This window comes from Nocardioides ganghwensis (assembly GCF_014779655.1).
Lineage (GTDB): Bacteria > Actinomycetota > Actinomycetes > Propionibacteriales > Nocardioidaceae > Nocardioides > Nocardioides ganghwensis.
In genome coordinates, this window is record NZ_JACXYX010000004.1 from 227,824 (window position 1) to 318,079 (window position 90,256).

At 72.5% G+C, this 90,256-nt stretch carries 74 protein-coding genes, 1 tRNA gene and 2 pseudogenes (1 of these 77 cut by a window edge); 43 read left to right on the top strand and 34 right to left on the bottom strand.

All coding sequences use genetic code 11. The annotated features are described in order from the left end of the window. The 3 genes from gltB to pyk form a co-directional block, all read left to right on the top strand. Positions 1-168: the 3' portion of a glutamate synthase large subunit gene (gltB, locus tag IEZ24_RS06650; protein WP_129453809.1), read on the top strand. 4,383 nt of this gene lie to the left of the window's left edge; 168 of the gene's 4,551 nt are visible here — the last part of the coding sequence; its start codon lies beyond the left edge, outside the window; it ends in the stop codon at positions 166-168. A 59-nt stretch (positions 169-227) separates the two neighbouring features. After that, complete coding sequence (locus tag IEZ24_RS06655; RefSeq protein ID WP_129453810.1) at positions 228-1,697, top strand: glutamate synthase subunit beta; 1,470 nt, start codon at positions 228-230, stop codon at positions 1,695-1,697. A gap of 147 nt (positions 1,698-1,844) precedes the next feature. Continuing rightward, positions 1,845-3,293, top strand: a complete 1,449-nt coding sequence (pyk, locus tag IEZ24_RS06660; protein ID WP_129453811.1) for a pyruvate kinase — start codon at positions 1,845-1,847, stop codon at positions 3,291-3,293. Between the two features lie 116 nt (positions 3,294-3,409). Here pyk and IEZ24_RS06665 read toward each other — a convergent pair whose 3' ends face one another. The 3 genes from IEZ24_RS06665 to IEZ24_RS06675 form a co-directional block, all read right to left on the bottom strand. Next, on the bottom strand, positions 3,410-3,610 hold the full coding sequence (locus IEZ24_RS06665; RefSeq protein WP_129453812.1) for a hypothetical protein: 201 nt from the start codon (positions 3,608-3,610) through the stop codon (positions 3,410-3,412). 309 nt (positions 3,611-3,919) lie between these two features. Beyond that, entirely contained in the window at positions 3,920-4,306 is a 387-nt protein-coding gene (locus IEZ24_RS21600; protein ID WP_224744929.1) for a hypothetical protein, read from the bottom strand. A 395-nt stretch (positions 4,307-4,701) separates the two neighbouring features. Next, a tRNA-Leu gene (locus tag IEZ24_RS06675) sits at positions 4,702-4,774 on the bottom strand. 40 nt (positions 4,775-4,814) lie between these two features. Here IEZ24_RS06675 and IEZ24_RS06680 point away from each other — a divergent pair. The 6 genes from IEZ24_RS06680 (at position 4,815) to IEZ24_RS06705 (ending at position 10,488) form a co-directional block, all read left to right on the top strand. After that, entirely contained in the window at positions 4,815-5,465 is a 651-nt protein-coding gene (locus tag IEZ24_RS06680) for an ANTAR domain-containing response regulator (protein ID WP_129453814.1), read from the top strand. 153 nt (positions 5,466-5,618) lie between these two features. Further along, positions 5,619-6,779, top strand: coding sequence for a branched-chain amino acid ABC transporter substrate-binding protein (locus tag IEZ24_RS06685; RefSeq protein ID WP_129453815.1), 1,161 nt, complete (start codon positions 5,619-5,621; stop codon positions 6,777-6,779). Positions 6,780-6,884: 105 nt separating this feature from the next. Next, entirely contained in the window at positions 6,885-7,874 is a 990-nt protein-coding gene (locus IEZ24_RS06690) for a branched-chain amino acid ABC transporter permease (protein WP_129453816.1), read from the top strand. Continuing rightward, complete coding sequence (locus tag IEZ24_RS06695; protein ID WP_224744930.1) at positions 7,871-9,004, top strand: branched-chain amino acid ABC transporter permease; 1,134 nt, start codon at positions 7,871-7,873, stop codon at positions 9,002-9,004. Before IEZ24_RS06690 ends, IEZ24_RS06695 begins: the two co-directional genes overlap by 4 nt. Then, positions 8,997-9,779: an ABC transporter ATP-binding protein gene (locus tag IEZ24_RS06700; protein WP_129453817.1), complete on the top strand. Its 783-nt coding sequence runs from the start codon at positions 8,997-8,999 to the stop codon at positions 9,777-9,779. Before IEZ24_RS06695 ends, IEZ24_RS06700 begins: the two co-directional genes overlap by 8 nt. Before the next feature lies 1 nt (position 9,780). Then, on the top strand, positions 9,781-10,488 hold the full coding sequence (locus IEZ24_RS06705) for an ABC transporter ATP-binding protein (protein WP_455429460.1): 708 nt from the start codon (positions 9,781-9,783) through the stop codon (positions 10,486-10,488). Between the two features lie 70 nt (positions 10,489-10,558). Here the strand turns inward: IEZ24_RS06705 and IEZ24_RS06710 are convergent, their stop codons facing one another. The 3 genes from IEZ24_RS06710 to IEZ24_RS06720 are packed head-to-tail and all read right to left on the bottom strand — an operon-like array spanning position 10,559 to position 12,985. After that, complete coding sequence (locus IEZ24_RS06710) at positions 10,559-11,308, bottom strand: amino acid ABC transporter ATP-binding protein (RefSeq protein WP_129453888.1); 750 nt, start codon at positions 11,306-11,308, stop codon at positions 10,559-10,561. Positions 11,309-11,310: 2 nt separating this feature from the next. Beyond that, a complete protein-coding gene (locus tag IEZ24_RS06715; protein ID WP_129453819.1) occupies positions 11,311-12,135 on the bottom strand; it encodes an amino acid ABC transporter permease in 825 nt (274 codons plus the stop codon). Between the two features lie 7 nt (positions 12,136-12,142). Next, positions 12,143-12,985 carry a basic amino acid ABC transporter substrate-binding protein gene (locus tag IEZ24_RS06720; protein WP_129453820.1) on the bottom strand — a complete coding sequence of 281 codons (843 nt, stop codon included), beginning with the start codon at positions 12,983-12,985 and terminating at the stop codon, positions 12,143-12,145. 212 nt (positions 12,986-13,197) lie between these two features. Between IEZ24_RS06720 and IEZ24_RS06725 the strand changes: the two genes are divergently transcribed. Beyond that, positions 13,198-13,767, top strand: coding sequence for a GNAT family N-acetyltransferase (locus tag IEZ24_RS06725; protein ID WP_129453821.1), 570 nt, complete (start codon positions 13,198-13,200; stop codon positions 13,765-13,767). A 13-nt stretch (positions 13,768-13,780) separates the two neighbouring features. Here the strand turns inward: IEZ24_RS06725 and IEZ24_RS06730 are convergent, their stop codons facing one another. Further along, positions 13,781-14,248 carry a hotdog fold thioesterase gene (locus IEZ24_RS06730; protein WP_318151916.1) on the bottom strand — a complete coding sequence of 156 codons (468 nt, stop codon included), beginning with the start codon at positions 14,246-14,248 and terminating at the stop codon, positions 13,781-13,783. An 85-nt stretch (positions 14,249-14,333) separates the two neighbouring features. On the opposite strand from IEZ24_RS06730, the gene polA reads away from it, so the two are divergent. Then, complete coding sequence (gene polA / locus IEZ24_RS06735) at positions 14,334-17,051, top strand: DNA polymerase I (RefSeq protein WP_129453822.1); 2,718 nt, start codon at positions 14,334-14,336, stop codon at positions 17,049-17,051. Positions 17,052-17,153: 102 nt separating this feature from the next. Here the strand turns inward: polA and IEZ24_RS06740 are convergent, their stop codons facing one another. Next, a complete protein-coding gene (locus IEZ24_RS06740; protein WP_242498396.1) occupies positions 17,154-18,407 on the bottom strand; it encodes a lipopolysaccharide biosynthesis protein in 1,254 nt (417 codons plus the stop codon). Between the two features lie 101 nt (positions 18,408-18,508). Between IEZ24_RS06740 and IEZ24_RS06745 the strand changes: the two genes are divergently transcribed. Both IEZ24_RS06745 and IEZ24_RS06750 read left to right on the top strand, forming a co-directional pair. Next, positions 18,509-20,287, top strand: a complete 1,779-nt coding sequence (locus IEZ24_RS06745; RefSeq protein WP_129453824.1) for a hypothetical protein — start codon at positions 18,509-18,511, stop codon at positions 20,285-20,287. A gap of 54 nt (positions 20,288-20,341) precedes the next feature. Beyond that, positions 20,342-20,485: a hypothetical protein gene (locus IEZ24_RS06750; protein WP_224744984.1), complete on the top strand. Its 144-nt coding sequence runs from the start codon at positions 20,342-20,344 to the stop codon at positions 20,483-20,485. 78 nt (positions 20,486-20,563) lie between these two features. Here IEZ24_RS06750 and IEZ24_RS06755 read toward each other — a convergent pair whose 3' ends face one another. Continuing rightward, the gene (locus tag IEZ24_RS06755) at positions 20,564-21,727 is read right to left on the bottom strand and encodes a glycosyltransferase family 4 protein (protein ID WP_129453826.1); all 1,164 of its coding nucleotides are present in this window, start codon (positions 21,725-21,727) and stop codon (positions 20,564-20,566) included. A 79-nt stretch (positions 21,728-21,806) separates the two neighbouring features. Between IEZ24_RS06755 and IEZ24_RS06760 the strand changes: the two genes are divergently transcribed. Beyond that, positions 21,807-22,619, top strand: a complete 813-nt coding sequence (locus IEZ24_RS06760; RefSeq protein WP_165355986.1) for a class I SAM-dependent methyltransferase — start codon at positions 21,807-21,809, stop codon at positions 22,617-22,619. Here the strand turns inward: IEZ24_RS06760 and IEZ24_RS06765 are convergent. Continuing rightward, positions 22,613-23,332, bottom strand: a complete 720-nt coding sequence (locus IEZ24_RS06765; RefSeq protein WP_129453828.1) for a class I SAM-dependent methyltransferase — start codon at positions 23,330-23,332, stop codon at positions 22,613-22,615. The two genes, IEZ24_RS06760 and IEZ24_RS06765, sit on opposite strands and share 7 nt — an antisense overlap. 101 nt (positions 23,333-23,433) lie before the next feature. On the opposite strand from IEZ24_RS06765, the gene IEZ24_RS06770 reads away from it, so the two are divergent. Together IEZ24_RS06770 and IEZ24_RS22595 are read left to right on the top strand one after the other, a co-directional pair. After that, on the top strand, positions 23,434-27,525 hold the full coding sequence (locus tag IEZ24_RS06770) for an alpha-(1->3)-arabinofuranosyltransferase domain-containing protein (RefSeq protein ID WP_129453829.1): 4,092 nt from the start codon (positions 23,434-23,436) through the stop codon (positions 27,523-27,525). A gap of 110 nt (positions 27,526-27,635) precedes the next feature. After that, positions 27,636-30,641, top strand: a pseudogene (locus tag IEZ24_RS22595) (alpha-(1->3)-arabinofuranosyltransferase domain-containing protein); the annotation flags it as partial. A gap of 506 nt (positions 30,642-31,147) precedes the next feature. On the opposite strand, the gene IEZ24_RS21605 reads toward IEZ24_RS22595, so the two are convergent. After that, positions 31,148-32,434 (bottom strand): acyltransferase family protein, encoded by a 1,287-nt coding sequence (locus IEZ24_RS21605; RefSeq protein ID WP_129453831.1) that lies wholly within the window; start codon positions 32,432-32,434, stop codon positions 31,148-31,150. Between the two features lie 84 nt (positions 32,435-32,518). On the opposite strand from IEZ24_RS21605, the gene IEZ24_RS06780 reads away from it, so the two are divergent. Next, complete coding sequence (locus tag IEZ24_RS06780) at positions 32,519-33,271, top strand: class I SAM-dependent methyltransferase (protein ID WP_129453832.1); 753 nt, start codon at positions 32,519-32,521, stop codon at positions 33,269-33,271. Then, on the top strand, positions 33,268-37,425 hold the full coding sequence (locus IEZ24_RS06785; RefSeq protein ID WP_129453833.1) for an alpha-(1->3)-arabinofuranosyltransferase domain-containing protein: 4,158 nt from the start codon (positions 33,268-33,270) through the stop codon (positions 37,423-37,425). The genes IEZ24_RS06780 and IEZ24_RS06785 overlap by 4 nt, the downstream gene beginning before the upstream one ends. Here the strand turns inward: IEZ24_RS06785 and IEZ24_RS06790 are convergent. Then, the gene (locus tag IEZ24_RS06790) at positions 37,314-38,540 is read right to left on the bottom strand and encodes an acyltransferase family protein (protein WP_129453834.1); all 1,227 of its coding nucleotides are present in this window, start codon (positions 38,538-38,540) and stop codon (positions 37,314-37,316) included. The two genes, IEZ24_RS06785 and IEZ24_RS06790, sit on opposite strands and share 112 nt — an antisense overlap. A gap of 35 nt (positions 38,541-38,575) precedes the next feature. Between IEZ24_RS06790 and IEZ24_RS06795 the strand changes: the two genes are divergently transcribed. Both IEZ24_RS06795 and IEZ24_RS06800 read left to right on the top strand, forming a co-directional pair. Next, positions 38,576-39,319: a methyltransferase domain-containing protein gene (locus IEZ24_RS06795; protein WP_129453835.1), complete on the top strand. Its 744-nt coding sequence runs from the start codon at positions 38,576-38,578 to the stop codon at positions 39,317-39,319. An 86-nt stretch (positions 39,320-39,405) separates the two neighbouring features. Further along, complete coding sequence (locus tag IEZ24_RS06800; protein ID WP_165355988.1) at positions 39,406-40,395, top strand: DUF3068 domain-containing protein; 990 nt, start codon at positions 39,406-39,408, stop codon at positions 40,393-40,395. Between the two features lie 30 nt (positions 40,396-40,425). Here the strand turns inward: IEZ24_RS06800 and IEZ24_RS06805 are convergent, their stop codons facing one another. The 3 genes from IEZ24_RS06805 to IEZ24_RS21610 form a co-directional block, all read right to left on the bottom strand. Next, positions 40,426-41,697 (bottom strand): SGNH/GDSL hydrolase family protein, encoded by a 1,272-nt coding sequence (locus tag IEZ24_RS06805; RefSeq protein WP_129453837.1) that lies wholly within the window; start codon positions 41,695-41,697, stop codon positions 40,426-40,428. 27 nt (positions 41,698-41,724) lie between these two features. Next, positions 41,725-42,543 (bottom strand): class I SAM-dependent methyltransferase, encoded by an 819-nt coding sequence (locus tag IEZ24_RS06810; protein ID WP_129453838.1) that lies wholly within the window; start codon positions 42,541-42,543, stop codon positions 41,725-41,727. A gap of 369 nt (positions 42,544-42,912) precedes the next feature. After that, positions 42,913-43,056: a hypothetical protein gene (locus IEZ24_RS21610; protein ID WP_165355989.1), complete on the bottom strand. Its 144-nt coding sequence runs from the start codon at positions 43,054-43,056 to the stop codon at positions 42,913-42,915. 9 nt (positions 43,057-43,065) lie between these two features. Between IEZ24_RS21610 and IEZ24_RS06815 the strand changes: the two genes are divergently transcribed. From IEZ24_RS06815 to IEZ24_RS06825, 3 genes are all read left to right on the top strand, one after another. Then, positions 43,066-43,968: a phosphotransferase family protein gene (locus tag IEZ24_RS06815; protein WP_224744931.1), complete on the top strand. Its 903-nt coding sequence runs from the start codon at positions 43,066-43,068 to the stop codon at positions 43,966-43,968. Between the two features lie 231 nt (positions 43,969-44,199). Further along, positions 44,200-45,681: a 30S ribosomal protein S1 gene (rpsA, locus tag IEZ24_RS06820; RefSeq protein ID WP_129453839.1), complete on the top strand. Its 1,482-nt coding sequence runs from the start codon at positions 44,200-44,202 to the stop codon at positions 45,679-45,681. Positions 45,682-45,782: 101 nt separating this feature from the next. Continuing rightward, positions 45,783-46,625, top strand: a complete 843-nt coding sequence (locus IEZ24_RS06825) for a patatin-like phospholipase family protein (RefSeq protein WP_129453840.1) — start codon at positions 45,783-45,785, stop codon at positions 46,623-46,625. Positions 46,626-46,673: 48 nt separating this feature from the next. Here IEZ24_RS06825 and IEZ24_RS06830 read toward each other — a convergent pair whose 3' ends face one another. From IEZ24_RS06830 to IEZ24_RS06840, 3 genes are all read right to left on the bottom strand, one after another. Next, on the bottom strand, positions 46,674-48,635 hold the full coding sequence (locus tag IEZ24_RS06830; protein WP_129453841.1) for a GTP-binding protein: 1,962 nt from the start codon (positions 48,633-48,635) through the stop codon (positions 46,674-46,676). A 254-nt stretch (positions 48,636-48,889) separates the two neighbouring features. Next, on the bottom strand, positions 48,890-50,188 hold the full coding sequence (locus IEZ24_RS06835; protein ID WP_129453842.1) for a class I adenylate-forming enzyme family protein: 1,299 nt from the start codon (positions 50,186-50,188) through the stop codon (positions 48,890-48,892). A gap of 97 nt (positions 50,189-50,285) precedes the next feature. Next, complete coding sequence (locus tag IEZ24_RS06840) at positions 50,286-50,444, bottom strand: hypothetical protein (protein WP_165355990.1); 159 nt, start codon at positions 50,442-50,444, stop codon at positions 50,286-50,288. 93 nt (positions 50,445-50,537) lie between these two features. Between IEZ24_RS06840 and IEZ24_RS06845 the strand changes: the two genes are divergently transcribed. The 4 genes from IEZ24_RS06845 (at position 50,538) to IEZ24_RS06860 (ending at position 54,923) form a co-directional block, all read left to right on the top strand. Next, complete coding sequence (locus IEZ24_RS06845) at positions 50,538-51,500, top strand: GlxA family transcriptional regulator (protein ID WP_224744932.1); 963 nt, start codon at positions 50,538-50,540, stop codon at positions 51,498-51,500. A 124-nt stretch (positions 51,501-51,624) separates the two neighbouring features. Further along, on the top strand, positions 51,625-52,905 hold the full coding sequence (locus IEZ24_RS06850; protein ID WP_275938073.1) for an aminotransferase class I/II-fold pyridoxal phosphate-dependent enzyme: 1,281 nt from the start codon (positions 51,625-51,627) through the stop codon (positions 52,903-52,905). Between the two features lie 58 nt (positions 52,906-52,963). Then, complete coding sequence (coaE, locus tag IEZ24_RS06855; RefSeq protein ID WP_129453844.1) at positions 52,964-53,560, top strand: dephospho-CoA kinase; 597 nt, start codon at positions 52,964-52,966, stop codon at positions 53,558-53,560. 40 nt (positions 53,561-53,600) lie between these two features. After that, the gene (locus IEZ24_RS06860; RefSeq protein ID WP_129453845.1) at positions 53,601-54,923 is read left to right on the top strand and encodes a glycoside hydrolase family 3 protein; all 1,323 of its coding nucleotides are present in this window, start codon (positions 53,601-53,603) and stop codon (positions 54,921-54,923) included. Positions 54,924-54,936: 13 nt separating this feature from the next. Here the strand turns inward: IEZ24_RS06860 and IEZ24_RS06865 are convergent, their stop codons facing one another. Both IEZ24_RS06865 and IEZ24_RS06870 read right to left on the bottom strand, forming a co-directional pair. Next, positions 54,937-55,902: a sigma-70 family RNA polymerase sigma factor gene (locus IEZ24_RS06865; RefSeq protein ID WP_129453846.1), complete on the bottom strand. Its 966-nt coding sequence runs from the start codon at positions 55,900-55,902 to the stop codon at positions 54,937-54,939. Between the two features lie 637 nt (positions 55,903-56,539). Then, a complete protein-coding gene (locus IEZ24_RS06870; RefSeq protein ID WP_129453847.1) occupies positions 56,540-57,841 on the bottom strand; it encodes a DNA polymerase IV in 1,302 nt (433 codons plus the stop codon). A gap of 189 nt (positions 57,842-58,030) precedes the next feature. On the opposite strand from IEZ24_RS06870, the gene IEZ24_RS06875 reads away from it, so the two are divergent. After that, complete coding sequence (locus IEZ24_RS06875) at positions 58,031-59,008, top strand: DUF4192 domain-containing protein (protein ID WP_129453848.1); 978 nt, start codon at positions 58,031-58,033, stop codon at positions 59,006-59,008. An 83-nt stretch (positions 59,009-59,091) separates the two neighbouring features. After that, the gene (locus tag IEZ24_RS06880) at positions 59,092-60,555 is read left to right on the top strand and encodes a glutamate--cysteine ligase family protein (protein WP_129453849.1); all 1,464 of its coding nucleotides are present in this window, start codon (positions 59,092-59,094) and stop codon (positions 60,553-60,555) included. A gap of 50 nt (positions 60,556-60,605) precedes the next feature. Here IEZ24_RS06880 and IEZ24_RS06885 read toward each other — a convergent pair whose 3' ends face one another. Beyond that, positions 60,606-61,070, bottom strand: coding sequence for a hypothetical protein (locus IEZ24_RS06885; protein WP_129453850.1), 465 nt, complete (start codon positions 61,068-61,070; stop codon positions 60,606-60,608). A gap of 125 nt (positions 61,071-61,195) precedes the next feature. Between IEZ24_RS06885 and IEZ24_RS06890 the strand changes: the two genes are divergently transcribed. The 4 genes and pseudogenes from IEZ24_RS06890 (at position 61,196) to IEZ24_RS06905 (ending at position 64,929) form a co-directional block, all read left to right on the top strand. Beyond that, the gene (locus tag IEZ24_RS06890; RefSeq protein ID WP_129453851.1) at positions 61,196-61,597 is read left to right on the top strand and encodes a universal stress protein; all 402 of its coding nucleotides are present in this window, start codon (positions 61,196-61,198) and stop codon (positions 61,595-61,597) included. 59 nt (positions 61,598-61,656) lie between these two features. Further along, the gene (locus IEZ24_RS06895) at positions 61,657-62,241 is read left to right on the top strand and encodes an HhH-GPD-type base excision DNA repair protein (protein WP_129453852.1); all 585 of its coding nucleotides are present in this window, start codon (positions 61,657-61,659) and stop codon (positions 62,239-62,241) included. Positions 62,242-62,878: 637 nt separating this feature from the next. Further along, positions 62,879-63,877, top strand: a pseudogene (locus IEZ24_RS06900) (RNA polymerase sigma factor); the annotation flags it as partial. Positions 63,878-63,906: 29 nt separating this feature from the next. Next, entirely contained in the window at positions 63,907-64,929 is a 1,023-nt protein-coding gene (locus tag IEZ24_RS06905; RefSeq protein WP_129453854.1) for a M28 family metallopeptidase, read from the top strand. 7 nt (positions 64,930-64,936) lie between these two features. Here the strand turns inward: IEZ24_RS06905 and IEZ24_RS06910 are convergent, their stop codons facing one another. Beyond that, complete coding sequence (locus IEZ24_RS06910; protein WP_129453855.1) at positions 64,937-66,082, bottom strand: CapA family protein; 1,146 nt, start codon at positions 66,080-66,082, stop codon at positions 64,937-64,939. Positions 66,083-66,163: 81 nt separating this feature from the next. Between IEZ24_RS06910 and IEZ24_RS06915 the strand changes: the two genes are divergently transcribed. Further along, entirely contained in the window at positions 66,164-66,706 is a 543-nt protein-coding gene (locus IEZ24_RS06915; RefSeq protein ID WP_129453856.1) for a hypothetical protein, read from the top strand. Positions 66,707-66,710: 4 nt separating this feature from the next. Here the strand turns inward: IEZ24_RS06915 and IEZ24_RS06920 are convergent, their stop codons facing one another. From IEZ24_RS06920 to IEZ24_RS06930, 3 genes are all read right to left on the bottom strand, one after another. After that, on the bottom strand, positions 66,711-67,538 hold the full coding sequence (locus tag IEZ24_RS06920; protein ID WP_129453857.1) for a DMT family transporter: 828 nt from the start codon (positions 67,536-67,538) through the stop codon (positions 66,711-66,713). Next, complete coding sequence (locus IEZ24_RS06925; protein ID WP_129453858.1) at positions 67,538-68,014, bottom strand: DUF456 domain-containing protein; 477 nt, start codon at positions 68,012-68,014, stop codon at positions 67,538-67,540. Before IEZ24_RS06925 ends, IEZ24_RS06920 begins: the two co-directional genes overlap by 1 nt. A gap of 115 nt (positions 68,015-68,129) precedes the next feature. Then, positions 68,130-68,375: a DUF7455 domain-containing protein gene (locus IEZ24_RS06930; protein WP_207206713.1), complete on the bottom strand. Its 246-nt coding sequence runs from the start codon at positions 68,373-68,375 to the stop codon at positions 68,130-68,132. 235 nt (positions 68,376-68,610) lie between these two features. Between IEZ24_RS06930 and IEZ24_RS06935 the strand changes: the two genes are divergently transcribed. After that, the gene (locus IEZ24_RS06935; protein ID WP_242498397.1) at positions 68,611-70,683 is read left to right on the top strand and encodes a DNA gyrase/topoisomerase IV subunit B; all 2,073 of its coding nucleotides are present in this window, start codon (positions 68,611-68,613) and stop codon (positions 70,681-70,683) included. 137 nt (positions 70,684-70,820) lie between these two features. On the opposite strand, the gene IEZ24_RS06940 is transcribed toward IEZ24_RS06935, so the two are convergent. Genes IEZ24_RS06940 through IEZ24_RS06955 form a run of 4 tightly spaced genes read right to left on the bottom strand, consistent with a single transcriptional unit; the run spans position 70,821 to position 76,316 of the window. After that, positions 70,821-71,315, bottom strand: coding sequence for a beta-class carbonic anhydrase (locus IEZ24_RS06940; RefSeq protein WP_129453861.1), 495 nt, complete (start codon positions 71,313-71,315; stop codon positions 70,821-70,823). A gap of 21 nt (positions 71,316-71,336) precedes the next feature. Then, positions 71,337-73,115, bottom strand: a complete 1,779-nt coding sequence (locus IEZ24_RS06945; protein ID WP_275938074.1) for an MFS transporter — start codon at positions 73,113-73,115, stop codon at positions 71,337-71,339. Further along, positions 73,112-73,822, bottom strand: coding sequence for an LppX_LprAFG lipoprotein (locus tag IEZ24_RS06950; RefSeq protein ID WP_165355991.1), 711 nt, complete (start codon positions 73,820-73,822; stop codon positions 73,112-73,114). Before IEZ24_RS06950 ends, IEZ24_RS06945 begins: the two co-directional genes overlap by 4 nt. Before the next feature lie 4 nt (positions 73,823-73,826). Then, a complete protein-coding gene (locus IEZ24_RS06955) occupies positions 73,827-76,316 on the bottom strand; it encodes a DNA gyrase/topoisomerase IV subunit A (protein ID WP_129453863.1) in 2,490 nt (829 codons plus the stop codon). Positions 76,317-76,418: 102 nt separating this feature from the next. Here IEZ24_RS06955 and IEZ24_RS06960 point away from each other — a divergent pair, with 102 nt between their 5' ends. The 3 genes from IEZ24_RS06960 to IEZ24_RS06970 are packed head-to-tail and all read left to right on the top strand — an operon-like array spanning position 76,419 to position 80,900. Then, entirely contained in the window at positions 76,419-79,142 is a 2,724-nt protein-coding gene (locus IEZ24_RS06960) for a bifunctional acetate--CoA ligase family protein/GNAT family N-acetyltransferase (RefSeq protein ID WP_129453864.1), read from the top strand. 23 nt (positions 79,143-79,165) lie between these two features. Next, complete coding sequence (locus IEZ24_RS06965; protein WP_129453865.1) at positions 79,166-79,747, top strand: DUF5998 family protein; 582 nt, start codon at positions 79,166-79,168, stop codon at positions 79,745-79,747. A 10-nt stretch (positions 79,748-79,757) separates the two neighbouring features. Next, complete coding sequence (locus IEZ24_RS06970) at positions 79,758-80,900, top strand: alkaline phosphatase family protein (protein ID WP_242498398.1); 1,143 nt, start codon at positions 79,758-79,760, stop codon at positions 80,898-80,900. Positions 80,901-80,914: 14 nt separating this feature from the next. Here IEZ24_RS06970 and IEZ24_RS06975 read toward each other — a convergent pair whose 3' ends face one another. Continuing rightward, positions 80,915-81,577, bottom strand: coding sequence for a thymidine kinase (locus IEZ24_RS06975; protein ID WP_129453866.1), 663 nt, complete (start codon positions 81,575-81,577; stop codon positions 80,915-80,917). A 55-nt stretch (positions 81,578-81,632) separates the two neighbouring features. Between IEZ24_RS06975 and IEZ24_RS06980 the strand changes: the two genes are divergently transcribed. Continuing rightward, positions 81,633-82,460, top strand: coding sequence for a sulfurtransferase (locus IEZ24_RS06980; RefSeq protein ID WP_242498399.1), 828 nt, complete (start codon positions 81,633-81,635; stop codon positions 82,458-82,460). Here the strand turns inward: IEZ24_RS06980 and IEZ24_RS06985 are convergent, their stop codons facing one another. Both IEZ24_RS06985 and sepH read right to left on the bottom strand, forming a co-directional pair. Beyond that, positions 82,461-83,297, bottom strand: a complete 837-nt coding sequence (locus IEZ24_RS06985; protein WP_165355992.1) for an MOSC domain-containing protein — start codon at positions 83,295-83,297, stop codon at positions 82,461-82,463. 4 nt (positions 83,298-83,301) lie between these two features. Then, on the bottom strand, positions 83,302-84,264 hold the full coding sequence (gene sepH / locus IEZ24_RS22035) for a septation protein SepH (RefSeq protein ID WP_129453869.1): 963 nt from the start codon (positions 84,262-84,264) through the stop codon (positions 83,302-83,304). Positions 84,265-84,370: 106 nt separating this feature from the next. Here sepH and IEZ24_RS06995 point away from each other — a divergent pair, with 106 nt between their 5' ends. After that, on the top strand, positions 84,371-85,006 hold the full coding sequence (locus IEZ24_RS06995) for a trimeric intracellular cation channel family protein (RefSeq protein ID WP_129453870.1): 636 nt from the start codon (positions 84,371-84,373) through the stop codon (positions 85,004-85,006). Positions 85,007-85,027: 21 nt separating this feature from the next. On the opposite strand, the gene IEZ24_RS07000 is transcribed toward IEZ24_RS06995, so the two are convergent. After that, positions 85,028-86,350 (bottom strand): D-arabinono-1,4-lactone oxidase, encoded by a 1,323-nt coding sequence (locus IEZ24_RS07000; RefSeq protein ID WP_129453871.1) that lies wholly within the window; start codon positions 86,348-86,350, stop codon positions 85,028-85,030. A gap of 9 nt (positions 86,351-86,359) precedes the next feature. After that, complete coding sequence (locus tag IEZ24_RS07005; protein ID WP_165355993.1) at positions 86,360-87,541, bottom strand: MFS transporter; 1,182 nt, start codon at positions 87,539-87,541, stop codon at positions 86,360-86,362. 33 nt (positions 87,542-87,574) lie between these two features. Here IEZ24_RS07005 and IEZ24_RS07010 point away from each other — a divergent pair, with 33 nt between their 5' ends. The 3 genes from IEZ24_RS07010 to IEZ24_RS07020 all read left to right on the top strand — a co-directional run bounded on the left by IEZ24_RS07010 (position 87,575) and on the right by IEZ24_RS07020 (position 89,986). After that, positions 87,575-88,687: a ferrochelatase gene (locus IEZ24_RS07010; RefSeq protein ID WP_129453873.1), complete on the top strand. Its 1,113-nt coding sequence runs from the start codon at positions 87,575-87,577 to the stop codon at positions 88,685-88,687. Continuing rightward, the gene (locus IEZ24_RS07015; RefSeq protein ID WP_242498400.1) at positions 88,684-89,493 is read left to right on the top strand and encodes an inositol monophosphatase family protein; all 810 of its coding nucleotides are present in this window, start codon (positions 88,684-88,686) and stop codon (positions 89,491-89,493) included. Before IEZ24_RS07010 ends, IEZ24_RS07015 begins: the two co-directional genes overlap by 4 nt. Before the next feature lie 202 nt (positions 89,494-89,695). Next, positions 89,696-89,986, top strand: coding sequence for a DUF4193 domain-containing protein (locus tag IEZ24_RS07020; protein WP_056600397.1), 291 nt, complete (start codon positions 89,696-89,698; stop codon positions 89,984-89,986). Positions 89,987-90,256: the final 270 nt, after the last annotated feature.

Genomic DNA, 90,256 nt, shown 5'->3' on the forward strand with positions numbered 1-90,256 from the left:
GCCGTCGCCGCCGCGCTCCTCGCTGACTGGGACTCCTCGCTGGCGCGCTTCACCGAGGTCATGCCCAGCGACTTCAAGCGCGTGCTCGAGGCCCGCGAGGAGGCCCTCGAGGACGGCCTCGACGAGGAAGAGGCCGCCGCCCGGATCATGGAGGTCCTCCATGGCTGAGCGCGCAGCGATCACGACCACGACCGACCACCGCGTACTGGCGAAGAAGGTGAACCAGCATGGCTGACCCCAAGGGATTCCTGAAGCACGGCCGCGAGGTCGCCTCGCGCCGCGACGTCGCCGAGCGGGTCAAGGACTGGAACGAGGTCTACCCCGACGGCATCGGGCGCGCCCTGCTCCCGATCATCAACACCCAGGCCGGGCGCTGCATGGACTGCGGCATCCCGTTCTGCCACCAGGGCTGCCCGCTGGGCAACATCATCCCGGAGTGGAACGACCTGGTGTGGCGCGACGACTGGGACGGCGCGATGGACCGCCTCCACGCGACCAACAACTTCCCCGAGTTCACCGGTCGCCTCTGCCCGGCGCCGTGCGAGACCGCGTGCGTCCTGGGGATCAACCAGGACCCGGTGACCATCAAGAACGTCGAGGTCTCGATCATCGACCGCGCGTGGGGCTCGGGCTACGTCCGGCCGGAGCCGCCGGAGTGGCTCTCGGGCAAGACGGTCGCGGTCATCGGGTCGGGCCCGGCCGGGCTCGCGGCCGCCCAGCAGCTCACCCGGGCCGGGCACACCGTCGCGGTCTACGAGCGCGCCGACAAGATCGGCGGGCTGCTGCGCTACGGCATCCCCGAGTTCAAGATGGAGAAGAAGCACCTCGACCGGCGCCTCGACCAGATGCGCCGCGAGGGCACCGTCTTCCGGGCCGGCGTCGACGTCGGCGGCGACCTGACCGGGGACAAGCTGCTCGACCGCTATGACGCGGTGGTGCTGGCGATGGGCGCGACCGACGCGCGGGACCTGCCGGTGCCCGGCCGCGACCTGGCCGGCATCCACCAGGCGATGGAGTTCCTGCCGCAGGCCAACCGCGCGTCGCTGGGCGAGCCCCCGACGACCGACGGCTCGGAGCAGATCGTCGCCACCGGCAAGGACGTCGTCATCATCGGCGGCGGTGACACCGGCGCCGACTGCCTCGGCACCTCGATCCGCCAGGGCGCGAGGTCCATCACGCAGCTCGAGATCATGCCGCAGCCCGGCGCTGACCGCCCGGAAGGGCAGCCGTGGCCGACGTACCCGATGACCTTCAAGGTCTCCTCTGCCCACGAGGAGGGCGGCGAACGCGTGTACGCCGTGTCGACGCAGGAGTTCCTCGGTGACGACGACGGCAACGTCTCCGCGCTGCGGCTGGTCGAGGTCGACGCGAAGTTCCAGCCGATAGAGGGCACCGAGCGGGAGATCCCGGCCCAGCTGGTGCTGCTGGCCATGGGCTTCGTCGGCCCGGAGAAGCCGGGTCTCGTCGAGCAGCTCGGCGTGGAGCTCGACGACCGGGGCAACGTCAGGCGCGACGAGTCGTACGCCGCGTCCGTGCCGGGCGTCTACGTCGCCGGCGACGTCGGCCGCGGCCAGTCGCTGATCGTGTGGGCGATCGCCGAGGGTCGCAGTGCGGCCGCATCGGTGGACGCCTACCTCACCGGATCGACCACGCTCCCCGCGCCGATCAAGCCGCACGAGCGCCCGCTGGTCGTCTGACCCGCCCGTCCGGCCCAGCAGCCGCTGTGACGCCGGGTCGGTGCTCGTCCCACCCATGCTCGACGGGGGTGGCCACAGGCACCGACCTGGCGGCACAGCTGGCGGACGGTTGCTTGGATCGTTCCAATGTCCGCTAGGGTTGGGCCCGTGCGTAGAGCAAAGATCGTCTGCACCCTCGGCCCCGCGGTGAACACCCCGGAGGGGATCCGGTCACTCGTCGAAGCAGGCATGGACGTCGCCCGGCTCAACATGAGCCACGGCGCGTACGCCGACCACGAGGCCGTCTACCGGCTGGTCCGCCAGGCCTCTGACGACACCGGCCACGCGATCGGCATCTTCGCCGACCTGCAGGGGCCCAAGATCCGTCTGGAGACCTTCGCCGACGGACCGGTGAAGCTCAAGCGAGGCGCGGAGTTCACCATCACCACGCGCGACGTCGAGGGCACCGCCGAGGTCTGCGGCACGACCTACAAGGGCCTGCCCGGTGACGTGAAGGCCGGCGACCCGCTCCTCATCGACGACGGCAAGGTGCGCCTCAAGGTGCTCTCCGTCGACGACACCGACGTGGTCACCGAGGTCGTAGTGGCCGGCAAGGTGTCCAACAACAAGGGCATCAACCTGCCCGGCGTCGCCGTGTCGGTGCCGGCGCTCTCCGAGAAGGACACCGAGGACCTGCGGTGGGCGCTCAACCTGGGCGTCGACTTCATCGCCCTCAGCTTCGTGCGCAACGCCCGCGACGCCGAGGACGTGCGCGACGTGATGCGCGAGGAGGGGATCTTCGTCCCCGTCATCGCCAAGATCGAGAAGCCGCAGGCCATCGAGAACATCGACGAGATCGTCGACGCCTTCGACGGCATCATGGTGGCGCGCGGCGACCTCGGCGTGGAGTGCCCGCTCGAGGACGTGCCGATCCACCAGAAGCTCATCATCGACAAGGCCCGTCGCTACGCCAAGCCCGTCATCGTGGCCACGCAGATGCTCGAGTCGATGATCAGCTCGCCCGCGCCGACGCGCGCCGAGGCGAGCGACGTGGCCAACGCGGTGCTCGACGGCGCCGACGCCGTGATGCTGTCGGGCGAGACGAGCGTGGGGGAGTACCCCGTCGTCGCCGTGCAGACCATGGCCCGCATCGTGGAGTCGACCGAGGACCACGGCCTGAGCCACATGGCGGCCGTCGCGTGGAACCCGCAGACCCGCGGCGGCATCATCGCCAAGGCCGCGGCCGAGGTCGCGGAGCGGGTGGGCGCGAAGTACGTCGTCGCGTTCACCGTCAGCGGCGACTCGGCGAAGCGCCTCTCGCGCTACCGCGGACCGATCCCGATCCTCGCGTTCACCCCCGAGCCCCGGACCCGTTCGCAGCTCGCGCTGACGTGGGGCATCGAGACGTTCCTCGGCGCCGACGTCGAGCACACCGACGAGATGGTCCGACAGGTCGACGAGGCGCTGCTGGACATCGGTCGCGTCGAGAAGGGCGACCTGGTCGTGATCATCGCCGGCAGCCCGCCCGGCATCCCCGGCTCGACCAATGCGCTCCGCATCCACCGCATGGGTGACGCGATCGACGGGGCCGCGCCGGCGTACCGACGTCCGCGCTGATCGAGCGGTCGCAGAACGGCATCGCCCCCGACCGCGCCGTGCGGTCGGGGGCGAACTGCGATCACTGCAGTCGCCGGTGTCGCCGGCGGGTGATCACCCGGCTGCCGGGGCCGCGATCAGCGCCGGTACTGGCTGCATGCGTACGACATGCTTCCGACCTTGCAGTTGCCGCGGATCCACTCGTGGGTTCGTCCGGCCTTGCGGGCGTAGTGCGACTCGTTTCCCTCGAGCTTGTACTGGAGGTTGAAGTAGCGGGTGTCATAGATGTAGATCACTCCCCACACGCAGTCGTAGATCTCCTTCTGGTAATCGCTCATGTTGTAGGCGTCGCTCCTCCAGTCATGGCATCGCCAGACCTGCCCAGAACCGACTTGCGCGTTCGCGGGCGCTGCAACAGTGAGAGGCGTCAGAAGCGCGCCGAGGAGAGAGACGATCAGCAAGACCGTGCGCTGGAACCGAGACATTTGGTGCTCCTTGTCCGAGATTGGAGGCTAGACCTTCTCCGACTCTCGGGGTCATCAACAGCGCCGTTGGAACCGGTCGTGACCGCTACCTAAGTCCGGCTAGCCCGATGAGGGACGAGGGTGCTACGGGCGTGGTCACCTTGTCCCACGGGTCCAGTCTGATCACTCCTTCACGCCGATGAGCTCGTCGAGGCGCGCGACGGCGTCCTTCCGGGACACCGAGACGACTCGCGCTCCCGAGCGGCGCCACGGCACCTCCACGAGGTCCAGCGCCCAGGTGCACAGGCCGAGGATGTCCTCGGAGGCGTTGACGAACTGCCACCTCGGGTAGTCGTAGCGCTTCTTCTCGCCGCTGACCACACGTGTCGCCCAGTTGTTCACCCGGCACCCGTCGGAGTGGAAGAGGCCGCGGAGGAAGTCCGCGGGGAAGGCCCTCACGACCTCGCGCTGCCACTCCTCCAGGACGATCGCCCGCTCGTGCTTGCGACCCGGTCCGTGCTGGGGGAACAGGCAGGGCCAGTGCTTCCAGTTGCTCTGGACGACGATCACGCCCGGTGCCCGTATGTGGGAGACCACGGAAGCCGGGCGGACGAGGCGAAGCGCACGCGACACGTCCGTGATGGTTCCGGGCAGCCGGGCGTCGCACGACACACGGATCGTGGTGTGCCGCCTGTAGGTGGAGATGCCTCCATCGCCCAGGTAGAAGCCGAGGAGTGCTGCGTAGGGGGAGCCCGTTGAGGGACTCGCTCCGAGGCACCGACAGCAGTCGGTGGGTCCGGCTCCGATGGACGCCGCCCAGGACCGGATCGTCGACCGGGCCACGCCCGTTGCCCGACTGGTCGCGCTCAGGCTGGCTGAGTCGCCCAGCAGCCGGAGGGCTTCGATGCGAACTGGTGCCTCGTGCACGTCGCCACGATGTCAACGACCACCGACACCGGCTCAGGTGCCCCGGGTGAGATTCGAACTCACACTGGATGGTGTTTGAGACCACTCTCTCTGCCGTTGGAGTACCGGGGCTGAATCGGCTCCGAAACCCTATCCGACTAGCCTTGCCGACGTGACGCAGCCCGCCGACCAGCCCGAGCCCACGCCCGCCGCGCGACCCGACGACGGCATACGCCGTGTCGTGATCGCCGAGGACGAGGCCCTCATCCGCATGGACCTCGCCGAGATGCTCGGCGAGGAGGGCTACGAGGTCGTCGGGCAGGCCGGGGACGGCCAGAAGGCCGTCGAGCTGGCGCGCGAGCTGCGGCCAGACCTGGTCATCCTCGACGTCAAGATGCCCGTCCTCGACGGCATCGCCGCGGCGGAGGCGATCGCGGGCGAGCGGATCGCGCCGGTCGTGATCCTGACGGCGTTCTCGCAGCGTGACCTCGTCGCCAGGGCGCGCGACGCCGGCGCGATGGCGTACCTCGTCAAGCCGTTCCAGCGCGGTGACCTGGTGCCCGCGATCGAGATGGCCGTGAGCAGGTACGCCGAGATCGCGGTGCTGGAGCGCGAGGTCTCCGACCTCCAGGAGTCGCTCGCCACCCGCAAGTCGGTCGACCGCGCCAAGAGCGTGCTCCAGGAGAAGCTCGGGCTGAGCGAGCCCGACGCGTTCCGCTGGATCCAGAAGACCGCGATGGACCTGCGCCTGTCGATGAAGCAGGTGGCCGACGGGGTCGTGGAGCACGGCGTCGCCGGACTGGGTGCCGACGGGCCTTCCTGACGCGCCGCGTTTCCGGTGCAGACCACTTGGTCACGAAACGGCAACGGCACGAACCTGCGTGCGCTCAATCGTGTCCCGTGCCACATTCCGAGTGTTAGGTTCCGGGCACGAGGCTGCCGAGGTGGACAGCCCACTTAGAACTACGGAGGGTCCATGATCCGCTCATCCAAGTCCTGGCAGGCCGTCGCGGTCGCGGCGGTGGCCGGTTTGGTGCTGACCGCCTGTGGCACGACCGAGGACGGCGGCGACGAGGGAGGCAGCGGCGGTGGCGGCGGCGAGGCCGCCTGCGACCTGAAGCTCGCCTTCTTCGGCCCCGAGACGGGCCCCGCGGCCGGTCTCGGCAAGCCGATCATCCAGGGTGCCGAGCTGGCCGTCTCGCAGTACAACGAGGACGCCGACTGCGAGGTCGAGCTGGTCAACTACGACTCGCAGGGCTCGCCCGACGAGGCCCCCGCCCTGGCGACCGAGATCGCCGGCGACGAGTCGATCATCGGCGTCGTCGGTCCCGCCTTCTCCGGTGAGTCCGCGGCCGCCGGCCCGATCTTCGCCGAGGCCGGTGTCCCGACGGTGAGCCCGTCGGCCACCAACCCCGCGCTGTCCGAGAACGGCTGGGACACCTTCCACCGCGCGCTCGGCAACGACGCGACCCAGGGCCCGGCTGCCGCGGCCTACATCAAGGACACGCTGCAGGCCAAGAGCACCTACGTCATCGACGACGCCTCCGAGTACGGCGCCGGCCTGGCCGGCATCGTCGAGGAGGACCTCGGCGCCGACGCCGTGGCCGGCTCCGACACCATCCAGGTCGGTGACACCGACTTCGCCGCGACCGTCTCCAAGGTCGTCGACTCCGAGGCCGACGCGGTCTTCTTCGGTGGCTACTACGCCGAGGCGACGATCCTCATCGGTCAGCTCCGCCAGGGTGGCTTCGAGGGCACGTTCGTCGTGGCCGACGGCGTGAAGGACCCGGCCTACCTCGACGCCGGGGACGCAGCCGAGGGCACCATCATCACCTGCCCGTGCATCCCCGACACCGACCCGGCCGTGGCCGACTTCGCCAGCGCCTACGAGGAGGAGTTCGGCGAGGCCCCCGGCACCTACGCCGCCGAGGCCTACGACGCCGCGACGATCTTCCTCGACGGCATCGGCGACGGCATCGGCGACCGCGAGGCCATGCTCGAGCACGTCAACGGCTACGACGAGGCCGGCATCACCAAGCAGCTCTCGTTCGACGAGACCGGCGAGCCTGCCGACGTGAAGGTCTACGCCTACAAGGTCGAGGGCGGCGAGATCGTCTCCGAGGGCGAGATCGGCTGACAGACAGCCGACCGTCACAACAGGCAACAGGCGCGGCCGGGGACGACCTCCCCGGCCGCGCCACTGTCCAGATCCGATGGCTGACCCCCGGCCAGGAGGCCTTGCGTGAACTTCGAGTTCTTCTTCAACAACCTGCCCGGACTGACACTGTCCGGGCTGGCGTTCGGCGCGATCTACGCGCTGATCGCGCTGGGCTACACGATGGTCTACGGCGTGCTGCAGCTCATCAACTTCGCGCACTCCGAAGTGTTCATGTACGGCACCTTCGCCATGCTGTGGACGGTGATGGCGCTCGGTGGTGCCGACGCCAACGGCGTGGAGCTGATCGCGATCCTCCTCGCCTCGCTGCTGGCGGCCATGGCGATGTCCGCAGTGATCGCGCTCGTCCTCGAACGGGTCGCCTACCGTCCCCTGATCAAGCGCAACGCCCCTCGCCTGATCGCGCTCATCTCCGCCATCGGCGCGAGCTTCGTGCTCGCCGAGCTGATGGGCCTGCGTGACCGGGTCGCAGGGTGGGTCGGTCTCGACGACGACCTCTCCGACTACGTCGGCAAGGCCCGCATCAACAACAGCATCGCCGGCGTCGTCGACGCGCCCCGCTGGGAGGTGGCGGGCATCATCGTGTCGAGCATCGACCTGCTCGTCATCTTCTCCGCCGTCGCGATGATGGTCGTCGTCGACCAGTTCGTGCGCCGCTCCAAGCTGGGAAAGGGCATCCGTGCCACGGCCCAGGACCCCGAGACCGCCTCCATGATGGGCGTCAACCCGACGCGCACCATCCAGATGACCTTCCTCATCGGCGGCCTGATGGCCGGCGTCGCGGCCTTCCTCTACATGCTCAAGATCGAGACGACCAAGTTCGACGTGGGCTTCCTGCTCGGCGTCAAGGCCTTCACCGCCGCCGTCCTCGGCGGCATCGGCAACCTGCGCGGAGCACTGCTCGGCGGACTCGTGCTCGGTGTCGCCGAGATCTGGGGGTCGGCCCTGCTCGGTACGGAGTGGCGCCACGTGGTCGCCTTCGTCCTGCTGGTCGTCATCCTTCTCTTCCGACCCACCGGACTGCTCGGTGAGTCGCTCGGAAAGGCACGCGCATGAGCAAGCTCAAGCTGTCACTGTCGAAGCTCCCCAAGCCGGTCAAGATCGCGATGTGGGTGCTCCTCGCGATCCTCGCCTACGCGCTGCCGCTGCTGGAGCCACCCTTCATCACCACCCCGGGCGTCGACTTCGGTGGCGTCCTGTTCGTGGTGACCATGTACATGCTGGTGGCGCTCGGCCTCAACATCGTGGTCGGCTACGCCGGGCTCCTCGACCTCGGCTACGTCGGCTTCTACGCCGTCGGCGCCTACACCGCAGCGATCCTCACGTCGTTCCACGCCAACTGGCCGCTCCTCTTCGCTCTCCCGATCGCGGTGCTCGCGAGCACGATCTCGGGCGTTCTGCTCGGTGCACCGACCCTGCGGGTCCGCGGCGACTACCTCGCCATCGTGACGCTCGGCTTCGGCGAGATCATCCGTCTGGTCGCGGTCAACACCGAGTGGCTGGGTGAGCGCAAGGGCATCAGCAACGTCGCCCGCCCGCCGAGCGTGGGCGGCACCGAGGGCCTGTTCGAGATCCCGCACCTCTACTGGGGCGACGGCACGGTGCTGATCGACACGCAGGACACCACCAAGTTCCTCGTGTTCGGCGTGCTCGACCAGATCCCCTACTACTGGCTGGGTCTCACGGTCGTCATCATCATGCTGTTCGCCGACTACCTCATCAAGAACAGCCGGGTCGGCCGTGCCTGGGAGGCGACGCGTGAGGACGAGGACGCCGCGGAGCTGATGGGCGTGCCCACCTTCCGCTTCAAGCTCCTGGCCTTCGCCACCGGTGCCTTCATCGGGGGTCTCGCCGGTGCGCTCTACGCCAGCCGGCAGAACTTCATCAACCCCGACTCGTTCCTGCTGCTCTTCTCGATCCTGTTCCTGGCCGCGGTCGTGGTCGGTGGGCAGGGCAACCGCTGGGGCGTCCTCGTCGGTGCGACCCTCGTGGCGTACCTGCCACAGCGCTTCCGCGAGTTCGACGACTTCCGCGTGCTGGTGTTCGGACTCGCCCTGGTGGCGCTGGCGATCCTGCGCCCGGAGGGTCTCTTCCCGCCGAGGCGGACCGTGCGCGCCAAGCAGCTGGAGCAGGAGCTCGAGGAGCTCGAAGTAGGCACTGACGGAGAGGAGAAGGCGCATGCCTGACACACCCATCCTCGAGGTGGACCAGTTGACGCTGAGGTTCGGCGGCCTGACGGCGCTCGACAACGTCAGCTTCGACATCAAGGAGGGCGAGATCCTCGGCCTCATCGGCCCCAACGGCGCCGGGAAGACGACCTGCTTCAACGCCATCACGGGGGTCTACAAGCCGACCTCCGGGACCATCCGGTTCAACGGTGAGTCCCTGGCCGGCAAGAAGCGCTTCGAGATCACGCAGGCCGGGATCGCCCGTACGTTCCAGAACATCCGCCTGTTCCCCACGATGACCGCGCTCGAGAACGTGCTGGTCGGCGCGGACGCGCAGCACACCACCGGCATGTTCAGCGCGCTGTTCCGGCTGCCGAAGCACCGCCGCGAGGAGGCTGCCGGCCACGACCGGGCCATGGAGCTGCTGCGCTTCATGGGCCTGGCCAAGCAGGCCGACGAGCTGGCGGCGAACCTCTCCTACGGCGATCAGCGACGTCTGGAGATCGCGCGCGCCATGGCGACGCAGCCCAAGCTGATCTGCCTCGACGAGCCGGCGGCCGGCTTCAACCCGCAGGAGAAGCGGATCCTGATGGACCTGATCCGCAAGGTCCGCGACCGGGGGTTCACCGTGCTGCTCATCGAGCACGACATGCGCCTGGTGATGGGCGTGACCGATCGCATCGTGGTGCTCGAGTTCGGCAAGAAGATCGCCGAGGGTGCACCGGCGGAGATCCGCGACAACCCTGCGGTCATCGCCGCCTACCTCGGAGTGGAGGAAGAAGATGCTTCTTGAGGTGGAGGGGCTGTGTGTCAACTACGGGCACATCGAGGCCATCCGTGACATCAGCTTCAGCGTGCCCGAGGGGAGTGTCACGACCCTGATCGGCGCCAACGGCGCAGGGAAGACCACGACGCTGAAGACCCTCTCGGGCATCCGCAAGGTGCGGGCCGGCTCGGTGAAGTTCGACGGCAAGGACATCACCCACGCGGCGCCGTACGAGCGGGTCAAGCTCGGCATCAGCCAGTCGCCCGAGGGACGTCGCTGCTTCGTCGGCATGAGCGTGCGCGAGAACCTCGACATGGGTGCCTTCGTGCGCAACGACCGCAAGAGCAAGGCGTACCAGGAGGACATGGACCGGGTGCTGACGCTCTTCCCGCGCCTGTCCGAGAGGATCAACCAGTCCGCCGGCACCATGTCGGGTGGCGAGCAGCAGATGCTGGCGATCGGGCGTGCCCTCATGGCCCGGCCCCGGCTGCTGCTGCTCGACGAGCCGTCGATGGGCCTGGCGCCCAAGCTCATCGCGCAGATCTTCTCCATCATCAAGGAGATCAATGCGCAGGGCACCACGGTGCTGCTGGTCGAGCAGAACGCCGCGCAGGCGCTCAAGGCCGCCGACGACGCCCACATCCTCGAGACGGGCGAGATCGTCCGCTCGGGCAAGGGCAGCGAGCTCGCCGGGGACGACTCGGTGAAGGCCGCCTACCTCGGCGGGGACATCTGAGTCGACGCCGACGCGCTCACGCAACAGGGCCCAGCCGATCCGGCTGGGCCCTGTGCATGCACCGACTCGGTCACAGCACCTTGGACAGGAACGCCTGGGTCCGCTCCTGCTGCGGGTTGGCCAGCACCTCGCGCGGGTCGCCCTCCTCGACGATGACGCCGCCGTCCATGAAGACCAGCTTGTCGCCCACCTCGCGGGCGAAGCCCATCTCGTGGGTCACGACCATCATGGTCATGCCCTCGCCGGCGAGGGTCTTCATCACCTCGAGCACGTCGCCGACGAGCTCGGGGTCGAGCGCAGAGGTCGGCTCGTCGAAGAGCATCATGTCGGGGTCCATGGACAGGGCACGAGCGATCGCCACGCGCTGCTGCTGGCCACCCGACAGGTGCGCGGGGTAGACGTTCTCGCGACCGCTCAGCCCGACCTTCTCGAGGTTGGCCCGGGCGACCTCGACGGCCTCCTTCTTGGAGCGCCCCTTCACCTTCTGCTGCGCCACCGTGAGGTTGCGCAGCACGTTCATGTGGGGGAAGAGGTTGAACTGCTGGAAGACCATGCCGATGCGCGAGCGAACGGCGTCGAGGTCGGTCTCGGGGTCGATGATGTCGACCCCCTCGACCAGGATCTGGCCGCTGTCGGGCTCCTCGAGGCGGTTGACGCAGCGCAGCAGCGTCGACTTGCCCGAGCCCGACGGGCCGATCACGCACACGACCTCGCCGTTGTCGACGTGGAAGTCGATGCCCTTGAGGACCTTGTTGGACCCGAAGGACTTGTGCAGGTCGCGGATCTGGATGGCGGGAGCCGCCTGGGCGCTCGTGGTCATGGTCACCGGGCCTTCTGCTGCTTGTGCTCGAGCCACGACACCAGTCGGGTGAGCGGCAGCGTGATCAGGAGGTAGAGGATCGAGGCCTGGATCAGGCTGGTCGCGGTCCCGGCGGTGGCGCTCGAGGCCATGAAGTCACGCGCGATCGTGGTGAGCTCACGCTGGCTGGCGGCGAAACCGATCACGAACAGCAGCGCCGTGTCCTTGATGAGCAGGACGAACTCGTTGGTCAGCGGCGGGATCACGATCCGGAACGCCTGGGGCAGCACCACGGTGACCGTGGTGCGGCCGGCGCTCATGCCGAGCGAGCGCGCGGCCTCGGTCTGGCCCTTCGGCACGGCCTGGATGCCGGCCCGGATGGTCTCGGCCATGTAGGCGGCGGCGACCAGGATCAGGCCGACGACGCCGGCGCCGACGGTGCCGCCTGGCGGGGTCCATCCGTTGAACGCGATCGGGATTCCGAACGCCATCACCAGGACGACCAGCAGCACGGGCAGGCCGCGGAAGAACTCGATGTAGGCGGTGGCGATCCAGCGGTAGGCCGCCACGGGGGAGAGTCGCATCAGGGCGAGCACGACCCCGAGCACCAGCCCCGCCCCGAAGGCGACGGCGGTGTAGATCAGGGAGTTCTTGACGCCGACCGTGATCAGGTCGGGCCAGGTGCCCCAGTCACCGGTGAACGGGTTGCCGATGCCGGCAGGGGCGAAGAAGTTGGCGCGGATGGTGGCCCAGTCGGCACTCAGGCCGACCAGGAGCAACACCCCCAGCAGGACGGCGTAGAGGACCGCCCTGCTGAGGGTGCGACGCGTCGAGCGCTTCAGAGCCACGCGCAGGTCACTCGGTCGCGAAGTAGGTGTTGTAGATCTCGTCGTAGGTGCCGTCGTCGCGCATCTCGGAGAGCTGCTCGTTGACCGCGTCGACCAGCTCCGTGTTGCCCTTCTTCATCGCCAGGCCGTAGGACTCGTCGGTCGAGTAGGTCTCGACGACCGAGAAGCCGCCCTGCTCCTGGTGGTTGATGTTGACGGGGAGGTCCTGCAGCAGCGCCTCGACCTGGCCGGCCTTGATCGCCTGGAACATCTCGGCGTCGCTGGGGAAGGACACGATGTCCGCGCCGCTGGCGTTCTCCTCGGCGTAGGCCTTGCCGGTGGTGCCCTGCTGGACGCCGACCTTCACGCCGTCGAGGTCGTCGATAGAGGCGATGTCGGAGCCCTCGGCCACCAGCAGCGACTGCTGGGAGTCGTAGTAGCCGTCGGAGAAGTCGAGGGCTGCCTTGCGCTCCTCGGTGATCGTCATCGCGCTGGCGGCGATGTCGCACTGGGCGGCGTTGAGGGCCTGGCCGCTCTGGAGCGCGTCGAAGGAGGAGTCCTTGACCTCGAGCTCGAGCTCGAGGCCGTCGGCGATCGCCTGGACGATGTCGATGTCGAAGCCCTTGAAGCCCGACTCCGAGGTCTCGTCGAAGTCCTCGAACGGCGGGTACGGGACGTCGGAGCACACCGTCAGCGTGCCGCTGGAGATGGTGGTGAGGCCGGACTCGTCGCCGGAGCCGCTGTCGCCGGCCGAGTCGCCGCCGTCGTCGGAGCCGCACGCCGTGAGGACCGTGGCGAGCGCCAGGGTGGACGCGAGGGCGATGGAGCTCCGGATGATGCCGCGCGGACGCGGAAGGGTGCTGGATGACATGCCGGGGAGCGTAGTGCACTGCTCGGGGCGGGGAGGGAGACGCGCGAGGCATCGTCACCCGGCCGTTACATTCGCCCGGGTCGCCCCGGACATCACAAGTAGTGCCACCTCGCCATGGCGTGCGGGACGGCTTGGGCGTACCCTCGCCCGGGTGTGGTGCCGCATCAGGAGCGGCGGGGGACCACTGTGGGTGCTCGAGCAGAGGTGGGTCGATGAGTCGGACGCCGGTGACCGTACGCGCAGCAGGGCCGACGGACGTCGCCTCGCTGCGGGAGCTGTGGAGCGACATCCTGCGCAAGGGCGGTCTCGACGAGCAGCTCGCCGACGTGGCGCGCGTCGTCGCCGAGGCGGACACCTCCGACACCCGCCTGCTCGCGGTGGCCGAGGTCGACGGCGAGGTGGCCGGTGCGGTCTACCTCGAGGCGACCACGTTCACCCCGCTCAACCTCGAGCCCGCGGTCCTCGCGGTCTCGCCCCACGTGTTCGCGCGGTTCCGCCGCAAGGGCGTCGGCAGCGCGCTCATGGAGGCCGCCTGCCGCTTCGCCGACCAGCACGGCATCACCCACGTCCAGACCGCCGCGGCCGCGGAGGCGCGCGACGCCAACCGGTTCATGGCGCGGTTGTCGTTCGCACCGCAGGCGACGCTGCGCGCGGCCACCACGAGCGCCGTACGCGCCCGGCTGCCCCAGGCGCGCCAGGTGACGCAGGCCGCGACGAGCCGGCAGCGCATCGACCGGGTGCTGGCCGCGCGTCGGATCCGCCGCGAGCGCGTCCCGGGCTGAGCCGGGGCGGCGCTCAGCGCTGCGGAGCGTCCAGCAGAGCGCAGGTGATCCGCGAGGTGCACACCCGTCGGCCCTGGTCGTCACTGATCACGATGTCGTACGACGTCGACGAGCGGCCGAGGTGGATCGCGGTCGCCACGCCGGTGACCGTCCCCGACGTGGCGGCGCGGTGGTGGGTGGCGTTGATGTCGACACCCACGGCGATCTTGGCGGGGTAGGCGTGGATGGCCGACCCGATCGAGCCCAGGGTCTCGGCGAGCACCACCGAGGCGCCGCCGTGAAGGAGGCCGTACGGCTGGGTGTTGCCCTCGACCGGCATGGTCGCCACGACCCGCTCGGCGGAGACCTCCACGAGCTCGACCCCCATCTTGTCGTTGAGGCGCCCGTTGCCCTCCGGCATGAAGGCGATCAGCTCCTCGACGCTCAGCTGGGCCAGAGACTCGGGACGGGACTCGGGACGGGACTCGGGTGGCGTGCTCATGGCCCCATTCTTGCGGAGGGTCGGCCCGCGCCACGGGCGGGTTCCCGGGCACGGCGGTGTCGGTGGCGGCGGATAGAGTCGGCGGGTGCCTGAGACGAGCGAGCCCACCCCCGACGAGCACCGCCGCCCCCGCCTCCTGCTGCTGGACGGCCACTCCCTGGCCTACCGGGCCTTCTTCGCCCTGCCGGTGGAGAACTTCGCGACCGCGTCCGGCCAGCACACCAACGCCGTCTACGGCTTCACCTCGATGCTGGTCAACGTCCTGCGCGACGAGGCCCCCACGCACGTCGCGGTCGCGTTCGACAAGTCTCGCCAGACCTTCCGGCTCGAGGAGTACAGCGACTACAAGGCCAAGCGCAACAAGACGCCCGACGAGTTCGGCAGCCAGCTGCCGCTGATCCGGCGCGTCCTCGACGCGCTGCACATCCAGCACCTGTCGATGGACGGCTACGAGGCCGACGACATCATCGCCACGCTGGCGACCCAGGCGCTCGCCGAGGGTATGCAGGTGCTGATCATGACCGGCGACCGCGACTCCATCCAGCTCGTGACGGAGGACTCCACCGTCCTCTACACGATGCGCGGCGTGAGCGAGCTGGCCCGCCTGACGCCCGCGGCGGTGCATGAGAAGTACGGCGTGCCCCCGCACCGCTACCCCGAGCTCGCTGCCATCGTCGGCGAGACCTCCGACAACCTCCCGGGCGTGCCGGGCGTCGGGCAGGGCTACGCCGCGAAGTGGATCAACCAGTTCGACGGCCTCGACAACGTGATCGCACGTGCCGACGAGATCACCGGCAAGAAGGGGGAGGCCCTTCGCGCCCACCTCGGCGACGTCATCCGCAACCGCCGGCTCAACGCGCTCGTCCGCGACCTCACCCTCCCCGTACGCCCCGAGGGACTGGCGCGCCAGCCCTGGGACCGTACGGCCGGCCTCGAGCTGCTCGACGAGCTCGAGTTCCGCGGCGAGCTGCGCACCCGCCTCCTCGACACGATCGACCCCGACCCGGACGAGGCCGTCGAGGCCGAGGCCGGCTTCGAGCTGGACGGCCGGCGCCTGGCCACCGGCGAGGCGGCGGCCTGGCTCGACGAGCACGCGCCCGCCGGCACGCGCGTCGGGGTCGCGGTCCAGGGCACGTGGCGAGCGGGCACGGGCGACGTGCACTCGATCGCCGTCGCCACGCGGGAGGGACAGGCGGCCTGGATCGACGCGGCCGACCTCGGCCCCGACGACGACGCCGCCGTGGCGACCTGGCTCGCCGACCCCGGGCGACCCAAGGCCCTCCACGACGCCAACGGACCGAGCCTGGCGCTGGCCGCGCGCGGGTGGGAGCTGGCCGGCCTCGAGGTCGACACCGCGCTCGCCGCCTACCTCGTCCAGCCCGACCAGCGCTCGTACGCCCTCGCCGACCTCACCCTGCGCTACCTCAAGCGCGAGCTGCGCCAGGACTCCGCCGACGCCGACCAGCTCAGCTTCGACGCGATGGACGACACCACCGCCAGCGACACCGCGATGCTCACCGCCCGGGCGGTGCTCGACCTCGCCGACGCCCTCGACGGTGCCGTCGAGGAGCACGGCGGCACCCAGCTGCTGCGCGAGGTGGAGCTGCCGCTCATCGGCACCCTGGTCCGCATGGAGCAGGTCGGGATCGCGGTCGACACCGACTACCTCGAGGGTCTCGAGTCGGAGTTCAGCGAGCAGGTGCGCGCGGCCGCCACCGACGCCTACGACGTCATCGGCAAGGAGATCAACCTCGGGTCGCCCAAGCAGCTGCAGGTCGTGCTGTTCGACGAGCTCGACATGCCGAAGACCAAGCGCACCAAGACCGGATACACCACGGACGCCGATGCGCTCCAGCAGCTCTTCGAGAAGACCGAGCACCCCTTCCTCCAGCACCTGCTGCGCCACCGCGACGTCATCCGGCTGCGCCAGACGGTCGAGGGTCTGCTCAAGACGGTGGCCCCGGACGGGCGCATCCACACCACCTACAACCAGATCATCGCGGCCACCGGACGGCTCTCGAGCACCGACCCCAACCTCCAGAACATCCCGATCCGCACCGAGGCCGGCCGCCGGATCCGGGAGGGCTTCGTGGTGGGCGAGGGCGGCGAGTCGCTGATGACGGCCGACTACAGCCAGGTCGAGATGCGCATCATGGCCCACCTCTCGGAGGACGCCCTGCTCATCGAGGCGTTCCGCTCCGGGCAGGACTTCCACTCGATCACCGCCGCCCGGGTGTTCGGTGTCGACGCCGCCGACGTCAGCGTCGAGCAGCGCGCCAAGATCAAGGCGATGAACTACGGCCTCGCCTACGGCCTGTCCGCCTTCGGCCTCTCGCAGCAGCTGCGCATCGACACCTCCGAGGCGCGCGGCCTGATGGACGAGTACTTCGAGACCTTCGGCGGCGTGCGTGACTACCTCGGCGGGATCGTCGACGAAGCCCGCCGCTCGGGGTTCACCGAGACCATCCTCGGCCGGCGCCGCTACCTGCCCGACCTCACCAGCGACAACCGCCAGCGCCGCGAGATGGCCGAGCGGATGGCCCTCAACGCCCCGATCCAGGGCTCGGCGGCCGACCTGGTCAAGGTCGCGATGCTCGGGGTCGAGCGCGCACTCGCCGAGCAGGGCCTGCGCTCGCGGATGCTGCTCCAGGTCCACGACGAGCTGGTCTTCGAGGTCGCGCCGGGGGAGGGCGAGGCCCTCGCCTCGCTCGTCCGCGCCGAGATGGGCGGAGCCGCCGACCTCGCCGTGCCGCTCGACGTCTCGATCGGCACCGGGCGCAGCTGGCACGACGCCGCGCACTGAGCCGGCGCACCGTTCGTCCGGCAGCCGGTCGCGCGTCGTACGCCAGCGGGAACGGCGGCCCCATCCCGCCGCACGTGCGGAGCACGCTCCGGCCGAGCACCGTCAGGTCGGCAGCTGTGACGTCACCGGCGGCGGGGGAGTGGTCCTCGCGATGCGGAGGCTCGCGAGCGTGAGCACCACGAGCAGGACGGCATCCACGGCGACCACCACGCCCACCAGGCCGATGACCGAGTCGGTGCGGAGGCCGAGCGCGACGACGGTGGCCAGGGCTGCCCAGACCAGCAGCACGGTACGGCGCCCCTGCCGGGCGAGCACGGCGTACACCTGGAGCTGCAGCATCGCCAGCACCGTGCCGAGGACCGCGAACACCCAGAGCAGGTCCTCGACCTCGCCGAACTCGTCGCCACCCACGAACACCATCGCGAGGCCGGACAGCACCCGGGCCGCGAGCACGAACGCCAGTCCCAGCCCGGCGACCGCGAGCAGGCTGTGGCGCAACGCGCGCTTCCGGTTCTCGGGAGTGGCCATGTCGGGGAACGCGATCACCACGATGAACTGCGGCAGGAACAGCATCACCTTGGTCATGATCAGGCCGGCCGCGTAGAGCCCGGCGTCGTGCTCGGTGAGCACGTGCCGGGCCATGACGATGTCCGCGCTGGAGAGGGCGAAGAACGCGAGGAGGACCTGGGCGTTGAGCACGCTCTCGAGGAGCATCGCGCGCGCGGAGTGCTCAGCGGGCACCAGCTCCGGCGTACGCCGGTGCCGCAGGAACCAGGCGCCGACGGCCACCGGGAAGAGGAAGCCGATGCCGACGCCGAGCAGCGCTGTCGTCGCGTCGGGCCGCCAGAGGATGAGCGAGGTGCCGACGACGAGCCTCGGGATGCCGCCCGCCAGGTAGAACACGGCGAGGGCACGCCACCGGCGCTCGCCCTGGAGCACGCCGGCCTGGCCGCCGGCCAGGGTCAACGGGACGACGGTGAGCGCCACGATGGTGGCGGTGAGGAGGTCGTCGAGGTTGAGCAGCCGGTTGATCACAGGCACCAGTGCCAGCATGACCAGCCCGACGACGAGCGACACCTTGGCCGTCAGCCTCAGGATCGCCTTCTCGATCGCGGCGACGTGGCCCCTGTCGAGCGCGATGCGCCGGGCTGCCGTCGCCTGCAGGCCGAGTGCCCCGACCTGCACCACGAGCAGGAAGCTGAGGCAGGCGGCGAACGCTCCGTACTCGCTGGGTCCGATGACCCGCGCTGCGATGATGGTGAAGCCGTAGGTCGCCACGTTCATCACGCTGGTGGCCACGGCGACGGCGCTGCCGTCGAAGGAGCGCCGGGAGCGCACGCTTCTCGGGGCCGTCACCCGCCGCATCCTAGGCGCAACGACGCAGCGCGCCCGGAACCGGCGGCCTGCCCGGCGGCGTCGCGGGGCGGGCCGGTGCGGAGCACCTAGGCTGTGCTCTCGTGCAGAGACGGATCGGTGCTGTGGGCCTGCGCGCCGCTCCGCCACTGTGGTCGGCGGTCCTCGCCGTGCTCATGCTGGGTGGCGCGCTCGGCCCGGGCTACGTCCTGACCTACGACATGGTCTGGGTCCCGGAGCTGACGATGCGCGGGGACTTCTGGGGCACCGGGTCGAGCCTGCCGCGCGCGGTGCCCTCGGACCTCGTGGTCGCGCTGCTGGACGAGGTCGTGCCGGGCATGCTCCTGCAGAAGGCGGTCCTGCTGGGGTCCCTGGTCCTCGCCGGGACGGGCGCCGCTCGGCTGGTCCGCGGTCCTGGTCTCGTCGGCCCGTTGGCCGTGGCCACCCTCTACGTCTGGAACCCCTTCGTCGTCGAGCGGCTGGGGATCGGCCACTGGCCGCTCCTGATGACCTACGCCAGCCTGCCGTGGATCCACCTGTGCGCCCGGAGGCTGGCCTCGGGCGAGCGAGTCCTGCCGCAGCTCGTCCTCTGGCTCGCCTTCGCGAGCCTGAGCCCGGTCGGCGGCCTCGTCGCCGGCGTGCTGGCGGTGGCCGGCGTCGCCGCTTCCGGCCGGGAGGCGGTTCGGCCCCTGACGTGGGTGACCGGAGCGGTCGCCGCGGTGAACGCACCATGGATCGTGGCGGGCGCGATCCACGGGTCGGGAACGGTGAGCGATCCCGCCGCCGTCGCGCTGTTCGCCGCGCAGGGGGAGGGCGTGCTGCCCCCGTGGGCGGCGGTGCTCGGTCTCGGCGGCATCTGGAACGCGGAGGTGGTCCCGGCCTCGCGCACGGCGTGGGTGGGCCTCGCCGCCCTCGTCCTGGTGGCAGCCGTCTGCGTGGCCGGCGTACGTCCGTGGCGTCGCGACGCTGCACGGGCGGACCAGGTGGCCCTCGTGGTCCCGGCCGTCCTCGGCCTGGTCCTGGCGGTGGCGGGCGTCGTGACGCCCGGTGGGGTGGGGTGGCTGGTGGCACACGTGCCCGGTGCGGGCCTGCTGCGCGACGGGACGCGCTTCCTGGCACTGGCGGCACCGCTCCAGGCGCTGCTCTTCGGCCTCGGCGTCGCACGTCTGGCGGCGGTGCCCGCGCGCACGCCCGGCGTGGCGCTGGGCACCGCCCTCGTCCTCGCCCCGGTCGCGCTGATGCCCGACGGCGCGCTGGGGATCACCGGTCGGCTGGACGCGGTCGACTTCCCCGAGGAGTACGCGACCGCCCGGCAGGCACTGGAGACCAGCCGGGAGGCCGGCCACGAGGGCGACGTCCTGCTGCTGCCGTTCACGTCCTACCGGAGGCCCGCCTGGAACGACGGCAGGCGGACCCTGGACCCGCTCGGGCGCTACCTCCCCGCCGACTACCTCGCCAGCGACACGCTCGTCGTGTCGGGGCGCGAGATCGCGGGGGAGGACCTCCGGGCCGGGCGCGTGACGGCGCACCTCGCGACGCTGGACGCCGGTGAGCTGGAGCAGGCGCTGGCGGACGAGGGCATCGGGTGGGTCGTCGCTGACAGGGCCGCGTCGGACGCTCTCGCTGCGGACGGGGTCGACGACGACAGGTACGGCACCGAGGTCGCCCTGCCCGGCGCGGAGGTGCTGCACCGGGGGAGCCTGCTCACGGTGTGGGCGCTGCCCCCGTCCGAGGGCGGTGCGGCCCCCAGCCCTGCCGACCGGCGGCCGCTCCTCGTCCTGCTGGTGCTCGCGTGGTCGATGGCAGCGGGCACAGTGGTGGCAGCTGGCCTGGGGTTGGCGAGGAGCCTCACGAGGTCGCGCCAAATGCCTCGGGACGGCTGACGAGGTGCTACCGTGCTCTCGGTCTAGTGAACTGGAGAATTTGACGTGCAGCGAATGATCGGTGGAATCGTGGCAGTCGTCGTGGGCTTCGTGCTCGCCGGGCTCACCACCGTAGGCGTGGTGAACACGGTCAGCAGCGCCCCGTCGCAGCCCGACCAGAACGTCATGGACTACGGCACCAACCAGGTCGCCGAGTAACCAGACCCCAGCCGACACCGCCGCGCACCGAGAGGTGACCGCGGCGGTGCTTCGTGTTGCCCGGGCGCGGGCGACCGCTCAGGGACCGTCCGGGTCCTCGACGGCGACCAGGCGTCCGGCGAGGACGTCCGCCAGGACGTGGGCGAACGACTCCTGCGAGTGGGCCCACGAGAAGGTGTGCGACATCTCCCGGGCGCCCTTGCCGAGCCGCTTGCGCTCCGCGTGGTCGGCCACGAGGCGGCGTACGGTCTCGGTCAGCTCCTCGGGCGTGTCCACGAGCAGGCCTGAGGTGCCGTCCGCGATCGACTCGCGGGTGCCCCCTGCGGAGGCGTAGGCGACGGTGGGCACGCCGTGGCTGCCGGCCTCGCCGATCACGATGCCCCAGCCCTCCTTGAGCGAGGGCAGCACCATCAACCAGGACCGCGCCAGGATGTCGTGCTTCTCCTGCTCGCTGACGTGACCGGTGAAGGTGACCGCGTCGCCGGCGCCGCGCTCCGCGACGTAGGTGCGCAGGGACTCCTCCCACCAGCCGTTGCCGACGACCACCAGTGAGGCCTCGGGGTGGTCGGCGCGCAGGGCCACGATGGCGTCGATCGCGTGCTCGACCTGCTTGTGCGGCACGAGCCGGCCCAGCACGCACAGGGTGGGGGTCGCGCTGCGGGCGACGTGCGTCACCGGGGGTGGAGCGGTGCCGTTGTGCACCACCGCGATGCGTTCGCGGCCGATGCCGAGGGCGATGAGCTCGGCGCGCGTGGCGCGGGACACCGCGACGTACTGCGACCTGCGGTAGACGCGGGGCGCCACGACGCGCTCGATCCACCAGCCGACGCGCCCCAGGAGGCCGGGGAAGACCACCGGCCACTGCTCGCGGTGCACGTGGTGGACCAGGACGACCACGGGAGCCCGGGTCGCGAACCGGGTGAAGAAGGGCAGGCCGTTCTGCACGTCGACCACCAGGTCGACCTTGCCGAAGCGGCGCAGCAGCAGCCGCAGCGCCCCGATCAGGTAGATCGCGAGGTGGTCGCCACGGCGTACGAAGCGCACGCCGTCGACCACCTCGTCGGCGGGCGCGCTGTCGTGCGCGGCGCAGAAGATCGTGGCCCGGGCACCGCGCTCGACGAGGCCGCGCGCCATCGCCTCGACGTAGCGCTCCGACCCCCCTCCCTCGGGGTTCTGGGTGTCGCGCCAGTTGAACAGCACGACGTGGCGTCCCTCGAGGGACGCGGGGTTCGCTCCCTGCATGAGGCCTAGGTTACCCGCCGGTTCGGTTCGCGTCCCGTGCTCGGCCGACTTGGCGGAGCCCCTGCCATACTCCTCGACCATGGCCCCACTCGAGGCGCTGCGCGTCTTCCACCAGCGACGCATCGCCGTGCCGGTCGATGACGACGCACTCGTCCTGGACGTCGGCAGCGGCGACAAGCCCTCGTGGCGGGCGGACGTGCTCCTCGACCGCTACACCGGGGCCGAGCACTCCGCGCAGCGCTCGGGACGCGCGGCGGCCCGGGTGAGCCGGCCGCTGTTCGACGCCGACGCGGCGGACATGCCGTTCCGGGACGGGGCGTTCGACTACGCGATCTGCTCCAACCTGCTGGAACACGTCGCGGACCCGGTCGCCGTCGCCGCCGAGCTGACCCGCGTGGCGCGTGCGGGCTACATCGAGGTCCCGGAGGCGGCGAGCGCCAAGATCGTCGACTTCCCGAGCCACGTGTGGTGGTGCCGGCTCGAGGACGGGGCAACCGGACCGACCCTGGTGCTCACCGCCAAGCAGGCGCCGTGGTTCGACGCCGAGATCCACGGCTACATCGAGCGGGCCGGGGTGCGCGACGAGCTCGACGCGGTGCTGAACCGTCGCTTCGAGCACCGCGTGATCCAGTACCACTGGACGGGGGCGGTCGACCTGCGGACCGAGGGGGAGCTCGATCCCGAGTTCTACGACCGTGCCATGCGGGCCCCGGGCCACCAGCGCGGCTGGGAGGCCGTCGCGGCGCAGGCGCTCACGGCCGCCTGGACGTGGCCCACGCGCCACCGTCGCCGCGATCGCCGCATCCCGTTCGACGCGGTGGTGAAGCCCGAGCACGCCCGACCGGGGGAGATGCTGGAGCGCAGGATCTACCGGCTGGACGAGCCTCAGTAGGGGTCGTACGGGCCCTCGTGCCCGAACACGCGGGCCGCGACGGCCCGCAACCGGAGGCGCAGGAGCACCTTGACGGCGACGTTGCGCAGCCACCACGGGACCTCGCGCAGGATCCGGAGCCGGTCCCGGAGGCTGGGGCGGCCGACCCGGAAGAGGGCCAGCGAGCCGGCGCGGCGCTCGTAGCGGATGGTCCGTGACGGGAGGACCTTGGCCAGCACCCCGAGGGTGACCCCGATGGAGGAGTAGCAGTCGTGGACGAGGATCGGTGCCCCCTGCGGCAGGTGGCGCGCCCACTTGAGGTCGTCGCTCAGCGTCCAGTAGTCGTGCTTGCCGTCGATGTAGAGGTAGTCGATGTCGCGGGCCCACGTCGTACGGGCGCGGGTGCTGTAGTCCGGGAGCAGCTCGACGACGTCGCCCAGCTCGGCCGCCGCCACGTTGCCCTCGAACTTCGTCCGCGTGGACGCGCCGCCGAAGAGCCGGCCGTCGACGAAGGGGTCGACCGCCACCACCCGGCCCCCGATCGCGCGGGCAGCGGACGCCAGGACCACCGTGGACTTGCCCTGGTGGCTGCCGATCTCGACGATCAGCGGGCGCTCGGACAGCTCCTGCGCGGTGTCGAAGAGCAGCCGTGCCTGGGCCTCCGTCAGCCACCCGGGGATCGTCGAGGCGACGGTCCACGTCGCGTCGAACTCGGCGGGTCGGCAATCGGTCATGTGAAGTCCCTCGGGCGTCGAACGGCGCGGCTGGGCCGTGGTACGGACGCAGAATATAGACTCTGCGCCGCCCGGACGGATCAACACGGAAGGCAGTCCCAGTGACCGACGGCTCCACTGCCCCGGTCCGCCGACGGCCTCCGCTGCGCCTCCCGTGGCTGTGGGGCGTGCACCTGGTCGTCGTCGCGTCGGTGCTCGTGCTGAACCTCTGGCAGCAGCCCGGGCGCATCACCTTCGACACCAAGCTGGACCTCCAGCTGGACCCGGCGGACCTGCTCGTGCGCAGCGCGGACCTGTGGAACGCCGACTGGGCGCTGGGGGGCTTGCAGAACCAGGCGTCCGGCTACCTCTTCCCGATGGGGCCCGCGTTCCTCCTCGGCGACCTGCTCGGGGCACCGATGTGGGTGTGGCAGCGCCTGTGGTCGGCGCTGGTGATGCTGCTGGCGTACGAGGGTGCCCGGCGGCTGGCGGCGAGCTGGCCCGGCATCGGGCAGGTCGGCGCCGTGCTCGCCGGCCTCGCCTACATGCTCTCGCCGCGGGTGCTGACGACCGTGGGCGGACTCAGCGGCGAGACCCTGCCTGCCGCGGTGCTGCCGTGGACGGTGCTGCCGCTGGTGCTGTTCCTGCGCGGTCGGATCCGCGGATGGGTGGCCTTCGTCCTCTCGGCGGCCACGGTGCCGGTGATGGGCGGCCAGAACGCGACTCTCGTGGTGGCCTGCCTGGTGCTGCCGGCGTTGCTGCTGCTCCTCGCCTCGGGCAGGTCGTTGCGCCAACGGGCCGTCCACCTCGCGGGGTGGGGCTCGCTGGTCGTGCTCGCCTCTCTGTGGTGGGTCGTCCCCCTCCTGCTGCTCGGCTCCTACGCGCCTCCCTTCCTGGACTTCATCGAGTCCGCCAACAACACCGCGGGGTCGACGGGCTGGCTCTCGTCCTTGCGTGGCACCAGCCACTGGGTGGCCTTCTTCCCCGGTGGCGGGCAGATCGGCTGGGAGGGCGGCTACGAGCTGGCCTCCTCCCGATGGCTGCTGTTGCCGACCGTGCTGGTGGCCGGCATCGGACTGGCGGGCCTGCTGCAGCGGGACCTGTGGCAGCGTCGGGTGCTCGCCGTGTCGGTCCTCGTCGGCCTCGGAGTGCTCACGGCCGGGACCGGCGGCTGGGCCGGGTCGGTCCTCGCCGACAGCTGGCTCCACGCCCTCGACACGTGGCTCGCCCCGCTGCGCAACATCCACAAGTTCGACCCGGTGGTCCGCCTGCCGTTGAGCCTGGGCCTGGCGGCCTTCGTCACCTCCGCCGTGCCGCGCACGTGGCGCCCGACCGCTGGGTCCGCTCCGATCCCGGTGCGATGGATCTCGCTCGGGGCGGTCGCCCTCCTCGTCCTGGCTGCCGCGGGCCCTGCCGCTGCAGGTTCGCTGCGCTCCAAGGGAGGATTCGACGACATCGCAGCTCCTTGGCGCGATGCGGTCGCCTTCCTGGACGACCAGCCCGGTCCGACCCGCACGATCGTGCTCCCCGGCGCCGGCTTCGCCGTCCAGACCTGGGGACGGACGATCGACGAACCGATCCAGGTGCTCGACCCCGCGCCGTGGATGGCGCGGGCGCAGGTCACGGTGGCCCCGGCGGGCACCCTGCGCCTCCTCGACTCCGTCGAGCACTCGGTGTCCGATCCGCGTCCGCAGAAGCACCTCGCGGCCGCGCTCGAGGCCCTAGGCGTCACGCACGTGGTCGTGCGCAACGACCTCGACCCCGACGAGGTCGACGCGCCCCAGCCGGAGCTGGTGCGCGCTGCGATCGGCAACGTCCCCGGCGCCCGCCTGGCCGCGTCCTTCGGCAGCACGGAAGGCGGACCTGCCTCCGTCGAGGTGTTCGAGCTCCGCCACGACGGCGAGCCGCGGGTCGACCTCCAGGAGTGGGACGACCGGGTGGTGGTCGACGGTGCACCGGAGATCGTGCCCGACCTCCGCGCGGCCGGTCTCGTGGGGGAGCACCAGGCGGCCGTGCTGGCCGTGGGGGAGGAGGCTCCGGACGTCGTCACCGACAGCCTCCGACGGGTGGAGCGCAGCTTCGGCCGCGTCCACGACCCGCGGTCGGGCGTGATGACGTCCGCCGAGGACTACCGCGTCGACCGGCTGGCCCACGACCACAGCGACAGTGCCATGCCGACGACGCGGACGACCGCGGCGTACGACGGGGTCTCCGCCATCGCGGCCTCGAGCTCGGCGGGCTACGCCGACATCCTCGGCCCGGTGCGACCCGAGCAGCACCCCTACGCGGCGTTCGACCGCTCCATCTACACCGCGTGGGGCAGCGCCCCGCTGTCGCGACCGCAGGGGCAGTGGATCGAGGTCGCGTTCGACCGACCCACCCCGGTGGGCGACGTGTCCCTGTCGTTCGACACCTTCTCCGGTGCACCGGTGAAGTCGGTGCGGATCTCCACGGAGGACCGGTCGACGGTGGCCGAGGTGGAGCCGAACGGCGCCGTCCCGGACGTCGGCGTCGACGACGACGCCGCCAGCACCCTGCGGATCACGGTGCTGGGCGCCGCTGTCGACCGCGGCCAGGTGCGACTGTCAGACGTACGCATCGAAGGGCGAGACGTCAGCCGGTCGCTGGTCGTGCCGGGCCCGGTGTCGTCGGACACGTCGGTCTTCCTGACCAGCGAGGTGCCTCGCCGCGCGTGTGCCGTGGCCGAGGACGACCGTGTCGTCGGGTGCGAGCTGGGCTGGCAGCGGGAGACGTCCGAGACGCCGGGGTTCGACCGCACGATCACCGTGGAGGAGAGCGGTGAGTGGACCCTCAAGGGGCACGCCCTCGCGACCCACGGTCCCTCCCTCGCCGGCCTGTTCGCGCCGCTGTCGGACGACCTCGTGGACGTCGTCGCCACCTCCACGTACGGCGGCGACCCCGCGGTGAGCGCGGCCGGCGCACTGGACGGGAGGCCGGAGACCGGGTGGACCTCGGCTCCCGGCGACCCCGCCGCCGCCCTCCAGCTGACCTGGGGGCCGCGGCGGACCGTGTCACGCATCGAGGTGAGCAGCTCGCCCGACCAACCGGGGGACCTGCCCGATTACGTCGTCGTCGAGGGCGGACCCGGAACGGGCGATCCCCAGCTCGTGGCGACGCAGGGCCCACAGGCGGGAGTCATGCAACCGGTGCGGACCAACCGGCTGCGGGTGACGGCCTACGGCCAGGCCGGCCTCGACGGCGTCGGGATCGCCGAGCTCGAGGTGGCCGGGATCGGGGACCTGCAGCACCGACCCGACCCGGCGACGCCCACCGGCACTGCGTGCGGCTTCGGACCGACCGTCGAGGTGGGTGGGCGCATCGTGCAGACACGCATCAGCGGCACCCTCAGCGACATCCGGTCGGGGCGGAACCTCGCCGTCATCCCGTGCGGGAAGCGGTCGGTCACGCTGACGCCCGGCGAGCACCGCATCCGGGTGGTGAACCCCGAGGGGTTCGTCACCTCGAGCCTCGTGCTGGCGCCGTCCCCGCCGGAAGCGGGCGCGTGGGTGGTGCAGCCGAGCGTCCGGTCGTGGTCCTCCACGCATCGCGAGGTCGAGGTCTGGTCGTCCCCGGAGGCTGTGCTCGGGGTCTCCGAGAGCTTCAACCGCGGGTGGACGGCGAGCATCGACGGGACCGAGCTGTCGCCGGTCGTGCTGGACGGCTGGCGGCAGGGCTTCGTCGTCCCGGCTGGGACGACCGGAGTCGTCGCGCTGGACTACGCCCCGCAGGTGCCGTTCCGGTTGGCGCTCGTCGGCGGCCTCGGCCTGGTCGCGGTGCTCCTCCTGCTCGCCGTGTGCCTGCTCGCCGTGGGCCTGCCCGCGCGTCGCGGCGGGCGCGCCCGGGCGGGGGAGCACGCGACTGCCGACGGACCGGGCGCCGGCGACGCATCCACCGGCGACGCACCCAGCGCTCGGCGCGGCACCCGCCTGTGGTCGTACGTGCCCGCGCTCGCCGTCCTGGCAGTCGTCTCGTTCCCGCTCGCGGTCGGGGCGCTCGCCGGGTGGCTCACCCGGGACCGCCCGGACCTCCGGCTCGGTGACGCCCGGCTCGGGGCGGCCTGTGTGGGCGCCCTCGTCTTCGCCGGCGTGGCCGCGCTGTCGACGTCCGCGGTGGTCGTTCCACCGGTAGGCTCCGACGTCGTCGTGGCGCTGGCGGTGGGAGCGGTGTGCGGCCGGGTGCTCGCCCGGCCGTGACACGTCCGGATCCGGGACAGCCGAGCAGAAGAGGGGAAGGACCAGCGTTGACCGTCGCCGGTGTGCGGACCCTGGTGGTGTCAGCGCTCGCTGCAGCCGTCGCGGTCCGGGTGACTGCGACGCAGCCCCTGGCCGGCGCGTACGCCCGGATCGCAGCCGATCCGACAGGCGCGCTCCGCGGCGCTGCGGATGGCTGGACCGTGTCGGGCACGCTGGGCGACGCCACCGCGCAGGGGCTGCGCGAGGTTCCCGTCGCGGCCTTCTTCTGGCTGGCCGACGTCCTGGGGCTGCCCCCGGTGGGTGGCCGAGCTGCGTGGAGCGTCCTCGTCCTCGTCCTGGCGGTCGTGGGCGCGGTCCGGCTGGCGCGGGCACAGGCCCCGGGCTCGGCGGTCCGCGACGACCACGACCACGGCGCCGACGAGCCGTGGACGCCTTGGTTCGGCGCCGCGCTGTTCGCCTGCGCCCCCGTGCTCGTGACGACGGTGCAGCACTCGCCGGGCGACGCCCTCGTCGTGGCCGTGCTGCCCTGGGTGCTGGTGCCCCTCGTCCGCCGGGAGGACGGCTGGCGCGCTGCTGCGCGCTCGTCGGTCTGGCTCGGCCTGGCCGGCGCCGGCACGCCGCCGTGGGCCCTGGCGGCACTTGCCGCAGGCGCTGTCGCAGCAGTCGCCACCTCCCGGCGACCGCGCGGGACCCGACAGCTCGTCAGGTGGTCGGTGCTGGCCGTCGTCTCCTCGTCGTGGTGGATCGTGGCCTACGTCTGGGAGGCCGCGTACGCCACCGACCTCTCGGGCCTCGCCCGCACGGGGCTGTCGACCTCGGCCCTGGCCGACTCCCTCGGCCTGCCCGGACGCGGATGGTGGGCGGTGCTGGTCCTCCTCGCGCCCGTGGCAGTGGCCGGGTGCGCCATCGCCTTCCGCGTCGCCGGCGACCTCGCAGTGGCGGGGGCGCTGCTCGCACTGGCAGGCGCAGCGGTCGTCCTCGGCGCCGCGTCCGGAGAGTGGCCCGCATGGTTGCCGCTGCCCGCATCGGCCGCGACGGTGACCGACGCCCTCGCCACGCCGTGGGTCGTCCTGGCCGGCTGGGTGGGTCTGGCGGCCCTGCTGGCCTGGACCCCGCTCGTCGACCACCTCCTCGCGCGGGTGCCCCGTGCCGGGGCGTCGCAGCCCGCACGGGAGACCGGCGTGGTCGTGGCATCGGTGGCGGTGCTCGCAGTCGGAGTGGTAGGACCCGTGCTCGTCGCGCAGGAGGACGCCGCCGAGCCTGTCGCCACGGACCCCTCGGTCTGGGCGCAGGTGGCGGAGTGGTCGGCCACCGCGCCCCCCGGTCGCGTCCTCGTGCTGCCAGCGGCGGCGGACGGCAGGGTGGAGCCAGCCGTGACGGACGCGCTGCGCGACCGTCCCTGGATCTCGCGCGACACCCTTCCGCTGTCCGGACCCGGCGCGACCGCGGCCCTCGACAGCGCGATCGGGCGACTCAGCCGCGGGCACGACGGCGCCGGGACCGCAGCAGCCCTCCGTCACCTGGGCGTGTCCTACGTCCTCCTGCGCAACGACGTGGCACCGGCGGCCGACCGTGATCGTCCGCTCGCGCTCGTACGACACGCGCTGGTGCGGGAGGGTGCCTCGCGGGTGGCCGTGGTGCTGCCCGGAGGTGCGGAGCAGGGCGTGCCCGGCATCGTGGACCTCGGCGTCCGGGACCCGTCCGGATCCCTGGAGATCTGGGCCGTCGACCAGGCCTCGGACGGCACCGTCCTCGACGACGGCCTGCTGGCGGTGTCGGGAGACCCCGCCGTGGTCGGCGACCTGGCCGACGCCGGACTCGCCCCCGGCGCCGCGCTGGCGCTCGGCCCGGCTCCCGAAGGAGCGGCCGGCATCGTGTCCGACAGCGCCCGCAGGCAGGACGTCGACCAGCTCGTGCCGTCCGACCCCTACGGCCCCGTGCTGGCGGAGGGCGAGCCGAGGACCGTGCGTCCGGCCGGTGCTGCCGCGGAGCCGACGGCGTCCAGCGTCCTCAGCGGAGCGCAGGAGGTGCGGGCCTCGTCCTCCGCGGCCGACCTCGACGGATCCCGACGACGCACCGGCGCGGTCCCGTCCGCTGCCGTGGACGGCAACGCGTTCACCGCCTGGCAGTCGCGTCGGGGCGCAGTCGTGAGTGAGTGGTGGGAGATCGCCTTCGACGGAGCGACCGACCTGACCGGCGGCACGCTCCAGGTCGTGCAGAACGCCTTCTCCACCTCCCTCGTCACCCGTGTCCGGCTGGAGTCCGACGCGGGCACGACGGAGGTCGACGTCCCGGTCGACGGGCTCGTCGGCATCGGCGCGGCGGGCCGTACGGAGCGACTGCGGGTCGTCGCCACGGCTGTCAGTGGCACGACGGACGCCACACGCAGCTTCGCGATCTCCGAGCTCACGCTGCCCGGTCTCGCGGTTCGGGAGGAACTGGTGGTCGACGGGCCGGACGCGGACACCTGGGTCCTGGCTGCCCGCCCGCCGAGCTTCGCGACCTGCGTGCCGTCCTATCCCATCGGTGGCTCCGGCGACCCCGCAGCGAGCGAGACCGTGTGCAACAGGAGCGTGGCGGTCGACGGCCCGGACGCCGGACCGCTCCTGCGGGTCCTGCGCACCGAGCAGGGCGGCGAGGTCGCCGGACGGGTCTGGATGCGCGCCGCAGACAGCAGCCAGTCCAGCGACCTGGCCGCGCAGCTGGCGCGACCGACCATCGTGGCGACCGGCTCGAGCACCGCCTCGCCAGACCTGGTGTCCGGGCCGCAGGCGGCCGTGGACGCCGACCCCGCGACCGCCTGGCGTCCGGCCGCGGACGACGAGGCGCCCACCCTGGAGCTGAGCTGGGATCGCGCCACGCGGGTCAGCGGCCTGCGGGTGACGACGGCCGAGCGCCAGCTGTCGACCCGGCCGACCCACGTCGTCGTCTCCTACGGGGACGGCACGGAGTCCGCGACCGGCGAGATCGGCGACGACGGGGTCGTCGAGCTGCCGCCCGTACGGACCCGGTCGCTGTCGGTGAGGTTCGAGGCGGAGACGCAGCAGACCTCGGTCGACTCGCTCACCGCCGGGGCCCGCCCGGTGCCGATGACGGTGTCGGAGGTGGAGGTGCTCGGGGGCCCCGACGTCGCCTACGAGGCGGACGAGGTCGACGAGCTGCCGTGCGGGTCGGGACCTGACGTCTCCGTCGGTGGCGAGTCCTACCAGACCGCCGTGAGCGCCTCCGCGCGCCAGGTCGTCGAGGCTGCCGTCGTGACGGCCACGCTGTGCGAGCGACCCGTGCTCCGCGCGGGTGAGGTCGCCGTTCGCATCGACGCGACCTTCTCGTGGATCCCCCTGGGGGTGGTGCTGTCGCCCCCCGGCGGCCCCCTCGGGACCGTGGACGACCTCTCGGCTGAGAGCTTCGGCCCGGCCGGCGTGCCTGTGGGCACCATCGGCGCGACAGGCGGCGCCGGCGGCGCGGAGATCGACGTCGACGGTCCCGCCACCGTCGTGCTCGCCGTCCCCGCCGGGAAGGGGTGGACCGCCGTCGCCGACGGGCGCGAGCTGCCCTCCCTGACGGTCGACGGATGGGCCCAGGCCTGGCAGGCGCCCGACGGGTCGAGCCGGGTGAGGCTGCGCTACTCCTCGGTCGAGGAGCTGCGGGTGGCTGCCGGCGTGGCAGCCCTCGGCTGGGTCGCGGTGCTGCTGCTGGCGGTGTCGTCCCGCTCGAGGACGCGTCGCCCCGGCATGCCGCGACGGTAGGGCCGCCGCGCCCACGCCATGGTGGGTCGCTCCACCCACGCGTAGGTCGCGGCGCCGAGCGGGATCGAGATCCCCAGCACCCACACGAGGCGCCACAGCAGGCCGATGGTCCCGTCGGGGAACGTGATGTCGCGCTCGAGCACGACGATCACCGGCACGTGCCACAGGTAGATCCCGTACGACCAGCGTCCGACTGCCACGAACCAGGAGGTGCTCAGGAGGCGGTTGGTCGGAGCCGGGCTGGGACCGAGGACGACGACGCACAACAGCACCAGGGCGATGAGGGCTGCCGACCAGGTGCGGACCTGCTCCTCGGAGAACGACACGGGGACGAACCCGGTCGGTCCACCGAGCGACGAGGTCGCCAGGACGACCAGGCCCAGGGCGACCACCAGGGGTGCCCAGCGGTCGGAGCAGAACGACCGGATCCCGGAGATGGAGACGATCGAGGCGCGGTGGGCCTCCACGAGGACGGCGACCAGCGCGCCACCGGCGAAGCAGAAGAGGAACGACGGCAGCCAGTACGGGTAGGTGAGCTGCCCCGCCAGGTCGGCCTCTGTCGTCCACCGCCGCCACCCGAGCGACACCGGCACGGACAGACCCAGCAACGACACCAGGATCCAGAACGACGTGATGCCCGACCAGCGCCGCGCGAGGCGCCCCCCGAGCCAGCCCATGATCGGGAGGGCGACGTACCAGGAGACCTCGGTGGCGAGGCTCCAGGTGTGGAGCATGGCCTCGCGCATCGGCTCTGCGCGGTAGATCCAGGTCAGCGAGAGGGCGCGCCACCATCCGGTCGCGTCCGGGGGACGGGACACGGGGATGACGACCGCCACGACCACCAGCACGACCCAGTAGGCCGGGAAGATCCGCGTCACCCGCCGCACCACGAACGTCCCCAGTGCGGGCCGCCCTGCCAGGCCGAGGCTCCAGCGTGCCCACGGTCGGTACAGGAGGAAGCCGGAGATCACGAAGAGGCTCACGGGTCCGTACGTCGGGAGACCGAGCCAGTCGAACTCCGTGCGTCCCGAGGTGTGGATCAGGACGACCATCAGGGCTGCGAAGCCACGCAGCCCCGTGAGGCTGGCGATCTCGGCCGCCCGCCGGGCTCGCGCCTCGTCGGCGGGTGTGTCCTCCCACTCCACCGCGGTGCTCGCTGCCACGCGGGCGATTAGATCACGCGGGCGCGGCCGCGCGTCAGCATCCGTTCGCTCTCACGACCAGCACCCATCGACTACAGTCGCCGCGTGCCGCAGCCGTCCGCCCCACAGCCCTCGGCCTGGGCACCCACGCTGCGCCGCTCGGTCCGGCTCTTCCGCGCGTTCCGGGTGGAGCAGACGCAGCCCGACGTCTTCTACGGCGAGCTCGCGGATGACGCGGTCGGCCACGTGTCGCAGTACGCCGACCTCGCCGGTGCGCGCATGCTCGACGTCGGCGGGGGACCGGGCTACTTCCGCACCGCCTTCGAGGGCGCCGGAGCGACGTACTTCGCGCTCGACGCCGACGTCGGCGAGCTGTCCGGACTCGGCGGCATCGCGCCCCGCACCGTCCTGGGGAGCGGCATGGAGCTGCCGTTCGCCGACGGCACCTTCGACATCTGCTACTCCTCCAACGTGCTCGAGCACGTCAGCGACCCGTGGCGGATGGCGGACGAGATGGTGCGCGTGACGCGGCCCGGAGGACTCACCTTCATCTCCTACACGGTCTGGTTCGGTCCGTGGGGAGGGCACGAGACGTCGCCGTGGCACTACCTCGGAGGGCGGCGCGCCCGGCGGCGCTACCGCCGCCGGCACGGCCACGAGCCGAAGAACAAGTTCGGCGAGTCCCTCTACGCGGTGACCGTGCGGGCGGGCCGGGAGTGGGCCCGCGCCCAGACTGCTGCGGAGGTGCTGGACGTCATCCCGCGCTACAACCCCGCCGCGACGCGCTGGCTCTCCTCGGTGCCGGTGCTGCGCGAGATCGTGACCTGGAACCTGGTCATCGTCCTGCGCAGGCGATGACGGCCACCCCGACGCAGCAGCAGCCCTCGCCGGTCACCTGGCGCTTCCGGCTGTCCGTGTGCTGCCTGGCCCTCGTGGCGCTGGCGTTCGCCCAGCGCCCGGGGCAGATCGTCAGCGACACCAAGTTCGACCTCGTCGCGGACCCCGCCGCGATGCTCGCCCGCGCGCTGCACATGTGGGACCCGACCGGCGGGTTCGGGCAGGTGCAGAACCAGGCGTACGGCTACCTCTTCCCGATGGGCCCCTTCTTCTGGCTGGGCGACCTCGCCTCGGTCCCGGCCTGGGCCGTGCAGAGGGCGTGGTGGTCACTGCTGCTGGTGGCCGCCTTCCTGGGCGTGGTCAAGCTGTGCGCGGTCCTCGGTCTCGGCACCCCGACCACACGGCTGGTGGCGGGCTTCGCCTACGCGCTGTCGCCGCGCATCCTCACCACCCTCGGCCCGATCTCCATCGAGGCCTGGCCGATGGCCCTGGCGCCGTGGGTGCTCGTCCCGCTCGTGGTGGGCTGCACGAAGGGGTCTCCGCGACGGGCCGCAGCGCTGTCGGCGCTCGGCGTCGCGGCCGTGGGCGGGGTGAACGCCGCCGCCACCGCCGCCGTCCTCCCGCTCGGGGTCGTCTGGTTGCTCACCCGGGCACCCGGAGCGCGCAGGCGGACCCTGCTCCTGTGGTGGCCGGCCCTCGTGGTGATCGGGACCCTGTGGTGGCTGGTCCCGCTCCTGCTGCTGGGGAGCTACAGCCCGCCGTTCCTCGACTTCATCGAGACGGTCGCGGTCACGACGTTCCCGACCACGCCGTTCGACGTGCTGCGCGGCACGTCCCACTGGGTGCCGTACGTCGACGCGACGTGGCAGGCCGGCAACGACCTCATCACGACCGGCTACGTCGCGGTCAACGGCGCGGTGCTCCTCGTCCTCGGTTTCGTCGGCCTCTCGCTGCGCAGCAACCCGCACCGCCGATTCCTCGTCCTCGGCCTGCTGGGCGGGCTCGTCCTCGTGTCGCTCGGCCACTCCGGGTCCGTGCACGGCTGGCTGGCGGCCACCGAGCGCTCCCTGCTCGACGGCGCGCTCGCACCGCTGCGCAACGTGCACAAGTTCGAGCCCGTCGTGCGGCTGCCGCTGGTCCTCGGCCTCGCGCACGTCCTCGGAGCGGCCGCCGCCGGGCTCGCCGGGTCCGCGCCCGGCAGGCCGTGGCGCGAGCGTCTCCAGGACGGCCAGCGGGTGGCGTACGTCGGCCTGCTCGTGCTGGCGACGGTCGCCGTGGCGGGCGTGGCGAGCCCCGCCCTCGCGGGGCGGCTCGCGCCGTCTCAGGACTTCGGGTCCGTCCCCGGCTACTGGGAGCGCGCGGTGTCGTGGCTCGAGCGCGAGGGCGCGCAGGACCCGGACCGCGGGACCGCGCTGCTGGTGCCGGGCTCCAGCTTCGCCACCTACCTGTGGGGAACCCCTGAGGACGAGCCCGTCCAGGCGTACGGCGTGTCGGGCTGGGCGGTGCGCAACGCCGTGCCGCTCGCCCCGCCCGGCAACATCAGGATGCTCGACGCCGTGGAGGAGCGGCTCGCCACCGGCCGGCCGTCGCCCGGGCTGGCGCCCTTCCTGGCCCGTGCGGGGGTCGGCCTGCTGGTCGTGCGCAACGACCTGCGTCCCAGCGACGACGTGCCCGTCCCGGTCCTCGTCCACCAGGCGCTGGAGGGGTCGCCCGGCATCGACAAGGTCGCCGACTTCGGCCCTGAGCTCGGTGGCCGGGTCCGCCTGGAGACGGACGACGAGTCCCCGGTCATCCTCGAGGACGGCTGGCGCACCGCCTACCCGGCCGTCGAGGTCTACGAGGTGTCCGGCGCCCGGAGCGCCGTGAGCGGTGCGGACCCGCCCGTGGTGGTCGGTGGACCGGAGAGCCTGCTGGACCTCCTCGACGCCGACCTCCTCGGGGACGAGCCGGCCCTGCTGGCCGCCGACGCGCCGGAGGACCCCCAGGGTCGGCTGCTGCTCACCGACGGCCTGCGCCGGCGCGAGGCGACGTTCGCCCGGGTGCACGACGGACGGTCCGCGACCCTGGAGCCCTCCGACGACGGTCGGCGAGGGGCACCGGCCCGCGACTACGTCCGGGAGGACGAGGCCCGGTGGGAGACCGCGGCCCGCATCCTCGGGGCCCGGTCCGTCGACGCGTCCGGCTCCCGCGCCTTCGCCGACACCACCGGGCCGGTGCTCCCCGAGACCCTGCCGTACGCCGCCTTCGACGGCCGGCCGGAGACCCAGTGGGAGTCCGGACGGCCCCGCACCGGCGACGACCCGTGGGTGGAGGTCGTGCTCGAGGAGCCGCTGGACCTCGTTGCGCTCACCGTCGTCGCGGGCGACACCGGGGCGACCCGCGCGCCCTCGGTCGTCGTGGAGACCGACGCCGGCAGCTCGGCTGCGGTACGCGCGCCGGCCGGCGAGGCCGTGGTCGTGCCGCTGCCCGACGGTGAGACGACGCGGCTGCGGATCCGGAGCGCCGACGCGTCCGGCCCGCCCGACGAGCTCGCGATCGCCGAGGTGCGCGCGGAAGGGCTCGACGTCGACCGGACGCTGGTGCTCCCCGAGGTCCCCGCGGAGTGGGGGGCACCCGACCACGTGCTCCTCACCTCGGGTACGACGCGCGACGGCTGCGTGCGGGTGGACGACGACGTGCGCTGCGCCGCCGGACGGGCGCGCGGTGACGAGGGCGGCGGCGTCATCGACCGGACGGTGCGGCTGGGGAGCGGCGCCGACTACGGCGTGGCGCTCGACGTACGGCCCGTCGCGGGCGACGCGCTGACCGGGCTGCTCCTGAGGGACCAGCTGGTCAACGTACGCGCCTCCTCGACGGCGGTGGACGACGCCCGTGCCTCCGCGGTGGCCGCGATCGACGGTTCGACCGGCACCACCTGGGTCGCCGAGCCGGACGACCCCGATCCCACGCTGAGCGTCAACTGGATCGGCGAGCGGCCGGTGCGCGGCATCCGGCTCGCGCTGGACGGACAGGCGCCGGCAGCGCGGGCCACGAGGGTCGAGCTGGTCCACCCCGGCGGCCGTCAGGTCGTGCGGCTCGACCGGTCCGGGTACGCACGGGTGACGCCGTTCCGCACCAGCCGCCTCGACGTCCGGGTGCTCGCGTCCGTCGAGACCGACAGCCGGTCGGCAGGGGGCGCGGTGACGCCGCTGGGGGTGGGGGTGAGCGAGCTGCGCCTGCCGGGAGTCGGACTGCTCCCGCTCGAGCTCTCGGACGTGCCGGTCGACATCGGCTGCGGCTTCGGCCCCACCCTGCGGGTCGGCGACGACCTCCTCGCGAGCAGCGTGACGGCGTCTCCCCGCCAGCTCTTCGACGGTCAGCAGGTACCGGCACGCGCGTGTGGCCCGGCGACGGTGGCGCTGACCGGGGACGAGACCCGTGTGGTGGCCACACCCGCTCCCGCCTTCCGACCCGCGACGGTGACGCTGTCCCTGCCGGGTGCGGGCGAGGTCGGCAGTGCCTCGGCGGCGACGCTCCGCTCGGAGACCCCGGTCTCCGCGACCGTCGACCTCGACCCGGTCGGCGGCGTCGTCGCGCTGCGGCAGAACGTCAACCCCGGGTGGGAGGCGGAGCTGCCCGACGGCTCGACCGCCGTGCCGCTCGTGGTGGACGGGTGGCAGCAGGCGTGGCAGGTGCCGGAGGGGGTGGAGTCCCTCGACCTGCGCTACGCGCCCGACCTGACCTACCGCCTGGCGCTGGGGGCGGGCGCCGTGCTGCTGGTCCTGCTCGCGCTCGGCACGCTCCTCGTACGCCGGCGCGGGCCGCACCCGGCGCCACCCGCGGGCACCCGGGTGGCGGTGTGGGTGGTGCCCGTTGCGGGCCTCCTCGCCCTCGGGCTCGTCGGCGGCTGGTGGGGCGTCGCCTGCGGGCTCGTCGGTGCAGCCGCGGTGCTGGCTGCCCGCACCCGGGTGTCCGCACCCGTTGTCGCCTGGGCCGCGACGACGCCGCTGGTCGCCGCCGGGGTCGTCTACTGGTGGCGACCGCTCGGCTCGGCGGAGGGCTGGGCCGGAGCGCTGACAGCTCCTCAGCTCCTGGTGGCGCTGGCTCTCGGCGCGCTGGTGGTCGCGGACGTGGACGTGGACCCCTTCGTCCAGACGTTGCGCAGCCGGAGGGCCGGTCGCTCCACCAGGCGGTGAAGCACCTCCGACACCACCAGGGACGCGGCCAGGGTCAGCACGAAGAGCTCGAGCCCGCGGCCCTCGAAGAGCGGCATGTCGCGCCAGTCCGCGATGAGCTCCAGCAGGATGAGGTGCACGCAGAAGATGCCGTACGACAGGTGGCCGACGTGGCGGAACGCCGGCAGTGACAGCACGCGCACGAATCGTCCCTCGGGCGGTGCGAAGACGCCCGGCAGGATCACGAGGCCGGCGATGGCGGCGTAGAGCAGGTTCTTCGTGAGAGCCGCGCCCAGGGTGGTCGGGGTGAGGTCCGCCGGCCCGGCGAGCGGGGTGGAGGCGATGACGAGCAGGGCGCCGGCGGCGAGCCAGCACAGGCCGGGCGAGCGACCCATCTCGCGCAGCACCGCGGTGACCCGGTCCGTGAGGCGGTCCGTGCTGCCGTCGTCGGCGCGGGAGCGTACGTCGCACGACGCCAGGACGATGCCCACCGCGAACCAGACGAGGTAGGACGGCAGCCAGAGCCGGATCATCGTCCCGCCGCCGTCCCACCGCACGGAGAGGTCCATGAGCCAGACCACGCTCACCAGCGCCATGCCGGCGGTCACGGCCCAGAGGCGGTCACGCCCGCGGTGCCGTACGCGGGCGAGCGCCAGCCACATCAGGCCGGGCAGCACCACGTAGAACGCGACCTCGGTGGACAGGCTCCACATCTGGGTCAACCCGTCCGGCAGCTGGTCGTCGACGTAGATGTCGGCGAGCAGCAGCGTGGTCAGCCACTGGCCGGCGCCGGCGCCGCGGTTGTCCGGCAGGAGCGTCAGGGCGGCGACGACCGTCACGACATAGACGGGCGCCAGCCGCAGCGCCCGCTTCCAGACGTAGTGCAGCGTCGACGGTGGCGGTAGCCCGGCGCGGTGGCGCGCGATCCAGGGGCGTGAGAGCAGGAATCCGGACAGCACGAAGAACACCGCCACGCCGACGTCGAGGCGTGAGAGGGGGGTGCCCCACACCGGACGTGCGTAGGCGCCGGCCCAGAAGGCCGCGTGCGTGGCGAGGACGGCGATCGCCGCCACCGCTCGCAGGGAGTCGAGTGCGGGGAAGGCGACCGCGGCTGTCGTCCGGTCCGGGCCCACCATGGGGGGAGTGTCGCACGCGCCACTACTGTTCGCGCATGTTGCTGCTGAGACGAGCCGGCTCCGTGGTGTCGAGGGTGGTGTCCAGGGTGGCGTCCTTCTCCCGTGAGCGTGGGTTCACCGCGGTGGTGCGCTCGTGTGCGCGGTGGGGCCTGGACTGGTGGCGCGGGCGCCCGAGCCGGGGACGCGACCACGGCTCCTTCGAGTGGGAGGGGCGGCGGATCCCCTACTTCGTCCACGACTACCACTACACGTGGCTCAACGAGCGCGCGGTCGAGGTCGCCCTGGCCCTCGAGGTGCTCGAGCGCCACCGGGGCGCGTCGGTGCTCGAGATCGGCAACGTGCTCGGCCACTACGCCCCCGTGGACCACACGGTGGTCGACAAGTACGAGGCCGCGCCGGGCGTGCTCAACCGGGATGTCGCCGACCTCGACCTCGGGCGGCACTTCGACCTGGTGCTGGCGATCTCGACGCTGGAGCACGTCGGCCTCGACGAGGACGTGCTCGACGAGGACAAGCCGGTGCGCGCCGTGGAGCGCCTGCGTGCGCACGTGGCCCCGGGCGGCCTGCTCTGGGTGACCCATCCTGTCGGCTACAACCCGGCGCTCGACGCGCGGTTCCGCGACGGCACGCTCGGGGCCACGCGCATGCGGGCGCTGCGGCGGGAGCCGTCTCGCAACGTGTGGCGCGAGGTGCCGCTGGACGAGGTCTGGGGAACGCCCTACGACCGCCTCCTCTACACCGCGCACGCGGTCGTCGTGGCCGAGTTCGACGCGCCGTGAGCGAGTCCTCGCAAGACTGGTGCCGACGAGGTGACTGACTGGTAACGTTCGCGCGTCGCGTGACCACCAACACAGAGGAGCGCAGGGTGGGAAAGAAGCTGGGCGTCATTTTGACGGGGCTGGGAGTGTTCGTCCTCGGGGTCGCACTCCTGGCCCGGTTCTACGCCTACGACCGGTTGGCCGTCGTGCCGCTCGACCAGGACACTGTCTCGGTCTCCGAGGGGCCCGATGCGACCATCTTCGACATCGCCACCCAGCAGGAGATCACCGTCGACCTCGTCTCCACGCGCAACGTGGTGGGCGACGTCGAGGCCTCCGAGGAGGCCAGCGACGAGCTCGGCCGTGACATCGCCGTGTGGGAGACCCTGGTCTACACCGACGAGCCCGGTGCCGAGATCGACGCCGACAACCCGCCGCGGTCCGGCACGCACGACCGCGTCGCGTTCGACCGGCACACCGGTGAGACCGTCGTGTGCTGCGAGACGTTCACCAGCACGACGGCCGACGACCGCGGCGTCGAGCAGCCCGAGGCGACCGCCTTCGAGGGCCTCTACTTCAAGTTCCCGTTCCAGACCGAGAAGAAGACCTACCAGTTCTGGGACGGCTCGCTCGGGGAGGCGCCGGACATCGAGTTCCAGGAGGTCGAGACGATCGAGGGCCTCGAGGTCTACCGCTTCGAGCAGGTGATCCCCGCGACGACGGTCGCCACGATCAACGCGCCCGCGTCGATCTTCGGCATCGACGAGGAGGGTGACGTCAGCCTCGACCGCGTCTACTCCAACACCCGGACCCTGTGGATCGAGCCCGAGACCGGCGTGATCATCCGTGGCCAGGAGGACCAGCTGACCGTCGCCGAGTACGAGGGCGAGCAGGTGGCCACCCTCACGGACGTGGTCATCGGCTACAACCCCGAGACGATCTCCGACAACGTCGACACCTACTCGTCCCTGTCGTCCCAGCTCAAGGCGATCCGCATCTGGGTGCCGATCGTCGGCGGCGTGCTCGGCCTCCTGCTGCTCGTCGCGGGGCTCCTGCTCATGCGCCGCCGGCGCGAGGGGTCCGCGCACGCGGGCTGACACCTGGCAACGCGCACGACGGCCGGCGGGTCATCCCGCCGGCCGTCTGCACGTCGTGGGGTCGCCACCGGGCGTCCCGGCCTCCCGACCGTCCGTACGGCCGTCGCCGTCGGTGTCGGGCTCGCCGGGGTCCGAGCGCACCGACCTGCCGTCGCGGAGTCGGTAGCCCGACGCCTCGCGCTGGTCGCCGATGCCGTCACCGTCGGTGTCCCGGACGTAGGGCAGGCTCCGCGAGCGGAGCCGCGCCACGACCCGGCCGCCGCAGCGCACGACCCGCTGGCGGATGACGTGGCCGCGGACCTCGCGCCCGTCGGTCAGGCCGTCGCCGTCGGTGTCGGCGTCGCGCGGGTCCGTGCCCGTTCCGAGGCCGTCGCGGGTGGGCGGCAGCGCGCCCAGCACCGTGGCGGCCAGCAGCGTGTGCCCGGCGTCGGTGAGGTGCACCGCGTCGGTGCCGATGAGGTCGGAGGGATCGGCGCCGAGGGCGTCGCGCTCCTCGAACGCGGCGCCCGCGTCGACGTACGCCACCCGGCGGTGGGCCAGCGCTGTCTGTCGCAGTGCCTCGCCGTAGGCGGCCCACGCGTCCACCGCGACCTGGTAGCGGCGTACGGGCTGGACCAGCAGGTGGCACGGCCGCCGGACGCTCAGGGCGTCGATGCGCCGGACCACGGCCTCCACCCGTTCACGGAAGCTGGCGACGGGGACGTCCTCGACCGTGTCGTTGGAGCCGATGAGGTGCACGACGCACGTCGGTTGCAGGAGGCGTACGGCATAGGCGTGGGCGTCGGTGAAGTAGGTCTCGGCGGTCGCCCCGCCCATGCCGCCGTTGATGCCCTGCACGCCCGGTGATCGGTCGGGACGGAGCGTGCTGCGCCGGAGGTCGCGCACCGGCGCGACGGCACCGGTCCCGGAGGGGAAGGTCGCCTGCAGGCCGGCGACGACCTGGTCGGCGTACCGCGTCGCCCTGCTGCTGGCGCCGACGCCGTAGGTGGTCGACGACCCCAGGAACAGCAGCCGTACGCTCCTGACGCGCCGCTGGGCCAGGGCGGTCGTGAGGGGGACGAGGTCCGGCTGCTGGAGGGCGCTGGCGCCGAGCTCGCGACGGTCGGACAACCCGTCGCCGTCACCATCGAGGCGCGGTGCGACGCGGCCGGCGCCCGCTGGTGTGGCAGGCGAGGTCGACGCGACGGCCGTCACCTGTGCCGCGGTCAGCTGTGCCCCTGCACACGTGACGACGACGAGCACGCTCGCGGGCGCGACGCGCCACCACCTGGTGGCGCGGGTCGACGGTCGTGTCGCGGGCACCCGCGCAACGTACCCCGACTGCTCCGATCAGCGGGCGAGCTCGGAGACGAAGATCGCGGTCCCGGGGGTCAGCCGCCCGCGGACGCGTGACCACCCGCCCCAGACACGGTCGTGGTGCTCGGGCCACTCGGGCTCGAGGAGGTCCGTCAGCCGGAAGTCGTGGCCGGCGAGGAGGCGCACCCAGTCCCCGAGCGTGCGGTGGTGCTCGACGTAGGAGACCACTCCGGTGGAATCGTCGATCTCGACGTACGGCGTGCGGTCCCAGTAGGACTGTGTCGCGGTGAGCCCGGGCTCGCCGGGGTCGTCGGGGAACATCCACCGGGTCGGGTGGGTGACGGAGAAGGCGAACCGGCCGCCCGGGCGCAGCACCCGCGCCACCTCGGCGACCGCGATGTCGATGTCGCTGATGAACTGCAGTGCGCCGAACGAGCAGAAGACGATGTCGAAGCTGGCCGCGGCGAAGGGGAGCGCGGTGGCGGTGCCGCGCACCGAGGGCACTGCGACCCCGGTCTCCGCGTCGAGCCGAAGCGAGTGCTGGAGCTGGCGGTGCGAGAGGTCGAGCCCGACGCCGCGGCCGCCGTGGGTGCGTACCCAGCGTGAGCACTGGCCGGCCCCGCTGCCCACCTCGAGCACGTCGAGCCCGGTGACGTCCCCGAGGACCTGGAGCTCGTCCTCGGTGTGGCCCTCCGGTCCCCAGACGAAACCGGCGTCACCGAGGAACGCCCCGTGGGTGGCCTGGTACTCGTCCGCGTAGCGGTCCCAGTCGGGGCCGTTGGCCCGTCGCGACTCCTGCTCGGAGACCGCCCTGCGCTCGACGCGGACCGACTGCGGTTGGTGATCCTGCACGTGTGGAGCGTAGTGCGCACCCACAGTCAGACCGGGTCCCCGGGCAGGTGGCTGCCCGAGGACCCGGTCGCCGAGAGGGCGGTCGGCCGGGTGGCTCAGCCGATCCCGGAGGAGTCGGCGCGGCCCGGGACCCGGCCGCTGCGGACCCGCGGATCACGCGGTCCCGAGCGCCAGTCGGCGGGGTTGGACCTCTGCCGGACCTCCGCCTCGTCGCCGACGCCACCCCGGTCGGTGTCGCACTTGCTCGGGTCGGACGAGGATGGCCGTGCGGACCTTCTGGCCCCGCCGGTCCCCGAGACCTCAGGGGTGGCGTCGGCGGTGGTGGAGCCGTCGGCGTCAGGACGGCCACCGTGGTCGTCGTGTCGACGGTCAAGGTGGCAGTGTCCTCCGGCGAGTGTTGCCGGCCTCGTCGGTCGCGGCGGCGGTGAACGGGATGCTGCCGTCGGAGTCACGGACCACGACGATGAGGGGCTGGGCCCGCCCCTGCGGCGTGGCCCCGTCGCTGCGTGCCACGATGAGGAGATGAGCGAGTCCGCGCCGTCGATGACGCCACTGGCGGGAGGCCACTCCGGCCGGACCTTCCTCGGCGAGGCCGGCGGCGAGCGCGTCGTCGTCCGGCTCTACGCGCCCGACGACGCGCGCGGGGAGCACGCGCCCGAGGTCGACCGGTCCGTCCTGCACCTGGTGAGCGGGCTGCTGCCGGTGCCGGAGGTGCTCGAGGTGCGCCGACCCCTGGCGGCAGAAGGGACCCCGGGCCTCCTGGTGACGTCCTTCCTCCCCGGTGAGCGCGGGGACGTCGTCGTCGAGCGCCTTGCCCTCGACGACGACGTCGACGGGCTGCAGCGTCTCGGGCGGGCGCTCGGTGCGGTCGCAGCCGGCCTCGCCGGCATGCCGATGCTGCGTCCGGGGCCGTTCGTCGACGCCGACCTGGGCCTGGGCCGGTTCCCCGACGACGACCTGGTCGCGTGGGCCGCGACCCGCCTGCCCGGCTGGCCGGAGCCGCGACGGCGCGCCTTGTCCCGGGTCTGCCGCGAGGCGCAGGACCTGCTGGACGGCGTGGGACGCGCCTGCCTCGTCCACGGCGACCTCAACCCCAAGAACGTCCTGGTCGACCCCGCCTCCCTCGAGGTCACAGCGGTCCTCGACTGGGAGTACGCCCACGCGGGGCACCCCTGGACCGACCTGGGCAACCTGCTGCGGTTCGAGCGCCACCCGGCGTACGTCTCCGCGGTCCTCGACGCGTGGGTGTCGCTGCGCGGGGGCGAGGTCGCAACGGTGCTCGACGGCGCCCGGGCGGCCGACCTGTGGGCGCTGGTGGACCTGGCCGCGAAGGCGGGGGAGAACCCCGTCGCGGACCGGGCCGACGAGCTGCTCCGTGCCATCGTCGACGCCGGGGACGTGCACGCGTGGCCCTTCGGCCGCTGAGCGTGGCCTGAGCGTGGGCACGAGCGTGGGCTTCGCGCGCTCGGCCGGTTGGACGTACGCCCGCGCGGGCGCGTAGTCTTGGGAGTTGCGCCAGTCGTCTGCCCGGCTTCCATACCGAGCGAACCCGTGCTCGCCGAGCCCGCGTCAGTGACCCGTCACCGACGAGGGCCAGTGAAACAGACGATCGTGCGCGTCCGCACGACTCCATCCATCCAAGGAATCACTTCCCATATGACGAGCACGCTCTCCACTCTTCCCGACTACGACGCGCCCCAGGTGGCCGTCAACGACATCGGGTCCGAAGAGGACTTCCTCGCGGCAATCGACGCGACCATCAAGTACTTCAACGACGGTGACATCGTCGACGGCACCATCGTCAAGGTGGACCGTGACGAGGTCCTCCTCGACATCGGCTACAAGACCGAGGGCGTCATCCCCTCCCGCGAGCTGTCGATCAAGCACGACGTCGACCCCAACGAGGTCGTTTCCGTGGGCGACAAGGTCGAGGCCCTGGTCCTCCAGAAGGAGGACAAGGAAGGCCGCCTGATCCTGTCCAAGAAGCGTGCTCAGTACGAGCGTGCCTGGGGCACCATCGAGCAGGTCAAGGAGGAGGACGGCGTCGTCGAGGGCACCGTCATCGAGGTCGTCAAGGGCGGCCTCATCCTCGACATCGGCCTGCGCGGCTTCCTGCCCGCCTCGCTGGTGGAGATGCGCCGCGTGCGCGACCTGCAGCCCTACGTCGGCCAGACGCTCGAGGCGAAGATCATCGAGCTCGACAAGAACCGCAACAACGTGGTCCTGTCGCGCCGCGCCTGGCTCGAGCAGACCCAGTCCGAGGTCCGCCACGGCTTCCTGACCCAGCTCCAGAAGGGCCAGATCCGCAAGGGCGTCGTGTCCTCGATCGTCAACTTCGGTGCGTTCGTGGACCTCGGCGGCGTCGACGGCCTCGTCCACGTCTCCGAGCTCTCCTGGAAGCACATCGACCACCCGTCCGAGGTCGTCGCCGTGGGCGACGAGGTCACCGTCGAGGTCCTCGACGTCGACATGGACCGCGAGCGTGTCTCCCTGTCGCTGAAGGCGACGCAGGAGGACCCGTGGCAGCACTTCGCCCGCACCCACCAGATCGGCCAGATCGTGCCGGGCAAGGTCACCAAGCTGGTGCCCTTCGGCTCGTTCGTCCGCGTCGAGGAGGGCATCGAGGGCCTGGTGCACATCTCCGAGCTCGCCGAGCGTCACGTCGAGATCCCCGAGCAGGTCGTCCAGGTCAACGACGACGTCATGGTCAAGATCATCGACATCGACCTCGAGCGTCGCCGGATCTCGCTGTCGCTCAAGCAGGCCAACGAGACCGCTGCCGCCGCCGACGTGGAGGAGTTCGACCCCACGCTCTACGGCATGACCGCGACCTACGACGAGCAGGGCAACTACGTCTACCCCGAGGGCTTCGACCCCGAGACGGGCGAGTGGCTCGAGGGCTTCGACGAGCAGCGTGCGATCTGGGAGGACCAGTACGCCAAGGCGCACGCCCGCTGGGAGGCGCACGTCAAGCAGCAGGAGGAGGCCAAGCAGGCCGAGGTCGAGGCCGGCGAGGCCACGTCCTACTCCTCCGGTGGCGAGACGGTGGCCGAGACCGGTGGCGACACCGGCGGCTCGCTGGCGTCCGACGAGGCGCTCCAGGCGCTCCGCGAGAAGCTGACCGGCGGCTCCAACTGATCCGCTAGCTCCACAGCACCATCCACGACGGCCCGCCGGGGACACCCGGCGGGCCGTCGTGCGTCCCGGCCCCGTCAGGGTGCGTCCGCTAGAACTGGCGCATGACTGGCAGCGGCACCTCGGCACTGGTCCTCGGCGGCGGTGGGATCACCGGCATCGCGTGGCAGCTCGGCATCCTCGCCGGGCTCGCCGACGCCGGCGTGCACGTGACGGACGCCGACATCGTGGTGGGCACCTCTGCCGGTTCGGTCGTCGGCGCCCAGGTCACCAACGGCCTGCCGCTGGAGGACCTCTACGCGACGCAGCTCGAGCCCGCCGACGCGGAGATCGGTGGCCGGCTGTCGCGGATCGCCGCGCTGAAGCTCGTGCCCCCGTACGCCCTGCCCGGCAGCGGTCGTACGAAGCTCGCGCGCGTCGGGCGGGTGGCCCACGCCGCGCACGAGCCCGGGTCGGTCGACCGCGAGGGCGTGATCCGCTCGCGCCTGCCGGTGCACGGATGGCCCGACCGGGACCTGCGGATCACGGCCGTGGACGCCGTCAGCGGCGAGTTCACCGTCTTCACCCCGTCCTCGGGCGTCGACCTCGTGGCGGCCGTCGCCGCGAGCTGCGCGGTCCCGACGGTGTGGCCGCCCGTCGAGGTGGCGGGCCGCACCTACATGGACGGTGGCATGCGATCGACGGCGAACGTCGACGTCGCCCGCGGAGCCGAGCGCGTCGTCGTACTGGCCCCGCTCCCGCGCGCGATCAGCAAGAAGGCGTCGATCCGCGCCCAGGTGGAGCGGGTCGCACCGCGGGCGTGGTCGGTGGTGACGCCCGACGCGGAGGCGCTCGCCGCCTTCGGGCGCAACCTGCTCGACCCGGCCAAGCGTGCGGTGGCGGCCGAGGCCGGTCTGCGCCAGGCGCGTGACGTGGTCGACGGGGTCCGCGGCGTCTGGGAGGCGTAGGGGTCGCCGTGCCGACCACCCGCCACGATGCCGTCGGTCCGCACGCCGTCACCTCGGAACGCCGCGGAACCATGCCTCCCGGTCGAGGGGGTCCGGGCCGCGGCGTCGCCGTTGCGGAGGTGGTCCGGGCACGGGATCGTGGTGGTCCAGTGCGCTCACCAGCACCCCCTCGCCGCCGGTCAGGTCGGGCAGCCTCGACATGACGTCCGGTACGACCTCCGACGCCAGGTGCCCGACCAGGCGCGTCCAGCCACCGTCCGTCGAGGTCTCCAGCAGGGCGGCTCCGAGGCGACCCAGCAGTGCCGTGACCACCGGGAACGCAGGGGCGGGCAGGTCGAGCTCGAACCGGTCGATCGGGCGGCACACACGAGTGCCTGCCCCGTGGAGCGCGGCGGCGAGGACCACTGGTGCGAGGTGGCGGAAGTCCGCAGCGACCGTCGACATGGACTTGTCGAACTTCTGGTGCGGTCGGCTCTGCCGCGGGTAGTAGGCCGAGGCCGTCATGGTGACCACGCAGTCGGTGACCTCCCAGCCGTGCGGGCCCTGCCGCAGTCCGGCGCGTACGCCCTCCTCGGTCGCGGCGACGAACGCGGCCGGCAGGTTGCCGCGCTCGACGCCGGGGGAGAACTCGACACCATGCCCCACCGGCGCCGACTCCACGCGAAGGCCGAGACCGGCGAGGTAGGGGTTGCCGCCGACTCCGATGCGGTCGCGTGCCACGCCTGTTCCGACCACGCGCTCGAGGCAGACCGTCGAGGTGTCGAGGAAGCGTACGGCGACGCCGTAGCGCTCCTCGAGCAGCGCGGCCAGCACCTCCTTCTGCACCTCGCCGTGCAGGCTCACGGCCGCCTCGCCGTCGACCTCGTCGAGCCGCAGGTCGATCAGCGGGTCCTCGTCGGCGAGCTCGGCGAGGCCCGCGTAGAGCGCCGTACGGCGGGTCGGGTCGACCGGCTCGACGAGGGCCTGCAGCGAGGCTGGGGCGAACCGGTGCGCACGGCGGGCGGGCGCCCTGCCCACGCCGTCGCCGATCCGCGCCGACGGCCCGCGCACGACGGCGATCTGGCCCGCGCCCGCCACTCCCGGGCGAAGGCCACACGGTGTCGACACCGCGACCTCGGTCACCCGGGCCGGCTCCGCAGCGCCGAACGACACCCGGTCCCGGACCCGCAGCTCGCCCGACCACAACCGGACCCATGCCCGGCGCCCGCGCTCGTCGCGGTCGACGGCGAAGACCGTGGCCGCTCGCTCACCCTGCGGCGGGGAGGGCCGGGGGACCAGCGTGACCAGTGCGTCGCGAAGCAGCGGCAGCCCGGCGCCAGTGATGGCCGAGCCGCACAGGACCGGGGTGAGCGTCCCGCCCCGCAGTCCTCGACGCAGGGCCGCGCGCGCCGCCTCGGCACCGACCGGACGACCAGAGGCCCAGTCGTCGAGCACCCGGTCGTCACGGTCGGCGAGCGCCACCACCACGTCCTCGCGCGTCAACGGCACGCCGGTCACCCGCGCGTCCCGGGCGCCGGCGCCGTGCGCCTGCGCCATCGCAACGACGTGCGGCGTGAGACGCCGGCGCACCTGGTCGAGAACGCCCTCGAGGTCGGCGCCTGAGCGGTCGACCTTGTTCACGAACAGGAGCGTGGGCACGCCGATCCGTCGGAGCGCCCGCCAGATCACCACCGTCTGCGGCTGGACACCCTCCACAGCGGACAGCACGAGCACGGCCGCGTCGAGGACACCGAGCGAGCGCTCGACCTCGGCGATGAAGTCGGGATGGCCGGGGGTGTCGAGGATGTTGACGACGAGGTCCTCGAGGGCGAACGACGTCACCGCCGCCCGGATCGTGATGCCGCGACGACGCTCGAGGTCGAGCGAGTCGGTGCGGGTCGTCCCGGCATCGACGCTACCGGGCGTGGTGATGGCGCCTGCCTCGAACAGCAGGCGCTCGGTCAGGCTGGTCTTGCCGGCATCAACATGGGCGACGATGCCGAGGTTGAGAGTGGGCGGGGGCGAGGTCACAGGGCAGCTCCACGGCTGGACGGAAAGAGGTCCGGGGCGTGGTGGCTGCTCGCATGTCTGCTCCTGGGTCGTGGCCGCTCGGCCGGGTGTGGCACGACGATCGCACGACGACCCGTTGGCGCGCACCCGCTTTCCGGCCGCGGCGACCGGCGGGGCACGGACGAGGGCCCGGCGGTCGCCCGCCCTGTCCCGCACCTCCACGACGACCCGGTGGCGTCCTGGCGCGAGCCGTCCAGCCGGACCTTCGGGTCCGGTCAGGCCGGACGTCGACCTGTGTTCGCCGCAACGGCTGGCAGCGCGTCACGCCGCACCTTCCCGGTGGCCGTCATCGGAAGGGCGGGGACGAGCGTGTAGTCCTTCGGGCGCTTGGCCGGCGCGAGGACCCGCCTCGCATGGGCGGCGAGCGTCTCGGGCGCGACGTCGCCGACGACGGCCGCGCACACGCGCTGCCCCCACTGGGGGTCCGGGACGCCGTACACGGCGACGTCGGCGACCCCGGGCACCTCACGCAGGGCGTTCTCCACCTCCAGGGGGTAGACGTTGACGCCGCCGGAGATGATGAGGTCCGTACGCCGCCCGTCGAGGTGGACGTAGCCGTCGTCGTCGATCCCGCCGACGTCGCCGACGGTGAAGGCTGGCCCTGCCGGGGTGTCGCGCCACGCGGCCGCCGTCTGTTCGGGCGCCCCCAGGTAGGTGAACCGTGCGTGCCGCGGGACGACGCACCAGATCCGGCCGTCGTCGTCGGTGAACAGGGTCCGGCCCGGCCGCGCCCGTCCGACGGTGCCGGGATGCTCCTGCCACTCCTCGGACCGGCAGGCCGTGAACTGGCCCTCGGTCGAGCCGTAGAACTCCCAGGTCGAGCCGGCAGGGAAGAGCTCGACCAGCCGCTGCTTCACGGCGACGGGGCACGGAGCCCCCGCGTGGGCGACGAGGCGGAACGACGACAGGTCGGGCACGCCCACGACGTCCCAGTGCGCGAAGAGCCGTTGGAGGTGCGTCGGCACGCAGAACACCGTGGTCGGCCGCTCCTCGGCGATGGCGCGGGTGATCACCGCCGGGTCGAACTTCCCCGGCACCACGATCCGGCCGCCCGCCAGCAGGGTTCCCATGGCGAAGCGCAGGGGCGCCGAGTGGTGCAGCGGGCTGAGGACCAGGTTCACGTCGTCGGCGCAGAACCCCCAGAGGTCGCGTTCCTCGGCGACCAGCGCTGCGGCGTCGGGCTCGGGGAGCAGGCCGGACCAGACGCCCTTCGGTGTCCCGGTGGTGCCGCTGGTGCAATGGATCGGCCGTCCGAGCGGGAGTGATCGCGATCGTCCGTGCCGGGCGGCGAGGAGGTCGTCCACCTGCTCCTGGGTCGTCACGACCAGGTCGGGCGCGATGGGTGCCAGCACGCGGTCGCGCTCGGCCGGGGTGAGGGCGGGGTCCAGCGGGACCGGGAAGACGCCGTCGGCGAGCAGTGCCAGCACCAGGTCGACGTACGCCGTCGAGCCGGGGACGAGGAGCGCGACCCGGGACTCCGCGGGCAGGTCCGTGGGCTCGCCGACCGATGTCATGCCCGCGATTGTGCCCCGCGCGCACGGCCGGCCGGGGAGCGGTCGGGGAGCGGTCGGGGATCGGTCGGGAGTCGGTCGGGAGTCGGTCGGGAGTCGGTCAGCCGCGCGGGACGAGGTGGAGCCGCTCCTCGACCGGGCCGAGGTCGTCGATCGGGTGGGTGGTGGACGACGGGCCGGCGAACCGGTCGTGGCGGGCATAGCTGACGAGCATCGAGACGGCGACGGTCAGGGCCAGGAGGAGGACGATGGTGTTCATGGCAGTAATCATTCGCTCATTCCATTCCTGCCACCAGTGGCAGGAATGACAGCGTTGGTTGATTTACTGCCACTGGTGGTGCAGGGTGGTGCCATGCAGGGCCCCATGAAGAAGGTCGCCGTCGTCGTCCAGGAGCAGCCCGAGCCGTTCGGCCTCGGGGCGCTCTGCGAGGTGTGGGCGGAGCCCTACCACCCCGAGGACGACAACCCGGTCTTCGACTTCACCGTCGTCACCCCGACGCCGGGCCGACTGCGCACCCGCGCGGGCTTCGACCTGGTCGTCGAGCACGGGCTCGAGGCGGCGGCGGATGCCGACCTCGTCTGCCTGGCACCCAAGAGCAACCACCTCGAGTCGACGCCCGAGGTCTCCGAGCTGCTGCGTGCCACGCACGAGCGCGGCGCGATGCTCTTCGCGCACTGCTCGGCCACGTTCATGCTCGGCGAGGCCGGGCTCCTCGACGGGCGCCGGTGCACCACGCACTGGCGCTACGCCGCCGAGCTCACCGAGCGCTACCCGGAGGCGATCGTCGACCGCGACGTGCTCTACGTGCAGGACGGGTCGATCGTGACCGGTGCCGGCTCGGCGGCTGCGCTCGACGCGGCGCTGCACGTGATGCGCCAGCAGTTCGGGGCGAAGGTCGCGGCGACGACCGCCCGTCGCATGGTCGTGCCGCCCCACCGCGACGGCGGGCAGGCCCAGTTCATCGCCCGCCCGGTCCCCGTCTGCGAGTCGGAGGCGCTGGCTCCGCTGCTGGCCTGGATCAGCGCCCACCTCGCCGAGGACCTCGACGTCGAGACGCTGGCCCGGCAGATGCACATGTCCGCGCGCACGTTCGCCCGGCGCTTCAAGGACGAGACCGGCACGACGCCCTACAGCTGGATCCTCGGTGAGCGCGTCCGCGCGGCGCAGGAGCTGCTCGAGCAGACCGACCACTCGATCGACTGGGTGGCGTCCGAGGTCGGGTTCGGCAACGCCGCCACGCTGCGCCACCACTTCGGCCGCTCGCGCGGGGTCAGCCCGCAGGAGTACCGGCGCACCTTCCGGATGACGGCCTGAGGGTCGACTCCGCCCGACGACGGGGATGGTCGTCGCGACATGTCGAGGGCGACCTTCCCCACTGACCTGCCCACGGGCGGAACGGCCGCCGGCGTGGCGGCGGGCGACCTCTAGGCTGGGCGTCGTGAACGCGACTGCGCTGGCCGACCTGTCCGCCGACGACCTCGCCGCCCTGCTCGAGGAGCAGCGCGATGCCTACGAGCAGCTCAAGGCCCGGGGACTCAAGCTCGACCTCACGCGCGGCAAGCCGTCGGCCCAGCAGCTCGACCTCGCCGACGACCTGCTGCGGCTCCCGACCTCCACGAAGGACGCCAGCGGCGTCGACGTACGCAACTACGGCGGCCTCGAGGGCCTGCGCGAGCTGCGGGAGATGTTCGCCGAGCTGCTCTGGGTCGAGCCCGACCAGGTGGTGGCCGGTGGCAACTCCAGCCTGTCGATGATGCGCGACTGCCTGGTCTGGATGATGCTCTTCGGCGCGGTCGACTCCGAGCGCCCGTGGAGCAAGGAGGAGAAGGTCCGGTTCGTGTGCCCGGTCCCGGGCTACGACCGTCACTTCACGCTGCTCGAGAGCCTCGGCATCGAGATGGTGACGGTCCCGATGCACGACGACGGGCCCGACGTCGACGCCGTCGCCGCCCTCGTCGCGGACGACCCGAGCGTCAAGGGCATGTGGATCGTGCCGACGTACGCCAACCCGACCGGCGCGACGTGCACCCAGGACGTGGCAGCCCGGCTGGCCGCGATGCCGACGGCGGCGCCGGACTTCAAGATCTTCTGGGACAACGCCTACGCGCTGCACCACCTCACCGAGGACGAGGCGAAGAGCGCCGACATCCTCACCCTCGCCTCGGCCGCCGGGCACCCGGACCGGCCGATCATGTTCGCCTCGACCTCGAAGATCTCCTACGCCGGCGCGGGCGTGGCGTTCCTCGCCGCGTCCTCCGGCAACGTCGCCTGGTACCTCGGACACCTCGGCAACGGGTCGATCGGGCCCGACAAGGTCAACCAGCTGCGTCACGCGGAGTTCTTCGGGTCCCCGCAGGGCGTACGCGACCACATGGCGAAGCACCGCGAGATCATCGCGCCGAAGTTCGCCGAGGTGGACCGGGTGCTGACCGAGCGCCTCGGTGGCCGCGGCGTGGCGACCTGGAACACCCCGAGCGGCGGCTACTTCGTCAACCTCGACGTCGTCCCCGGCACCGCCAGCCGCGTCGTCGCGCTCGCCAAGGAGGCCGGCATCGCGCTGACGCCCGCCGGGTCGTCGTTCCCCTACAAGCAGGACCCGGACGACACCAACATCCGGCTGGCGCCCACGATGCCGCCCCTCGCGGAGGTCACCGAGGCCATGGAGGCCGTGGCGACCTGCGTGCTGCTGGCGGCCGCGGAGAAGGCAGCCGCAGCCTGAGGCGTACGCTCCACGACATCCTGGGCACCGTCCTGGGCACCGACGTGGGGGAGGGCCAGTGACCGTTCGTGTCGGACTGACCGGGGGCATCGCCTCGGGCAAGAGCACCGTCTCGGCCATCCTCGCCGAGCTCGGGGCGGTCGTCATCGACGCCGACCTGATCGCCCGCGAGGTCGTCGCGCGCGGCACGCCCGGTCTCGACGCCGTCGTCGCCGAGTTCGGACCGCAGGTGCTGACCGCCGACGGCGACCTCGACCGGCCGGCGATGGGCGCCCTGGTCTTCGCCGACCCGTCCGCACGCAAGCGCCTCGAGGCGATCATCCACCCGCTCGTGCACCGACGCAGCGCCGAGCTCGAGGCCGCCGCGGCTCCCGGGGCCGTGGTGGTGCACGACATCCCGCTGCTGGTCGAGGTCGGACGGGCGGACCAGTTCGACGCGGTGGTCGTCGTGGACGCCCCGACCGAGGTGCAGGTGCGCCGGATGGTCGAGGACCGCGGGTGGACCCGCGAGGACGCCGAGTCCCGCATCGCGGCACAGGCCCCGCGCGAGGACCGCCTGGCGATCGCGACGCACGTGATCGACAACACCGGATCGCTCGACGCCCTGCGCCAGCGCGTCGCGGAGGTGTACGCCGAGCTGGCCGGACGGGCCTGACGTTTCCGGGTCGCGGGGGTGCGGCCGGTAACCTCCACGCGTGCTCCCGATCCGACCCAGACTGGCCGTGATCGCGACGGGTGTCCTGCTCGTCAGCGGCTGTGCCGGTCTCGGCCCGACGCCCGACGACGCGGCGCCGGCCACCTCCACGCCCTCGTCCTCCGTCTCCGCCTCCGAGCCCGGTGAGCCCGCCTCGCCCGAGGCGGAGGAGACCGAGGACCCGGACGCCCCGACCTCGTGGGGCCCGACCGTCGGTGAGCTCGAGGAGGCGCACGAGCTCGTCGCCAGCTGGTCTCCCGAGCAGCTCGCCGGCGGTGTGATCGTCGGCCGGTTCCACGGAACGGATCCCGAGGAGCCGGCGCGGATGGTGCGCGAGCTGCACCTGGCCGGCGTCTCGGTCACAGGTGCCAACGTCGTCGACCAGCAGCAGGTGCTCGACATGACGGCCGCGGTCTCGCGCGCCGCAGCGGACGACGGCCGGGACTTCCCGCCGGTCATCGGGGTCGACCAGGAGGGCGGCTACGTCTCCCACCTGCGCGGCATCGCCACCGAGTTCCCGCACTTCGCGTCCGCCGGCCTGGCCATCGCCGCGGACCCGAGGCTCGGTCGCCGGGTCACCCGGGCCGCCGCCCTCACGACGGGGCTCGAGCTGCGCGGGCTCGGCTTCACCTGGGTCTTCGCGCCGGTCGCCGACGTGACCATCGGCGCCGCCGACCCGACGATCGGCGCGCGGTCGCCGTCGATGGACCCCGCGCTGGCGTCCCAGGCGGTCGGCGCTGCGATCAAGGGCTACGACGACGCCGGGATCGTCTCGACGGTCAAGCACTTCCCGGGCCACGGCGGCGCGACGAGCGACAGCCACGACACGCTGCCCGTGCTCGACGCGACCCTCGAGGAGCTGTCGGCCCACGACCTGCCCCCCTTCAAGTCCGCCGTCCGGCAGCAGGCTCCGGCGGTCATGATGAGCCACCTCGACCTCACCGACATCGCGCCCGGCGTCCCGGCGAGCATGGCGCCCGAGGTCTACGACCTGCTCCGCGACGACCTCGGGTTCGAGGGCGTCGCGATCACCGACTCGCTCGGGATGGGCGCCGTCGGTGGACGGCCGACGCCGGCCCTGCAGGCGCTGCAGGCCGGGGCGGACCTGCTCCTGATGCCGGTGGACAACGCGACCACGCACCAGATCGTCGTCGACGCCCTCGACTCCGGGCTCGTCTCCCGCGCCCGCGTCGAGGAGGCGGCCGCCCGGGTGGTGGCCCTGCAGATGTGGCAGGCACGGATCGCAGCACAACGGCCCGTGCCCGCCGACGTGGTCGACAGGGCACGGGCCGCGAGCGCGGACCTGGAGTCCGCGGCGTACTGAGCCTCGGGGTGGGTCAGGCCGCGAGGTCGGGGTCGCCCGCGCGGCGGAGCTTCTGGAGCGCCTCCCGCTCGAGCTGGCGCACCCGCTCGGCCGAGATGCCGTGGCGGGCACCGATGTCGGCGAGCTTGTGCTGGCGGCCGTCGGCCAGGCCGTAGCGCGCACGGACGATGTCGGCCGACCGCTCGTCGAGGATCCCGACCAGGTCGTCGAGCCGCTGACGGGCCTCGGCGTCGAGGAAGTTCAGGTCCGGACCGGGCGCGGTCTCCTGCGCCATGAGGTCGCCCAGGGACGTGTCACCGTCCTCGTCGACGGGCGTGTCCAGCGAGACGTGGTCGCGACCCCAGCTCATCAGGTCGAGGACCCGGTCGAGCTCCATGCCGAGCTCGGTGGCGATCTCCTCGGGCTCGGGGTCGCGCCCGAGCTGGCGCTCGAGGGTGCGCCGCGCGCTGCCGACCTGGTTGAGCTCCTCGACGACGTGGACGGGGAGGCGTACGACGCGGGCCTGCTGCGCGATGCCGCGGGTGATCGCCTGACGGACCCACCACGTGGCGTAGGTCGAGAACTTGTAGCCCTTGGTGTAGTCGAACTTCTCGACCGCGCGGATCAGGCCGGTGTTGCCCTCCTGGATCAGGTCGAGCATCGGCATCTGGGAGCGGCCGTACTTGCGGGCGATCGACACCACCAGGCGCAGGTTGGCCTCGATGAACCGGTCGACGGCGAGCCGGCCCTGCTCGGCGAGCCACTCCAGCTCGGCCTCGTTGGCGCTCATCGGGGCGCCGCCCTTGCGCCGGCCGACGCGGCCGGTGTCGAGGAGGTGCTGGGCCAGCAGGCCCGCCTCGATGGTCTTGGACAGCTCGACCTCGGTCTCGGCGTCGAGGAGCGGGGTGCGGGCGATCTCGTCGAGGTAGAGGCCAACGCTGTCGCGTCCCTCGATCTCACGAGTGGTGCTGGTGGTGCGCTTGGCCTGTGCGGTGCTCATCTCGTCCTCCTGCTCTCGTGCGACCACCCCGTGTCGCACATCTCTTCCAACGCCTGTGTCCGCTGCGGGATTCCCGGTCGGATTGGTGCCTTCACCTGCCTTGACGAGCCAGTTCCCCCGGGAGTTGCACGAACGGCCAACTCTCAGGGACTTCTCAGGGGTTCCCCTCACGACCCGCGCCCATACCCGTACGGACGGCATGCCCCGGATCTCCCTCCACAGGGGTGGGTGGATCCTGTGGAAGACACACCCCGGACTGTGGAGCAACAGCCCTCTCCTGTGCGGAAGCCTGTGGGACCGGAGGTTTGTCGGGCCAGGCCCTTGCGGCCGGGGCCAGGGAGGCATAGAACTCTCCCTACCGGCACCGCTTCGGCGGGGTCGGGGATCGAATCGGAAGAAGAGCCCCACCCGGCGACCAGCTCGCCGCGCAGGCCCGGTGACGGGGTCGGCGGGGGCCGGGCACCGGTCCGATGGGTCGGACGTCACCATCCCCGACCGCAGCGAGGGGCTCCTGGTGCTCATACCACCCGGAGCCCCTCACCCGTGTCGTGCGCCTACGAGGTTGCCGGATCAGCCAGCGGCACCGCAAGCCGACACGGGTGAACTTCGGGTGACGTACGGCCCGGTCGGCGGGCCCTCAGTCGTCGCTGGGCGGCTCGAAGCGGTGCAGCGCGGGGTCGTCGGCGCGGAAGCTGCGCACGGGCCCGGGCGGCGTCTCCGCGGTCTCGAATCGCACGGTCACGACGCCTGCGCCCGAGCCCCACACCCAGCCGGGGCCGAGGTCGTCGTGGACCACGTCCGCGCCCGGCGGCCACGTGCGGCGCGGCGGCTCGGGCAGCACCACCTCCACCTCCTCCTCGTCCGCGGTCTCGCCGAAGAGGTCCTCCTGCACCCAGTCGGCGAGGCCTGACACGCCCACCCCGAGCAGCCGCACGCCGCCCGTGGTGTCGAGGTCGCCGAGCAGGGAGCGGGCGATCCGCCCGATGCTGCCGCCGTCGTCGGTCGGGCTGGACAGCGTGCTCGAGCGGCTGAGGGTGGTGAAGTCGTGGAGCCGCACCTTGATGGTGACCGTGCGACCGGAGAGCCCGCTCTTGCGCAGCCGGGTCCCGACCTCCCGCGCCTGCCGGGTCAGCAGTCCCTCCATCAACCGGCGGTCGGTGATGTCGGAGTCGTACGTGCCCTCCACGCTCACCGACTTGGCCTCGCGCTCGGCCACGACGGGGCGGGAGTCCTGGGCGCGCGCGAGCTGCCACAGGCCGTGACCCTGGGCCTGGCCGAGGAGGCGCACGAGCTCGTCCTGGGTGACGAGCTCGAGCTCGGCGATGGTGTGGATGCCCGCACGCCGCAGCCGCTCGGCCGTCGCCGGCCCCACGCCGGGGATCACGTGGACGTTCATCGGCCGGAGCAGGTCGAGCTCGGTGCCGGGCGGGACGACGGTCATGCCGTCGGGCTTGTCCAGCTCGCTGGCGACCTTGGCGAGGAACTTCGACGACGCGATGCCGACCGTCGCGGTGAGGCCGCCCGTGACCTCGTGCACCCGGGCGCGGAGCCGCTCGCCCACCTCGGTGACGGTCGCGACCTCGAGGTCGGGGAGGTCGGCGGCGGCGAGGTCGACGAACGCCTCGTCGAGCGACAGCGGCTCGACGAGCGGGGACAGGTCACGCAGCACCTCCATGACGAGCCTGCTCGTCGCGCGGTACGCGTGGAACCGCCCGCTGAGGAAGGCGGCATGGGGGCAGCGGGCCCGCGCCTCACGTCCCGACATCGCCGAGCCGACGCCGTACCGGCGCGCCTCGTACGACGCGGTGGACACCACGCCGCGGCCACCCGTGCCGCCGACGATCACCGGCTTGCCCCGCAGCGACGGCTTGTCACGCTGCTCGACGGCGGCGAAGAAGGCGTCCAGGTCCAGGTGCAGGACCGACGCGGTGCTGCGCATCAGCCGGGGACCCGGGATCCGGAGGGCTGCGTCACCCGCCCATTCTCACGCATCGGCCTCCGTGGCCCGGGGGCGAGTGGGTGCATCGTGCGCCACGAACCGTCCACAGGGTGCCGTCGCGGCGGCTTGTCCACAGGCTGTCGCGCCGGCCGGCATGTGCCGTCGGTGCGGCTGGGAAGCGTTCCTGCCATGGAATCCCACGAGCACACCCCGACCTCGCCCGTCACCCGGCTGCACGCCCGTACGCCCGACGACATCGCCGCCTTCGTGCCGCTCGCCCTCGGTTTCGTCCCGGAGCGGTCCGTGGTGGTCATCAGCGTCGGCTCGCCGGGCGGCATGAGCGCCCGGGTCGACCTGCCCCACGACCCCGACGACGTCGACGACGTGGTGGAGGCGCTCCTGCGTCCCGCCCGGCGCAACGGCGTCCGCGACGTGGTCGTGGTGATCTACGACGACGACACCACGGTCGCCGACGAGGCCGCGTGGGCGCTCCACGAGGAGCTCACCGCGGCGGGCATCTCGGTGCGCGAGGTGCTGCGGGTGCACGACGACCACTGGTACGCCGTGCTGCCCGGCGCGCCGCTGGCCGCCTACCGCGGCGTGCCGTTCACGCGCGCCGACCACCCGTTCACGGCGCAGGGCGTCTTCGACGGCCGGGTGACCCACGCGAGCCGCGAGGCGCTCCGCGCCACCCTCGCACCCGACGACGGGGCGACCCGCGCGACCGGCGACGCCCTCGCGGCGGCGAGCGCCCTCCCGGCGGGCGCCCTGGCCAGCCTCGTCCGGCGCCACGTGGGCAGCAGCACCACGTTCTCGACCAGCGAGCTGGCCGCGGTCGCCCTCACCCTCCCGTCCGGCGCCCGCCGCGACGAGGCCTGGGTGTGGCTCGCCCGAGCGGACGCGCGCCGGGCCGTGGAGCTGTGGTCCGACGCCGTGCGCCGGCTCCCGGGCCCGCACGTCGCCGGGCCCGCCGCCGTCCTGGCCTTCGCGGCCTGGCTCCTCGGGGACGGGGCACTGGCGTGGTGCGCCGTCGACCGGTGCCGCGAGGCCGAGCCCACCCACTCCCTCGCCGACCTCGTGGTCCAGCTGCTGGAGTCGGCCACCTCGCCGGACGAGTGGACCACCCTCCAGCCGCGGCTGGCCGCCAGCGGGGACCCGGCCGCGTGAGACCAACCCGCGTGAGACCAACCCGCGTGAGACCAGCCCGCGGGGCGGTTCCCGCCGGGTCCGGGCGTGGCTAGGGTGCCGACATGGGAGAAGAGGTCGCGCAGCAGGAGTTCAGTCGGGCCGACCGGACGCGCCACCGCGAGAAGGTGCGCCGCAACCTCGACGTGTTCGCCCGGATGCTCCGGGAGGCCGCCTTCGACACCGACGACCCCATGACCGGCCTGGAGATGGAGCTCAACCTCATCGACGACGCGGGCGACCCGGCCCTGAAGAACGCCGAGGTCCTCGAGGCCATCGCCGACCCCGACTTCCAGACCGAGCTGGGTCAGTTCAACATCGAGATCAACCTGGCTCCCGCCAAGCTGCGCGAGGGCGGCCTGGCGACGTTCGAGGAGAGCCTGCGGCACTCGCTCAACGAGGCCGAGGAGAAGGGCTCCCGGGTGGGAGCCCACCAGGTGATGATCGGCATCCTGCCGACGCTCGCCGAGGGCCACATGACCCGTGACTCGCTGAGCGCCAACCCGCGCTACGCCCTGCTCTCCGAGCAGATCCTCAACGCACGCGGCGAGGACATCACGATCAGCATCTCCGGCAAGGAGCGGCTCACCACGACGGCCGACTCGATCGTGCCCGAGGCGGCCTGCACGAGCACGCAGTTCCACGTCCAGACCTCGCCCGACCAGTTCGCCGCCTACTGGAACGCCGCCCAGTCGATCGCCGGCGTGCAGCTCGCCGTGTCGGCCAACTCGCCCTACCTCCTCGGCAAGGAGCTCTGGCGCGAGACGCGCATCCCGCTGTTCGAGCAGGCGACCGACACCCGGAGCGAGGAGCTCAAGGCGCAGGGCGTACGCCCCCGCGTGTGGTTCGGCGAACGGTGGATCACCTCGGTGTTCGACCTGTTCGAGGAGAACGTCCGCTACTTCCCGGCGCTGCTGCCCGTGACCGACGAGGAGGACCCGCTCGAGGTGCTCGAGGCGGGCGGCACCCCGGCCCTCCACGAGCTCAGGCTGCACAACGGCACGATCTACCGCTGGAACCGGCCGGTCTACGACATCTCCCAGGGCATGCCGCACCTGCGCGTCGAGAACCGCCTGCTGGCCGCCGGGCCGACCGTCGCCGACACGATCGCCAACGCGGCGCTGTGGTTCGGCCTGATCCGCTACCTCGTGGAGAGCGAGCGCCCCCTGTGGTCGCAGATGTCGTTCTCCGCCGCGGAGGAGAACTTCCACGTCGCGGCCCAGACGGGTGTCGACGCGCAGGTCTACTGGCCGGGCATCGGGCAGGTCCGTGCCACCGAGCTCGTGCTGCGCCGCCTGCTGCCGATGGCGCGCGCCGGCCTCGACTCGTGGGGGGTGCCGAGCGAGCAGAGCGACCGCTACCTCGGGATCATCGAGCAGCGGTGCCAGGCCGAGGCCAGCGGTGCCGGCTGGTTCGTCGAGCGGGTGCGTGCGCGCGGGGGAGAGGACCGCTACGACGCCCTGCGGGCGACCCTGCTCGACTACCGCGACCGCATGCACAGCAACGAGCCCGTGCACGCCTGGGACTGAGCCTGCCGGCTTGCCGCTTGGGCGCTCGGGCGGGCACCGCTGGCCCGAGGTCAGGGCTGCGTCTGCGAGCCAGCGCCGGGCGGTGGACGCAGCCGTCGCCACTCGCGGCGTACGTCGCTGACCGGGTCGAACCAGCCCCGGCGGGTCACCACCACCAGACCCACGTGGACGCCGAGCGCCTGGCTGGCCCAGGCAGCGGGACCGAGCCAGCGCAGGTCGTCGTCGTGCGGGCTCAGCTCGCCCGGACGGGTCAGCCACAGCACCGGGCGCGCCGCGAGCGAGGCCGACCTGCGCAGCATCGCCAGCACCACGTCGGCGCGCAGGCCCGGGTCGGCCAGGGGTAGGTCGTCCTCGTGCCGGACACACCGTCCCGGCACGCCGGCATGCACCGTGGCGGGGAACCGACGGCGTCGCTCGGCACCGATGAGCTCGAGGGTCGCGGCGCGCAGCACGGCGTGCGTGTAGCGGTCGACGGGGGCCTGGAGCGCGTACGGGCCGGCAAGCTGGGGAGCCACGGCTCCAGCGTGCCGCAGCACGACGCGCGCGACGCGCTCCTCCACAGGCTGCCCACGGTCGTGTGTTTTCCGTTACGGTGCCAGCAGGCCGACGGCGAGCTGCCGCGGCCCCGAGAGGAGACACCATGGGCACTGTCGTCGTCGGATACGTCCCCAAGCCGGAGGGCGAAGCCGCCCTCGCTGCTGGCATCAACGAGGCGAGGCTGCGCGGCAGCAAGCTGGTCGTGGTGAACTCCCACCGGGGAGGCCAGGAGTTCGACGGCTCGGCGGCCAGGGCCGCGGACGACGACCTCGCCGCCATCAGGGCACGTCTCGACGAGGCCGGTGTCGAGCACGACATCCGCCAGCTCGTGCGCGGATTCGAGCCGGCTGAGGACCTGATCAGCATCGCCGAGGCCAACAGCGCCGAGCTCCTCGTCATCGGCCTGCGTCGCCGCTCGCCCGTCGGCAAGCTGATCCTCGGCAGCAACGCCCAGCGCGTGCTGCTCGACGCCCCGTGTCCGGTCCTGGCGGTCAAGGCCCAGTAGCCGGGCCAGTAGGGGCCGGCAGCCCGCGCCGCGGCGCGCGCGTCGGGCAGGATGTCCCCATGGGCTTCCAGATCACCGGCGACCCCGCCGCCGACAAGGTTCTCGACGACTCCGCGTTCGCGCTGCTGGTCGGCATGATGCTGGACCAGCAGTACCCCATGGAGCACGCCTTCCGGGGCCCGGCCAAGGTGCTCGACCGGTTCGGCACGGTCGAGCCCGACGCCATCGCCGCGGCCGACCCGGAGCAGTTCGCCGCGATGGCCTCGACCCCGCCGGCCATCCACCGGTTCCCGGGGTCCATGGCGGCGCGCCTGCAAGAGCTGGCGCGCATCGTCGAGGAGACCTACGGCGGGGACGCCGCGCGGATCTGGACCGAGGCCGCCGACGGCAAGGACCTCCTCAAGCGCGTGATGGCGCTGCCGGGCTTCGGCAAGCAGAAGGCCCAGATCTTCGTCGCGCTGCTGGCCAAGCAGGCCGGCGTGCGGCCGGACGGCTGGGAGGCCGTCGTGGGCGACTACGCCCTGGAGGGCCACCGCTCGGTCGCCGACGTCGTGGACGCCGAGTCGCTGCAGAAGGTGCGCGACTTCAAGAAGGCCAAGAAGGCCAAGCAGGCCGGGGCGGCAGCGGAGAAGAGTGCCGGCTGACCTGCCGCGCCGCGGCGTACGCGCCGTGCGAGCGGCCGGGTGCAGGAACGTCAGGGCGGTCGTGGCAGAATGGCGACGCGGCTCTTGACGTCACCGGGCCTCGCCGCGCCCCGAAGTTGCTGGACGAGAGGTGTTCGTGTCTTCACACGCACGCAAGTTGCTCCCCGCGGAGGTGCTGACGCACCCCTCCATCGCCGCTCTGGTCGCCGCCGCGACCCCGACCGGCACCGTGTCCCCCGAGGACGTACGGCGTGCCAGTGACGAGGCCGGCGTCGAGCCCCGGCACCTGAAGGCGCTGCTGGTGCACCTCAGCGGGCTCGGCATCTCGGTGCAGATCGATGCCACGAGCCTGCGCGCGGTCGCCGCCACCAGCAAGCGCGCCGCGACCTCGTCGGCCGCCAAGAAGGCTCCGGCCAAGAAGGCGGCGGCTGCGGAGGCTCCCGCCAAGAAGGCAGCCGCGAAGAAGGCCGCTCCCGCCAAGAAGGCGGCGACGAAGAAGGCTGCCGCCCCGAGTGCCGCGGCCTCCGACGAGGTCGTCGACCTCGGTGCCGTCGAGGCGCCGGTGATCGGCCCGGACGGCAAGAAGGTCCTGCCCGACATCCCGGACGCCGAGTTCGAGAAGGCCGTCGTGGCCGACCCGACGATCAAGGAGGACGAGAAGCAGGCCTTCACCGTCTCCGCGGCCGACGAGACCGACGAGCCCGAGCAGCAGGTCATGGTGGCCGGCGCGACCGCCGACCCGGTCAAGGACTACCTCAAGCAGATCGGCAAGGTCCCCCTCCTCAACGCCGAGATGGAGGTCGAGCTCGCCAAGCGGATCGAGGCCGGCCTGTTCTCCGAGGAGAAGCTCGCCAAGGGCGGCCGGATCAGTCCCAAGATGCTCGAGGAGTACGAGTGGATCGCCGAGGACGGCCGCCGAGCCAAGAACCACCTCCTCGAGGCCAACCTGCGACTCGTCGTCTCGCTGGCCAAGCGCTACACCGGTCGCGGCATGCTGTTCCTCGACCTGATCCAGGAGGGCAACCTCGGCCTGATCCGTGCGGTCGAGAAGTTCGACTACACCAAGGGCTACAAGTTCTCGACCTACGCCACGTGGTGGATCCGGCAGGCCATCACCCGCGCCATGGCCGACCAGGCGCGCACGATCCGCATCCCGGTCCACATGGTCGAGGTCATCAACAAGCTCGCCCGTGTCCAGCGCCAGATGCTCCAGGACCTGGGTCGCGAGCCCACGCCCGAAGAGCTCGCCAAGGAGCTCGACATGACCCCCGAGAAGGTCATCGAGGTCCAGAAGTACGGCCGCGAGCCCATCTCGCTGCACACGCCCCTCGGCGAGGACGGCGACTCCGAGTTCGGTGACCTGATCGAGGACTCCGAGGCGATCGTCCCGGCCGACGCGGTCTCGTTCACCCTGCTGCAGGAGCAGCTGCACGCGGTGCTCGACACCCTCTCGGAGCGCGAGGCCGGCGTGGTGTCGATGCGCTTCGGCCTCACCGACGGCCAGCCCAAGACGCTCGACGAGATCGGCAAGGTCTACGGCGTGACCCGCGAGCGGATCCGCCAGATCGAGTCCAAGACGATGTCCAAGCTCCGCCACCCGAGCCGGTCCCAGGTCCTGCGCGACTACCTGGACTGATCCGGACCACGAGCCGGGTGCGAGCGGACATGCACCGTCTCGCGAGCAGCGTCGCCCTCACGGCGGCGCTGCTCGTCATTTCGGGGTGCTCCACCGGCGGCACGCCCAGCGACGCGCCCGCCGGGTCGACCCCGTCACCGCGGTCGTCCCCGACAGGGACCCCCGCCGAGGAGGCCGCCGAGGACGCCACCGAGGAGTCCAGCCAGGAGGCCGGTGAGGCGCCCGCTCGGGAGCAGGAGCCGGTGGCCCCGGCCGACTTCGAGCCAGCGACAGCGGTCCGGGTCGTACGCCACCTCGCCGGGGTGATCGGGCCCCGCGAGGCGACCGGTCGTGCGTACGCCCGCGCCGCCGACTGGGTGCAGGGCGAGCTCGAGGGACTCGGGTACGACGTGGCGCGCCAGGGCTTCGACGTGCCGGCGGGGGAGTCGTGGGGCGTCCCCGTCCCGGCCGGCCGGTCCGTCAACGTGGTGGCGACGCCGGTCGGGTTCGACCCCTCCCGCCCCCACCTCGTCGTCGGCGCGCACCTCGACACCGTGCCGCGGGCCCCCGGTGCGGAGGACAACGCGTCCGGTGTCGGCGTCCTGCTGGCGGTCGCCGAGGCTGTCGCGCAGCGGCGCACGCGTCTGCCGGTGGTGCTGGTCGCGTTCGGCGCGGAGGAGCCGCGCGGCCCGGGCGACGACGAGCACCACTACGGCTCGCGCCGGTACGCGGCCGAGATGGGGCCCCGTGAGCGCACGGCGATGCGCGCCATGGTGTCGCTCGACCGCGTGGGAGTCGGCGCCACGGTGCCGGTCGGTTCCGCGACGGCGTCCGACCCCGTGCAACGTGCGCTGCTGGCCGCTGCCCGCTCGGCGGGCGTACGGGCGGTCGCGGTGGCCGAGCAGCGCAGCAGCGACCACTGGTCGTTCGTCCGTGCCGGCCTGCCCGCGGCGCGGCTCGGGTCGACGTCGTACGCCGCGTACCACTCCGCAGCCGACGTCCCGGCCGTCGTGCGGCCCGACCAGCTCGCGCGCGTCGGGCGGGTCGTGCTCGCGTGGCTGGCTCCGCGCTAGACGTCTGCTAGGGCGCCCGCAGGCCGGTGCACGACCGCAGCGCGGTACGCCGCTCGGCCGAGGCCGTGGCCGCGCTGCCGGTCGCGGCCCTGGGCAGGCCGTCGGCTCCGATGGTCGCCGGCCACCAGCGCGTGGCAGTGACGCGTGCTCGACCGGCCGGTGTCGTCGGAGGCCGGACGGTGAGCGTCAGGACGCCGGTCGGACCGGGGGAGTACCACGCGAAGTTGCCCAGGCCGTAGGCGACGTAGCCGGCGCCGAGCCGTCCGTCGCCCTGCAGCTCGTGGGCGTGGCTGCCGGCCACGACGTCCGCCCCGGCGCGGACGAGGCGGGCGGCCAGCCGGCGCTGGGCCGTCGACGGGCAGGTCTCGCCCTGGACGCCCCAGTGGAGGTAGGCGACGACCACGTCGGCCACGGCGCCCGCGCGGCGTACGGCCTCCAGCAGCCGTCGCGGGTCCATCGCGTCGGCGGTGCCGGGGCGGCCCGGCGCTGCGGCCCACTGGCCGGTGGGGTCGGCCGTCGGGTCGGCGTCGGCGACCGACGCCGCGACGGTCGCCACGACGGCGCCGTCCACGTCGGACAGGGCGGGCGCGAACGCCTGCTCGACGTCTGCGCCGACGCCGACCACGATGAGGGGCGGGTCGCCGTCAGCGGCAGACTCGGCCGCCCGCAGCGTCGAGGCGAGCCGGGCGCGGCCGAAGTCGAGGGCGTGGTTGTTGGCCATGCCGGCCACGTCGATGCCGGCCGCGGCGAGTGCGGTGAGTGCCGCGGGCCCTGCGGAGAAGGTGTACCTCTTGCCGGGCTCCGGACGTCCGCCGGTGCCGACGGAGGTCTCCAGGTTGGCGATCGCGACGTCGGCCGCGGCGAGGGCGCGCGACGCCGGTGCCAGGGCGGTCGCGGGATCGCGCAGCCGCGCCGTGAGGGGGCCCTCGAAGTGGATGTCGCCCGCCAGCGCGATCGTGACCGGGGGCGCTCGTCGCGCGGCCGGAGCCTGGGGCGCCGACGGTTCGACCGGTGGCGGGGCCGAGGGGGTCGGCACGACCGGCGGGTCGGCAGGGCTGCTGCAGCCCACGAGGAGGAGGGTCGCCACGAGACCCGCAGCCACGGTCGTACGGCGTCCACCCACCGCCCCCGCTGCTGACCGCCTCACCGGCATGCCGCCATCGTGCCACCGAGGAGCGGGCTCCCTCCCGAAGTAGGTGGACGGAACGGGGGTGCGCGGTGACACACTCGGCACATGAGAACTCGGATCTCACTGGCCGCCATCCCCGCGCTGGGGCTCGCCGCCCTGCTCGCCGCGCCCGCGCACGCGGAGTTCTACAGCATCGACGACCCCGCCGACGCGAAGGCGTCGCTCACCGACGTCTACGGCATCGAGGCCAACCACGGCAGCGACAACGTGCTCGTCAAGGTGCGCTTCAACGAGCTGATGCGCTCCAGCGCGGCCGGGGTATCGGTCTTCTTCGACACCGACCGCGACGCCCGGGGGCCGGAGTACGTCCTGAGCAGCGGCCTCGGGGACGGCACCGACTACGTCCTGACCGAGGCCGACGGCTGGCGGGGGAGCGACGAGAGGGTCAGCTGCGACTACGTCGCCCGGCCCAAGTGGGGCCAGGAGGTCTTCCGCGCCGTGCTCAGCCGCGCCTGCTTCGACCGGGTGCCCTCGCTGCGCATCTCGGTGAAGATGGTCGACCAGGCCGACGGCTCGCACCCGGTGCGGGACTGGGCGCCCAAGCGCAAGCGCTGGACCCTGCCGATCGCCACCGGCCTGCGCGCCTGAGCGATCAGGCCGCCGCGACGAGCCCCACGGCGAGCCCGCACAGCAGCAGGCCGACCGCCTGCGAGGCGTGGACCCGCTCACGCAGCACGGCCGCGGCGAGCCCGATCGTGATCGCCGGGTAGAGCGACGTCACCACGGACGCGATCGTGAGCAGCCCCGTCTGGGTGGCGAGCAGGAAGGCGACGACCGCTCCGGTGGCGAGGACGCCCGCGGCCGCACCCCACGCCTGGGAGGCGTCGTACGGCACCCAGCGCGCCCGCAGCGCTGCCGCGGTGAGCGCCACCGCGACCACGGCGACGCCCTGGGTCACGGCGAGCGGGGCGAAGCCGGCCGACTCGGGCACCTGTCCCATCGCGGCGAAGAGGAGACCGAAGCCGAGGCCCGCGAGGACGCCGTCGACGATCCCGTCGGCGAGGTTGCCGGCGCCATCGGGCTCCCGGCTCACCAGCCAGATGCCGGGGACGGCGGCGATGATGCCGAGCCAGACGAGCAGGTCCGGTCGCTCGCCGCTGACGACGCCCACGCAGACCGGCAGCAGCGCGGCTCCCACGGCGGAGATCGGAGCGACGACCCCCATCCGCCCGGCGGCGAGCCCGCGGTAGAGGAACGCGCCGCCGGCCCCGCTGCCGATGCCGGCGAGGGCACCCCACCAGAGGTCGGCGCTGCTCGGGGATCCGTGGGTGACGAGCGCGAGGACGACCGCACCCGCGAACGCGGCCACGGCGCCCACGAACGCGACCGGCCACGCAGACGTACGCCGCGACGCGAGACCGCCGACGAAGTCCGAGAGCCCGTAGGCCATGGCGGCGGCGAGGGAGAGCAGGACCGCCATCAGGTGATCACGACGCCGACGACCCACGCGCCTGCGGCGAGGACGGCGGCCACGAGCTCGATCAGGATCGACACCCCGACCGCCCGGAGGGCGCCCTTGGTCGAGGGCCACGCCAGCGCTGCTCCGACACGGGCGCGCTCGGCGACGTAGATCCCGAGGACGAATCCGACGAGCAGCCCGACCACCGGGATGACGAAGAAGCCGATGAACGCCACGAGGGCGCCGACGAGCAGCGTGCGGTTGGGCACACCCGACGACTTGAGCTGCCGGCCGGGCACGAGGTACTTGACGACCGTGCCGGCGGCGAGCAGGACGGTGGCAACGGCGAACACGATCCAGCCGGGGGACGTGCCGACCTGGACCGCCCACACCAGGATCGCGCCCAGGACCAGCACGGTCCCGGGGAGGACAGGGACGATGACTCCCACGATGCCGACGGCGATCGCGAGGGCGACGAGGATCTCGGTGGCGCTCACGGGGCACAGCCTCCCAGACGGGCCGGACGAGCGCGGCCCGGCCCGCGGGCGGACGCAGAACGGCCCCGGAGAGCTGAGTCCGGGGCCGTTCTGGAAGTCGGGTGGTCGGGGTGGGTCAGGCCTCGCTGCCCGCGGCGGGAGCCTCGAGCTTGTGGGTCTCGTCGTGGACCGTGGCAGCGACCTCGCGAAGCTTCTCGCCGTGCTCGCGAGCGTGGTGGGCGCAGAACAGCAGCTCGCCGCCGGTCTGGAGCTCCACGCGGAGGTAGGCCTGGGCGCCGCAGCGGTCGCAGCGGTCACCGGCCGTGAGGACGGCCTGGGTGGGTGCGGTGGCAGTGGTCACGTCAGCCTCATTTCTGTTCATCGGTGTCTGGCCCAACGTAGCCAGTGGGGCAAAGATTCCCCGCCGGCGGGTGTAGATCGAGAACTCATCCAGTGAATCACGTCGCATCACCCCTCGCTGGCGTTGTCCTCAACCGTGGACGCACCGTTGCAGAAGCGATACCTGTGAGGTGCCCCACGCTAGACCTGCTCATGCGCGCCGCGGGGCAGGCGTGCCTCCGCCGCCGTCCGGCGTGTCGCGGGTAGGTTCTCTCCCTGTGGCAGCACCGTCAGACAACACCTACAACGCAGCTCACCTCCTGGTCCTCGAGGGCCTCGACGCGGTCCGCAAGCGACCGGGCATGTACATCGGCTCGACCGACACGCGCGGGCTCATGCACTGCCTGTGGGAGATCATCGACAACGGCGTCGACGAGGCGCTCGCCGGCGTCGCGCACCTCGTCGAGGTCACGCTGCACGACGACGGGTCCGTCGAGGTCTACGACGACGGGCGCGGCATCCCGACCGACAAGGAGCCCAAGACCGGGCTGTCAGGCGTCGAGGTGGTGGCCACCAAGCTGCACGCCGGCGGCAAGTTCGGCGGCGGCTCGTACGTCGCGACGGGCGGCCTGCACGGCGTCGGCCTGTCCGTGGTCAACGCGCTGTCGTCGCGGATGGACATCGACGTCGACCGCTCGCCGAGCCAGCAGGGCCTGTCGTTCCAGCGCGGCGTGCCCGGCGTCTTCGACGGCGACGGCCCGGACGCGCCGTTCACGCCGCAGTCCGGCCTGACCCGCAAGGGCAAGCGGGTCGCGAAGGGCAGGACCGGCACCCGGATCCGGTTCTGGCCGGACCGCCAGATCTTCACCAAGGACGCCCGCTTCGAGATGGACGGCCTCGTCGGTCGCGCCCGGCAGACGTCCTACATCGTCCCCGGGCTCGAGCTGGTCATCCGTGACCGGCGCTCCGGCGAGATGGTGGAGGAGAAGTTCCGCCACGACGGCGGCATCGCGGAGTTCGTGGAGTTCCTCTCCCACGGCGAGCCCGTGACCGACATCCTGCGCCTGCAGGGCACCGACACCTTCACCGAGACGGTGCCGCTGCTCGACGACAAGGGCCACATGACGCCGCAGGAGGTCGAGCGCGAGCTCTTCGTCGACGTCGCCGTGCGGTGGGACACCGCCTACGACACCGAGGTCCGCTCCTTCGTCAACGTGATCGCCACCCCCAAGGGCGGCACCCACGTCAGCGGCTTCGAGGCGGCGCTGACCAAGACCTTCAACGACGCGATGCGCGCGGCCAAGGTGCTCAAGGCGGCCGACACCGACGTCATCAAGGACGACGTGCTCGAGGGACTGACCGCGGTGGTGACCGTACGCCTGGCCGAGCCGCAGTTCGAGGGCCAGACCAAGGAGATCCTCGGCACCCCCGCGGCGCGCGGCGTCGTACGCAAGGTGGTGGCCGGCGAGCTCAAGTCGTTCCTCACCTCGACCAAGCGGGCCGAGAAGGCGCAGGCCAAGCTGCTGATGGAGAAGGTCGCCGGGGCGTCGAAGACCCGCCTCGCGGCCCGTCAGCACAAGGAGAACCAGCGCCGCAAGAACGCCTTGGAGTCCTCCGCGCTGCCGGCCAAGCTCTTCGACTGCCGCAGCACCGACACCGAGCGCACCGAGCTGTTCATCGTCGAGGGCGACTCCGCGATGGGCACGGCCAAGGCCGCCCGGAGCAGCGAGTTCCAGGCGCTGTTGCCCATCCGCGGCAAGATCCTCAACGTGCAGAAGGCCACCGTCGGCGACATGCTCAAGAACGCCGAGTGCGCCTCGATCATCCAGGTCGTCGGTGCCGGCTCCGGCCGTACGTTCGACCTCGAGGCGGCCCGCTACGGCCGGATCATCCTGATGGCCGACGCCGACTCCGACGGCGCCCACATCCGGTGCCTGCTCGCGACCCTGTTCTTCAAGTACATGCCCGAGCTGGTGCGCGACGGGCGGCTGTTCTCGGCCGTGCCGCCGCTGCACCGCATCGAGCTGTCCAACCCCAAGAAGGGGATGGACAAGTACATCTACACCTATTCCGACGACGAGCTGCAGCGCAAGCTCGCCGAGCTCAAGCGCAAGAACGTCCGCTGGAAGGACCCGGTCCAGCGCTACAAGGGCCTCGGCGAGATGGACGCCGACCAGCTTGCCGAGACGACGATGGACCCGCGCCACCGTACGCTCCGCAAGCTGACGATCGACGACGTCGACGAGGCCAGCAAGGTCTTCGACCTGCTCATGGGCTCCGACGTGGCCCCGCGCAAGGAGTTCATCGTGCAGGGGGCCTACGAGGTCGACGTGGAGGCGCTGGACGCCTGATGGGTCCGGCGAGGCCCGAATCACGCCCCCTCGGTGCGTGTCGACGGCGAGTCGTGGGCGACACGCCGCATCCGAGGTGGCCCAGGTGCGTGTTGCGGCCCCTCGAGGTGGGCCGGCAGCGGTGGACCGGCGACGAGTCAGGCGTGCTGGGTGAGCAGGCCCGTGTCGACGTCGTAGATGAACCCGCCGACCTTGGCACGCTCGCCGATGAGGGGGTGCGTACGCACCTTGTCGACGTCCTCACGCAGCTGGCCGAGCTGGTCGGTGACCACCCCGAAGGACTGCCAGCTGGCGTCGACGCCGGCCGACTCGCCCACGCGGGCGCGGAGGTCGGCCTCGGACGCGGAGGCCATCGCACACCGGGTGTGGGGCACGACCAGCACGCGCTGCACGTTGAGCAGGTGCACGCCCAGGACGAGAGCCTCGAGTGCCTGGGGCGTGACCCGGCCACCGGGGTTGCGGAAGATCTTGGCGTCGCCGTGCTTGAGCCCGAGCATGCGCAGGGGGTCGATGCGGGAGTCCATGCAGGTCACGAGGGCGATGCCGGCATGGGCCTTGCCGTCGAAGCCGCCGAGGTCGAAGGAGTCCGCGAACTCGCGGTTGGCCGCCAACAGGTCGTCGAAGTCGCTCACGAGACCGCAGGTTAGCGCCCCTCAGGCGCCACCGGTGAAGACGTCTCGCGCAGCCAGACGGGTCGGCCTCACCTGGCGGAACAGCACGAGTGCCAGCACGGCGGCGACCACGGCACAGCCGGCGGCACCCCAGAACACCGCGTGCTCCTGGGCGATCCCGGCGACGCGCAGCAGGTCGGAGAACTCCTTGCAGCGGCTCTTGCCGTCGCAGACCTCCTGCACCGGCGGCACCTCGAGCTGCTCGGAGTAGTAGCGGCGCAGGCCGATCGTGGTCAGCGCCGAGATGCCGACGAGCATCCCGACCATCCGCGAGACCACCACGAAGGCGCTCGCGACCCCGTGCACGTCGTCGTCGGTGAAGGCGAGGAGGGCGGCGTTGACCGGGGCGAGCGCGAGCCCGAAGCCGAGGCCGCCGGTGACGAGCGCGACGTTGGCGATCGGCTCCTCGATCGTGGTGAGGCCCCACCGGGTCATCAGGACGAACCCGGTCGCCGCCATCAGCATGCCGACGGCGGTGACGACGCCGGGCGAGAAGCTGCGGATCAGGTAGCCGCCGGCGACCGCCCCGACGGGCAGGGCGATGAGGAAGCGTACGAGGACGAGCGCCGCGGGCAGCTGGTCGTCGGGGTAGACGGTCGTGCGCGCGAAGAGCGGGATGTCGATGAGGGCGGCGATCAGCGCGGCGCCGACGAAGAAGCTGACCAGGAGCGCGCCCCAGGCCGGCGTACGACGCAGCGCGCCGCGGGGGACCAGCGGGCTGGCGGCGCGGCGTACGTGCCAGGCGAAGGCGACCGCGGCGACGGCGGCGCCGAGGAGGTACCACCGGCCGCGGGGCGAGAACACCTCGACCTTGGGGTCGGCGGTGGCGAAGGCGAGGATGACCCCGCCCAGCGCTGCGGCGAGGAGGAGGGCGCCGGCCAGGTCGGCCTCGACCAGGACCCGGCTCCACCCGCGGAGGTCGAGGAGCGGGCGCGGCGCGAACCAGCACCAGGCGACGAGCAGCACCAGCGCGGCCGTGGTGATCGCCCCGATCGGCGTCAGCCAGCGACCGTCGCCGGCGAAGGGGATGAACAGCTGGCCCCAGGTGAGGTCGCGCATGAGCCCGGACGGGCGCAGGAACACGATGGTGGCGCTCGCGAACGTCGCGAGCACCAGCAGGAGTCCGACGACGTCGAGGTGTCGACACCCACGGGGCTCGGGGCTCACCCGCTCGCGGGGGGCGAGGGCGCGGATCGCGGCGGCGAGGACGAGGCCCACGGCGAGGTTGATGGCGAAGATCGCGCGCCAGTCGGAGAAGGCGAGCACGGCGGCGCCGAAGAGCGGGCCGAGCACGGACCCGATCTCCTGCACCGCCGAGACGACGCCGAGCGGAACACCCCGGCGCTCGACGGGGTAGAGGTCGGCGACGAGCGCGAGGGTGGCGGGGACGAGGCCGCCGCCGCCGACGCCCTGGAGGAACCTGCCGGCGACGATGCTGGGCATGTCGTAGGCGACGGTGGTGATCAGCGAGCCGAGCGCGAAGAGGACCAGCGCCATCACGAGCACCGGCACCCGGCCGCGCAGGTCGGCGATGCGGCCGATGAGCGGGAGCATCGCGACGTAGCCGAGCAGGAAGCCGCTGACGATCGGGGCGGCCCGCTGGAGCTGGTCGATCGGCACGCCGACGCCGGTCATCATGTCGGGCAGCGCGAGCACCACGACGTACGTGTCGGCCGCTGCGAACGCGACGGCGACCGCCGCCATCGCGAGGAGCACCCGCGAGGTGCGCGACACCTCCGCCACTCCGGGGGCGACGCTCACGGCGCGGCGATGTCCTTCTCGGTGCCGTAGTCGGCGAAGTCGACGGTGTAGGTCATCGGCTCGGCCCGGGGGTAGAAGACGCCGGTGAGGGTCGCCTTGCGCAGCTCGCCGTCGTCGCTGACCTGCCACTCGACGTCGAAGGAGTCGCCCGACGACGACGGGATGATCGCGTCCATCGCGTCGCCCGGGACGGTGCCGGAGTAGGTGGTGAGGATCTCGGTGTTGTCGGCCCCGCCCCGCACGCTCTCCCCGGCCTCGGGGGACTCGGTGAGGCCGAGCAGGCCCGCGAAGCCGTCCTCGCCGATCAGGCCGGACGGATCGGGGGCGCCGTACTCCTTGGGGTTGACCTTGTCGTAGCCCGGCGTGAACGGGAGCTGGGCGTAGACCGTGTCGTCGACGGCGATCACGGGCACGTCGACGGTCTGCCCGGCGAAGACGACCGTGATCGAGCCCTCGAAGGCCGGCACGTTGGTGACGGTGCCGACCGCGCGGGTGATGCCCGAGACGCCCTCGGGGAGCTGGTCCGTCGAGAGCGTCAGCTCGACCCCGCTGGTCTCGGTCAGGGTGGTGGCCGCGTCGGCGAGGACCTCCTCGGGCGACGCCTCCTCGGCCTCGTCGTCACCCTCGGCGCCGGAGCAGGCAGTCAGCAGCGGGAGGGACAGGAGGACCGCCGCCGCGGTCGTGGCGAGACGTCCGGAGGTGCGCATGGGCTCAGCCTTCCACAGCGGTGGGTGCATCCGCCGACGCCGCCACCTGCGCGGCGACAGGCGACGCCACTGCCGCGATGGGCTGCGGGGCGGGCACCCCCGAGCCGTCGCGGCGGCCGGTGGCCTCGGGCAGCTCGACGGGCGCACCGCTGGCGGCGGCCGCTCGGGCAGGACCGGGGCCTGCCCAGGCGGTCACGAGGGTGTCCTCGCCCTTGAGGAAGCGGTGGCTGCGGACGCCGCCGGTCGCACGGCCCTTGCCGGGGTACTCGCTGAACGGCGTCACCTTCACGGCACCGGCCTCCGTGCCGGGCAGGGCGGTCGAGGAACCGGAGGCCGTGACCACGACGGCCTCGTCGGGGTCGAAGGCGCCGAAGAACGCTACCCGCTGCCCGGCGCCCAGCTTGATGCCGGCCATGCCGCCGCCGGAGCGGCCCTGGGGGCGTACGCCGGACGCGTTGAAGTGGAGCAGCTGGGCGTCGGACGAGATGAAGCAGAGCTCCTCCTCGCCCGTCACGAGCTCGACGGCACCGACGACCTCGTCGCCGTCCTTGAGGCCGATGACCTCCCACTCGTCGCGGTTGAGCACCTCGGGGTTGACCCGCTTGACGACACCGTCGCGGGTGCCGAGCGCGAGGCCAGGGCCCTCGGTGGCCAGCGAGGTCAGCGACAGGGCGCGCTCGCCGTTGTCGAGGGCGATCAGCTCGCTCAGCGACAGCGTGCCCTGGAGGTTCGGGTCGTTGGCGGTCGACGGGAGCTCGGCATTGCCGAGGTCGAGGACCGAGAGCCGGACCAGGCGGCCGCGGTTGGTCAGCACGCCGATCTCGCCGCGCTTGGTCGTGCGGACGGCGGAGACCGTGACGTCGTGGTTGGTGCGGTCGCCGCCACGACCGGGCAGCTGGACGTCCTTCGTGCGGGCCAGCAGCCCGGTGGACGAGAGCAGCACGAAGCAGGGGTCGTCCGCGACCTCGACCGACGTCGCGGCCGTGACGGCCGGCGCGGCGCCGAGCAGGACCGTACGCCGCGGCGTGCCGTGCTCCTTGGCGACGTCTGTGAGCTCGTCGGAGACGACCTTCCGGAGCAGCTTCTCGTCGGCGAGGATCGCGTCGAGGTACTCGATCGTGCGCTCGAGCTCGCTCTTCTCCTTCTCGAGCTCGAGCTTGGAGAACTTGGTGAGCCGGCGCAGCGGCATGTCGAGGATGTAGTCGGCCTGCACCTCGGAGAGCTCGAAGATCTCGATGAGCCGTTCCTTGGCCGCGGCCGCGTTGTCGGAGCCGCGGATCACCTGGATGACCTCGTCGATGTCGAGGATCGCGATGAGGAGGCCGTCGACGAGGTGCAGGCGGTCGGCGGCCTTGGCGCGACGGAACGTCGACCGGCGGCGTACGACGTCGAAGCGGTGGCCGAGGAAGACGTCGAGCATCTGCTTGAGGCCGAGCGTGCGGGGCTGGCCGTCGACGAGGGCCACGGCGTTGATGCCGAAGGAGTCCTCGAGCGCGGTCTGGCGGTAGAGCTGCTCGAGGATCGCCTCGGGCACGAAGCCGTTCTTGACCTCGATGACCAGCCGGAGGCCGTGGTCGCGGTCGCTCAGGTCCTTGATGTCGGAGATGCCCTGGAGCTTCTTGGCGAGCACGAGCTTCTTGATCTGCTCCATCACCCGCTCGGTGCCGACGCCGTAGGGGAGCTCGGTGACGACGATGCCCTTGCGGCGGGCGGACACCGACTCGACCCGTGCCGTGGCCCGCATCTTGAACGTGCCGCGCCCGGACTCGTAGGCGTCCCGGATCCCGTCGAGGCCGACGATCTTGCCGCCGGTCGGCAGGTCGGGGCCCGGGATGAACCGCATGAGGTCGTCGAGCGAGGCCTTCGGGTGGGTGATCAGGTGCTTGAGGGCCTGGACCACCTCGACGAGGTTGTGCGGGGCGATGTTGGTCGCCATGCCGACCGCGATGCCGGCGGAGCCGTTGACCAGGAGGTGCGGGATGGCGGCCGGCAGGACCACGGGCTCCATCTCGCGGGAGTCGTAGTTGGGCTTGAAGTCGACGGTGTCCTCGTCGATCGACGCCGTCATCGCCACCGCGGCGGGCGCCATCCGGCACTCGGTGTAGCGCATCGCGGCGGGGGAGTCGTCAGGCGAGCCGAAGTTGCCGTGCCCGTCGACGGTCCGCAGCCGCATGGACCAGGGCTGCGCCATCCGTACGAGGGCGTCGTAGATCGCGCCGTCGCCGTGCGGGTGCAGGCGGCCCATCACCTCGCCGACGACGCGGGCGCTCTTGACGTGCCCGCGGTCGGGACGCAGGGACATGTCGTCCATCGTGTAGAGGATCCGGCGCTGCACGGGCTTGAGGCCGTCGCGCGCGTCGGGCAGCGCCCGGGAGTAGATGACCGAGTAGGCGTACTCCAGGAACGACGTCTGCATCTCGTCGCGGATGTCGGTGTCGAGGATGTGCTCCTCGAAGTCGTCCGGGAGGGGCTCCTGCTTCGTGCGTCGTGCCATGGGGCGCATTCTCCCCGGTGGCCGGGCGTCAGCGGCCGGGGGCACGCCGGTGAACCCTCCTTCGGTGGTCGCAGAGGCCGAACCTGCCGATACATTGCTGTCGTGACCGAAGCGGACGCGGCAACGGACGAGGTGGGGGTGACGCCCGCGCCCCGGCACTGGGAGGCGGACGTCCTGCTGCGGGACGGGCGCACGGCCCACATCCGGCCGATCCAGCCCGAGGACCGCGAGCTGCTCGTCGAGTTCTACAGCCGGGTCTCCGACCAGTCGAAGTACTACCGCTTCTTCTCGCCGATGCCCGAGCTCTCCGAGCGCGACCTCGACCGGTTCACCAAGGTCGACCACCGCGACCGGGTCGCGATGATCCTCACCGTGGCCGGGCAGATGATCGCGGTCGGCCGCTACGACACGATCCGGCCGGGCTACGCCGAGGTCGCCTTCCTCGTCGAGGACAGGCACCAGGGCCGCGGGATCGGCCAGCTGCTGCTCGAGCACCTCGCCCAGGCGGGACGCGAGCGGGGGATCGAGGAGTTCGTCGCGGAGGTGCTGCCCGACAACCAGGCGATGATCCACACGTTCAAGGACGCCGGCTACCAGGTCAAGAGCGCCTTCGAGGACGGCGTGATGGAGCTGGTCTTCCGCATCGACCCGACCGACACGGCTATCGGGGTGATGGAGCAGCGCGAGCACCGCGCCGAGTACGCCTCGATCGAGCGGTTCTTCTCGCCGAAGTCGGTGGCGATCATCGGCGCCAGCCGCCGGCAGGACACCATCGGACGCGCGCTCGTACGCCACCTCGTGCTCGGCAACTTCACCGGCCGCATCCACGTGGTGAACCCCAGCGCCGACTCCGTGTCGGGCATGCCGGCGTGGAAGTCGGTGGGGGAGATCCCCGGCGACGTCGACGTCGCGATCGTCGCCGTGCCGGCCGAGTCCGTCCAGGACGTCGTCCTCGACTGCGCCGCCAAGGGCGTCCACGGCCTCGTGGTGATCTCGTCGGGCTTCGCCGAGACAGGTGAGGAGGGCCGGATGCGGCAGCGCCGCCTCGTCGGCCTGTCCCGCTCGTACGGCCTGCGCCTGATCGGCCCCAACGCGCTCGGCATCATCAACACCGACCCCGAGGTGCAGCTCAACGCCTCGCTCTCGTCGGTGATGCCGCCCCGCGGCCGCGCGGGCTTCTTCTGCCAGTCCGGCGCGCTCGGGTCGGCGATCCTGGAGAAGGTCCAGAACCGCGGGCTCGGCCTGACCACGTTCGTCAGCGCCGGCAACCGCGCCGACGTCTCCGGCAACGACCTCCTCCAGTACTGGGAGGAGGACGACGCCACCGAGGTGGTGCTGCTCTACCTCGAGTCGATCGGCAACCCGCGCAAGTTCTCCCGCATCGCCCGTCGCGTCAGCCGGCGCAAGCCGATCGTCGCGGTCCGGTCGGGGCGCAGCTCCCAGGGCGTGCCGATGGGGCACGCCGTGCGCAAGATCGGGGCGCCCGGCGAGGCCGTCGACGCGATGTTCCGCCAGGCGGGGATCATCCAGGTCGAGTCGCTGGAGGAGATGTTCGACGTCGCCCAGCTCCTCGCCCACCAGCCGCTGCCGCGCGGGCGCCGGGTCGCGATCGTCGGCAACTCCGACGCCCTCGGGCTGCTCGCCGCCGACGCCGCCAACTCGGTGGGCCTCGTCGTCAACCGCCAGGAGGCGCTGGGAGCCGACGCGACCGCCGAGGACTTCGAGGACGCCCTCGACGCGGCGATCGACGACCCCGAGGTCGACGCGGTCGTCGCGATCTTCATCCCGCCGCTCAACGTCGCCGGAGCCCGTGAGGACGTCGCCAACGTGCTCGCCGCCGTCGGTGAGCAGTCCGACAAGCCGATCGTGTCGACCTTCCTCGGCACCGAGGGCGTCCCCGAGCTGCTGCGCGTGCCGGACGTCGCCGGGTCGAGCGCGGGCCGCGGGTCGGTGCCGTCCTACCCGGCGGTCGAGGCGGCCGTCCGGGCGCTCGCGCACGTCGTCGAGTACGCCGTGTGGGTCCGGGTGCCGCAGGCCACGGTGGCCGAGCCCGGGGTCAACGACCTCGACGCCGCTCGCCACCTGGTCAACGAGGTGCTGATGCGCCACCCCGAGGGGCGCGACCTCGACTTCGACGAGCAGAACCGGCTGCTCCGCGCCTACGGCATCGACCTGTGGGACACCTACGCCGTGGCCTCCCTCGACGAGGCGACCGCTGCCGGCGAGGCCCTCGGCTGGGACGTGGTGCTCAAGGCGACGGCCGACCACCTCCGCGACCGGCCCGACCTCGCCCATGTGTGGCGCAACATCGACACGCCCGAGGAGATGACCGACGCCTGGTCCTCGCTCAACACGCTCATCACCGACCCGGACCGGGCCGGGTTCGTCGTGCAGCGCAACGCGCCTCCGGGCGTGCCGGTGACGATCGCGACGATGGAGGACCCGCTCTTCGGCCCGGTCCTGTCGTTCGGCATCGGCGGTCCGCTCACCGAGCTGCTGGGCGACCGGTCGTTCCGGATCCCGCCGCTGGCCGACCACGACGCGCAGGACATGGTGCGGGAGATCAAGGCGTCCCCCCTGCTCTTCGGCTACCGCGGCAGCGAGATCGTCGACGTCGCCCAGATCGAGCGCCTGGTGCGTCAGGTGGCCCAGCTCCAGCACGACCTCCCGCAGGTCCGGGCCCTCCAGCTGCCGCTCGTGCTGGCCGGAGCCGAGGGGGCGACGGTGCTCGGTGCGAGCGTACGGGTGGAGCCGGTGAAGGACCCCCGCTCGGACTGGTTCGTACGCCGGCTCAGCACGATGCCCGGGGACACGCTGCCCGACTGACCCGCGCGTGACAGACTGCTGTCATGCCCCGCTCCACCCGTGACGCGGACGTCTCCCACGACCTCCGCCAGGCGATCCACCGCACCGGCTACTACCCCGAGGTCGTGGCCGACGGCGTCTTCTCCGCCGCCGGCGGCGAGGAGGTGCTCTCCTACTTCGTCCACCACGAGACGACGTTCGACCACGAGGAGGTGCGCCGGCACCTGACGGCGCTCCTGCTCACGCCCACCCGCCTCGTGATCGCCCACACCGACGAGCACCCCGGCGACGACCTCCTGCCCGAGCCCTACACCTCCACCACCACCGAGGCGGTCACGCTCACCTCGATCCGCACGGTGGTCGTCACGCGGATGGTGGCCAACCCCACGGCCGGGGTCGCCCCGCCCGCCGAGGCCGTGCTGACGATCGGCTGGGGAGGGGTGGGTCGGCTCGACCTCGAGCCCGCGGCCTGCTCGGACCCCAGCTGCGACGCCGACCACGGCTACACCGGCACCCTGGCGGGCGACGACTACACGCTGCGGGTGTCCGCGGCGGCCGAGGGCGCCGACGCGGTGGCCGGGCTGCTCGCCTTCTCCGACGCGCTCTCGGCGCGCACGCGCGGCTGACCCCCCGACGGTGACGACCGACCCCGGTCCGGACGCCTCGGCCTTCACCCTGCCGGCCTACGGCGAGCGCTCGCTGGCCGACGTCGTGCCGGCGGTCGCCCGGGCGCTCGGCACGCCGCTCGACGGCCACCCCGGCGGCTTCGAGCTGCCCCCGGCCCCGTCCTACGTCGTCTTCCTCGTCGACGGCATGGGCGCCGAGCTGCTCGCGCGCCACGCGCACGCCGCGCCCTACCTCTCCGCGCTCCTCGACGGCGCCGCCACCGGCACCGCGGGGGTGCCGTCGACGACGGCCACGTCGCTGACCTCGCTGGGCACCGGGCTGGTCCCGGGCGCGCACGGCCTGGTGGGCTTCACCGCCCGGATCCCTGGCACCGACCGCCTGCTCAACCACCTCTGGTGGGACAAGACCGTCGACCCCGTCGAGTGGCAGCCGCACCCGACCGCCTTCGGGCGGCTGGCGCACGCCGGCGTCCACGTCACCTCCGTCAACAAGCGCGACTTCGACGGCTCCGGCCTCACGCTCGCCTCGCAGCGCGGGGCGACGTACGTCGGCGCGGACCGCGTCGGCGAGCGGATCGCGGCGACCGTGGGCGCGTCGGCGGACCAGCCGTCGCTGACCTACGTCTACGACTCGGACCTCGACTGGACCGGCCACAAGTTCGGCGTCGCCTCGACCCAGTGGCTCCAGCAGCTCGCGATGGTCGACGCGGAGGCCGAGCAGCTGCGGGAGGCGCTGCCCTCGTCCACCCGGCTCCTCGTGGTCGCCGACCACGGGATGGTCGACAGCCCGCGCGAGGCGCGGATCGACGTCGACGAGGTCGCCGGGATGCGGGACGGGGTGTCCCTGCTGGGCGGCGAGGCCCGCTTCCGTCACCTCTACTGCGCGGCCGGTGCGGTCGACGACGTGGTCGGCGCGTGGCGCGAGGTCCTCGGGGCGCGGGCCACCGTCGTCACCCGCGAGGACGCCATCGCCCGCGGCTGGTTCGGCGCGGTGCAGCCCGGCGTGCTGCCGCGGCTGGGCGACGTGATGGTCGCCTGCCACGACGAGACGGCGATCATGTCGACCCGGGACTTCGCCTACGAGGACACCCTGGTCGGGCTCCACGGCTCGCTGACGTCGACGGAGATGCTGATCCCCATCCTCGTGGGCTGACGCGCGGGCGCGTCTCAGCCGAACGGCAGCGGTTCCGGCGCGAGGCTGACCGCCTTGGCCCGCGCCGCGGTGAGGCGGCGGCGGTGGTGCTGGCGGCAGAGCACCTCGTAGGCCACCTCCTGGGGGCCGGCGGGCGACTCGTCGGCCGGCTCGACGTCGCCGACGACGATGACCTCGCCGTCGGTGACCATCGCACCGTTCTCGGTGCGCGCGTTGTGGGTGGCGCGCTTGCCGCACCAGCACAGCGCCTCGACCTGGAGGACGTTCATCCGGTCGGCGAGCTCGACGAGCCGGGCGCTGCCGGGGAACAGCAGCGAGCGGAAGTCGGTGAGGATGCCGAAGGCGAAGACGTCGATCTGGAGCTCGTCGACGACCTTCGCGAGCTGGTCGATCTGCTCGGACGAGTAGAACTGGGCCTCGTCGCAGATGAGGTAGTCGATCCGGCCGCCGCGGGTGAGGGAGTCGACGACGTACTTCCAGAAGTCGAAGTCGGCGTCGACCTCGAGCGCGTCGTGGGTGAGCCCGAGACGGCTGGAGAGCACCGCCTGGCCGGAGCGGTCGTGGGTGGTGAAGATCCGGCCGACGCGTCCTCGGGCGGCGTGGTTGTGGTTGGTCTGGAGCGCCAGCGTCGACTTGCCGGAGTCCATCGTGCCCGTGAAGAAGTGCAGTTCAGCCATGTCCCGGCGAATCCTGTCACAGGGACCGTCCGCGGCGACGGCTACCGTGCCGCGTGTGGACGACGACTTCGCAACGGGACCACTGATCAGCCCCGACGAGCTGGCTGCCGCGCTGGGCCGCGTCACCGTCCTCGACGTGCGCTACGTCATGGGCGGGCCGGCCGGACGCGGCGAGCACGCGGCGGGCCACGTGCCGGGAGCGGCGTACGTCGACCTCGACGAGGACCTCGCCGGCCCTCCGGGCAGGGGCGGGCGTCACCCGCTGCCCGACGAGGCCCGGTTCGCGGGGGCGATGCGGCGCGCCGGCGTCCGCGCCGACCGTCCGGTCGTGGCCTACGACGACTGGCAGGGACGGGCCGCGGCGCGGGCCTGGTGGCTGCTGCGCTTCCACGGCCACCCCGACGTACGCGTGCTGGACGGCGGGTGGACGGCGTGGCGTGAGGCGGGCCATGTCGTCGAGACGGGGGAGACGGCGCCCGAGCCGGGTGACTTCGTCGTCTCGCCGACCAAGCGGATGCCCGCGATCGGTGTCGAGGAGGTCCTCGGGGTCGACGTGCTCGTCGATGCGCGGGCGCCGGAGCGGTTCCGTGGCGAGACCGAGCCGGTCGACCCGGTCGCCGGCCACGTCCCCGGCGCGGTCAACGTGCCGACCACGGCCAACCTCGACGACCGCGGCCGGTTCCTCCGTCCGGAACGGCTGCGCGAGGCGTACGCCGGGGTGGGCGCCGACGCGGCGGCCAGCGTCGCCGCCTACTGCGGCTCCGGCGTGACCGCCGCCCACGACGTCCTCGCGATGGAGGTCGCCGGGATCCGGGCCGCGCTCTACCCCGGCAGCTGGAGCGAGTGGGTCACCGACCCGTCGCGACCCGTCGAGACGGGGTGATCACTCCGCCCGGACCTCGTCGCCGACGCTGATGCGTCCCGGTGCCTCCGGGACTAGGTGCACCGCGAAGAGCGTCTTGCCGTCGACCAGGCGGTGGCGGGCCAGCGTGCGGGTCGGTTCCTTCGAGGTCGTCAGCGTGACGGGGTCGATCGTGGCCATCATGCAGCGCCCGACCGGCTTGCCGACCCGGAACGGGACGTCACCGACCACGACACGCGACCAGCCGTCCTCGCCGAACGGTTCGTCGCCGTCGACGACCAGGTTGGCGCGGAAGCGCTCGATCGGCAGCGGCTCCGGCGGCTCCTCGCCGAGCTCGAGCGACCGCTCGACGATCCAGTCGTTGAGCCGGCGCAGGGAGGCGATCGAGGCGATCGTGACCGGGAACGCGTCGGCGAACGCCGTGTGGTCGCCCGGCTCGGAGAACCCGGGCTGGAGGGTGCGGCGCGACGGGTCGTGGCACCAGACGAGGCGTACGTCGTCCCGGCCGAGGACGTCGCGCAGCCACCCGTCGGCCTCGGCGCCGGCGGGCCGGGCACGGAGGTCGAGGGAGAACAGCCGGACGTCGACCGGCTCGTCGTCCGGGACGGCGACCTGGAGGTCGGGCATCCCGGGGGTGCGCAGGCGCAGGCCTGCCGGGACGGCGGGATCAGTGGCCGGGGTGTCCGCGACGACCGTGAACAGCCGGGGTGCCTCGCGGGCCGAGACGAGCCGCCCCTCACCGTCCACGAGCATCCAGGAGCGGTCGTCGGCCAGCCCGCGCGGCTGCACGGTCGTCGACGGGATCGAGCGGATGGTGCCGGACTTGAGCGGGTGGACGTCGATCTGGAGCAGGCGCAAGGCGTCAGTCGCTCTTGCCGCCGCCGAACATGATCTCGTCCCAGCTCGGCACCGATGCGCGTCCACGCTTCTTCGCGGGCCTGGGCTTGGGGTCGGCCGGAGCCTCCGCGGCCGGGTCCTGCGGCGCCTGCGTGGTGTCGTCCCGTCCCCGGTCCCGGTCCGGCTCGTCCAGGTAGGCCTCCACCGGCTGCTCGGTGCCCAGGTCCGCCCCGGGGAGCTCCATCGTGGTCTCCGTGGCCGACTCGTCGTCGGTGACCATCTCGATCGCGTCGTCCCCGAGGGACAGGTCACCGAGGGGTACGTCGCCGCCCACCGCGCTGAGCCGGCGCTGGCGCGCGGCGGCGAGGTCGTCGGCCGCGGGGGAGTCGGCGGAGGAGGAGGCGGGTGCAGGCGGCGCGACGTCGCCGATGAGCCACCGGGCGTCCTCGTCGTCGACCGTCACGAAGCTGCCGCGCGGGTCGTGGGAGAAGGTCGCGGTGCCGACCCGGCCGGCCACCTCGTACAGGGCCGTCAGGGTCCAGCGGCCGTCCTCGCGACGCCAGGCGTCCCACTCGACGCTGTCGGGGTCGACGTTGTGCGAGCGCAGGTGGGCGTTGACGGCCTCACCGAGGGTGCGCGCCCCGGACTCCCCGCTGCGGCGTCGCATCGAGGCGAGCTGGGCACGCTGGGCCACGTGGGCACGCTCGGCCAGGACGGGCGCGGCGAAGGCCATGATCTTCTCGACCGACGTGCCGGCGGCGTGCGCCACCGCCTCGGGGCTCTCGCCCGCGCGGATGCGCATCTGGATGTCGCGGGGGCGGAGGCTTGATTCCATCGGGATCTCCAACTGGCCGTTGCTTTCGGGCGTGCTCGACAGGGCCCTGCGGAGCCGGGCGTCGATCGCCAGGGTGTGCTCCTGGCCCGACTCGTCCACCAGCAGCAGGCGCTTGCCGTCCCCGCTGCGTCCGGTGAACGTCAGCTTGGCCATCGACAGCGGGCTCCTGCCTGGTGCGTGGGTCGGGTGGTCCCGTCGAGCCTACGCCAGCGTCGTGCCCGGGGAGCGTCACGCCCGCGGCGCGCCTTAGGCTTCCGTCGTGCCCGAGACGGAGTTCGCGACGACGCTCGTCGTGCTGGACCTCGTCGGCATCTTCGTCTTCGCGGTCGCCGGCGCGCTGGTCGCGGTCCGCAAGAACCTCGACCTGTTCGCGGCGCTCGTGCTCGGTGGCGTCACCGGGCTGGGCGGCGGCTTCATCCGCGACGTCCTGATCGGCGCGACACCGCCCGCGGCCCTCGCGGACTGGCGCTACATCCTGGTCCCGGTCGCCGCCGGCCTGCTGACCTTCGTCTTCCACCCGACCGTGGGGCGGCTCGAGCGGCCGGTCGCGCTGCTGGACGCCTTCGGGCTGGCCCTCTTCTGCGTCACCGGGGCGCTCAAGGCGGTCGACTACGGCCTCGACCCGCTGCCCGCCGCGCTCATGGGCATGGTGACCGGCATCGGCGGCGGGATGATCCGCGACGTCCTGGCGGGCAGCGTCCCGGTGATCTTCGAGGGCGTCCTCTACGCCACGCCGGCACTTGCAGGTGCCGCCGTCGCGGTGCTCCTCGACCGCACCGACCTTCCCCTCGTCGTGGTCGCCGCGGCGGGCTTCACGACCTGCCTCGGCTGGCGGCTGCTGGCCATGGTCCGGGGCTGGCGCGCGCCGCTGCCCAAGGGCCCGGCCAACGTCTGAGCCCAGGGTCGCCGACTGCCCTCAGTCGCCCAGGATCCGGCGCAGGTGCTCGTTGGCGAAGACCCGGTCCGGGTCCAGCCGGTCGCGCAGGGCAAGGAAGTCGCCGAACCGGTCGTACGACGGCGCGAGGTCGGCGGCCGTCCGCGTGTGGAGCTTGCCCCAGTGCGGCCGCCCGCCGGCGTCGCGCAGGATCGGCTCGAGGCCGCCGAAGTAGTCCCGGTGGTCGGTGCCGGCCGGGACGTGGAAGGCGAGGTAGACGGTGTCGCGCCCGTAGGACGTGGACAGGGGGATGTCGTCGGCCCGGGCGGTGCGGACCTCGACGGGGAACGCGATCCGCCAGTCGCTCGCGTCGATCACGCGGCGGCACTCGCGCAGCACGTCGAGGCCGACCTCGCGCGGGACGGCGTACTCCATCTCCCGGAAGCGCACCCGGCGCGGCGTCACGAAGACCCGGTGCGCGAGGTCGCTGTAGCGGCGCTCGGACTGCGCGCGTCCCGCGACGCGGTTGATGTGGGGGACCAGCGCGGGCGCGCGCTCGCCGAGGCGGCACAGGCCCCCGAAGACGGTGTTGGACACGAGCTCGTCCTCCCACCACGCCGCGGCCCGGGACGGCGGCTGCTGCTCCCCGGGGTCGAGGTCGGTGCGGACGTTCTGCTTCACCATCAGCCGGTCGGTGTGGGGGAACCAGTAGAGGTCGACGTGGTGCGCGGCGGCCACCATGTCGTCGTACGCCGCCAGCCCGCGGTCCCAGGTCATCGGCTGCTCGTGCGCCTCGAGGACGAAGAGCGGCTCGACGTGGAAGGTCAGGCTCGTGAGGATGCCGAGCGCGCCGAGCCCGACGCGCGCCACCTCGAAGACGTCCGGGTTCTCGGTCGCGGACGCGCGCACGACCTCGCCGGTGCCGGTCACGAGCTCGAGGCCGGCCAGCTGCGCGGCGAGACCCGCAGCGGTGCCGCCGGTGCCGTGGGTGCCGGTCGACGTCGCCCCGGCGAGGGTCTGCTCGGCGATGTCGCCCATGTTGTGCAGCGACAGGCCGAGCCGCTCGAGGGCGAGGTTGAGGTCCGTCAGCGCGGTGCCCGCGCGGGCGGTCACCGTCATCGCTGTGCGGTCGACCGCCAGGATCCCTGCGAGCCCGTCGGGGCACAGGAGCGTGTGCTCCGGTGCCGCGATCGCGGTGAAGCTGTGCCCGGTGCCGGTCATCTTGACGGTGCGGCCGGCGGCGCGCGCCCGGCGTACGGCGTCGACGACCTCCTCCACCGACGTGGGGGTCTCGACGTGGCGGGGCACCGCCTCCTCGAGTCCGGACCAGTTGCGCCACAGGTGGCCGCGCACGGCAGAGGTCATGGCCGCACGCTAGGGCATCCGGTGCGTCGGACGGGCCGTCTGCGCGGCGAGGGCGCCGAGGACGCCGCCCGCCAGCGCGACGGCGTACGCCGCCGAGGCGCCGCTGTGGTCGACGACGAACCCGGCGATGCTGGCGCCGGGCGCCACGCCGGCGACGATGCCCGTGTGCAGGACCGCCATCCCCTCGGTGAGGCGACCGGGCGGGACGCCCTGCTCGACCATCGTCATCGCGCTGATCATGGTGGGGGCGATCGCGAGACCGCCGACCAGCAGCACGACCGCCATCAGCGGGACCGAGGAGACGAACATCAGGGGGGCCATGGCGAGCGCCATCGCGGCGGATCCCCAGCGCAGGCGTACGTCGGGGCCGCTGCGCCACACGATCGCCCCGGTGACCAGGCCGGCGACGAGGCTGCCGAAGGACCAGGCGGCCAGCAGCCAGCCGGCGACCCAGCGTTGCCCCTGCTCCTCGGCGAACGCGACGGTCGTGACCTCCGCGGCGCCGAAGAGCGCGCCGAGGGTGAGGCAGACGAGCGCCAGCGGCAGGACGAGCCGCCACGGCATCGGGCTCGGCACGCCGGTCGGTGAGCTGCGCCCGGCGGGCGGCTCCGTGCGTCGCTGGACGGCGAGGGCGAAGGTGCCCAGCACGCCGCTCACCACGGCGCACGTGAGCCCGGCGACGGGGTGCCAGCCGGTCGCGAGGAGGGTCACCAGGACCGGTCCGACGACGAAGACGACCTCGTCGAGGACGGCCTCGAGGGCGAACGCCGTCTGCTTCTCCCCGGGCTCGTCGAGCAGGTGGGACCAGCGGGTGCGGACGCTGGCGCCGACCTGGGGGAGCGAGGCGCCGGCGAGGGCGGCGAAGACGTACGTCCACGCGCGCGGCCAGTCCTGCTCGACCGCGAGCATCATCAGCCCGAGCCCTGCGCCGAAGAGCGAGATGGCGAGCGGCAGCACCCGGGACTGGCCGAAGTGGTCGACCCAGCGACCGTGCAGCACGGCGAAGGCCGCTTCCGCCAGCACGAACACCGCGGCGACCGTGCCGGCCAGGCCGTAGGAGCCCGTGCGCTCCTCGACCAGCAGCACGATCCCGAGCCCGACCATGGAGATCGGCAGCCGCGCCACGAGTGCGGCGCTGCTGAACGCGAAGGCGCCCGGGCGCGCCAGCACCCAACGGTAGGAGTCGAGCATCAGGCGCATGGTAGGCGCCTCTACGCTGGCGTCATGAATCCTGCGGGTCCCGACGTGAAGCCGTACGACGCGCTGCTGGTGCTCTCCTTCGGAGGCCCCGAGAAGCCCGAGGACGTGGTGCCGTTCCTGGAGAACGTCACCCGTGGGCGGGGCATCCCGCGCGAGCGGTTGGCCCAGGTGGGGGAGCACTACTTCCTCTTCGGTGGCAAGAGCCCGATCAACGACCAGAACCGTGCGCTCATCGCGGCGCTGGAGAAGGACTTCGACGCAGAGGGCATCGACCTTCCGATCTACTTCGGCAACCGCAACTGGGACCCCTACCTCGCCGACACGCTCGCGCAGATGACCGCCGACGGCGTGCAGCGCGCCGCGGTCTTCGCCACCTCGGCCTACTCGTCGTGGTCGTCGTGCCGGCAGTACCGCGAGAACCTCTTCGACGCCGTCGAGCAGACCGAGGGTGCCCCGCGGCTCGACAAGCTCCGGCAGTACTACAACCACCCGGGCTTCATCGAGCCTGCCGTCGACGCCTGCCTCGCGGCGCTCGCAGAGCTCCCCGACGGGGGCGACCGGGCACGGCTGGTCTTCGTCACCCACTCGATCCCGACCGAGATGGCCGAGACCAGCGGCTCGCTCGACCCCGAGGGCCAGCCGCGCGGTGCCTACGTCCGCCAGCACCGCAGCGCCGTCGACGAGGTCGCACGCCGGGTGCGTGAGGTGACGGGTCGCGCCCACCGCCACGACCTCGTCTACTGCTCCCGCTCGGGGGCGCCGTCGACGCCGTGGCTCGAGCCGGACGTCAACGACCACCTCGAGGAGCTCGCCACCGATGGCGTGAGCGGGGTCGTGCTCGTGCCCATCGGCTTCGTCTCCGACCACATGGAGGTCATCTACGACCTCGACACCGAGGCCATGGCGACCGCGGAGCGGCTCGGCCTCCAGACGGTGCGCGCGGCGACCGCCGGGACCGACCCGCGCTTCGTGGCCATGATCCGCGAGCTCGTGCTCGAGCGTGCCGCCGCCGAGCGCGGGGAGTCGCCCGTACGCCCGGCGCTGGGGTCGCTGCCCGCCGGACCGGACCTCTGCGGTGCCGGCTGCTGCCCGAACCCGCGTGGACCGCGCCCGGCCCTGTGCGGACGAGACTCGTGACCGCGAGCCCACCCGAGCTGCGCGACCTCGCCCGCTCGTTCGCCCACGAGGGCGCCGGGCTGGCGCGCGGGATGCGGCGTGAGGGGATCGAGGTCGCCGACACCAAGACCAGCGCCGTCGACGTCGTCACCGAGGCCGACCGCGCGGTCGAGGCCCTCATCCGCTCACGCATCACAGCCCTTCGGCCCGACGACGCCATCCTCGGCGAGGAGGGCGACGACCGCCCCGGCACCTCGGGCGTCCGGTGGGTGGTGGACCCGATCGACGGGACGGTCAACTACCTCTACGGCCTGCCGGACTGCGCGGTCTCGATCGCTGCCGAGGTCGACGGCGAGGTGGTCGCCGGAGCCGTGGTGGCCATCCCGACGGGTGTCGAGTACGCGGCGGCGCTGGGCAACGGGGCCACCCGTGACGGCCGGCCGATCGCCGTACGCCCCTCGCCCCCGCTGGCCGAGCGCCTCGTGCTGACAGGCTTCGGCTACCAGCGTGAGGTGCGCGAGCACCAGGCAGGGTGTGTGGCCAGCTTGCTGCCCGAGGTGCGCGACATCCGCCGGATGGGGTCGTGCGCGCTCGACCTGTGCCACGTCGCCGACGGGAGCGGCGACGCCTATGTGGAGGCCGGTCCGCAGCCCTGGGACTGGTCCGCGGGAGGACTGGTGCTCCGGGAGGCCGGTGGACGGTTCGAGCTGCTGGACGGGACGTTCACCCTCGGCACGCACGCGGTTCGCAACGTGGTCGTGGGCACCCCGGCCGACGGCTGGGACAGCTTCGTCGAGGCACTCGGGCGGGCCGGCTTCCTCGCCTGACCCCACACCCCGAGAGGTGGTCCGGCTCACCCCGGTCGCCGGGGAATAGTGGGGGGTCGTCCACTGTTCACGCGACACGTTGCGGACCGGCTCACCAAGGAACCGGTTCATGGTGCACAATCTGGCGCCGACGACGCGCACAAATGGACACGGCTCGCCGCGATCCGGCTGGCACGTGACCACTGCAGGGGAGAGGGATCCGATGGCCACCGACTACGACGCACCACGCAAGTCCGAGGAGGACCAGAGCGAGGAGAGCATCGAGGAGCTCAAGGCCCGCCGCCACGACAAGAACTCAGGCAAGGTCGACGAGGACGAGACCGAAGCGGCCGAGTCCTTCGAGCTCCCGGGTGCCGACCTGTCGCACGAGGAGCTCGCAGTCGAGGTGATGCCTCGTCAGGACGACGAGTTCACGTGCATGAGCTGCTTCCTGGTGCACCACCGCTCGCAGCTGGCCGATGAGAAGAAGCTCATCTGCCGCGACTGCATCTGAGCAGGCACCAGCCTCCGTCTCGCGTCCAGCGCCCGCCCCGCTCCGGGTCGGGCGCTGTGTCGTCCCGGACCCGTTACGTCCCCGGTCTGCGCTCAGCTCCGCCGGTCTCCGCGCTCAGACTGGGCGCAGGTGTCGGATCTGCTGGCGTCGGATCTCCTGGCGTCGTCGTTCGAGCTGTTCCTCGCGCCACTCGACCTCGGCGACGAACTGGTGCACGGCCGGATGGTCGACCGGGACCCCCCACCGCTCTCGCTCGCGGCGCCGGTCGTG

Coding starts and splice junctions, on each gene's coding strand:
- IEZ24_RS06655 (WP_129453810.1), top strand. CDS start 228: ATGGCTGACCCCAAGGGATTCCTGAAGCACGGCCGCGAGGTCGCCTCG.
- IEZ24_RS06665 (WP_129453812.1), bottom strand. CDS start 3,610: ATGAGCGATTACCAGAAGGAGATCTACGACTGCGTGTGGGGAGTGATC.
- IEZ24_RS06685 (WP_129453815.1), top strand. CDS start 5,619: ATGATCCGCTCATCCAAGTCCTGGCAGGCCGTCGCGGTCGCGGCGGTG.
- IEZ24_RS06695 (WP_224744930.1), top strand. CDS start 7,871: ATGAGCAAGCTCAAGCTGTCACTGTCGAAGCTCCCCAAGCCGGTCAAG.
- IEZ24_RS06700 (WP_129453817.1), top strand. CDS start 8,997: ATGCCTGACACACCCATCCTCGAGGTGGACCAGTTGACGCTGAGGTTC.
- IEZ24_RS06710 (WP_129453888.1), bottom strand. CDS start 11,308: ATGACCACGAGCGCCCAGGCGGCTCCCGCCATCCAGATCCGCGACCTG.
- IEZ24_RS06720 (WP_129453820.1), bottom strand. CDS start 12,985: ATGTCATCCAGCACCCTTCCGCGTCCGCGCGGCATCATCCGGAGCTCC.
- IEZ24_RS06725 (WP_129453821.1), top strand. CDS start 13,198: ATGAGTCGGACGCCGGTGACCGTACGCGCAGCAGGGCCGACGGACGTC.
- IEZ24_RS06730 (WP_318151916.1), bottom strand. CDS start 14,248: ATGAGCACGCCACCCGAGTCCCGTCCCGAGTCCCGTCCCGAGTCTCTG.
- IEZ24_RS06750 (WP_224744984.1), top strand. CDS start 20,342: ATGATCGGTGGAATCGTGGCAGTCGTCGTGGGCTTCGTGCTCGCCGGG.
- IEZ24_RS06755 (WP_129453826.1), bottom strand. CDS start 21,727: ATGCAGGGAGCGAACCCCGCGTCCCTCGAGGGACGCCACGTCGTGCTG.
- IEZ24_RS06760 (WP_165355986.1), top strand. CDS start 21,807: ATGGCCCCACTCGAGGCGCTGCGCGTCTTCCACCAGCGACGCATCGCC.
- IEZ24_RS06765 (WP_129453828.1), bottom strand. CDS start 23,332: ATGACCGATTGCCGACCCGCCGAGTTCGACGCGACGTGGACCGTCGCC.
- IEZ24_RS06785 (WP_129453833.1), top strand. CDS start 33,268: ATGACGGCCACCCCGACGCAGCAGCAGCCCTCGCCGGTCACCTGGCGC.
- IEZ24_RS06790 (WP_129453834.1), bottom strand. CDS start 38,540: ATGGTGGGCCCGGACCGGACGACAGCCGCGGTCGCCTTCCCCGCACTC.
- IEZ24_RS06795 (WP_129453835.1), top strand. CDS start 38,576: ATGTTGCTGCTGAGACGAGCCGGCTCCGTGGTGTCGAGGGTGGTGTCC.
- IEZ24_RS06815 (WP_224744931.1), top strand. CDS start 43,066: ATGAGCGAGTCCGCGCCGTCGATGACGCCACTGGCGGGAGGCCACTCC.
- rpsA (WP_129453839.1), top strand. CDS start 44,200: ATGACGAGCACGCTCTCCACTCTTCCCGACTACGACGCGCCCCAGGTG.
- IEZ24_RS06825 (WP_129453840.1), top strand. CDS start 45,783: ATGACTGGCAGCGGCACCTCGGCACTGGTCCTCGGCGGCGGTGGGATC.
- IEZ24_RS06835 (WP_129453842.1), bottom strand. CDS start 50,188: ATGACATCGGTCGGCGAGCCCACGGACCTGCCCGCGGAGTCCCGGGTC.
- IEZ24_RS06840 (WP_165355990.1), bottom strand. CDS start 50,444: ATGAACACCATCGTCCTCCTCCTGGCCCTGACCGTCGCCGTCTCGATG.
- IEZ24_RS06845 (WP_224744932.1), top strand. CDS start 50,538: ATGCAGGGCCCCATGAAGAAGGTCGCCGTCGTCGTCCAGGAGCAGCCC.
- IEZ24_RS06865 (WP_129453846.1), bottom strand. CDS start 55,902: ATGAGCACCGCACAGGCCAAGCGCACCACCAGCACCACTCGTGAGATC.
- IEZ24_RS06870 (WP_129453847.1), bottom strand. CDS start 57,841: ATGCGCAGCACCGCGTCGGTCCTGCACCTGGACCTGGACGCCTTCTTC.
- IEZ24_RS06875 (WP_129453848.1), top strand. CDS start 58,031: ATGGAATCCCACGAGCACACCCCGACCTCGCCCGTCACCCGGCTGCAC.
- IEZ24_RS06880 (WP_129453849.1), top strand. CDS start 59,092: ATGGGAGAAGAGGTCGCGCAGCAGGAGTTCAGTCGGGCCGACCGGACG.
- IEZ24_RS06890 (WP_129453851.1), top strand. CDS start 61,196: ATGGGCACTGTCGTCGTCGGATACGTCCCCAAGCCGGAGGGCGAAGCC.
- IEZ24_RS06895 (WP_129453852.1), top strand. CDS start 61,657: ATGGGCTTCCAGATCACCGGCGACCCCGCCGCCGACAAGGTTCTCGAC.
- IEZ24_RS06905 (WP_129453854.1), top strand. CDS start 63,907: ATGCACCGTCTCGCGAGCAGCGTCGCCCTCACGGCGGCGCTGCTCGTC.
- IEZ24_RS06910 (WP_129453855.1), bottom strand. CDS start 66,082: ATGCCGGTGAGGCGGTCAGCAGCGGGGGCGGTGGGTGGACGCCGTACG.
- IEZ24_RS06915 (WP_129453856.1), top strand. CDS start 66,164: ATGAGAACTCGGATCTCACTGGCCGCCATCCCCGCGCTGGGGCTCGCC.
- IEZ24_RS06920 (WP_129453857.1), bottom strand. CDS start 67,538: ATGGCGGTCCTGCTCTCCCTCGCCGCCGCCATGGCCTACGGGCTCTCG.
- IEZ24_RS06930 (WP_207206713.1), bottom strand. CDS start 68,375: ATGAACAGAAATGAGGCTGACGTGACCACTGCCACCGCACCCACCCAG.
- IEZ24_RS06950 (WP_165355991.1), bottom strand. CDS start 73,822: ATGCGCACCTCCGGACGTCTCGCCACGACCGCGGCGGCGGTCCTCCTG.
- IEZ24_RS06955 (WP_129453863.1), bottom strand. CDS start 76,316: ATGGCACGACGCACGAAGCAGGAGCCCCTCCCGGACGACTTCGAGGAG.
- IEZ24_RS06965 (WP_129453865.1), top strand. CDS start 79,166: ATGCCCCGCTCCACCCGTGACGCGGACGTCTCCCACGACCTCCGCCAG.
- IEZ24_RS06975 (WP_129453866.1), bottom strand. CDS start 81,577: ATGGCTGAACTGCACTTCTTCACGGGCACGATGGACTCCGGCAAGTCG.
- sepH (WP_129453869.1), bottom strand. CDS start 84,264: ATGGCCAAGCTGACGTTCACCGGACGCAGCGGGGACGGCAAGCGCCTG.
- IEZ24_RS07000 (WP_129453871.1), bottom strand. CDS start 86,350: ATGACCTCTGCCGTGCGCGGCCACCTGTGGCGCAACTGGTCCGGACTC.
- IEZ24_RS07005 (WP_165355993.1), bottom strand. CDS start 87,541: ATGCTCGACTCCTACCGTTGGGTGCTGGCGCGCCCGGGCGCCTTCGCG.
- IEZ24_RS07010 (WP_129453873.1), top strand. CDS start 87,575: ATGAATCCTGCGGGTCCCGACGTGAAGCCGTACGACGCGCTGCTGGTG.
- IEZ24_RS07020 (WP_056600397.1), top strand. CDS start 89,696: ATGGCCACCGACTACGACGCACCACGCAAGTCCGAGGAGGACCAGAGC.